This window comes from Moritella sp. F3, from assembly GCF_015082335.1.
Lineage (GTDB): Bacteria > Pseudomonadota > Gammaproteobacteria > Enterobacterales > Moritellaceae > Moritella.
This window is the reverse complement of record NZ_BLRL01000002.1, coordinates 288,357-403,699: the sequence shown is the minus strand read 5'-3', so window position 1 is coordinate 403,699 and position 115,343 is coordinate 288,357. Positions and strand designations below refer to the sequence as shown.

At 39.7% G+C, this 115,343-nt stretch carries 117 protein-coding genes and 1 tRNA gene (1 of these 118 only partly in view); 63 read left to right on the top strand and 55 right to left on the bottom strand.

The annotated features are described in order from the left end of the window. From JFU56_RS04970 to JFU56_RS04950, 5 genes are all read left to right on the top strand, one after another. On the top strand, positions 1-1,778 hold the 3' portion of the coding sequence (locus JFU56_RS04970; protein ID WP_198436169.1) for an EAL domain-containing protein. 247 nt of this gene lie to the left of the window's left edge; 1,778 of the gene's 2,025 nt are visible here — the last part of the coding sequence; the start codon falls outside the window, past its left edge; its stop codon occupies positions 1,776-1,778. A gap of 18 nt (positions 1,779-1,796) precedes the next feature. Then, positions 1,797-3,743 carry a GGDEF domain-containing protein gene (locus tag JFU56_RS23190; protein WP_198436168.1) on the top strand — a complete coding sequence of 649 codons (1,947 nt, stop codon included), beginning with the start codon at positions 1,797-1,799 and terminating at the stop codon, positions 3,741-3,743. 191 nt (positions 3,744-3,934) lie between these two features. Beyond that, a complete protein-coding gene (locus JFU56_RS04960) occupies positions 3,935-4,852 on the top strand; it encodes a permease (RefSeq protein WP_198436167.1) in 918 nt (305 codons plus the stop codon). A gap of 209 nt (positions 4,853-5,061) precedes the next feature. Beyond that, positions 5,062-5,586: a Tfp pilus assembly protein FimT/FimU gene (locus tag JFU56_RS04955; RefSeq protein WP_198436166.1), complete on the top strand. Its 525-nt coding sequence runs from the start codon at positions 5,062-5,064 to the stop codon at positions 5,584-5,586. Between the two features lie 21 nt (positions 5,587-5,607). After that, positions 5,608-6,174, top strand: a complete 567-nt coding sequence (locus JFU56_RS04950; protein ID WP_198436165.1) for a DNA-3-methyladenine glycosylase I — start codon at positions 5,608-5,610, stop codon at positions 6,172-6,174. A gap of 27 nt (positions 6,175-6,201) precedes the next feature. On the opposite strand, the gene JFU56_RS04945 is transcribed toward JFU56_RS04950, so the two are convergent. Beyond that, entirely contained in the window at positions 6,202-7,449 is a 1,248-nt protein-coding gene (locus JFU56_RS04945; RefSeq protein ID WP_198436164.1) for a CynX/NimT family MFS transporter, read from the bottom strand. Positions 7,450-7,637: 188 nt separating this feature from the next. On the opposite strand from JFU56_RS04945, the gene JFU56_RS04940 reads away from it, so the two are divergent. Then, entirely contained in the window at positions 7,638-8,324 is a 687-nt protein-coding gene (locus tag JFU56_RS04940; protein WP_198436426.1) for a helix-turn-helix domain-containing protein, read from the top strand. Between the two features lie 67 nt (positions 8,325-8,391). On the opposite strand, the gene JFU56_RS04935 is transcribed toward JFU56_RS04940, so the two are convergent. After that, the gene (locus JFU56_RS04935) at positions 8,392-8,955 is read right to left on the bottom strand and encodes a YceI family protein (protein ID WP_198436163.1); all 564 of its coding nucleotides are present in this window, start codon (positions 8,953-8,955) and stop codon (positions 8,392-8,394) included. An 87-nt stretch (positions 8,956-9,042) separates the two neighbouring features. Next, on the bottom strand, positions 9,043-9,642 hold the full coding sequence (locus tag JFU56_RS04930; protein ID WP_198436162.1) for a peptide-methionine (S)-S-oxide reductase: 600 nt from the start codon (positions 9,640-9,642) through the stop codon (positions 9,043-9,045). A gap of 190 nt (positions 9,643-9,832) precedes the next feature. On the opposite strand from JFU56_RS04930, the gene JFU56_RS04925 reads away from it, so the two are divergent. Both JFU56_RS04925 and JFU56_RS04920 read left to right on the top strand, forming a co-directional pair. Further along, a complete protein-coding gene (locus JFU56_RS04925) occupies positions 9,833-10,768 on the top strand; it encodes a LysR family transcriptional regulator (RefSeq protein WP_242065856.1) in 936 nt (311 codons plus the stop codon). 109 nt (positions 10,769-10,877) lie between these two features. Further along, positions 10,878-11,486 (top strand): LysE family translocator, encoded by a 609-nt coding sequence (locus JFU56_RS04920; protein WP_198436161.1) that lies wholly within the window; start codon positions 10,878-10,880, stop codon positions 11,484-11,486. 118 nt (positions 11,487-11,604) lie between these two features. On the opposite strand, the gene JFU56_RS04915 is transcribed toward JFU56_RS04920, so the two are convergent. Then, positions 11,605-12,582: a zinc-dependent alcohol dehydrogenase family protein gene (locus JFU56_RS04915; protein ID WP_198436160.1), complete on the bottom strand. Its 978-nt coding sequence runs from the start codon at positions 12,580-12,582 to the stop codon at positions 11,605-11,607. Positions 12,583-12,806: 224 nt separating this feature from the next. Beyond that, entirely contained in the window at positions 12,807-14,024 is a 1,218-nt protein-coding gene (locus JFU56_RS04910; RefSeq protein ID WP_198436159.1) for an MFS transporter, read from the bottom strand. A 139-nt stretch (positions 14,025-14,163) separates the two neighbouring features. On the opposite strand from JFU56_RS04910, the gene JFU56_RS04905 reads away from it, so the two are divergent. Continuing rightward, positions 14,164-15,051, top strand: coding sequence for a LysR family transcriptional regulator (locus tag JFU56_RS04905; protein ID WP_198436158.1), 888 nt, complete (start codon positions 14,164-14,166; stop codon positions 15,049-15,051). 74 nt (positions 15,052-15,125) lie between these two features. Next, positions 15,126-15,656 carry a GNAT family N-acetyltransferase gene (locus JFU56_RS04900; protein ID WP_242065855.1) on the top strand — a complete coding sequence of 177 codons (531 nt, stop codon included), beginning with the start codon at positions 15,126-15,128 and terminating at the stop codon, positions 15,654-15,656. Positions 15,657-15,684: 28 nt separating this feature from the next. On the opposite strand, the gene JFU56_RS04895 is transcribed toward JFU56_RS04900, so the two are convergent. The 4 genes from JFU56_RS04895 to JFU56_RS04880 form a co-directional block, all read right to left on the bottom strand. After that, positions 15,685-16,659: a VirK/YbjX family protein gene (locus tag JFU56_RS04895; protein WP_198436157.1), complete on the bottom strand. Its 975-nt coding sequence runs from the start codon at positions 16,657-16,659 to the stop codon at positions 15,685-15,687. Positions 16,660-17,021: 362 nt separating this feature from the next. Continuing rightward, positions 17,022-17,348 carry a hypothetical protein gene (locus tag JFU56_RS04890; protein WP_198436156.1) on the bottom strand — a complete coding sequence of 109 codons (327 nt, stop codon included), beginning with the start codon at positions 17,346-17,348 and terminating at the stop codon, positions 17,022-17,024. After that, positions 17,345-17,659: a hypothetical protein gene (locus JFU56_RS04885; RefSeq protein WP_198436155.1), complete on the bottom strand. Its 315-nt coding sequence runs from the start codon at positions 17,657-17,659 to the stop codon at positions 17,345-17,347. Before JFU56_RS04885 ends, JFU56_RS04890 begins: the two co-directional genes overlap by 4 nt. A gap of 10 nt (positions 17,660-17,669) precedes the next feature. Next, positions 17,670-18,086, bottom strand: a complete 417-nt coding sequence (locus JFU56_RS04880; RefSeq protein ID WP_198436154.1) for a hypothetical protein — start codon at positions 18,084-18,086, stop codon at positions 17,670-17,672. A gap of 305 nt (positions 18,087-18,391) precedes the next feature. Between JFU56_RS04880 and JFU56_RS04875 the strand changes: the two genes are divergently transcribed. From JFU56_RS04875 to JFU56_RS04840, 8 genes are all read left to right on the top strand, one after another. Next, the gene (locus tag JFU56_RS04875; RefSeq protein ID WP_198436153.1) at positions 18,392-18,814 is read left to right on the top strand and encodes a PACE efflux transporter; all 423 of its coding nucleotides are present in this window, start codon (positions 18,392-18,394) and stop codon (positions 18,812-18,814) included. Between the two features lie 185 nt (positions 18,815-18,999). After that, positions 19,000-19,329: a N(4)-acetylcytidine aminohydrolase gene (gene yqfB / locus JFU56_RS04870; protein ID WP_198436152.1), complete on the top strand. Its 330-nt coding sequence runs from the start codon at positions 19,000-19,002 to the stop codon at positions 19,327-19,329. Further along, the gene (locus tag JFU56_RS04865; RefSeq protein ID WP_198436151.1) at positions 19,330-20,019 is read left to right on the top strand and encodes a pseudouridine synthase; all 690 of its coding nucleotides are present in this window, start codon (positions 19,330-19,332) and stop codon (positions 20,017-20,019) included. It abuts the gene before it with no gap. Positions 20,020-20,176: 157 nt separating this feature from the next. After that, entirely contained in the window at positions 20,177-21,802 is a 1,626-nt protein-coding gene (locus JFU56_RS04860; RefSeq protein WP_198436423.1) for a sensor histidine kinase, read from the top strand. Between the two features lie 27 nt (positions 21,803-21,829). Further along, on the top strand, positions 21,830-22,549 hold the full coding sequence (locus JFU56_RS04855) for a LytTR family DNA-binding domain-containing protein (RefSeq protein ID WP_206759239.1): 720 nt from the start codon (positions 21,830-21,832) through the stop codon (positions 22,547-22,549). Positions 22,550-22,708: 159 nt separating this feature from the next. After that, a complete protein-coding gene (locus JFU56_RS04850; RefSeq protein WP_242065854.1) occupies positions 22,709-23,950 on the top strand; it encodes an OFA family MFS transporter in 1,242 nt (413 codons plus the stop codon). Between the two features lie 157 nt (positions 23,951-24,107). Continuing rightward, the gene (locus tag JFU56_RS04845) at positions 24,108-24,980 is read left to right on the top strand and encodes a LysR family transcriptional regulator (RefSeq protein ID WP_198436150.1); all 873 of its coding nucleotides are present in this window, start codon (positions 24,108-24,110) and stop codon (positions 24,978-24,980) included. A 59-nt stretch (positions 24,981-25,039) separates the two neighbouring features. Next, positions 25,040-26,086, top strand: coding sequence for a ChaN family lipoprotein (locus JFU56_RS04840; protein WP_198436149.1), 1,047 nt, complete (start codon positions 25,040-25,042; stop codon positions 26,084-26,086). A gap of 31 nt (positions 26,087-26,117) precedes the next feature. On the opposite strand, the gene JFU56_RS04835 is transcribed toward JFU56_RS04840, so the two are convergent. After that, on the bottom strand, positions 26,118-27,059 hold the full coding sequence (locus tag JFU56_RS04835; RefSeq protein WP_198436148.1) for a nucleoside recognition domain-containing protein: 942 nt from the start codon (positions 27,057-27,059) through the stop codon (positions 26,118-26,120). A gap of 144 nt (positions 27,060-27,203) precedes the next feature. Here JFU56_RS04835 and JFU56_RS04830 point away from each other — a divergent pair, with 144 nt between their 5' ends. Then, the gene (locus JFU56_RS04830; RefSeq protein WP_198436147.1) at positions 27,204-27,668 is read left to right on the top strand and encodes an Lrp/AsnC family transcriptional regulator; all 465 of its coding nucleotides are present in this window, start codon (positions 27,204-27,206) and stop codon (positions 27,666-27,668) included. A gap of 16 nt (positions 27,669-27,684) precedes the next feature. On the opposite strand, the gene JFU56_RS04825 is transcribed toward JFU56_RS04830, so the two are convergent. Further along, positions 27,685-28,323 (bottom strand): alpha/beta family hydrolase, encoded by a 639-nt coding sequence (locus JFU56_RS04825; RefSeq protein ID WP_198436146.1) that lies wholly within the window; start codon positions 28,321-28,323, stop codon positions 27,685-27,687. 228 nt (positions 28,324-28,551) lie between these two features. Here JFU56_RS04825 and JFU56_RS04820 point away from each other — a divergent pair, with 228 nt between their 5' ends. The 3 genes from JFU56_RS04820 to JFU56_RS04810 all read left to right on the top strand — a co-directional run bounded on the left by JFU56_RS04820 (position 28,552) and on the right by JFU56_RS04810 (position 30,554). Further along, positions 28,552-28,929, top strand: a complete 378-nt coding sequence (locus JFU56_RS04820; RefSeq protein ID WP_198436145.1) for a DUF2237 family protein — start codon at positions 28,552-28,554, stop codon at positions 28,927-28,929. Between the two features lie 219 nt (positions 28,930-29,148). Beyond that, positions 29,149-30,102, top strand: coding sequence for a DUF535 family protein (locus JFU56_RS04815; protein ID WP_198436144.1), 954 nt, complete (start codon positions 29,149-29,151; stop codon positions 30,100-30,102). Between the two features lie 122 nt (positions 30,103-30,224). Then, a complete protein-coding gene (locus JFU56_RS04810) occupies positions 30,225-30,554 on the top strand; it encodes a helix-turn-helix transcriptional regulator (protein WP_198436143.1) in 330 nt (109 codons plus the stop codon). Positions 30,555-30,619: 65 nt separating this feature from the next. On the opposite strand, the gene JFU56_RS04805 is transcribed toward JFU56_RS04810, so the two are convergent. Beyond that, positions 30,620-31,138: a cytochrome b gene (locus tag JFU56_RS04805; protein ID WP_198436142.1), complete on the bottom strand. Its 519-nt coding sequence runs from the start codon at positions 31,136-31,138 to the stop codon at positions 30,620-30,622. Between the two features lie 143 nt (positions 31,139-31,281). After that, a complete protein-coding gene (locus JFU56_RS04800; RefSeq protein ID WP_198436141.1) occupies positions 31,282-32,703 on the bottom strand; it encodes a lytic polysaccharide monooxygenase in 1,422 nt (473 codons plus the stop codon). Between the two features lie 344 nt (positions 32,704-33,047). On the opposite strand from JFU56_RS04800, the gene JFU56_RS04795 reads away from it, so the two are divergent. From JFU56_RS04795 to JFU56_RS04780, 4 genes are read left to right on the top strand one after another with little or no spacing between them, the layout of a single operon-like run. Further along, positions 33,048-33,998, top strand: coding sequence for a helix-turn-helix domain-containing protein (locus tag JFU56_RS04795; protein WP_198436140.1), 951 nt, complete (start codon positions 33,048-33,050; stop codon positions 33,996-33,998). Between the two features lie 10 nt (positions 33,999-34,008). After that, complete coding sequence (locus tag JFU56_RS04790) at positions 34,009-35,223, top strand: EAL domain-containing protein (RefSeq protein WP_198436139.1); 1,215 nt, start codon at positions 34,009-34,011, stop codon at positions 35,221-35,223. Then, positions 35,213-35,515, top strand: a complete 303-nt coding sequence (locus tag JFU56_RS04785; RefSeq protein WP_198436138.1) for a hypothetical protein — start codon at positions 35,213-35,215, stop codon at positions 35,513-35,515. Before JFU56_RS04790 ends, JFU56_RS04785 begins: the two co-directional genes overlap by 11 nt. Next, positions 35,505-37,412: an ATP-binding protein gene (locus JFU56_RS04780; protein ID WP_198436137.1), complete on the top strand. Its 1,908-nt coding sequence runs from the start codon at positions 35,505-35,507 to the stop codon at positions 37,410-37,412. Before JFU56_RS04785 ends, JFU56_RS04780 begins: the two co-directional genes overlap by 11 nt. Positions 37,413-37,435: 23 nt before the next feature. Here JFU56_RS04780 and JFU56_RS04775 read toward each other — a convergent pair whose 3' ends face one another. From JFU56_RS04775 to JFU56_RS04760, 4 genes are all read right to left on the bottom strand, one after another. Then, positions 37,436-38,134, bottom strand: a complete 699-nt coding sequence (locus JFU56_RS04775; RefSeq protein ID WP_198436136.1) for a hypothetical protein — start codon at positions 38,132-38,134, stop codon at positions 37,436-37,438. A gap of 103 nt (positions 38,135-38,237) precedes the next feature. Further along, positions 38,238-39,350 carry a hypothetical protein gene (locus JFU56_RS04770; RefSeq protein WP_198436135.1) on the bottom strand — a complete coding sequence of 371 codons (1,113 nt, stop codon included), beginning with the start codon at positions 39,348-39,350 and terminating at the stop codon, positions 38,238-38,240. A 275-nt stretch (positions 39,351-39,625) separates the two neighbouring features. Beyond that, complete coding sequence (locus tag JFU56_RS04765) at positions 39,626-41,716, bottom strand: hypothetical protein (protein WP_198436134.1); 2,091 nt, start codon at positions 41,714-41,716, stop codon at positions 39,626-39,628. Between the two features lie 126 nt (positions 41,717-41,842). Continuing rightward, positions 41,843-42,769, bottom strand: a complete 927-nt coding sequence (locus tag JFU56_RS04760) for a LysR family transcriptional regulator (RefSeq protein ID WP_198436133.1) — start codon at positions 42,767-42,769, stop codon at positions 41,843-41,845. Positions 42,770-42,928: 159 nt separating this feature from the next. Here JFU56_RS04760 and JFU56_RS04755 point away from each other — a divergent pair, with 159 nt between their 5' ends. Then, positions 42,929-43,324, top strand: coding sequence for a DUF3859 domain-containing protein (locus JFU56_RS04755; protein WP_198436132.1), 396 nt, complete (start codon positions 42,929-42,931; stop codon positions 43,322-43,324). Between the two features lie 44 nt (positions 43,325-43,368). After that, complete coding sequence (locus JFU56_RS04750) at positions 43,369-44,004, top strand: hypothetical protein (RefSeq protein ID WP_198436131.1); 636 nt, start codon at positions 43,369-43,371, stop codon at positions 44,002-44,004. A gap of 38 nt (positions 44,005-44,042) precedes the next feature. On the opposite strand, the gene JFU56_RS04745 is transcribed toward JFU56_RS04750, so the two are convergent. Beyond that, positions 44,043-44,762, bottom strand: a complete 720-nt coding sequence (locus tag JFU56_RS04745) for an ureidoglycolate lyase (RefSeq protein ID WP_198436130.1) — start codon at positions 44,760-44,762, stop codon at positions 44,043-44,045. 383 nt (positions 44,763-45,145) lie between these two features. Here JFU56_RS04745 and JFU56_RS04740 point away from each other — a divergent pair, with 383 nt between their 5' ends. The 4 genes from JFU56_RS04740 (at position 45,146) to JFU56_RS04725 (ending at position 49,915) form a co-directional block, all read left to right on the top strand. Then, the gene (locus tag JFU56_RS04740; protein WP_242065853.1) at positions 45,146-46,909 is read left to right on the top strand and encodes a methyl-accepting chemotaxis protein; all 1,764 of its coding nucleotides are present in this window, start codon (positions 45,146-45,148) and stop codon (positions 46,907-46,909) included. A 154-nt stretch (positions 46,910-47,063) separates the two neighbouring features. Then, entirely contained in the window at positions 47,064-48,074 is a 1,011-nt protein-coding gene (locus JFU56_RS04735) for a putative 2-aminoethylphosphonate ABC transporter substrate-binding protein (protein WP_198436128.1), read from the top strand. Positions 48,075-48,212: 138 nt separating this feature from the next. Further along, complete coding sequence (locus JFU56_RS04730) at positions 48,213-49,340, top strand: TauD/TfdA family dioxygenase (protein WP_242065852.1); 1,128 nt, start codon at positions 48,213-48,215, stop codon at positions 49,338-49,340. Continuing rightward, positions 49,340-49,915 (top strand): HD domain-containing protein, encoded by a 576-nt coding sequence (locus JFU56_RS04725; RefSeq protein WP_198436127.1) that lies wholly within the window; start codon positions 49,340-49,342, stop codon positions 49,913-49,915. Before JFU56_RS04730 ends, JFU56_RS04725 begins: the two co-directional genes overlap by 1 nt. A 29-nt stretch (positions 49,916-49,944) precedes the next feature. Here JFU56_RS04725 and JFU56_RS04720 read toward each other — a convergent pair whose 3' ends face one another. From JFU56_RS04720 to JFU56_RS04710, 3 genes are all read right to left on the bottom strand, one after another. Next, positions 49,945-51,054 (bottom strand): aminotransferase class V-fold PLP-dependent enzyme, encoded by a 1,110-nt coding sequence (locus JFU56_RS04720; protein ID WP_198436126.1) that lies wholly within the window; start codon positions 51,052-51,054, stop codon positions 49,945-49,947. Between the two features lie 45 nt (positions 51,055-51,099). Then, the gene (locus JFU56_RS04715) at positions 51,100-52,278 is read right to left on the bottom strand and encodes a monodechloroaminopyrrolnitrin synthase PrnB family protein (RefSeq protein ID WP_198436125.1); all 1,179 of its coding nucleotides are present in this window, start codon (positions 52,276-52,278) and stop codon (positions 51,100-51,102) included. Positions 52,279-52,377: 99 nt separating this feature from the next. Beyond that, complete coding sequence (locus tag JFU56_RS04710) at positions 52,378-53,280, bottom strand: LysR family transcriptional regulator (protein ID WP_198436124.1); 903 nt, start codon at positions 53,278-53,280, stop codon at positions 52,378-52,380. 156 nt (positions 53,281-53,436) lie between these two features. Between JFU56_RS04710 and JFU56_RS04705 the strand changes: the two genes are divergently transcribed. The 3 genes from JFU56_RS04705 (at position 53,437) to JFU56_RS04695 (ending at position 59,016) form a co-directional block, all read left to right on the top strand. Further along, the gene (locus JFU56_RS04705; RefSeq protein WP_198436123.1) at positions 53,437-54,504 is read left to right on the top strand and encodes a linear amide C-N hydrolase; all 1,068 of its coding nucleotides are present in this window, start codon (positions 53,437-53,439) and stop codon (positions 54,502-54,504) included. A gap of 277 nt (positions 54,505-54,781) precedes the next feature. After that, positions 54,782-55,846 carry an efflux RND transporter periplasmic adaptor subunit gene (locus JFU56_RS04700; protein WP_198436122.1) on the top strand — a complete coding sequence of 355 codons (1,065 nt, stop codon included), beginning with the start codon at positions 54,782-54,784 and terminating at the stop codon, positions 55,844-55,846. Then, on the top strand, positions 55,846-59,016 hold the full coding sequence (locus JFU56_RS04695; RefSeq protein WP_198436121.1) for a multidrug efflux RND transporter permease subunit: 3,171 nt from the start codon (positions 55,846-55,848) through the stop codon (positions 59,014-59,016). Before JFU56_RS04700 ends, JFU56_RS04695 begins: the two co-directional genes overlap by 1 nt. Positions 59,017-59,139: 123 nt before the next feature. Here the strand turns inward: JFU56_RS04695 and JFU56_RS04690 are convergent, their stop codons facing one another. After that, positions 59,140-59,796 carry a glutathione S-transferase gene (locus JFU56_RS04690; protein WP_198436120.1) on the bottom strand — a complete coding sequence of 219 codons (657 nt, stop codon included), beginning with the start codon at positions 59,794-59,796 and terminating at the stop codon, positions 59,140-59,142. A 267-nt stretch (positions 59,797-60,063) separates the two neighbouring features. Between JFU56_RS04690 and JFU56_RS04685 the strand changes: the two genes are divergently transcribed. Both JFU56_RS04685 and JFU56_RS04680 read left to right on the top strand, forming a co-directional pair. Further along, on the top strand, positions 60,064-60,213 hold the full coding sequence (locus tag JFU56_RS04685; RefSeq protein ID WP_198436119.1) for a hypothetical protein: 150 nt from the start codon (positions 60,064-60,066) through the stop codon (positions 60,211-60,213). A gap of 269 nt (positions 60,214-60,482) precedes the next feature. Further along, positions 60,483-60,629 carry a hypothetical protein gene (locus JFU56_RS04680; RefSeq protein WP_198436118.1) on the top strand — a complete coding sequence of 49 codons (147 nt, stop codon included), beginning with the start codon at positions 60,483-60,485 and terminating at the stop codon, positions 60,627-60,629. A 96-nt stretch (positions 60,630-60,725) separates the two neighbouring features. On the opposite strand, the gene JFU56_RS04675 is transcribed toward JFU56_RS04680, so the two are convergent. Continuing rightward, positions 60,726-60,989: a YdcH family protein gene (locus JFU56_RS04675; RefSeq protein ID WP_198436117.1), complete on the bottom strand. Its 264-nt coding sequence runs from the start codon at positions 60,987-60,989 to the stop codon at positions 60,726-60,728. Between the two features lie 470 nt (positions 60,990-61,459). Here JFU56_RS04675 and JFU56_RS04670 point away from each other — a divergent pair, with 470 nt between their 5' ends. After that, positions 61,460-62,581 carry an HD domain-containing phosphohydrolase gene (locus JFU56_RS04670; RefSeq protein WP_198436116.1) on the top strand — a complete coding sequence of 374 codons (1,122 nt, stop codon included), beginning with the start codon at positions 61,460-61,462 and terminating at the stop codon, positions 62,579-62,581. Between the two features lie 25 nt (positions 62,582-62,606). Here JFU56_RS04670 and JFU56_RS04665 read toward each other — a convergent pair whose 3' ends face one another. Further along, positions 62,607-62,867, bottom strand: coding sequence for a hypothetical protein (locus tag JFU56_RS04665; RefSeq protein WP_198436115.1), 261 nt, complete (start codon positions 62,865-62,867; stop codon positions 62,607-62,609). 180 nt (positions 62,868-63,047) lie between these two features. Between JFU56_RS04665 and JFU56_RS04660 the strand changes: the two genes are divergently transcribed. Further along, positions 63,048-63,995 carry a YeiH family protein gene (locus JFU56_RS04660; RefSeq protein ID WP_198436114.1) on the top strand — a complete coding sequence of 316 codons (948 nt, stop codon included), beginning with the start codon at positions 63,048-63,050 and terminating at the stop codon, positions 63,993-63,995. Positions 63,996-64,295: 300 nt separating this feature from the next. Here the strand turns inward: JFU56_RS04660 and JFU56_RS04655 are convergent, their stop codons facing one another. Continuing rightward, entirely contained in the window at positions 64,296-65,315 is a 1,020-nt protein-coding gene (locus tag JFU56_RS04655; RefSeq protein WP_198436113.1) for a LysR family transcriptional regulator, read from the bottom strand. 87 nt (positions 65,316-65,402) lie between these two features. Between JFU56_RS04655 and JFU56_RS04650 the strand changes: the two genes are divergently transcribed. Beyond that, entirely contained in the window at positions 65,403-66,710 is a 1,308-nt protein-coding gene (locus JFU56_RS04650) for a D-amino acid dehydrogenase (protein WP_305798236.1), read from the top strand. A gap of 16 nt (positions 66,711-66,726) precedes the next feature. Here JFU56_RS04650 and JFU56_RS04645 read toward each other — a convergent pair whose 3' ends face one another. The 6 genes from JFU56_RS04645 to JFU56_RS04620 all read right to left on the bottom strand — a co-directional run bounded on the left by JFU56_RS04645 (position 66,727) and on the right by JFU56_RS04620 (position 71,350). Continuing rightward, positions 66,727-67,650 carry a patatin family protein gene (locus tag JFU56_RS04645; protein WP_198436112.1) on the bottom strand — a complete coding sequence of 308 codons (924 nt, stop codon included), beginning with the start codon at positions 67,648-67,650 and terminating at the stop codon, positions 66,727-66,729. Between the two features lie 271 nt (positions 67,651-67,921). Continuing rightward, positions 67,922-68,776: an RNA polymerase sigma factor RpoD/SigA gene (locus tag JFU56_RS04640; RefSeq protein ID WP_198436111.1), complete on the bottom strand. Its 855-nt coding sequence runs from the start codon at positions 68,774-68,776 to the stop codon at positions 67,922-67,924. A 311-nt stretch (positions 68,777-69,087) separates the two neighbouring features. After that, on the bottom strand, positions 69,088-69,378 hold the full coding sequence (locus JFU56_RS04635; protein WP_198436110.1) for a YkgJ family cysteine cluster protein: 291 nt from the start codon (positions 69,376-69,378) through the stop codon (positions 69,088-69,090). A 2-nt stretch (positions 69,379-69,380) separates the two neighbouring features. Next, positions 69,381-70,049, bottom strand: a complete 669-nt coding sequence (locus JFU56_RS04630) for a site-specific DNA-methyltransferase (protein ID WP_198436109.1) — start codon at positions 70,047-70,049, stop codon at positions 69,381-69,383. A 131-nt stretch (positions 70,050-70,180) separates the two neighbouring features. Next, a complete protein-coding gene (locus tag JFU56_RS04625; protein WP_198436108.1) occupies positions 70,181-70,846 on the bottom strand; it encodes a DUF3313 domain-containing protein in 666 nt (221 codons plus the stop codon). A gap of 186 nt (positions 70,847-71,032) precedes the next feature. Further along, the gene (locus JFU56_RS04620) at positions 71,033-71,350 is read right to left on the bottom strand and encodes a DUF6172 family protein (protein WP_198436107.1); all 318 of its coding nucleotides are present in this window, start codon (positions 71,348-71,350) and stop codon (positions 71,033-71,035) included. 155 nt (positions 71,351-71,505) lie between these two features. On the opposite strand from JFU56_RS04620, the gene JFU56_RS04615 reads away from it, so the two are divergent. Together JFU56_RS04615 and JFU56_RS04610 are read left to right on the top strand one after the other, a co-directional pair. Then, positions 71,506-71,970 (top strand): hypothetical protein, encoded by a 465-nt coding sequence (locus JFU56_RS04615; RefSeq protein ID WP_198436106.1) that lies wholly within the window; start codon positions 71,506-71,508, stop codon positions 71,968-71,970. 104 nt (positions 71,971-72,074) lie between these two features. Then, positions 72,075-73,085: a CNNM domain-containing protein gene (locus JFU56_RS04610; RefSeq protein WP_198436105.1), complete on the top strand. Its 1,011-nt coding sequence runs from the start codon at positions 72,075-72,077 to the stop codon at positions 73,083-73,085. Between the two features lie 84 nt (positions 73,086-73,169). Here JFU56_RS04610 and JFU56_RS04605 read toward each other — a convergent pair whose 3' ends face one another. From JFU56_RS04605 to JFU56_RS04580, 6 genes are all read right to left on the bottom strand, one after another. Next, positions 73,170-74,099: a VacJ family lipoprotein gene (locus JFU56_RS04605; RefSeq protein WP_198436104.1), complete on the bottom strand. Its 930-nt coding sequence runs from the start codon at positions 74,097-74,099 to the stop codon at positions 73,170-73,172. Further along, on the bottom strand, positions 74,086-74,739 hold the full coding sequence (locus tag JFU56_RS04600; protein ID WP_198436103.1) for a phospholipid-binding protein MlaC: 654 nt from the start codon (positions 74,737-74,739) through the stop codon (positions 74,086-74,088). Before JFU56_RS04600 ends, JFU56_RS04605 begins: the two co-directional genes overlap by 14 nt. Before the next feature lie 51 nt (positions 74,740-74,790). Further along, positions 74,791-75,243, bottom strand: a complete 453-nt coding sequence (gene mlaD / locus JFU56_RS04595) for an outer membrane lipid asymmetry maintenance protein MlaD (RefSeq protein WP_198436102.1) — start codon at positions 75,241-75,243, stop codon at positions 74,791-74,793. Between the two features lie 19 nt (positions 75,244-75,262). Continuing rightward, the gene (locus tag JFU56_RS04590) at positions 75,263-76,021 is read right to left on the bottom strand and encodes an ABC transporter ATP-binding protein (RefSeq protein WP_198436101.1); all 759 of its coding nucleotides are present in this window, start codon (positions 76,019-76,021) and stop codon (positions 75,263-75,265) included. Between the two features lie 7 nt (positions 76,022-76,028). Then, positions 76,029-76,832 carry an ABC transporter permease gene (locus JFU56_RS04585; RefSeq protein WP_198436100.1) on the bottom strand — a complete coding sequence of 268 codons (804 nt, stop codon included), beginning with the start codon at positions 76,830-76,832 and terminating at the stop codon, positions 76,029-76,031. Between the two features lie 1,155 nt (positions 76,833-77,987). Then, positions 77,988-78,155, bottom strand: coding sequence for a hypothetical protein (locus tag JFU56_RS04580; protein WP_019439512.1), 168 nt, complete (start codon positions 78,153-78,155; stop codon positions 77,988-77,990). Between the two features lie 478 nt (positions 78,156-78,633). Between JFU56_RS04580 and yjjG the strand changes: the two genes are divergently transcribed. Together yjjG and JFU56_RS04570 are read left to right on the top strand one after the other, a co-directional pair. Beyond that, a complete protein-coding gene (gene yjjG, locus JFU56_RS04575) occupies positions 78,634-79,311 on the top strand; it encodes a pyrimidine 5'-nucleotidase (RefSeq protein WP_198436099.1) in 678 nt (225 codons plus the stop codon). 88 nt (positions 79,312-79,399) lie between these two features. Then, complete coding sequence (locus tag JFU56_RS04570; RefSeq protein WP_198436098.1) at positions 79,400-80,002, top strand: hypothetical protein; 603 nt, start codon at positions 79,400-79,402, stop codon at positions 80,000-80,002. 85 nt (positions 80,003-80,087) lie between these two features. On the opposite strand, the gene JFU56_RS04565 is transcribed toward JFU56_RS04570, so the two are convergent. The 3 genes from JFU56_RS04565 to JFU56_RS04555 form a co-directional block, all read right to left on the bottom strand. After that, a complete protein-coding gene (locus tag JFU56_RS04565; protein ID WP_242065851.1) occupies positions 80,088-81,383 on the bottom strand; it encodes a serine/threonine transporter in 1,296 nt (431 codons plus the stop codon). Between the two features lie 411 nt (positions 81,384-81,794). After that, positions 81,795-84,527: an EAL domain-containing protein gene (locus JFU56_RS04560; RefSeq protein ID WP_242065850.1), complete on the bottom strand. Its 2,733-nt coding sequence runs from the start codon at positions 84,525-84,527 to the stop codon at positions 81,795-81,797. Positions 84,528-84,695: 168 nt separating this feature from the next. Next, positions 84,696-85,670 (bottom strand): GlxA family transcriptional regulator, encoded by a 975-nt coding sequence (locus tag JFU56_RS04555; RefSeq protein WP_198436097.1) that lies wholly within the window; start codon positions 85,668-85,670, stop codon positions 84,696-84,698. A 144-nt stretch (positions 85,671-85,814) separates the two neighbouring features. On the opposite strand from JFU56_RS04555, the gene JFU56_RS04550 reads away from it, so the two are divergent. Both JFU56_RS04550 and JFU56_RS04545 read left to right on the top strand, forming a co-directional pair. After that, on the top strand, positions 85,815-86,423 hold the full coding sequence (locus tag JFU56_RS04550; RefSeq protein ID WP_198436096.1) for a LysE family translocator: 609 nt from the start codon (positions 85,815-85,817) through the stop codon (positions 86,421-86,423). Between the two features lie 140 nt (positions 86,424-86,563). Then, positions 86,564-87,103: a thioesterase family protein gene (locus JFU56_RS04545; protein WP_198436095.1), complete on the top strand. Its 540-nt coding sequence runs from the start codon at positions 86,564-86,566 to the stop codon at positions 87,101-87,103. Positions 87,104-87,224: 121 nt separating this feature from the next. Here the strand turns inward: JFU56_RS04545 and JFU56_RS04540 are convergent, their stop codons facing one another. The 3 genes from JFU56_RS04540 to JFU56_RS04530 all read right to left on the bottom strand — a co-directional run bounded on the left by JFU56_RS04540 (position 87,225) and on the right by JFU56_RS04530 (position 90,529). Then, on the bottom strand, positions 87,225-89,054 hold the full coding sequence (locus tag JFU56_RS04540; RefSeq protein WP_198436094.1) for a methyl-accepting chemotaxis protein: 1,830 nt from the start codon (positions 89,052-89,054) through the stop codon (positions 87,225-87,227). 276 nt (positions 89,055-89,330) lie between these two features. Then, a complete protein-coding gene (locus tag JFU56_RS04535) occupies positions 89,331-90,014 on the bottom strand; it encodes a hypothetical protein (protein WP_198436093.1) in 684 nt (227 codons plus the stop codon). A gap of 173 nt (positions 90,015-90,187) precedes the next feature. Beyond that, on the bottom strand, positions 90,188-90,529 hold the full coding sequence (locus JFU56_RS04530; protein WP_019439502.1) for a HopJ type III effector protein: 342 nt from the start codon (positions 90,527-90,529) through the stop codon (positions 90,188-90,190). A 228-nt stretch (positions 90,530-90,757) separates the two neighbouring features. Between JFU56_RS04530 and JFU56_RS04525 the strand changes: the two genes are divergently transcribed. After that, positions 90,758-91,306: a hypothetical protein gene (locus JFU56_RS04525; RefSeq protein WP_198436092.1), complete on the top strand. Its 549-nt coding sequence runs from the start codon at positions 90,758-90,760 to the stop codon at positions 91,304-91,306. Then, the gene (locus tag JFU56_RS04520) at positions 91,294-92,172 is read left to right on the top strand and encodes an NRDE family protein (RefSeq protein ID WP_198436091.1); all 879 of its coding nucleotides are present in this window, start codon (positions 91,294-91,296) and stop codon (positions 92,170-92,172) included. Before JFU56_RS04525 ends, JFU56_RS04520 begins: the two co-directional genes overlap by 13 nt. 115 nt (positions 92,173-92,287) lie before the next feature. Here JFU56_RS04520 and JFU56_RS04515 read toward each other — a convergent pair whose 3' ends face one another. The 5 genes from JFU56_RS04515 to JFU56_RS04495 form a co-directional block, all read right to left on the bottom strand. Beyond that, positions 92,288-93,454 carry a hypothetical protein gene (locus JFU56_RS04515; protein WP_198436090.1) on the bottom strand — a complete coding sequence of 389 codons (1,167 nt, stop codon included), beginning with the start codon at positions 93,452-93,454 and terminating at the stop codon, positions 92,288-92,290. Beyond that, on the bottom strand, positions 93,454-94,362 hold the full coding sequence (locus tag JFU56_RS04510; RefSeq protein WP_198436089.1) for a cyanophycin synthetase: 909 nt from the start codon (positions 94,360-94,362) through the stop codon (positions 93,454-93,456). Before JFU56_RS04510 ends, JFU56_RS04515 begins: the two co-directional genes overlap by 1 nt. Then, positions 94,322-95,194: a hypothetical protein gene (locus JFU56_RS04505; protein WP_198436088.1), complete on the bottom strand. Its 873-nt coding sequence runs from the start codon at positions 95,192-95,194 to the stop codon at positions 94,322-94,324. The genes JFU56_RS04510 and JFU56_RS04505 overlap by 41 nt, the downstream gene beginning before the upstream one ends. A gap of 4 nt (positions 95,195-95,198) precedes the next feature. Beyond that, a complete protein-coding gene (locus tag JFU56_RS04500; protein ID WP_198436087.1) occupies positions 95,199-95,702 on the bottom strand; it encodes a hypothetical protein in 504 nt (167 codons plus the stop codon). 64 nt (positions 95,703-95,766) lie between these two features. Beyond that, positions 95,767-96,210: a YHS domain-containing (seleno)protein gene (locus JFU56_RS04495; RefSeq protein ID WP_198436086.1), complete on the bottom strand. Its 444-nt coding sequence runs from the start codon at positions 96,208-96,210 to the stop codon at positions 95,767-95,769. A 192-nt stretch (positions 96,211-96,402) separates the two neighbouring features. On the opposite strand from JFU56_RS04495, the gene JFU56_RS04490 reads away from it, so the two are divergent. Both JFU56_RS04490 and JFU56_RS04485 read left to right on the top strand, forming a co-directional pair. Then, positions 96,403-96,645, top strand: a complete 243-nt coding sequence (locus JFU56_RS04490) for a hypothetical protein (RefSeq protein WP_198436085.1) — start codon at positions 96,403-96,405, stop codon at positions 96,643-96,645. Between the two features lie 17 nt (positions 96,646-96,662). Beyond that, on the top strand, positions 96,663-97,322 hold the full coding sequence (locus tag JFU56_RS04485) for a DUF2913 family protein (protein WP_198436084.1): 660 nt from the start codon (positions 96,663-96,665) through the stop codon (positions 97,320-97,322). Between the two features lie 40 nt (positions 97,323-97,362). On the opposite strand, the gene JFU56_RS04480 is transcribed toward JFU56_RS04485, so the two are convergent. After that, on the bottom strand, positions 97,363-97,830 hold the full coding sequence (locus JFU56_RS04480; RefSeq protein WP_198436083.1) for an ATP synthase subunit I: 468 nt from the start codon (positions 97,828-97,830) through the stop codon (positions 97,363-97,365). Positions 97,831-98,244: 414 nt separating this feature from the next. Here JFU56_RS04480 and JFU56_RS04475 point away from each other — a divergent pair, with 414 nt between their 5' ends. Beyond that, positions 98,245-99,099, top strand: a complete 855-nt coding sequence (locus JFU56_RS04475) for a crotonase/enoyl-CoA hydratase family protein (protein WP_198436082.1) — start codon at positions 98,245-98,247, stop codon at positions 99,097-99,099. Positions 99,100-99,199: 100 nt separating this feature from the next. On the opposite strand, the gene JFU56_RS04470 is transcribed toward JFU56_RS04475, so the two are convergent. Next, positions 99,200-99,544, bottom strand: a complete 345-nt coding sequence (locus JFU56_RS04470) for a winged helix-turn-helix domain-containing protein (RefSeq protein WP_198436081.1) — start codon at positions 99,542-99,544, stop codon at positions 99,200-99,202. A gap of 327 nt (positions 99,545-99,871) precedes the next feature. On the opposite strand from JFU56_RS04470, the gene JFU56_RS04465 reads away from it, so the two are divergent. Next, positions 99,872-101,305 (top strand): NAD-dependent succinate-semialdehyde dehydrogenase, encoded by a 1,434-nt coding sequence (locus JFU56_RS04465; protein WP_198436080.1) that lies wholly within the window; start codon positions 99,872-99,874, stop codon positions 101,303-101,305. Positions 101,306-101,357: 52 nt separating this feature from the next. On the opposite strand, the gene JFU56_RS04460 is transcribed toward JFU56_RS04465, so the two are convergent. Further along, positions 101,358-101,846 (bottom strand): methylated-DNA--[protein]-cysteine S-methyltransferase, encoded by a 489-nt coding sequence (locus tag JFU56_RS04460; RefSeq protein WP_198436079.1) that lies wholly within the window; start codon positions 101,844-101,846, stop codon positions 101,358-101,360. A gap of 81 nt (positions 101,847-101,927) precedes the next feature. Beyond that, a complete protein-coding gene (locus tag JFU56_RS04455) occupies positions 101,928-102,473 on the bottom strand; it encodes a hypothetical protein (protein ID WP_198436078.1) in 546 nt (181 codons plus the stop codon). 379 nt (positions 102,474-102,852) lie between these two features. On the opposite strand from JFU56_RS04455, the gene JFU56_RS04450 reads away from it, so the two are divergent. Then, positions 102,853-104,031, top strand: a complete 1,179-nt coding sequence (locus JFU56_RS04450; RefSeq protein WP_198436077.1) for an OmpP1/FadL family transporter — start codon at positions 102,853-102,855, stop codon at positions 104,029-104,031. Between the two features lie 99 nt (positions 104,032-104,130). Here the strand turns inward: JFU56_RS04450 and JFU56_RS04445 are convergent, their stop codons facing one another. Continuing rightward, positions 104,131-105,024, bottom strand: coding sequence for a LysR family transcriptional regulator (locus JFU56_RS04445; RefSeq protein ID WP_198436076.1), 894 nt, complete (start codon positions 105,022-105,024; stop codon positions 104,131-104,133). A gap of 175 nt (positions 105,025-105,199) precedes the next feature. Between JFU56_RS04445 and JFU56_RS04440 the strand changes: the two genes are divergently transcribed. From JFU56_RS04440 to JFU56_RS04405, 8 genes are all read left to right on the top strand, one after another. After that, the gene (locus tag JFU56_RS04440; RefSeq protein WP_198436075.1) at positions 105,200-106,183 is read left to right on the top strand and encodes a zinc-binding dehydrogenase; all 984 of its coding nucleotides are present in this window, start codon (positions 105,200-105,202) and stop codon (positions 106,181-106,183) included. A 76-nt stretch (positions 106,184-106,259) separates the two neighbouring features. Continuing rightward, the gene (locus JFU56_RS04435; RefSeq protein ID WP_198436074.1) at positions 106,260-106,784 is read left to right on the top strand and encodes a hypothetical protein; all 525 of its coding nucleotides are present in this window, start codon (positions 106,260-106,262) and stop codon (positions 106,782-106,784) included. Between the two features lie 73 nt (positions 106,785-106,857). Next, positions 106,858-107,304, top strand: coding sequence for a DoxX family protein (locus JFU56_RS04430; RefSeq protein ID WP_198436073.1), 447 nt, complete (start codon positions 106,858-106,860; stop codon positions 107,302-107,304). 244 nt (positions 107,305-107,548) lie between these two features. Beyond that, on the top strand, positions 107,549-108,184 hold the full coding sequence (locus JFU56_RS04425) for a nitroreductase family protein (protein WP_198436072.1): 636 nt from the start codon (positions 107,549-107,551) through the stop codon (positions 108,182-108,184). A 38-nt stretch (positions 108,185-108,222) separates the two neighbouring features. Further along, positions 108,223-109,188: a DUF3187 family protein gene (locus tag JFU56_RS04420; RefSeq protein WP_198436071.1), complete on the top strand. Its 966-nt coding sequence runs from the start codon at positions 108,223-108,225 to the stop codon at positions 109,186-109,188. A 76-nt stretch (positions 109,189-109,264) separates the two neighbouring features. Continuing rightward, on the top strand, positions 109,265-109,921 hold the full coding sequence (locus tag JFU56_RS04415; protein ID WP_198436070.1) for a hypothetical protein: 657 nt from the start codon (positions 109,265-109,267) through the stop codon (positions 109,919-109,921). A gap of 89 nt (positions 109,922-110,010) precedes the next feature. Beyond that, a complete protein-coding gene (locus JFU56_RS04410) occupies positions 110,011-110,913 on the top strand; it encodes a LysR family transcriptional regulator (RefSeq protein ID WP_198436069.1) in 903 nt (300 codons plus the stop codon). 56 nt (positions 110,914-110,969) lie between these two features. After that, entirely contained in the window at positions 110,970-111,872 is a 903-nt protein-coding gene (locus JFU56_RS04405) for a LysR family transcriptional regulator (protein ID WP_198436068.1), read from the top strand. Between the two features lie 12 nt (positions 111,873-111,884). Here JFU56_RS04405 and JFU56_RS04400 read toward each other — a convergent pair whose 3' ends face one another. Next, positions 111,885-112,916 carry a DUF2860 family protein gene (locus tag JFU56_RS04400; protein ID WP_198436067.1) on the bottom strand — a complete coding sequence of 344 codons (1,032 nt, stop codon included), beginning with the start codon at positions 112,914-112,916 and terminating at the stop codon, positions 111,885-111,887. Positions 112,917-113,197: 281 nt separating this feature from the next. Between JFU56_RS04400 and JFU56_RS04395 the strand changes: the two genes are divergently transcribed. Next, the gene (locus JFU56_RS04395; protein WP_198436066.1) at positions 113,198-114,151 is read left to right on the top strand and encodes a glutathione S-transferase family protein; all 954 of its coding nucleotides are present in this window, start codon (positions 113,198-113,200) and stop codon (positions 114,149-114,151) included. A 241-nt stretch (positions 114,152-114,392) separates the two neighbouring features. Then, complete coding sequence (locus tag JFU56_RS04390) at positions 114,393-114,992, top strand: hypothetical protein (protein WP_198436065.1); 600 nt, start codon at positions 114,393-114,395, stop codon at positions 114,990-114,992. A gap of 152 nt (positions 114,993-115,144) precedes the next feature. On the opposite strand, the gene JFU56_RS04385 is transcribed toward JFU56_RS04390, so the two are convergent. Continuing rightward, a tRNA-Ser gene (locus JFU56_RS04385) sits at positions 115,145-115,232 on the bottom strand. Positions 115,233-115,343: the final 111 nt, after the last annotated feature.

The following is a 115,343-nucleotide window of genomic DNA, read 5'->3' as shown; positions in this document are numbered from 1 at the left end:
AAAAAGAAGGCGTATCCCGTGTTTTAGTTATTACTTCATCTTTAGTGATTGTTTTAATTATATGTAATACGTGTGAAAATATAGATAGCACTGCGTTGCTTAATATGAATATCCCGTTTTTTATTGCAGTGTTAACGCCTGTATTGGTCTCTAAACTTATCTTTTATATTCAGAGCAAAAAATGGCTTATGCGCTCCGAACTGCCTTCTGTAATAGATCAGTCGATAAACCTTGTCGGTGTCACCTTATTGGTTATTGTTATCCTTGGGCTTCCTGCATTTTACCTGTCTTGTTTAGTGATGACAGAAACAGTGACTGGGTTTATCCATTATGATATTAACCCTTTAACTAATGCGCTTCTATTAGAAACAACTCGGAATTTACTTTGGTTCATAGGAATGAATGGCCATGCTGTACTTTCTGGTTCTTCTTTAGATCTTGTCTGTAGTAATACTCTGGAGTTCGGAGAGCTTAAGTGCCATTCTGAGCAGGTTGTTAATAACCTCTTTTTAACCGCTTATGCATCGATAGGTGGTGCTGGTAACTCGTTGAGTTTAGTTATCTGTATGTTATTAACAAAAAATAGAGGCTATCGTCGACTTGGTGCTGTGTCATTAATTTTTAGTTTTTTTAATATTAATGAATTAGTGATATATGGCTTGCCTGTCATGTTTAATCCCATTTTAATCATTCCCTTTATTATGGTTCCCATATTGTCTCTGTCTCTTGCCTATTTAGTGACGACATTAGGTTTAGTGGCGCCTGTGACTATTCCAATTAGCTGGATGACACCGACATTATACAGTGGCTATTTATCTACAGATGGAGATGTGAACGCCGTCGTATTACAAGCGGTCATTGTCATTTGCGGTATCTTCATCTACTACCCATTTTTTCGTCGGATGGATGGTATAAAAATGGTAAATGTGGTTTTTTCTAAGTCTATTTCAGATAACTATTTTAATTATGACAAATTGGACGAAAGTAAATCGATAGGTGGCATGCTACCAGCAATGAATCAGAATATTCTTGCTCAGAATCGTATCAATAAACTGCAACGGAGTGGGGACTTTGTATTATTTTATCAACCACAATATGATTTGCTCACTAAAAATATTGTGTCTATCGAAGCCTTGATTCGGCATAAAGATAATCAAGGTAAAATAACACCCCCAATATTTATAGATGATTTTAATAAAGTGGGTTTGGCATCTGTACTAGACTTCTGGGTATTGCATCGAGCATTGGCTGAAACCGCCGCGATCATTAAGGAATTTGGTATTACAGTTTCAATTAATGTATCGCCTGTGACATTTATTCGAAAAGATTTTTTTTATGCTGTAAAAGAAAAAATTGAAAAAGTAGCTATCCCTTTCTCTAGTATCATTTTAGAAATAACCGAAGATGTGTTGATTAAAGATGAGTTTAATACAGCTAAAACAATTAAAAGATTTAGAGCATTGGGGGTGCAAATTGCGTTAGACGACTTTGGCTCTGGCTATTCATCATTAGGTTATTTGTCTACATACAAATTTGATATCGTTAAGGTTGATCGCACACTAACAATGAATACTGATAATAAAATTGGAGCGGAGCTGTTCTCGTTAACATGCCAGATAGTAAGAGTGCTAGGGGCGAAAATAGTTGTCGAAGGTGTTGAAAGACAAAGTGAAGTTGAATTAATGAAAAAAGAGAAAATTAGTACTGTACAAGGATTCTTTTTTTCGAGGCCAAAGCTAATAGAAAAGATAGATTTTACTGAAAATGTGCAGTTATAAATTCAATTTGGATGTGTTATGAAAAATTTACTTTTTGTATTTTTAACTTTATTCATAGAGATTAATTGTGCTTATGCAAAAAGAGAAACCTATGATGTGGGTATTGTTAAACGAGACAAAATTAGTGAGTTTGTTTTCCAGAAAATATCAGATGAATTATTGATTAATTTTGATTTTCATTATTATGAAAGCTACGATGATATATTGTATTTGTTGAATACTGAGTATTTGGATTTTTCTGCGGATATCACATATACATCTGAAAGGGCGTCTTTTTTGGATTTTACGGCACCTATTCATATCGATTCATCATATGTTTTCACAAAGGATAAGTTTAATAAATCAACTGCTTATAATTTTTCAACCCCTAGCGGTTCAGCATATCACGATGTTCTAAAACTACAACTTTCGAATATATATGTTGATACTTATAAAGACGTTGATGCTGTGTTTTATAACCTTAAACACGAGTATGTTGATGCCGTTATTGGTAGTGTTGGGATGCTTGAGAGCGCCCTTAAAAGGGGTTTTAAAGCTGAGAGAGTATCAAGTATTTTTGATCTTACACCTGTTTCCATTGTGACTAAACATGGAAAAAATGCTTATGTACTCGATGATATTAACCGCTTACTCAGTAAAAATAATCTACAGACTCAGGTAGCGACTGTGATGAATAAAAATGAGTATGATATCAGGCTAACGTTACTACGACAAAAGGTCGCGAAGAGTGATGTGGATATCAATCATGTCATCCAATTTAAAGTTGAGGATTTACAACAAAATGGCAGCGCACCAACCAATGGGTTGAGCTTTACTATCGTTAAAAAAGCTTGTTCTATATTAGGCTTTAAGTGCCAATTAGTGAATGATGTTGATGAATCTTGGGTCGATATTTATAACGAACTAGATAAAAAATCGATTGATATGTTAGCTGCGATGGTCATCACTGACTCCCGTAAAGATATATTCTATTTTAGTGAACCCTATTATAAACCTCACTTATTGTTGATCAGTCGTGCTGGTTACAAAATAAATCAATATCATCGAGTGCCTGAATTAGTTGGTGAGAGGATAGGTGTTGTAGAGGGGGATTATTTTGAAGGTTTTATTACCCAACGCTTACCTAAAAAACCAATATATAGATTTTCGAGTCAAGATAAGATGATTGAAGCTTTGCTTAATGGCTATGTAGATTACATCCCGCTAGGTGAAGGTAACTTCAATAAACTGATGACAAAAGCGCACAGAATACTGCCTGTATCTCAGGTGAAATCTATATCTACTGAAATCGACACCGGTATAGCGATGGCCTTTCAACGTACAGCGTTGGGGAAAGATTACGCGATGTTGTTTTCCGAAGCGCTTCCTCTCGTGAATGTGAATAACATAGTCAACTTTCATGGATTACAACCGGACTGGAAATCTGCTTTGTTAGCAGAAAAAAAATATATACGATTTACTCAAATTTCTTTTGTTTTCGTTGTTATATTTTTGCTTTTATTTACCTATTATTTATATATTCAAACGTCGACCGATTTATTATCTAAACTAGGCAACCGACGAGCACTGACTCGTAGATTCAAGTCGGGCGTTAAAGGTGAGTGTGTTTTTGTTTATTTGGATATTAATCATTTCAAACAGATTAATGATACTTACGGTCATCATGTCGGTGATCTGGTGCTCGTAGCACTTGCTCAAAATATTCAACGTAACTGCCCAGGAAAAGCATATCGTATTGGCGGTGACGAGTTTGTACTTACCCTTAATAAAATCGTGCCTGAAGTATCTGACTTATTCAAGCATTTACAACGATTCAGTTTTAATATTAAAGAAACGGGAGAAGCACTTGATATATCAGTGTCTGCAGGTATTTCATTAAAGCGTTTTAAAACGACATCACTTCAGGATCTATTACGTGATACAGATAATAAGATGTATCACGATAAAACGGCTAATCAACGTTAAACATATCTATAATTACTCATCCAATTCAGCGTACGTCTCCTGATAATACAAAATTACTCTCTTTATAGCCTTCGTTTAGAGGGGGAGTTCTTTCAGGTAATCTTTTATTTCGGTTATTGTGGAAATATATTTGACATCGCTCTCCTCAAGGTTTATATTTCGAACATTCCAGAAATATAGAGATTAAAATTATGTTTAACATTACACAAGCAATGGTGATGGATACTTTAGGCATGTTTGCCTTCCTCGCTGCAGAATTAACGGTACTTTTTTTATTGATTAGTTACGCTGTTGGCGTCTTACAACTGTATATTCCACCGGCTAAGATCCAACGTATTTTGAGTGGTAAGAACGGTAAAGGTTATGTCGTTGCTGGTTTACTCGGTGCTATCACACCGTTCTGTTCATGCTCAACGATCCCTTTTCTAAAAGGACTGCTACGCGCTAAAGCTGGCTTCGGTACTATGATGGTATTCTTGTTTGCGAGCCCATTGTTAAACCCAATCATTATTGGTTTGTTTGCAGTGACGTTTGGTATGCAAGTGACGCTATTCTATTTCGCGATGGCGATGGGTGTATCGGTGATTGCGGGTTACACATTAGAAAAACTGGGTTTTGAAAAGTACGTAAAACCACAAGCGTATATTGAACCTGAAGCTAAAGGTTGTGCATCTGCGTGTGGCGGTAAAAAAGCGCCTGTAAGCAAATGGATGAAAATATGGAATAGCACGTGGACTGACTTTAAAAAAGTATTACCGTATTTAATTGGTGGTATTGCACTTGGTTCAATGATTTATGGCTTTATGCCGACAGAACTTGTGGCGAGTTTAGCGAGTGAAGATAACCCATTTGCTATCCCTGTTGCTGCTGTTATTGGTATTCCACTTTATATTCGTGCTGAGGCGGTTATCCCATTGAGTGCAGCATTAGCAGCAAAAGGCATGAGCTTAGGTGCGGTTATGGCGTTAATAATTGGTAGTGCGGGGGCGAGTTTAACAGAAGTTATTTTGCTTAAATCTATCTTCAAAAACCAAATGATAGCGGCGTTCTTGGTGGTTATTTTAGGGATGGCTGTTAGCGCTGGTTTTTTATATCAGTTCATTTTCTAAGCGATATTTTTAGTTAATAAAGCGTGACATCGTTATCGGTGTCACGCTTTTTTCTTTTTGCTTAAAGAAATCAGGCTATTATTAATTACATAGTGAAATGGTAAAATATGATTTAATTATTTTGTAATTAAATATGTAGCACTAAGTATTTTATGGGCATACTATTGCAAATCTCTAACAGAGAGTAAAACGTTTAACAGAGAGATAAAATGGACTTTACTGCTTCTAAAAGGAATAAGGGTTTTACGCTAATTGAATTGGTTATTACTATTATTGTGCTTGGTATTTTGGCCGCAACAGCTGTACCACGTTTTATTGACTTACAAGATGATGCCAAAAAAGAGACGGTTGAAAACTTTCACGGAAGTCTAAGATCGACTGTGCGATTACTGCATATGAAGTCGCAAATTGATAACCTATTAGGGGACGATGTCACTATCACTACCGATTATGGTGATTATCAGTTTTATCGTGGGTACCCGGAAACTAAAAGTGAAGCGACCGCACCAAATGCCTATTTCATTGAAACCTTCCTGGAGTTAGGCGTGCCAGTCGATGTTATTCAAAATAATACTACGCGAACCGCGATCTATACTGACATTACCGTTTATGAAGATAATGACTTTTCGCGTATCGGTTATGGTTCAGGGAATTTACTCAGTGATCTGTGTTACGCACAGTATCACCATACTAGCGCGACTCAAGTGTTTACATTAGAAACTACGGGTTGTTAATGTGAAGGGATTGGAAAAATAATGAAAAACAGATGTACTTGGTGTGGAGACGATCCGTTATACGTCAGCTACCATGATGAAGAGTGGGGTGTACCGGTTCATGACGAGCAACGTTTATTTGAATTTTTGGTTTTAGAGGGGGCGCAGGCTGGACTTAGCTGGATCACGATATTAAGAAAGCGTGAAAATTATCGTGATGCCTTGCACCAATTTAATTATAAGGTCATAGCTAATTACAGCGAAGATGATGTTAACCGCTTACTCGCGAATGAAGGGATTGTGCGTAATAAACTTAAAATTCGCTCTGTGATAAAAAATGCCCAAGGTTTTTTAAATATTCAAGCCGAGTTTGGTTCGTTCGATGCTTATATTTGGGGTTTTGTTAAAGGTGTTACTCAGCAAAATAATTTACCTTCGCTGGCTGAAACACCGGTTAAAACCGACATCTCAGAAGCCATAAGTAAAGACTTAAAGAAGCGTGGCTTTAACTTTGTCGGACCAACGATTTGTTATGCGTTTATGCAAGCAATCGGCATGGTAAATGATCACACAACCGACTGCTTCTGTCATCAACAAATAAAAGCTTAATTGACTAGCCTTGATTAACGATTGGGGTTAGCAACTTATGCTCTTATTAATAAGTGAGTGATTATTCGGCGCGCTGATCACGACAGACTTCCCTGCCAGAGTTGCTAAAGCTACCCAGATGATGCTCATGCCAGCAGCGAGCATTAATGCCATATCCCAGCTATTTGTTGCTTCATGCAGTGAACCAAAAATAATCGGACTGGTTGCTGCAAACAAATAACCGATACATTGCGCCATGCCTGATAATGCTGCAGCTTGATGGGCGTTATGAGTGCGTAGGCCAACAAAAGATAGTCCCAGAATAAAACCACCACCACAACTAAAGCCTAATAATGTCACCCAGATCACCGCGTGTTGATGCATCAGCAACAAGCCGATAATACCAATGAGAGCCAGCAGTGTCATCGCTACGCCCAATGTACGCTTGTCTTTTACTTTCGCCATTAACGGGATCAGCACAATCGCAGGGGCTGCGGATGCCAGTTGTAAAACACCATGAATATAACCCGCGTCGTGTTCTGAATAACCATAACTGACTAAAATACTAGGTAACCAGGCAATGAAGGCATACATAATAAATGAATTGAACGCTAAGAACCCAGAGACTTGCCACGCTGCTTTGTTGCGCCACATATAACTGTGACTATCAATATCTGGCGTATCTGCGGCTGGTCTGGTGTGGTTACGCAATTGTGGTAACCACATTAGCATGGTGATGATAGGCAGTATTATCGTGCCCGCCAGTGCAAATGCCCAGCTTGGGACAAAGGTAATATTCAGGCTATCTGCGACGTTAAGCATCGGGATTGTAGTACTGGCACTGAGTGTTGCACCAACCCCCATGGTTAATACATAAATCGCAGTTAATGTCGGCACTTTATTGGGGAAATCGCGCTTTAATAAACTCGGTAGCAGTACATTACCGATAGCAATGCCGATACCGATAACACATGTGCCGACATACAAGGTGAGGCTTGAGCCTGCAGAGCGGATGACAATACCGCTTGTAATCGCGAACAGTGCCAGCATGAGTGACGGTTCAAGCCCAATTTTGCGTGCTAATCCAGATGATATCGGTGAAAAAATGGCAAAGGCCAGCAGGGGTAATGTCGTGAGCATACCTGCTTGTGTGGCTGATAAAGCCAGATCGTGAGCGATGAAGTCTAAGATCGGCCCAATACCGGTAATGGGTCCGCGTAAGTTACTGGCGATGAGTAAAATACTGATAATGAGCAGTAGCGGATGCGCAATATTCGGTTTGTTATCTTGTTGCATAAATCTCTCCTCTGAAGCAATGTCTTATATTACCTGTATCTTAATATTCTGAATTTACGTATATTGACATTTTATTACTAAAAACAGCCATTATGAAACTTCCTCACCATGCAATTGGTTTTGACTCGGACAGATATGCAGCAAGTGTCAATGCACTGCGGACATCGGGTCTTGAAAGAGCCTATGAAATGCCTGTCCATCAACATGTTAAATGTCAGTTAGTGATGCCATTAACCGGATTTGTACGTTGTACAATTGCGGATGCCATATGGATGGTGCCAGCTAATTGTGCGGTATGGATCCCAAGCCAAGTGCCACACAGTAACCATATCTCTATTAGCGATGATGTATGCATGCTATTTGTGGACCCAAGTGTGGTGGGGATACCCGATAACATCTGTACTTTGTCTATCTCGCCGCTATTACGTGAATTGATTATTAGTTTGGCGAGTAAAGATCAGCATTACTTATCTGATGCAAGTACCGTGAGATTAGCGCAAGTATTGATTGATGAACTTATTAGCATGCCTAAAGAACACTTTGAATTTCCGATACCAGTTGAGCCAAGACTCAATCAGATTGCTCACCAATTGTTAGCGAATCCAGCGGATCGAAAAACAGTAGGGGAATGGGCTGCGTTGTACGCGATGAGTGAAAGAACATTTTCTCGATTGGTGAAACAAGAAATCGGCATGACATTTGGGCGTTGGCGTGGGCAACTGCATTTGGTAATGGCGTTGCAAAAATTGTCATCAAATGAATCGGTACAACGTATATCGGAAGATTTAGGTTATGAGTCGGTGAGTGCGTTTATTACTTTCTTCAAAAAGACCTTAGGTAAACCACCAAAGCAATATATGAAACAGCCAATTTAAATAATTTTAAATTGGCTGTTTTGATTATGATCGTTATGTTTAGGTATTTATTCGGCTATTCACCTAGCTATTTATTAAAAACTAAATTGATGTTCACTGGCACTGCATCTGACAGCGCAAGACCACCAACTGTTGCGGCTAACTTAGTTAGGTTCGCAGCAGGGATCGAAAAATCACTGGCTTTAACGATGACTGATTTATACGAATTGACGATAATAGCGTCGGCAGTTTTAGTGATAATAACGGGAAAGTTAAATGTTTTTTTACTGCCATAGAAAGATACTTCTGCAGGCACTGTCATTTTTGAAATCGGTTGGGTTAACGAGCTTAAGTCAAATTGTCCGCTAACCATAATGACTGGATTTTCAGACGAATCAAAGAACAATGAGTTAAGACGTTCATTACGGATAGAAACACCTGTATCTATGTTTGTTACTGGTGCGATAACCGCAAATCTACCTTGTTCATCTAAGCTACCAGTTAACCCACTAATGGTAGCGGGCTCTACGACATATTGTTTTTTAATGGTGGCAAAACTGATTGATGAAAAATCTGTTGTTAGATTGAATTTATCTGTAGCGAATGATTGAAATGACAATAAAGCCAGTGATAAAAAAAGTGTCTTTTTCATGTTTATTTTCCTTAATTAACGTTATTTTAAATATAGATTATATTGTTCACGAGCCCATATCTAATCTATACCAAGACTAGTTCAAAACTATTTCAAGACTATCACATCTTTATCACGGTGAGCCTCTTCGTCAGTTATTATGCTTGCTGGTAGCTTAGCCTTATTCATTAAACTCGCATGACTATCGAGTAGTTTTGTTAATTTCGGCGAGATGATATTTTCACAAAATGGCCGCTGTGGATCGTTGTAGTAATAATTTTGCATGCTTTCATCTGACGGTTTAAATTGGTTGAATTTATAGGCGCGGGTAATAAGAGGTTGTTCAAATTCATCTTGTAGCACAGCTAGATTGTGTTTTATTTCGGTTAATTGATAAGGTTCCATAGCATAGACAGCGCTGCGATATTTATCCCGCATAGAATGGGTTTTAGTACTGCTGTGAGTGTGCAGGTGAATGGCGATTAGATTTTTCAAACTGATCACGTCAGGCATATAAGTCACAATAATACCTTCGGTAAACCAATCATCGTCAGCAAACGAAGATAGCCAACCTTGCTCCACTTTTGTTACGCCACGTAGTGATAAAAAGATCGCCTCGGTGCACCAATAGCATGTGCCACTAAGGCCTATTTTTTTGCCTTTATGATGTATTTTATTATCTGTTGTACTGCCTGTTATCGCATCCATTATACGTCCTTGTATACACCTTTAGCTGTGCGAAGCATTGACAATGCCAATTGCAACAACTGTCAAATTGATTTAATTATGGCTTATATAAATATGGAATCACGTGATTTCGTTAATTATTTTTTAAATAACGCTAAAACATTATTCACGTTATGATAGCTAGTTGATTATCTTGTATGGTGAGTGCCTTTTGAATAACTACAAATTATTACCGACGTTAATTTCGATATTACAAACCCGTAATTTGACTGAATCGGCGAGGCAACTTAATGTGACGCAGTCGGCAATCAGTAAAACGCTTACGCAAATCCGCGTTGCGTTTCATGACAAGATCGTCATTAGAGAGGGGAATCAATTTGTATTAACGCGTAAGGGTGAGGAATTAAAAGCGCAGTTACCCTTATTAATGCAAACCTTGGATAATTTATATTTACCCAGCATGATGGATCCAAGCCTGTGTCAGCGCCAATTTACCTTGGCTTCAAGTGATTATGTTGCACAAGCGATCTTACCATCGATATGTTGTGAGTTAGCTGTCGATGCGGCGAATGCCAGCGTAGCGTATCAGCTTTGGCATAAAGATAGGTTAACAACGCTAGCTGACATGTCGCTGGATCTCGTTAGTACTATCACAGAGCATGTGCCAGAAAACTTGCATGGTAAAAGTCTCGGTGAAGATCAGTTGATCGTAGTTTGCCGCCGTCAGCATCCTTTGTGTCAGGGGAACGCATTATCAGTTGCGGATTATATTAATGCCAAGCATTTACTGATCAGCGGTGGTGGTGATAAAGATAGTCCGGTGGATCTGGCATTATCAGCGCTTGGCGAACAGCGTAAGGTCTTTGCACCGGTACCGTTTTTTCAGTCGGCGATCGAACTGTTATTAAAGACCGATACCTTGCTGACAACACCCTTACATATTGCCGCTGATTTTGCGCAAACATACGATCTTCGGATCATGATTTTGCCGATCAAGTTGCAACCACAGCAGTATTATTTGTTGTGGCATGCGAAGCACCATCAAGATCCGGAGCATACTTGGTTTAGAGAGTTGTGCTATCCCTTTTTAAAAAATCATCTTGAGCACACTAAAACTATAGGTATGAAATTACTTCATGATTGTTAGTATTAAATGCAGCTTTCTCTCATACTAAAGCTGGCTTATGATGACAACAGATAAACGCATTTAGCTGAATTAACAATTTATAAATAATAAATAACAGTAGAGGTTGAGTATGGAATTAACTGCATGGATGTCTTTAGCGCTGATTTGTATGATGGGCGCGATGACACCGGGTCCAAGTTTGGCGGTAGTATTAAAGCATACGATCTCGGGTGGGCGAGTTAACGGTGTTGCGGCGAGTATTGCCCACGGTGTCGGTGTTGGTGTGTATGCGACGTTAACTGTGGTTGGCTTGGCTATTGTGATCCAACAAACACCGTGGTTATTCAATGTGATTAAATATGCTGGTGTGGCGATGTTGTTACGCTTGGCTTATAAGGCGTTAACCTCAAAACCGGCGCTAGATGATGCTGAGCAACAACAAGAAGTAGTGACGTTAAAAGACAGTATCGTCCAAGGTTTTATGATTGCATTTTTGAATCCTAAATTAGCCATTTTCTTTTTAGCGCTATTCGGTCAATTTGTTGAAGCGGATGCTGGCTGGTTACAAAACCTGATTATGGTTGGCACGGTATTTACGTTTGATACGTTATGGTATTGTCTGATTGCCGTGGTGTTATCGCAGTCGTCGTTATTAGCTAAATTAAAGAATAATGTACACAAGATTGATAAAGTAACGGGCGTGGTATTACTGGCGCTGGCAGCACGTGTCGCCATCTAGGGTTTTATAGAAATATAGAAAATAAAAGCACCACAACTGAGCTGTCAATAACAGTCGTTGTGGTGCTTTTTAGTATTCAGGGTATTAAATGATTACGCGATTAAATCCGAGAGTATAATTACGCTGTTAACGTGATCTTGCCTACCGCTTTACCTGAACCAAGGTGATCATGTGCTTGTGCTACTTCCCAAATAGAGAAGTTACTGTCGTCAATGATTGGCGTGATCTTACCTGCGTCAACAAGCGTTGCAATTTCAGTTAAGATGCGGCCGTGTGATTCGTGGTTAATGCCGTGACATAATGGGATCAACATTAATACACTGTGGAACGACAAGCTTTTCAGTGCCACTTGTAATGCATTATCAATTGGTAAAATCGTCGCTACGTGACCATTGAATTTTGCTGCTTCAAATGATTTCTGAATGTTGTCGCCAGCCACAGTATCAAAGATCTTATCAAAGCCGATACCGCCTGTGTGTGCTTGAACATAATCAGCCACAGTTTCAGTACTGAAATTGACTAAGTTATCTGCACCGACAGTTTTTGCTAATTCTGCGTTCGCCGTTGAGTGTGTTGACGTTACTGTTGCGCCAAGTATTTTAGCAAGTTGTACTGCGATGTGACCAACGCCACCTGTAGCACCATGAATAAGTACACTATCACCGGCTTGCACATTCATCTTATGCACAAGTGCTTCGTATGATGTGATAGCAACCAGTGGTAATGCCGCCGCTTGTTTCATGGTTAGTGTTTTAGGTTTTAACGCCATTAGACGTGCATCAACTAACATGAATTCTGCTAGTGCACCGTCAACACCATTAATACCGCCAGCCATGCCGTAAACCTCGTCGCCGACATTGAAGTTTGTCACGTCTTCACTTACTTCAACAACGATACCTGCAACATCACCGTGTAATACTTCAGGTAAGTTCGCAGACCAAGGTAGTTCAATTGAACGAAGCATTGTATCAAGTGGGTTAACACTTGTTGCTTTAACTTCAACAACCATGTGACCTGATTTTAATGTTGGTTTTGCTTTTTCTACTAATTGAAAAACGTCGCTTGCACCGATTTCTTTAATGATCATTGCTTTCATGGTTGCTGCCTTTTGATATAATTGTTGGGACTTGCTTAACAAGATGGGGCTATTCTATGTTTTGTGCCGTCAACCAACAATTACCCAACAAGCAAACTACCTTTGCTTTTTAGACAAAGGCTAATATCGCGAGGAGGATCCTTATGATCATAGTCGTGAAGGAGTAGTGAGAAAGTCATTAGATAAGTTGTCTTAGCTATAGCGCTCATCACTCATATGTATTATTACTTGCAAGGAACTAACTTATTATCGGGCTCCATCGGTGATCGACTAGATACAGATCTCAGTGCAAATACCAAGGCGACCATTAGCGTTTGAATGATAGATGTTGCGCCTAATACCGCCCACCATCCACCGACCTGCCAGCAATAAATAAGAATAAACCCACCGACACTACCGCCTGAATAATACATCACCAGATATAGCGCTGTTGCCGTTGATTTACCCTGTGTGGCACTACGGCCAATATGGCTGTAAGCCAGTGCATGAATAAAGAATGCCCCTGCGCTTAATACCAATAAACCAATAATGATGGTTAGCATCGTTTGCAGCGATAGGATCATCAGTCCAAGCAGGCTAATACCTATACCGAGTAATAAACCACTGAATAAGCTATGGTTATGCAGCCAGCGCCCGCTTAGTTTTGCGGATAAAGTGCCGCTGAGGTAACACAAGAATACTAATGATAATAAACTGGCGGGTAAGGAAATCGGCGCAGCGGATAATTTAAATCCCATCACTGAAAATATATTAATGAATACTGAAAAGTTCAGCCCGCCAATCAACATGGCGAAAAATAGCGTTGGTGTGTTGATATGCTGAAGGAGTTGCTTGCCGTGATGGGATAGGCGTCCTTGTTGGGCGACAAAATGACGTTGTTTTAATATTAGCGGGAAGATAATCAGTAGCGCGATACCACTGAGTATCGACATCGCTAAAATAGTCCACTGCAAACCGATTGCATCTGTCATTACCCCGCCGTATATCCGGCCAATAATGCCTCCGAGGGTGTTGGCGCTAATATAACCTCCTACCGCGATAATAAGTGCCGTTGGTGCAAACTCTTCAGCCATATAAGCCACTGCGACAGCAATGAATCCAGCCAGTGCGACACCGAGTAACGCACGCAATATAATTAAGGTATGTAAATCTGGACTGATGAACATTAAAAAATTAATGCAGGGAATAAGCACTAAACTGCAACGCATGATGGGGCGGCGGCCTATCACTTCAGACAAGATCGCCCAAGGTAATAGCGATACTGCGACAGCTAAAGTGGTGCTAGAAAACAACCAGTTAACTTGTAATTCAGTGGCGTTAAACTTAACCATGAAATAGGGCAGTAATGGCTGAAAATAATATAAATTGCAAAATACTAGAAATGAACCGAGTCCAAGTCCTAATGTTACTTTTTTATAATCTTGAGAATGCAGTGCAATCATTCATCCATCCTGCTGATAACGAAAGGGGTAGCATGATCACCTTTATTGAGCTCATGCGGTACTAATAATGCTTATAGAGTAGAGGAGTAATGCTAATATGAAAAATATATAAATATCATGGAAGGTATCTATTTTAGTTATGCTTAATTCTAAAATATTACATTATTTTGCCACTATTGTTGCACAGGGCAGTTATACCAAGGCGGCCGAGCATCTGGGTATCGCCCAATCTGCGCTGAGTATTGCGATGCGTAAGTTTGAAGAGCAGCTTGGTATGCCGTTATTGATCCGTAGCAGTAAGGGCGTCGTTGTCACCAAAGAAGGTGAAGTACTGCTTGTCCATTGTAAAGATATTCTTGCCCGTATTAGTGATGCTGAAACGGCGTTAAATGATTTACGTGGTTTAGAGCAAGGCGAAGTGAGTATTGGTATTCCCGGCATGATGGGGTCGTATTTTTTCCCTGAAATACTCATGGCCTTTAAGTTTAAATACCCGAATTTGAAGTTGAGTATCATGGAAGGTGGCACCCAAACGATTAAAGAAAAGTTACTCTCGGGTGAGTTAGATTTAGGGGTGATCGTCGATGATCATCTCCCAGATAGTTTACAAGTCCAACGTTTTGTACGTCCACAAATGGTCGCAGCTGTGGGTAAAAACCATGCGTTAGCAGATGCAAAATCGGTGACTTATGCCGATTTTTTTACCCATGAATTAGTGATGTTCAAAGCAGGGTATTTTCATCGTGAAATCATTGATAGTTTGTGCGAAGCTAATAATATGACTGTGAACTACTCTTTTGAAACCAACTTGATCACGATGATCTTGAATATCGTCAAGAATGAATTTGCTATTACCGCACTGTTAGAATTAGTCACAGATCAAGAAACGGATGTCATGGGGATCCCGTTTGATCCGCCTATCTATTTGGATCTAGCGTTGGCATGGCGTAAAGATGGTTATTTGTCGCTGGCTAATCGGCGCTTTGTTGAGTTTACTTTGGCACAAGTGGCTAGTATTGATAGTTGATCGTGAATTAATAATTCATAAGTAGGCGTTAATAAATAGACATTAATAAATAGAAATGCATAAAAAGGAATGTCATGAGTATATCTATCACTACACCGCGTTTAACGCTACGTCAAATTACCGAGTCTGATTGGCCGTTATTTTTACGTTTGCATACTGAAGTCCGAGTGATCGAAAAATGTTTTGATCAACCTAGTGTTGATGATATTCGCGCTAAATTTTCTTCACGTTTACCACGCTGGTCTGTGACTTCTGGTGCTTGGCTATGTTTGGTTATCATTGATAGTGAGACTAATCAGGCGGTAGGTATCACGGGTTTTGATTATGATGGCCGATCTGCAGAAGTCGGTTACCTGCTATTACCAGAACATTTTGGGTTGGGCTATGCGACTGAATCATTACAGAGTGTCATTACTTGGGCAACGCGCGTACATTTGATTTCTCTATTTCAAGGTATTGTGACAGAGGGGAACGCTGATTCAGACAAAGTATTGGCTAAGTGTGGCTTTAAGTTGCACGAGGTCATCGCGGATGCTTATCGTATCGGTGGCGTATTATATGCGGATCGGATTTATAAGCTGAATACCAGTTCACTCGACTCATGAGTTAAGGGCATTCAGCTATTAATGACAGTTAAGCGGCTTGAGCGCCTTTAATAGAATCATCTAGAGCGTTATGGGTTGAATGAATCACAGGTGGATTCATTAACCATGGCGTTAAATTGTTTGCCATTGCAATTTCGCTTTCATCTAGCCACAGGTAGCGTTTGGTATACATTTTACGCTTGGTTTTCTTCAATGTGAGTGGATCTTTTCGGGGCGTGAATACCGGTAAACTATAAAAGTAAGTATCTACTTTGGCTGCTTCAAATTCGTCCCACAGACCGTCATAGTCGAAAGTCACAGAATTACGTTTCGAGCCGATATAACGAATTGCTTGGTAGATATGACCTTTGTTTGAAATCGCTTTGACTTCGTCCACGCCTAATACACGCGCTAGCATTAACGCCATTTCAACGAGTAATGATTTAGTACGTAAACCGTGTAATGATTTAGTTAATACTTTAATAAGTGCGTGACGATCTTCGATTGAATCTCGCGGACCTTGCAGCATACCTATGTGCATCGTTTTAGTTGTAGAACCTGAAATATTACAGGCTAAAGCATAGACACTTTGGTCTTTGTCATTCACTAAACGAATACCTAGGCCACCTTCACGGCTAGCACCACGATATAGCTGCACACGATATGTTTCTCCGCTTAAGCTTTCAAAGTCTAAAATAGTTATCCCCTTACTGGAAATAACGGCATTTGAATTTTCACCAAAAGTATCATCAATATATTGATAGTGTTCTGTTATATGCTTAATACGTTCTGAGTTAGACCAATTAACGCAAAGAAAAGGCTTCAGTGGTTTTTCTAGGATCTCGGGATTGTTGGCTAAAATTGGTTTTAAATTATCATTCGCAAACAAAGTCGTCATTGCTTCGATGGCTTTACCGTTCGTCGCAGCCCAAAAATAGAATCTCGCTTTCTTTTTTATTTTCTTCATGCCTTTGCTTTTTGGGTAAATCAGGTCGGCGAGTTCAGAGAGGTTAGTTGTAGACATCGATTGTTTGTTCCTAGTAAAACCACCTCAAGGCGATGATTTATATGTATATTTAAAGTTTAAGTGCATATTTCATTGCTGTATCGTGTTATGGCTATGCAATCATCGAGAGACACTATCAGTGCCTATGTCGAATTGATGTGAAATTTAGCGTTATTGTCTGTTTAAATATTCAAGTGCAGCATAATTACTTAGTTAATAATACTGAAACCACTAATATTCACTAAGTAGATCTTTGTAAGCATCTGTCAGTGATTTGTTTGGGAGAGGCTAACAGCATCGTTGTGGAGGTTATGCTGTTAGCTATAATGATTGATGTAAAAATAGTATTTTATGTCCAAGCACTATGGGATCGAAAAGTACTATTGTATGCAAATACCCTTCATTAATATTTTGTTATACCAACTTAGAAAACTATGGTCGGTAGAATATTGCGTGCTTACTGCCGTCAATTCGCCATCACACTGCGCAATAAGGGATTGACGAGCCTCATCAACATAATTGGTATTCGCGGCAAAGCCTAAAATCACATGCTGTTTAGTGCTTGCTTCGACATATTTATAATTAAGGTCTGTTGGGATTACTTGGTCAAAACCATCGCTATTGACCATATGGATACTACTGGTGCAGCCATTTAATAACAGTACTGCGGAGATCAATACTAAGGTGCTTAATGTATTTCTTATCACATTCTATCCTTAGGTAGGCTGCAATACCCACTGACGATGACTTCGCGTTTAAATACTAATAAATAGCTGGTGGTTTGGTGCTTGGTAAAGACACCACTGATTTTACCGCCAACACACTGTTCTTTTAAATTATCTACAGCTCTGTCGGCAAAGTCATTTTGAGTGGTGAAATTGAGGAATACCCAGTCATGCGCATTAGCTTCAACAAGTTGGCCTTTGTCTTTTGGAATTTGCGTCATTGATACTGTGTTTAAACCAACACAGCCACTGAGTGTTAGGGCGATAAATAATAAACAAAATTTACGGATCATGATTAATTCCTTAGAGTATGCAATCTGCATCGATACGAACAATTTCACCACTCGCGACGGCATAATCGTTAGCTTCGCGGACGCTACGAATGGCGGTTATTTTGCCGGATTGGCATTGGGTATGGAGTTGGCTTAATACATTTTGAGCATAAGCATCATTAAATACGGGATTACCTGTTCTAGGTCCCATATTCATAAGCGCCCAGATAGTTCTGAGAGCTTCGATTTCATCACTGCCAGCCCCATTGCTTAATACGGCATCGGTAAGCGCTAAAGTAGTGTCAACGTTGATGGTATTTTCAGATACTTTGACTGAAATAGGCTTTAGCTTTCCCTGGCTTTGGTCTATATCACCAACCTGGATGTGGTCCATACGAGCGCAGGCCGTGAGCAATAATATAGGGGTAAGCAACAAATATTTTTTCATTGTAAATGTCCCATTGATTTAAACGAATGAGTGGCTGACGCTACCTCATTTAGTATTAGTCGGACTTGTCGTCAGTTGTTTGTATAAAGATATTGTAAACAAGCTAACTGTATTTGTAGGTAAGCTTGTGTATGCATCTGTCAACAAATCTAACTGTATGTTTATACCATCCGATAAACAGATGGAATCCAACTTTTAGTTATAACAATTTGCGATAGAATAGCCGTCATAATAAAGCTTTAACAGTATGTGAACGGTAATTACGATGATTACGGCATGCAGTATAATGATGTGGAGAAGAATAAATGAGAACAAGGTTAGACCGTATTAGACACGCTATTTTATTTGAGATTATTGGCCTACTGGCAATTATGGGGGTGTTAAGCCAACTAGGCTTTGAGCTCGGGCATGTTGGTGTCATGGGGGTATTATTCTCGGTCGTCGCGACGGGCTGGAACTATGTTTATAACTTAGGCTTTGATAAATACATGTTGAAAAAAATGGGGACGGTAACTAAAACCACCCTGACACGTGTTGTCCATAGCCTTGGTTTTGAAGGTGGCTTGCTGTTTCTTACGATCCCATTTATGGCGTGGTTCTTAGACTTAAGCTTGTGGGATGCATTCGTGCTTGATATCGGTATGGTGGTGTTCTATTTATTTTACGCTTATGGTTATAACTTGGCGTATGACAAGGTATTCCCTGTTCCGGAGATGGTTGCGCAATAAATTTATCGACAAGATACTTTTTAAATATCATTTATTTACAATAGCGGTACAGCTTTAAAATAAGAAACGGTGACAACCTATAGTCACCGTTTCTTTACTCTTGTTTATTTTAGTTATAAATATTAGTTTAACGTGCCTTTATCTTGATACAATAGCTTCCCCTTAATTTGATAAGTGAACCCCGCATGACAGCCCTAACGCCTACCACCATGACCTTCTTTGAACGTTTTGAAACCGACATTCTGAGCGGTAAAAAAACCATTACCATTCGTGATGAAGCTGAAAAATTTTATGTACCGGGATCGGTCGTGACTGTTTCGACATTAGAAGGAGGACGTGAATTTTGCCAACTATCTATCCTCTCGGTAGAGCCTATTTTATTTACTGAGCTATCTAATTTTCATGCCGAGCAAGAGAACATGACATTGGCGGTACTGAAAGATGTGATCCAGGACATTTACCCTGGTATTGAGCAGTTATACGTGGTGTCTTATAAATTGGTAGGTCAGCCATAAATGCGATTGGATAAGTTTATTTGCAAAAGTACTGCGCTAAGCCGATCACAAGCAACGGCGATGATCTGTGATGGTCGCGTTGTGGTTAATCATGTTGTTATTGTTGATGTTGCCACGCAGGTGCATGAAGATAATCACATTTGCTTAGAGGGTGAAGTGCTAACAGCAAGAAAGTCGCGTTATATTCTCATGCACAAACCTGCTGATACTATTTGTTCTAATATTGATGAAGCTTATCCGTCATTATTTAATTATATTGATGTTGAAAATGCATCTGAGTTACATGTCGCAGGGCGTTTAGATGCCGATACCACCGGCTTGGTTTTGGTGACAGATGATGGTCGTTGGTCATTTAATATTATTACCCCAACCAAACATTGCCAAAAGGTGTATCGGGTTAGTTTATCTCGTCCTATTAGCGAAGATGTCGCGGCTAAGTTTTCGCATGGCGTGCAGTTACAAGGTGAACAGCAATTAACGCGCCCGGCAATGTTAGAGATTGTGACGCCGAAAGAAGTATTATTGACGATCACCGAAGGTAAGTTTCATCAAGTAAAACGTATGTTTTCGGCTGTGGGTAACAGAGTTGTGAGTTTACACCGTGAAAAAATTGGTGCAATAGAGCTAGATATTGAAGTCGGGCAGTGGCGTTATTTAACTACGGATGAAGTAAATTCGTTTAGCCGTTGATGTCTGAATTATTAATATTTCCAATATAACTAAGAAGATAATGTTTTAAATCAAACGATTAATAGAGTTAATGCGGTGTCTGGCGTAGAATAAAAGCGTAAATATATCCTATACGACGACATTAAGGCTTCTCTCTGTGTACACCGAACAATTTATGATGCTGCTGGCGGTATTTGAACGTGCAGCATTGATGCTAATGGCATTATTCTTTTTAACGCGCACCAATTTATTCCAACACATCGTTATCAAAACTCAACGACACCCCATTGAAACGGCGCTCATTTCAGTACTTTTCATTCTATTTGCCGTCTTTAGTAACTACACGGGGGTTAATGTTGAAGGCTCACTCATTAACGTGCGTATTATTTCAGTCTTGTCTGGTGGCATCCTTTTTGGTCCTTGGGTGGCGATCCCTGCTGGTATTATTTCTGGCGTGCATCGTTATATTATCGACATGGACGGGCCAACATCGTTAGCCTGTTTAATTTCCAGCGCGATTGCCGGATTATTAGCGACTTGGATCCATTTTCGCTGCCACAAAAAATCGTACGCAAAATGGGGCATTATTGCTGGTATTTTTTGCGAGATTTTAACCATGATTTTAATTGTCGTACTCTCTGAGGATAAGGAACTCGCCTACACGATTGTTAGACACATTAGCGTGCCGATGATTGGCGGCGCGGTATGTATTGGACTTATTATTAAGTTGGTGCAAGATTTAGATGATGAAAAAGATTTAATCGCGGCTAAACAAGCAAAACTAGCCCTCGATATTGCCAATAAAACCTTGCCTTATTTCCGTAAAAATAATCGCGATTCACTGACTAAAGTATGCAGTATTATTCGTGAAGAAACCGAGGCTGATGCGGTCGCTATTACCGATGTCAAAGACGTATTGGCTTACGTTGGTATCGGCCAAAAAGATTATTTAGATACTTATCACCAGATCAGTGAGATGACTCTGCAGGCGGTTAACAGTGGCGAGCAAATTATCAGTAATAACCTCAATGTACACGGCTTTCATTCATTATTAATTATTCCCTTGTGGGAAAGTGGTGTGGTCAGCGGCACTTTAAAAATATTCTACCGCCAACCCCACCGAATTCGACCGTCACTACGTGAAATGGCTATCGGGTTATCGCAATTGATTTCTACACAGATGGAAGTGTCAGGTCTTGAACAATTGAAAACCATGACAAGTAAGGCTGAGCTTTCTGCATTACAAAGTAAAATTAACCCGCATTTTTTATTCAATACCTTGAATGCCATTTCCACACTAGTACGTATTAATCCTGATAAAGCCCGTCAATTGATTGCCAATTTAGCCGATTTTCTCCGTTATAACCTTGAACGTAATAATGACTTGATCGACATCCAAGAAGAGTTACAACAAGTAAGAGATTATGTCGCGATTGAGCAAGCTCGCTTTGGTGACAAGCTTGAAGTCACGTTTGATGTCGATGATGTACATCCGACGATTCCTTGCTTACTGATCCAACCCTTGGTAGAGAATGCTATTCAGCATGGTATCCAGCCTTCTCGCCAACCCGGTAAAGTCAATATTTCGGTAAAACGCAATGGTCAACGCTTTAAAATTACCATTCAAAATACCGGTATCGGTATCAGTCAAAATGTCATTGATAAGCTCTATAACGGCACGATGGAAAGCCATCATATTGGTTTGATGAATGTGCATCAGCGGATCTTGTTATTGTATGGCGAGGGCTTACACATCAAACGTCTTGAGCAAGGCACTGAAATCGTATTTTACGTCAATGAATAGAATTGAATAGAAAGGAAAGGTAATAACATGTTGAAAGCCCTGATCGTAGAAGATGAATATTTAGCAAGGGAAGAGCTGACATATTTAATTGAAAGTCATAGTAATATCGAGATCATCGCGACCTTTGATGATGGTTTAGAAGCCTTTAAATATCTGCAAACTCATAAGGTTGATATTGCATTTTTAGACATTAATGTACCGTCAATTGATGGTATGTTGTTGGCGCGTAATATTCATCAGTTTTCTGAAAAACCGCATATCGTGTTTACCACGGCATATAAAGAATTTGCGGTGGACGCTTTTGAACTTGAAGCCTTTGATTATTTATTAAAACCACTCAATGAAAAACGGATTATTGGATTATTAGCTAAGTTAGAAGCGACCCAAGCATGCCTGGCTCAGCCAGAAGAAGTCAGGGCTAAAACCATTAACTTGATTAAGGATAACCGCATTTTTGTTACCGCCATTGATGATATTTATTATGCGATGGCGAATGAAAAGGTAACGAGTGTATTTACCAAAGACGATGCTTTTATTGTGCCTTTTACCATGAGTGAATTGATTAACCGCTTACCTGAACAGCATTTCTTTCGCTGTCATCGTTCTTACTGTGTCAACATCGCTAAAATTCAAGAGATTATCCCTTGGGTGAACTGTACCTACCAGCTCAAAGTGCATGATATTGGCAGTGAAATACCGGTAAGTCGCAGCAACATAAAAGCATTTCGTGAATTAATGCAATTGTAATTCATGCCACTATATTGCACTTCATACCGTACTCAGTGCATCTCATTTTTTATTGTTTTCTGCCTATTGTTATCTCCCGCGGACCCCGTATTTTAGTGGCTTAACAAGGCGACCGATACCGTCGCCTGCCTGCTTTTAAATTCGTTGGAGATTTCCCTTATGACGACTCAAATATCAAACCGAGACCGACTATTGACGTTGCTTGGTACTATCATCACCCAATTTGCGTTAGGGTCTGTGTATACGTGGAGTCTATTTAACTCACAACTGGCAGACAAGCTATCTGTGCCGGTTAGCCGTGTGGCTTTTTCTTTTGGTATTTTAAGTCTATCGTTAGCCATCGCCTCATCATTATCAGGCAAATTGCAAGAGCGTTTCGGTGTGCGTAAAGTGACGATTTGCGCCGGTTTATTACTGGGTGCCAGCTTAACGCTAACTGCCTATGCATCTAATCTTATTCTGCTTTATATCTTCGCAGGCTTATTAGTCGGTTTTGCCGATGGAACAGGTTACCTGATGACGTTATCTAACTGTGTGAAACTGTTTCCGGAACGTAAAGGTTTAGTTTCTGCGTGTGCTATAGGTGCATATGGACTCGGCAGCCTTGGCTTTAAATATATTAATATGTATTTCCTCACTAACAGTGGCTTAGAAAATACTTTTAGTACTTGGGGTTTGATCGCCATGGTGATGGTCATTATTGGTGGTCTGATGATGAAAGACGCACCCAAGCAAGCGCCACAACAAACTGCTGCAGCGACACCTGTACGTGATTACACGTTAGCTGAAGCTGTGAAAAGCTCACAGTTTTGGATGTTAGCATTGGTATTCTTAACGGTTTGCATGAGTGGTTTGTACGTTATTGGTGTCGCTAAAGATATCGGTGAGAGTTATGTGCATTTACCTGTGGCCATTGCTGCAAGTTCGGTTGCGCTTATCGCTGTTGCCAATCTGAGTGGCCGCTTAGTACTCGGTGTGCTTTCAGATCGCATTAGTTGTATTAAAGTGATCGCCATTGCATTATTTATTTGTTTAGCGGGTGTATCGGCATTACTTTTTGCAGAGCAAAGCATGTTCAGTTTCTACTTTGCCGTGGTATGTATTGCCTTTAGTTTTGGCGGCACGATCACCGTATACCCATCATTGATCAGTGATTTCTTTGGGTTAAACAACTTGACCAAAAACTACGGCTTAATTTACCTTGGTTTTGGTCTCGGTAGTATTATTGGTTCTATCGTGGCATCTGTGTTCGGCGGATTCGCAGCCACTTTCTATCTTATGTTAGGCCTATTAGTTATTTCGCTTATTATTACGCTGACCATCAAGCTACCCGGTTTGCAGCAAACTAACCTTGTTCCTGCATCGCGAAATAATCTTCCTGCGCAACCTGTTATGGTTTAATTTGCTACAGTCATACCTGCGCAGGGTAAATGGTGTGGGTATACATTTCTTATAATTTGTTTCTCTTTGAAAATGTAAAAAGAATACAAACGGTTAATCATTACCTATAATCATCAAATATAGTTATCAACTAAAATATATTTGAGAATAAAATTTAATGATTAATCCTGTATTACTCCGCAGCTTTTGTACGCTGGTGGAAGTTGGCCATTTTACCCGTAGTGCTGAGCGTCTGAATATGACGCAATCGGGTATTAGCCAACATATCCGCAAATTAGAAGAGCAGTTAGGTCAAGACTTGCTCATTCGTGAAGGTAAGCAATTTACCCTGACGGACGCGGGGCAGCGGTTATATACCGAGGGTAAACAAATAATCTACTCACTATCAGAACTCGAACAGCGCGTGACAACGGATCCTGCTTTTGAGGGGCTAGTCAGAGTGATGTCTCCCGGCAGTATTGGCTTGAAACTGTATCGATCTTTATTGACGTTACAAGCTGAGCACCCGCTATTAGTGATTGATTATCGCTTTGCGCCGAACGCAACGATAGAAAAAGCCATTGCCGAGCATGCGGTCGACATTGGGTTTATGACCAGTTCATCAACATTAGCCGAAGTGAGTTTGAAACCGATAGCGGAAGAATCCTTATTGTTAATCACACCTGCGCATATTGAAGAACCAAGTTGGCAAGCATTAATGCAACTCGGCTTTATCGACCATCCTGATGGCGCATTCCACTCAAGTTTGTTACTTGGGGCTAATTACCCAGAGTTTAAACATTATAACCAGTTTAAAAAAACGGGATTCTCGAATCAAATCAGCCTGATTTTAGAGCCTGTGAGCTTAGGACTTGGTTTTACTGTATTGCCTGCTTATGCGGTAGCTGATTTCCCTCATCCAGAAAAAGTGAAGATCCACCACCTTAAAATTCCGGTTTCGGAAACACTCTATCTTGGTGTACACCTGAATAAATTTATGCCGAGTCGTGTTAATAGCGTGATGGTCGCGGCGAAGCATTGTTTACAGTAAACAGTGTTATTACAAATGAGTTGTATTACTATTGGTGGTCGTTATTATTAGGGTGTTATATGTTTATTTTTCCGCAACTATCTTCTCCATCTTTACAGGTACTAAAAAATTATAAACGTCGTGTCATTAGTGTTTTTATAGCCTCAGCACTGGCGGGTTGTAGTGCATCTTCATTTTCAGAGAAACCTGTAATAAACCAGGTTAAATCAGAGGTGACTACTTACTTCGACTATAATTTACAGTCTCCATCCGGCCTGGATATTAATGTAGCTGATTTTGTTGAGCAGATTAAAGACGCTGATGTCGTGCTGGTGGGTGAGTGGCATACGCATACCGGTATCCACCGTTTTCAAACCGCATTATTACAAGCTATGCTGGCAGATAATGACAACATTGCGTTATCAATGGAGCAATTCACTCGTGATAACCAGGCTGTTGTGAATGCTTACTTAGCTGGCGAGATAGGCGAGGGAACATTAATTAAACAAGGTAATGCATGGCCGAATTACACCAGTGATTACCGCCCGTTAGTGGAGCTGGCAAAGGTTAACAACATTGATATTATTGCTGCCAATGCGCCTAAAAATATTGTCCGTTGTATCGCTAAAGAAGGGATTCGCTATATTGATAAATTACCTGCGGATGAACGCGTTTGGTTAGCTGAAAATATTAATACGCAGGATTCACCCTATAAAACCCATTTTATGGCCTCGATGCACCATGGTGATGAAAGTCAAAATGAAAGTAAATTTGCCTCGCAATTGACGTGGGATGAAACCATGGCCGAGAGTATTGTTAATTATTTATCTGATGATTTAAATACAGGTAAACAAGTGATGCATATAGCTGGGAAATTCCATACTGAGAATGGTTTAGGGGCAGCGGCTAGTATTCTGGCTCGCGCACCGGAATTAAAAGTTGTTATCGTCACGCCTGTTGATGTAAACACGCTAAAAACGGCAGCAGAAACTATAATCGAAACTCATAGTGATGACTATCGCTTACAAGTGTTAACTCCACCCAAACAGTTTGTAACACAAGCAAACATGATGGCGTCATTTAAAGATTTATCTAAGCGTAATGATAAGTTAATTTGTATTAAATAGGCATTTTTAACAAGCGAGTTAGCAAGTTCCGTTAACTCGCTTTAGTGATCGAGCATGTAGGTGATTCTTGCTTGATACAACGCGCTAAAATAGCGATTACAATAAAACCAAACAGCAAACGTCCCCATAAAATAGACATCAGATCAGCACCTAATAATAAAATCAAAATTGTATCTTCAATTACGCTGTGGGCTAATCCCAAAAAGCACACGGCTAGAAAAATATCACGCTTACTTATTCTTCCTGTACGCGCTTCATCAATTAATAATCCAGCGCCAAAACTAAGCCCCAGAACTAAACCTATGACACAGACATTGGTGGTTTCCTTACCTATGGTTAACGCTTTTAAAAACGGAGATAACAAGGTTTGCATCAGTTTTTCGATACCACACCATTTTAATAAGCGCAGTAATATCATTAATGCAGCAATGATAAAGAAGATAGAAAATAGCATGCTGAGTTGCGCCATCGTCCAGTCAAATAAACTTGAAGAGGCGGGTGTCGGTTGCCAAACAATGACCGCAGGCTGTTGTTGCCAATGCCCTAATTGATAGACCTGATTAGCGATCATACCGAGGATAAAGCCACCGCCAATACGTAAAGGCAGGGTGATGCGCCAAGATACACCCGATAATTTAGCAACTGCGCCTTCTATCGGTAAGGCATGTGCGAGTAACATCATGATGCCTAGCACCGATACTTGCGCGACAGTGAGAGGACTATCACCCGCTAAATCAAAATAGACCGCCATACCGGTATAGATATTGGTGAGCATAGCCGTTGCCCACACCAAGCCCATTTCTTCCGGTAAGCCAACCAGACTCATTAACGGGGCGAGTAACTTCGCTAACCACTGCGTGCCGCCGAGCATGTCTAATATCTTGACGACAATAAGTGCAGGGACCATGACTTTGAGTAAAGTTAAATAAACTCGCCAGACATCGAGAAATAATGATTTTAAAGTCGTTAACATGTGCTGCTTCCTAGCTGCTAGATGAAATTGATAATAAATAATGCTGTTTGATGTAACTTATTATATTCAACTGACTAGAAATGATTTCAAATTTAACGTACAAATATTTATATAAATTTCTTATTTTTAGTGGTTTAGTTAATTATGTTTCTCGATCGGATTGATAAGGCAATATTACGTCAGTTACAGCAAGATGCTTCGGTGAGTAACTTACAATTAGCATCACTCGTCGGTCTGTCGCCACCCGCTTGTTTTAAGAGAGTGAAGAAGTTAAAAAGTGCAGGTGTTATTGCTCGCCAAGTCGTCTTGCTTGATCAGGATAAGTTAGGTGTGTGTCTTCACATGATTGTAAATGTTGAAATGGAAAGAGACCGTTTAGATTTGAATGATGGTTTTATTAAACGTATTCGTAAAGCGCCAGAGGTGAGGGAATGTTATCAAGTCACAGGTGAAATTGATTTTGTGTTATTGGTGACAGTGGAAAATATGCAGCAGTATGAAGATTTTTGCCTGCGCCATTTGTACAGTGAAGCGAATATGAAAAATTTTAAAACGCAAATATCAATGAATAGAGTTAAGTATGATACCTGCGCGGTTATTCCTGATTAGGATATTAACGACTCAGTTATTGTAATACTTGCTTGATAAACGAAGCCATGCCATCGATTGTTGCTTGTAAATGGGCTTGATGGGTAAAGCCACTTTTCACTCGTGGTTTTAAATCGTGATCGCCGTCAGCTAACCACAAGAATTCAATATCCTTTGGCAGGCCATAACTGGCTACTTCTTCTTTGCAGCCTAACTTATCGCGATCGCCTTGGGCAATAAATACCGGTTGTTGGATCAATGGAAAATGTTCAGTACGCAGTGATTCAGGCTTATTGGCAGGGTGAAAAGGAAAGCCCAAACAGGCGATGCCTTTTATTTTCGCGTTAACTGTTAATTCATCTGTACTTACATCGGAGGCTACTAACGTCGCCATGCGCCCACCCATAGACTTTCCACCAATGACCATAGGTTGCTCAATACTGGCTATTAATTGTTGATATTGCGAGATAAGTTTTGGTGCGCGCTCTGGTGGGCGACGGGTGCCATTATCAACACGTTGTTGCATGTAAGGAAAGTTGAAACGTGCCACTCGAATACCGTGCAGCGCGAGCCCTTGAGCAATGGTTTCCATCACGTCAGACGTTGCGGGTGCACCAGCGCCGTGCGCAAATACAAATAATGGGCCATCAACAGGGCCGTTATAAATGAGTTCCATGATCTTCCTATGCTGTAGGTCATATCTAATTGAGATAACGCGTTAAAAAATCATTATACGTGATTGCGAATAGAAGCCTAATTATCTCATTATATTAGCTGCATAGACGGTCAAAATAATAAGTGCTAGTGTTAATTAACTTGTACTTCAATTGCACTTTATGTTCAATACACAGTAATTTAAATTCAACTATAACAGGCGTTACTGCGTAACGTGGAGGCATAACCCATGGAAATGTATGATTCAGTCAATGTATTTGGGGAGAAACTAGCGTTATGTGGCGAGGATCCGATCACTGGTTTTTATCGCGATGGAGCCTGCAATACCTGTAGTCAAGATGCGGGGGCGCATACCGTGTGTATTGAAGTGTCAGCTGAATTCTTAGAATACTCGCGTTTTAAAGGCAATGATTTATCCACTGCGGTACCGGAGTCTGGCTTTCCTGGTTTACACGCGGGTGACCGTTGGTGTTTGTGTGCGGCGCGTTGGTTACAAGCATTGGAAGATAATATGGCGCCGAGAGTCTATTTGCAAAGAACACACATTAAAGCATTAGAGATCGTGCCGATGGAATTACTTAAACGCTATTCAATGGATTTGAGCTAAGCAATTAAAACATAACCTTAAATTTGCACCGTAAATACCTTTACAAACGATAGATTACTGACATTCTCTTACAGTTCTTTTGTTTTCCCTCAGGTATTTCGGGTGTATATATGACCACTAGTTCGTTATATTTCAGTCATTCATTCCGTTATACGAGTAATCGTATTTGGTGTGGTTGGACTGTAATAGTGAGTAGTGTCCATAATTAAGGTATCAACAATGCACAGCAAAAGTATCCGAGAGTTAAGTTGGCTTGCCTATCCAGATTTGAACGAGAATCAGTGTTCTAATGTGAAAATGCAACAGAAACAAAAAAAATATCGGTCTAAATTTGTATTCAGAGCTATGATGCATTACCCGTATTTTCGTCAATTTCAACGTGGTATTAATGCTCCCTTTCTCCAAATGTTACTGCAACAAGATGTGCGTTTTTTAGGAAAAACGTTTCGTCCTTATCTGCACGTTGGTAATGGTATTGCTAGTCGTACTAAATTAGTTATTGGGCATTATCGTTTTATTAGCGAATGCTTACCGACCCTAACGGGTCTTGCTATTTACAACACAACGCAGGGAATTGAAGTATCTCGATTTACTGTCGGTGAAGATGAATACCGTGTAACCCTAAGCTATTTTGCCTCAAATCATAAAGAAGGTGATTTGTGTATGAAGCTGTTGGATCCAAGTGGCAATATTTTTTATTCTATTACCTTTAGTGTTTTTGATGATCCGATGAAGGGACGTACTATTACAGTCGGTAGTCTGCAAGGGCCGAAAAGCACGCCTGAAATTAACGATCGAATTAAATACTTTACCAAACAACATTTTGGCCAGAGACCTAAAGATTTGATGGTTAAAATACTGACCATTATTGCCAATGTTTGGGATGTTAAATTGCTTTTATTAGTGACTAATGAAGGGCATATTTATAGCTCTAAACGTTATGCTGATGACAAGCTAAAAACCAATTATAACGGGCACTGGGAATCATTAGGGGCGACTAAGTATAGCAAGCACCTCTACCAACTCGATCTGCTTGAAGTCAGAAAATTACCGGAAGATGTAAAACGCAGTAAACGCGCTATGTACCGTAAACGTTATGAATGGCTTGATGCATTAATGCTAGAACTTGGCGATAAACTCGCGCTAAAAACCAATACCAATATCATTCATTAAATTAACGACCCTGCCTGCGATGATGATGCTATTTAATGGTACTTAGATGGTACTTAGGCTATATTTCTGTTAATATCGAAATATAGCCTAAAAAGATACGTTGTATAAACAGGGGGACATAAATGGATATTGATATTATTGCTAAAGCACTGAAAGAGCTTGGCCATCCAACACGATTAACTATTTTTAAAAGTATTATTCGTGCTGGCTATCAAGGCGTTGCGGTGGGGGGATTGCAAGAGCAGTTAGCGATCCCTGGCTCAACATTATCGCACCATATTTCTAGTTTAGCGTCAGCTGGCTTACTTTCACAGCGCCGTGAAGGACGCACTTTATATTGCGTCGCTGAGTATGACAAGTTACAAGCTGTGATTGGCTTTTTACAAGATGAATGCTGTAATGACAGTGTTACATCTGATGCCACCTTAGCTGATCATAAAGTTAATCGTTGAATACGGCTGCATATCCTCATGAAAGATACGAGACAGCCGAAGGTATACAAAATTCGAATAGGCCACTAAATCATTCTTTTCAAAATGCGCTTGCCCATGATTTCATGCTTAATGAGTGCAGCTAAGTGACAAAGCACTAATGCGGCTAATAATCGGCAAGTATACAGGTGCATAGTTTCAAAAAAGTGAATGCTACTTTGCTGTTGCAGTAGCTGCGGGATAGTCAATAACCCAAACACTGCCACATCATGATCCATCATTAATAGCCCACTAACAAGTACCAGCGAAACGAGCACATAGAGTAAAGTATGCCCGATGTGCGCGATTTTGGTTTCCAACATTGACATCGCAGGGTGTGGTGGGGGAACACTGTGTTTTAATCTGTGGTAAATACGCCAACAAAATAGCGGAATAAATACCGTTGTTATCGATACGTTGAAACTTAGAATATGCTTTTTAATGTTTGGTGCTAGCTCGAAAAAAGCGATGTACAATCCCGATATACTTGCCCATAAGATCACCAGTGCGGAAATCCAGTGAAGATACTTCGCGGTACTATCAAATTGATGCGTGAGTTGATTCATATGCAGTCCTATTTTTACGCAGATAAAAAAACAGCGTAAATATGATTTACGCTGTTTGATTTAGACTATGTAGACGGTACGATTAACCGCAACTATTATCGAAACTATTATCGAAACTATTAATCGTAATTAATTAGTCGAAATTATGCACATGGACCAACAAGTACCCAGCCTGAATAAGGTTGATCAGGTGTCATACCTGTATCTGTCCAACGTTCAGCAACGTAGATATTTTCTTGATAAGACACTTTATCGCCTGGCTTGTATTGCTTGCTGATATCAATCGCTTGAACATCTTGGCAATCACCTGGGACGTCGGCATTAACGATATTAAAGTTATTTGATTCTTGTAATGATAAGTTACTATCATCATTAGAGTTAGCTACTGATACCAATTTGAAGGTGCCAGCTGTTACATCATCAAGTAATATCGTAAAGCTTTTCACTGTATCGTTAACATTGTCAGATGCCGAACCAATCGCTTTATTATTGGCATCAAAGACAGTGTTGGTGACATTTAAGTTGCCAACGGCTTCAATATTAAAAGTAATTTCTACAGCATTGTTGTTGATTACATATTCATTTTCTAAGCCTACAACGGTAATACTGTCATCAACAGGTGTGTCACCTTTAACAATATCAACTTCAACAGAGGTAAGATTAGAATCTGCTTTTAGGTAAATAGGGTTGTTACCATAAATAGGGGTAAATACGTCATCACTACTTTTTTCGCCAGATTTTGCATCTGTTTGTTCAGCATTAATTGCCATCGCTAGATCGTAAGACCAGGTATTACGTTGACCACTTGCAGTAGAGTTAATTTCAATGCTGGTTTCGGTGGTGAATGAGCCGACGGATGAATCAAAGAAACGTGCTTTAACTTTATCTCCAACAACTAAATCTTCTTTTGGCGCAATGGTCGTGCTTTGCTCCCAAACATCCGGTAATGGTGGTGGCGTTACACCATCTTCAAATTCCACATCAATTACATTGTAAAAGGCATTGGCAGTATCATCGATAGTCCAAACAGACAGAATAACTTGATAACCGCTTCGCTCTGGGACTGTACATGTGTGCGCTTCACCTAGATTCAGTGGAGGCTGAGTACCGTCCATATCAATTACACAGAAAGGATTGGCCAAATCAAATGACTCGCGAGTCAGTGGCGTATTTTGATCCCAGCCTGATTTTGTTATGTAATAAACGTAGTCTGTGGTTTTATGGTTAGCTGTACTAAACCAGTGGAAATCATTCTGACCTGCTTGGATCTTGGTTTTGTACCATTTGTTTGATGATTGCTGGTCAAGCACATCAAATGAGCCGCCTTTTTGCGCTGATGCTATTTTGCCATCAACAGGACCTGTTGCTGGAAATCCTTTTGGTGCTTCTAGACTTTGTCTATCATATGACGCACTCGCACAATCATTTTTAGATCCGCTAGTCGAGTGACATAAATTAACACGAGAAGGGAAATCGCCAGCGACATAACCGTGTGCGAAAGCTAAAGTCGGTGCCAATGCCGCGACTGTTAAAGCGCCGAAAGATGCTAAAATTGTTTTTTTCATATAATAAACTCCATGTTGAAAAAGTGTTGAATCCGCTATAGCTGCATTTTATTAGTGCTTCATAATTGAACAAATATGATAACGAGGTGTCATGTCTACCACTAGAGTAATAATTATTTCTATTTTAAAAAGTGTGCCTAGTGCCTTGTTGTTAAATCGATTTAGGGCATAGGCATTTTTTTTATTAAGAATAAAATTATTACTGTGGAATTAGTGCATGTATAAACATATATTCCAAAATATATTGTTTGGTGGTTTTGCATTAGACTTATAATGTGATGAGAGTCACGCTGTGGCGATTATTAGGTTTGTGATGACGGTATAAGGTCTAGATGGAAGTGAAGATGGGATATAAAAAATACGCTTACCCAAAAGCAGTAATAATGAAAGTATTCTCTAGTTTTCTAAGAAAAATTCGTACCGAACATGACCTTTCACAGGAAGGGTTAAGGGCTTTATTAAATGATAAAAGCCATTCTTTTGATAGTTTAGATACCATCTCAATCAGCCGTTGGGAGCGTGGGATTAATACGCCATCGCTAACAAAACAGGCTGAGATTGCCGAGATTTTTGATGATAACCTTTTTAATATTTACAGCTCAGATACTGATTTTGTTGAAGAGTGTATCCACTCCATTCAATTTGCTGTGGGTGATAAAAATGACAAAACAACACACCCTTATTATCAAGACGAGCAATACCATAGCGAATATATAGCCCCTGAACACGTCAATTTTGAACGATACCTTAAACTGTGTTTAAGGTATGAAGGTAACCCCCGTTTATTACCGACTTATCAACAAATCTCATCTGCAGAAGTGTTAAAGCAACTGACTTTAATTTCGGCTTTTTGCAATGAAAACCAATTGGTTGGCCATTGTTTGTTTTGTAAAGTGAATAGTAAAGCCTTGTTTGAGTTTATGAATAGCACCACGGGTATCCTTGATTTATTAAATATTGTGAAACAAGATAGCGCGAATGTGCTGGTGGTGTTTTCCTCATTTGGCGTTTCAGCAAAGATTGATAATCATATGATGTCGATTTATCTTAATCAGTTAGCGCTTGATGATACGATTGAATATTTGAGTTTTAGTACTTGTGATAGCAAGCTGAAACAAAAATTGATGCAAATGAAAATCCCGATGTTTAAAGTTAAACCGATTGAACATCAAGCTAAAATGATACAGAACTATTCATTTATCATGAGTAGATCAGAAGTAATGGCAAACCGAAATATGTTGATGCTTTCAGTTATACCAACGCAATACATGCAACCTAAAACCATCGAGATATAGCGGAGTGATGATGAATATTTTGATTGTTGATGACCAAGAGTTTGTTCGAGAAGCAATAAAATCAGATCTTATAGATAGTTCGTTACAGAGTACTTTCAATACTGAATTTCAGAGCTTTGAAGCGAGTGATGCAAATGAAGGTGTTGACGTTATTGTTACAATGGAAGGTAATATTGATTTACTCATTTTAGATTTGAAAATGAATAACAGCGATGGCATGGAAGTCATTAATTTTCTGTCGGCAAATAGCCTTTATGCGCACATTCCATTAGCCGTAATTAGTTCATCAGATAAACGCACGCTTGAACTGGTTAGTAGCATTGCTTGTCGCTTGAAATTGAATGTAGTTGGGGTGTTTGAAAAACCAATTAATGTAGAGGCTATTTTATCTGAAACGCTACGATTACAGCAAACAAGTAATAATGGACCAACTATAACCACGCCTGATGATGCTGCTGAGCATGATATAAATCAGTTGCTTGCAGATGAACAAGTATTGCTTTGCTTTCAACCTCAAGTCGATATGAAAAGTAAGAATATCAATGGCTTTGAAGTGTTAGCGCGAATGTATGATGAAAATGGCTATATTTATCCTGATACATTTTTGCCTTTAATTTATAAAGCGAAAATGAACGTGGAATTTACTAAAATAATTATTGCTAAAGCATTCAAGCTTTGGGTAAATGAAACCAATTTGTCTGATTACACATTGTCGATTAACGTGACAGCTGAAGATTTACTGAGTGACAATTTAATGGATTATATTATTCGTCACAAGCAAGCACATACGCAGATTAAACTGATATTAGAACTGACAGAATCACAAGAGATTATTAATCAAGGTTGTGTATTAAACTCTATTGCTCGACTGATAATTAATGATATCGGCATATCACTTGATGACTTTGGTAAAAGCTATTCGACTTATGAACGTTTAGATATTATTCCTTTTAAGGAAATCAAAATAGATCGCTCTTTTGTGTGTGATATAGATACCAATGAACAGCATCGTCTTATTGTCGAATCGACGATTGCACTCGCGAAGAAAATGTTAGTGAATGTTGTCGCCGAAGGCATTGAAACGGAAAGTGTGCTTAATATTTTAGATGATCTTGGCTGTGATACTGCACAAGGCTATTTATATAGCCCGCCAATGGAAGGTCGTTATTTACAGGCCTGGGTTAATCGCTACGAAAATCAGGGCATTCACGCTGATGAATGTTAATGTCGTCAATATAAGTGCGGATTTAAACACATTTTTTAATCGTTATAATGTACAACGACGCTTAACGTTGTACCAAGCATTAATGCGTGAATTAGAGAATATTCGCGCACAAAGTCAAGACGCTGATAGTGCAGATAAAATTAATTCACTGAAGCATCAATTTAAAGGTGTTTGCCGTTATTTGCTACTTGATCTTGATGATCAGCTTGATGCGATACAGACGTGCGAACAATTATGTTGTGTGGTCGATAATATCTACGCACAAGTTGTAGCGATTGAACATGAGTTATAAGTTTAACCTACGCAGTTATGTTTGTATTTGCCTGCTGATTACGCTGACGATCGTAACTGTATTTAGTAGTTACAGTATTAGTAAATTTAAATCCAATCATGATAAAAAAGTCTCGACGTTGATGGCGTTAAATGAAGAGAATTATTTGCAGCATAGACTGATTATGAATGCGACAAAGTCTTTTTTTAAAGCATCTCAAGGAGTGCAAGAATCTGAGTTCAGGATATTCACTCAAGAGTTACTAGATGAAAGGAATGCGGTATTTTTCACCTTGACCCCTGAGTTGACGCTGGGTTACATTTCTAACGATAGCCTGACAGAACATTTAAATGAATTAGCAGTTAGTATCGATAAAGAGGGTATGCTGACGGGAACATTACCGCACTATCAATTAATTGGTTTTATGATTGATGAACCGAATATGCCGTATTTATTTTACGCTATACCAATGAAAAACGTGCTCTTTAGTCTCGATAAATTACAGGGATCTTGTCTAAAATACTCATCATCACAGCTCTCAGCTGAAAATCAAAGTTGTGTGCTTGAACCTGCAAACATCTTATTTGCTCTGTTTAGTTATGAAACTGAACTCGATATTAGTATTCCGAGTTATAATTTTCATTATCTACTTACAATTACATCTCAGGTATCGGAGTCAAGGCTGATGGAGTTCTTCTTCATTGTGCTGTCGACCTTGGTTGCTTGTGCATTGGTTTCGGTATTACTGTATTTTAGGCTGGTGAATAAGCATTTGTTTAATCGGATTGAGCGAGAGAACAAATTTAATGTCGCGATGGTATCAAGCATCAATCATGAGATAAGAACGCCGATCAATGCACTACTTGGTTATAGTCAGGTGTTGAGGGACATGCCGAAAATAAGTGATGAGCACAGTGTGGTGATTGATAAAATGCTGTGGTCAGCGAATCTATTGTATTCAATTGCTGAGAACACTTTAAATTACAGTAAGTCAGCGACAGGTGGCTTAGTGTTAAATAACGCCGCCATTAATACGCCGCAATATTTTAATAATATCAAAGATTATTATAATAAGTTGAGCATTCCTGAAGGTAAAACACTGGACTTTCATATCAGCGATAAATTACCTAAAACAATCAGTGTTGATAGCTCTAAATTATTTCAAGTTATCACAAATATGATTAATAACGCCTTGAAATACAGCACTGGTCAAGCGGTAAGTTGCCATGTTGATATTTGTTTACGCCGTGTATTTAATGATCCGACGTCGTCAAATAGAGAATGGTATTTACGGGTGTTAATCCAAGATACTGGTCGCGGCATGTCGCAATCAACTAAAGAGTTACTTACCGATCCTTTTGTTGTTGATTGTGAATCACAACTTAAAAAAGTATCTGGGATTGGTTTAGGCCTTTATACCTGTAATCAATTACTGACTCAGATTGGTGGTAAATTGAGATTACACAGTGTCGAAAATGAAGGTACTAAAATCATGCTGCATTTTCCACTTCGATGTGGGGAATACGTGTTATCGGAACCATTGAATCCGCGTAATTATGCTGACAAACGCATTTTAATTGTCGATGATAATAGCTTCAACCTTGAGGTCTGTAATGCCATGCTAGAGGATGAGCAATTTAATACTGTATGTGCGGATAACTCTAAAGATGCATTAATGCGCTTTAGAGATAGCGATCCAGATGTGGTTATCGTTGATTATCAGCTCGATGAAATGAATGGCATCGATTTGATTGGTAAAATGAAATCGATAGAAGCAGAAACCAAAACGCAGTATTTTATTTTATCGGCTAATGATAAAAACGAGATTGTAGATAATGAGCATTATCCAGATGTTTATTTCATGCAAAAACCGTTTAATACCGCGATATTCTTAAGTGGACTGGAACAAACAGGGTAAATAACGTCGGGCGTATAAGAGGCTCAAAAATTGAAATTAAGGCCTATCTCTACGTTATCTTGTGACTTTCTTTGCTGTTCTGGTGTTACGCGATAATTACCTTTACTGTATTTAACGTAGGGGCTTAACCAAGGTGTATTAAAAGCCACTGTCGCATCCCAGCTCGTCGCAATATTATCGTCGACCTGGTTTGGGCTGTCAGTCAAATAATCAACATTATAACTTGAAGATAGCGTTACCCATTGGTGAACGGTATAACTTAAGCCTGCTGTATTTTTCCATTCTTCCTCATCAAAAAGCCCCCAATTACCTGCGCCTGCAAGATTATCCTGTGTACGTCGCCAATCATACGCTGTGTTGGCAAATACCATCAAATTTTCGCCCAAAGGCAGCCCTGCAAACATACCGACAGTATAAATATCTGTGGTATCAGTACGACCATAGTTAAAGTAACCCTCTGCATAGGCGATATCAAAAACTAGATCGCCATAAGCTGCACCTATTTCAAGATAACCACTACTATCGAGTGTGGCATCAATGGATATATTCTCATCTACGTTAACCGTACCGGAAAAACTCGCGTAATAATCATCATCAATTTTATAAGTACTAAAGCGTAAATCCGGTTCGCGGTATTTATCTGCTGAGGGTGTTTGGGCAAAAATATGCGTACTGATTAAACTGCTCAGCGTAAAGAGAATTAAAGATAGTGTTTTTTTCATTTCTAGAACCTTTTAAAGGAGCTGCAATTAATCTACAGCTCCTTGATTTTATTAATCTGAGAGGCTTGCTGTATTACAATTACAAACGCTCTCAACTACTTAGTTATGAACGCGCTTGTACTTTAGTTTTTATTGCTTGTTTTATTTGTTGGCGTTGCTCAGTAGAAAGCTCCTTGGCTTTGTTTTTTATAGCCTCAATTTGAGCCTGATTAAACTGTGGCTTGTCTAATTCTGGTTTTGTCTTCGAAGGATATTTATTGAAATATACTTGACCATTATGCGAGTTATATACATATTCGCCACCATGTTGACCTGTGTATGTGTAGTAGCCTGATTGTGGACTAGTTTCTACAAAATAGATGGTCATGTTTTTGTGATTGGTAATACCAATAGAACCATCTGGTTGTATCGCGACAGCGGTATTTTCAAAATGATGTTCACGACCATTTTCACCAGCTAATTTAAGACTTTTTGTACCATCGTCATTACCAATAAGCTCTACTGTAGCGTATTTTCCATCGTATATAGGTGGGAGGTTGCCCCAACCCATATCACCATTCCAGCCAACAAAACCCCATCCTGCATCAGGACGTTCTATGCGATTACCGTCTTGGTCCTGAATAATAATGGTACCGTCTTTATCCTTAACAATTTGAACAAAACGGTCGCCGTTGATTTCGTCTATTTGAATGAAGTCATTGCCATTTGTTGACACTTCCCACTTTACATTACCTGTGCCCACTACAAACTCCGGTGGTTTTTCAAGTTCTGGGTGCTCTTTGTCGACAGGGTGTTCTGAATTTCCCCAACCATTATCTTCATCAAATTCAGGTATAAGGTTAGCTTTGTCTATAATTAAACGGCCATCGATCACAGTTAATGTATAAGTAGTGTCACCGATGTAAGCGATTGCAGCGCCATTATCAGTTGTAACTGTACCAACGATATCTCCTTGGTCATTAACGATCACATCACCTTGAACTGTAAAGGCTTGGCCGTTAACTGTAATGGCAGCGTTGCCGTTACCATCCGCAATAATAACTGCGTTATTACCTTCGTCACCATTAATGACTGCGCCATGTAATTCTTCATTATAAATGACGTCAGCAACGCCTTCTTGTGATTCTGGAGGTGGCGTATCATTTTTAGAGCTATTCGAAGAACAACCAGCAAGAACGGTACTGGCGATTAGTATAGCTAAGATATGTTTTTTCATGATTAAACCTCTCAATAAGTGGAACGTTGTTTGGGGTGTTTCCATTCTTGTCTAGGCAGCGTTCCTGCTGATGAGATAAGTATATTGAGAGTGAAGTATAAATAGAAGTGATAAGTTGGAATGCAAAATATTCCGTTTGGTTATTTTACTGCTTGAGCGTGGAGTGGAGGTTCATTTTATTTTTTTATAAAAAAAGGAGCTGTAAATAACTTACAGCTCCTTACTCTATATTTAATAGATAGATCTATTGTCTTAAAAATACGTTCATGATTTAGTTATGAGCGAGTTTGTAATTTAGTTTTTATTGTTTGCTTTATTTGTTGGCGTTGTTCGCTAGAAAGGGCCTTGGCTTTTGCTTTCGCTGCAGCCATTTGAGCGTGATCAAACTCGACAACATTGCCATTTCTATCTGTGATAGTAACGGTGCTTCTATCAATTACCTCGTAATCCCTATGGATAAGAATGGAAGCTTCAGACTCGTTATGTTCTAGTATAGATACCTTCTCAAACTCATTTTTAGTTAATACGGTATAAGCTAGTTTCTTGCCATTATCAGCCCCTGGACGTGAAATAACAGCAGCAAATAGACGACCATCATCATTACGGAAAACGATTTCAGTACCATTATCAGTACGGAAGGCTACGCCATTTTCAGTTTGTTGCACGTGGATGCCAGTTGATTCACCAGCAATAGTCTGAACTTCACCGTTTACGATCTTGTGTGTAGGGCTAGCATCTGCGCCATTAACATTGAAGTAGTAAGTGTCTTCATGTTTAACAACAAACATGTGGTTACCGTTATCGCCTTGGATAACAGCGGCGTTATCTACAATTAAGGTATCGCCGTAAGTTGGTGCACCAGGGATACCCCAGTCACCTTCACCGTATTCAGGTAAGTCATTGTCTGGATTTGGACGCGAAATAACAGCAGCAAATAAGCGACCATCATCATTACGGAAAACGATTTCAGTACCATTATCAGTACGGAAGGCTACGCCATTTTCAGTTTGTTGCACGTGGATGCCAGTTGATTCACCAGCAATAGTCTGAACTTCACCGTTTACGATCTTGTGTGTAGGGCTAGCATCTGCGCCATTAACATTGAAGTAGTAAGTGTCTTCATGTTTAACAACAAACATGTGATTACCGTTATCGCCTTGGATAACAGCGGCGTTATCTACAATTAAGATATCGCCGTAAGTTGGTGCACCAGGGATACCCCAGTCACCTTCACCGTATTCAGGTAAGTCATTGTCTGGATTTGGACGCGAAATAACAGCAGCAAATAGGCGGCCATCGTCATTACGGAATACCACTTCAGTGCCATTATCTAGGCGTACGGTGTAATTCTCGCCGTCTTTTTGGATATGACCAACTGACTCACCGGTTTCGTAGTTAAATAGTTCACCGTTTTTAACTGCGTATGTTTGTTCGCCACCGTTAATGACAATACCAGCGTTACCTTGGCCGTCTGCTTTGATAGTAACGAAGTTGTCGTTATCACCTTTGATAATGACAGCGCCACCGGCTGTGACAATATCACCATAAGTTGGTGGTGTGGTTTCAGGGCGGTGATCATCAATAATCGGGTTTGATGCATCTGGACGTGAAATGACTGCTGCAAATAAACGGCCATCGTCATTACGGAATACCACTTCAGTGCCGTTATCTAAACGTACAGTGTAATTCTCGCCGTCTTTTTGGATATGACCAACTGACTCACCGGTGTCGTAGTTAAATAGCTCACCGTCTTTAACTGCATAAGTTTGTTCACCACCGTTAATGACAATACCGGCATTACCTTGGCCGTCTGCTCTGATAGTAACAAAGTTGTCATTGTCACCTTTGATAATGACAGCGCCACCGGCTGCTATGATATCACCGTAGGTTGGTGCACCTGAGATACCCCAACCGCCATCAATAATTGGGCTATCATTGTCAGGTGTTGGCACATGATCCCAGCCGTTATCATCACCATATTCAGGTTTTAATTTATCGCTATCTACAATTAAACGGCCATTACTAACGCTTAATGTATAAGCCGTGTCGTTGATGTAAGCGATAGCAACCCCATCTTCAGTTGTAATCGTTCCAACTATGTCACCTTCGTCATTAATGATGACATCGCCTTGAACAGTAAAGGCTTGATCATTAATTTTAATTGCAGCATTACCGTTACCGTCGCCAATAATCGCAGCACTATTACCTTCATCACCATTAATGACTGCGCTATGCAATTCTTCATTATAAATGACGTCTGCAATACCTTCTTTTGGTTCAGGTGTCGGGCTATCATTATTAGAACCGTTAGAAGAACAACCAGCAAGTGCGCCGGCGATGATTACCGCGAGGATACTTTTTTTCATTATTTAATCTCTCAATAAATGGAACGTAAGTTGGTGTATTTCCATGCTTTCTAGTCAGCGTTCTTGCTGGTTAGAGAAGTATATTGAGATAGTGCTATAAGTAGAAATAATAAGTTGGAATGCTAATCATTCCATTTGGTTATTTAATAAAGCTTTAATATGATTAAGTAGCCAGGTTTGTTTTTTAGTGTTTTGCAGTTGTTTATGACTGTAACTGACAACCGGAAAAGCAGCGATATCATCTTCGCTAGAGAGAGAGATTTTTCTTAGATTTGAGGATTTGTTATGATTTAAAAAGCTTGAACTAGGGAACATCGCGTCACTATTTAGTACCTCATTAACTAATACACTTGGTAGCTCGCTGCGTAGGGTGACATGGGCTGGTAAGCCTCGCTTCTTTAATTCTATTTCAGCTATGGATTCAGTAAAGTTCCAATCTGCGTTAATAACGGTCACAATCTGGTGCTGAGATAACTGCTCACCAGTAATTGATTCACTCGTAAATGGATGGTTCTTTCTTACATAAACCGAAAATTTATCCTCTCCTAGTCGTTCAGTGACAACGTCTTTATAGCTATTGTCGATCATGTAATTTAGGCCTAAATCTATCTCTTTATTATGAATATGGCTTAATGTTTTCGAAGACCAGTTTAAAAGTAGCAATTGTACGTCAGGCGCTTCTTGATGGATGTTGTTATAAAGTGCATTACCAATGGCATGAATAAGAAATGGCGATATGCTTATGCGTAATTGGCCTGATAAATCTTCAGGCTTGAATTCAACCGTAGAGTTAACCGCATCACTCACTGAGCTGATAGCAGGGCCTAAATTTTTATAGAGATTTTGGGAGAAGTCTGTGGCTAATAATCCATGGTAGCTGCGAATGAATAGCTCATCACCGAAATGGTGGCGTAGTTTAGCAAGCGCTTTGCTCACTGCTGGCTGGGTTACATGCATACGTTCTGCAGCCCGGCTTAAATTTCGCTCTTGATAGATTATTTGAAAAATTTTCAATAAGTTAAGATCAAGCGTCGTAAAAAGATCTTTTGCCATCAGCACTTCCAACATTATGAAGATATTTATAAGGTTAAAAGCTTATCATACTTGATGAAGATAAATGGAGGTACATTTTTACATCTTCCCACTTGAGCCTCCCCTCGGTATTATATGATGTATCTAATAACGTTAAATACTGAATCGCGAGGTAATTTGATGGCCAAATATAAACCCGTTACTAAAATGCAAACATATGGTATTCATTCACAGTGGCAAAGTAAATCGAAAGACCTACCGAGTATTCAAAAGTTCACAACCGATATACCCGCTGAAATTGATATTGAATTTGGCTTTGTTGTGAATATTAAAAAAGCCCGTGGCGCGAAGATCCGTTTTTGTATTGCACATCCAGGTATTTTAGATAGTGAGGGCAATGTGCGTGCGCCATTTACTGGTGAGGTACATGTGACCAATAACGATTGGCAGTTTTATTTAGGTGACACAGTATGGGAACCAATTGCGGATAAATGTGGTGATTGGCGTATGACGATTGAACTAGACGGGAAAGTATTAGCGGATAAAACTTTTAATATATCTCACGAACACTGTTAAAATCCCTCTTTCATTATAATATTTCATCAACAAAGGCAGCAACTGTGGACGCTTTTATTTCCAAAAAAATTGATAACTCAGCGTTAAGATCTCACCCATGGACGAATATGGTAACGGATGAGTCGAGTGTATATATGGATTTTAAGCAGCAGCCTAATTTGATCCGTAGTGCACTCGAAGATCTACTTCCGTTTAAAGCGTGGGACTTTGTTGAAAAGTTTTATACCTTAATTGAATGGGTGAATGGGGCAAGTTCGCTACTGGAAAGCAACGACTGTGTGTTTAATCCGCTCGAAGATAATACTGACCAACAATACCCGTATGCCAAAAAATGCAGTGCGCGATTAATGATTTTATTCCGAGATATCCCTGAAAATTGTCAACAAAAAAGCATTGATTGGTTAATGAATAATATTCAATCGATGGCATCATCGATGAAGCCGAGTTTTAAAGCGGGCGCGATTGGCTTATCACAATCACCAACTTGTTATTTAGCGCTGGGTGATAAACCGGATACTGGCGGTATGGGTTTTCAAGTGACGTTAAACTTCTTTGCTTATGGTGAGGATGAAAAAGGTTGCTATGAGAGCATGAAAGACGTATTGGCGATTGCCCAACATGCTCTGCTACGGGTCAATATGCGCATTAAAAATGGCGAAATTGATGCGCTTTACCGTTAAGCTGTACTGTTAAAGTCACGGTTAAAAGTTACGCTCAATTATTTTGGTAACTGAGTTAAATCAACACGTAATAAGCAATTAAATTCTTTGCCAAAATCAACCGATACACGGGCGTGTACAGCGCCTTGCTTATCGGCAAACTCTTGTTCCCCAGCTATCGCAAATACCCCTTCATGCCAAACGTTGGCATGAATATAGGCGCCGCGCTCACCAGTGAAATAGAAGCACACAAAGTCTTGTGGTTTCACATCATCCCCCGGTAATGCTAGTGGTAATAAAAATGGCTGATTCGATTTAGGGTAAAACATTTGGCCGCCATCGGGATGGTAATTGGCATGCCATAAGATGAGTTGGCTTGGTTTGTTATTATGAGTATCAACCGCCATTTCTGGGCGCTGGTTATAACCGATAATATAATGGCCATCAACGGCTTTATTACGACCAAATAAATAATCCCCTTTCCAAGTACTGATAAAAGTACCTTCCGTTACACCACCTTCATCACCGGTATCTTCATCGACTTTACGCCAACCTTGCGCTGGCCAGCGGGTGATCTCAATATTAAATGCCTCAGGTTCGTCAACAAAGAACCCATAGCCTTTTAGGCTTTCTGGTGTTGCTTCAATAATAGGAATATCTAATAACGTCAGGTCAGAGGCGATGTCTGGATTTAAATAGTTAGGCACAGTATTGGATAGGGCATTAGGTACATTATTTAAATTTGAATCTATATTTGGATTGGCTGTTGTAGATGTCATGTTAGGCTCTATTTTGGCTGAATAGAGCCTAAATTAGCATTCTATTGTTTAGTTTTAATGACAGTGGTTTAATTTTGATGACTGCGGTAGGTCTTAAAGGCATAAACCATAATATCTATATAAGCGAATATAAATTTATATAGCGTGATTTACATCACATTTGGTTCGTTATGTTGTCTTGTATTTAATTATTAAATAATGCTATACGTGCGATTTTATTAAGATAGAATACGCGGCTAATTTACAGTTCTGAGCATATTATGACGTTGAAATATAGAATCCTAGTTTTTTTCGCTTCTTTAGTAATTACTATTTGTGGTGCTATTACCTTTTTTGGTTATAGCGCTTTCGATAGTTTTAGCCACACTAATTATGAAGATAAAATGGATAGCCAATCGCGGTTAATCGCGAAAGCATTAGATGAAAAATTAATGCGTTATTTTGATGCTTTGAACGCGGTTTCTTTCGAGTTCGGTGATAATGGTGAGCCACTATCGGTCGAACGCGCGGTACAGAAAACCCGTCATTTTATTAATAAAATTGATGGTATTGAAAATATATTTATTGGCTTAAAAGATGGCCGCGCGATTGAAGGCGGCGGTTATGTTGCTAACTTCAATGCTAAAGCACTTAACCGAGAATGGTACAGCCGTATTTTCTATGATAATGAAAAAATAATTATCACCAAAGCGTACCAAAATGCGTTAACCAAACAAAATATCATTTCTTTGGTTGTGCCTATTTATCATAATAATCAAACGGTGGCGGCACTGTCGATTGATATCGATTTAGATAATATTACCGGTTTTATTACCTCATTAACCAGTGATAACCAAATCTTCGTTTATCGTGATGACGGTTATGTTATGTCGAGCAAAGATACTCAACTGCTAGGCAAAAACATGTTTCAAGTTCGCCCACAGTATGAGCAGGTAAACCAAGGTATTAGTCGTTTTACATATGAAGTTAACGGCGAAATGGTTTCTGTTGTCACCAACAAGCTATCAGTACGTAACTGGATTGTGGCGAGCTATGAATATGGGAAGGATATTAACGCGGCGAGTAATGCCAACCTAGTCGGTTCATTAATGTTCTTATTCATCGCTGTCATTGTGGCTATCGTTATTTTTTACTTCTTCATTGTGAAGTATATTTATGCGCCAATCGGTGGCGAACCAGAAGATATCTCTAATTTAATGGAAAAAATGGCACGTGGTGATTTAACTGCAGTGAGCACAACTGGTAAAGCAACCACGGGTATTTATGCCAGCATGCTCGTCCTGCTACATGAATTACAAGATGTAGTGCAGCGAACCCATGCTATTTCTGACAATGTATCATCGGCGTCGGTAGAACTGGCCGCTGTGATGGGGGAGGCCGCAACCAATTCACAACATGAAATTGCACAAATCGAGCAAGTCGCTACAGCCGTGAATGAACTGTCGAGTACTGCAGCGGAAGTCAGTCTAAATGCCAGTAATGCCGAAGATGCTGCCAATAATGCGATTGATAGTGTGAGTCGTGGTAACGATGCGCTACAAGAGTCAGATGCGATCACCAAGCGTATTGAAGTATCGGTGCAAGAATCAACCTTGATGGTTAATCAGCTAAGGGCCTACTCGATTGAAATTGGTAGTGTTGTTGATGTGATTAATACTATTTCACAGCAAACGAATTTATTAGCCTTGAATGCCGCAATTGAAGCAGCGCGAGCGGGTGAGCAGGGGCGTGGTTTTGCTGTTGTTGCGGACGAAGTACGCGCATTAGCGGCGAAAACGCAAGAATCAACGGTGAACATTCAGGAAATAATCACTAAGCTGCAAGAACAATCTGAAAAAGCAGACAGTTATATGAACAGTAATGTTGAGTTGATCCAAGGCTCACGCCAGATCGCGCAAACGGTCAGTCATTGCTTTACTGATATCTCTCATTCTGTGTCACTGATTTCAGATATGAACACGCTGGTATCGACGGCTTCTCACGAACAATCAGCAGTGACCCAAGATATTGCTGCTAACGTGATGCAAGCGTCAGATATGGTGACTCAAAACGTTGCTGGTATCGATCAAAGTAATCAGGCGAGTGAAGAACTAGCGCGTTTATCTGAAGAACAAAAAATGATATTGAATTTCTTTAAATTAAGCTAGTAGCCATCTGCTGTTAATATTTCACATGATCGAAATATTAACAGCATAAAACTGTCATATATCCCCTCTAGAATGTGCACCATGAATACACTATTTAATGTTTAGATAGTTATCGATTAACTTATCACTTAATCTATCAATAGGGATGTTATTGATGCACATTGTTAAACAGTCATTACTTGCGACTGCCGTTATCCTTGGCGTATCTTCTAACGCATTTGCGAAAGAAGAACTGATCGTTTATACCTCTTTTGAAACTGACCTGTTAGCGTTATTCAAAAATACCTTTGAAGAAAGCCATCCTGATATTGATATTAAATGGGTGCGTGATTCTACGGGTGTCATGACGGCAAAGTTATTAGCTGAAGGTAAGAATGCGAAAGCGGATGTGGTGTGGGGACTAGCTGGTTCATCATTAGCATTACTTAAAGATAGTGGTATTGTGAAGCCTTATACGCCTGCTAATCTTGATGGTATTAAAGCGAGCATGGTTGATCCTGAAGACAACAAAGCCTGGTTTGGTAATGACGCGTTTTTCAATACTGTTTGTTTCAATACTATCGTTGCGAAGCAGCTTGGCTTGCCAAAACCTAAAACTTGGGAAGATCTATTAGATCCAGTCTATAAAGGTCACATTGTGATGCCTAATCCGGGTTCATCTGGTACTGGTTATATCCAGGTAACAGCGTGGCTCCAAGGTATGGGGGAGCAACAAGGTTGGGCGTATATGGATAAACTGGATAAAAATATTGCCCATTACACTCACTCTGGTTCTAAACCTTGCGTACAGTCTGCGATGGGGGAAACGGTTATTGGTATTTCTGTGGCTATCCGTGGCTCTAAATTGAAATCAAAAGGTGCACCGATTGATCTTATCTTACCTAAGGGGATTGGTTGGGATACGGAGTCGGTTGGTCTCGTAAATAACAATTCAGCGGCGGCTAAGCAGTTGATTGATTGGTCTTTATCATTAGATGCGAACAAAATGTACAACACCATTTATCCGGTTGTTGGGCATAAAGATGTAAGTGGTGCTGTGGCTAATTATCCCAATGTAGAAGATGCAATCGTGGATATGGATTTTGGTAAAATGGCCAATGATCGTAGCGCTGTATTAACTAAATGGTCTGATAAGTTTAACAGTAAGTCAGAGTCAAAAGGTTAATTTAGCATACTATTTATTGCGACACGGTCGTTGCGACTCTGTATCACAATAATGAATACACCCTTTGAGTTATGCTAGTGCAGTAAGGGATTATGATGACCTTGCTGCATTAGTCTTTTTTAATATCAGGACTTGTCTATGTCTATGTTTACATTACACGCCTCCCATCTTGTTTATAATAAGCAGTCATTTCATTATTTTTGGTTGAAAGACAATTGCCGTTGCAGCGAATGCTTGCACGTATCAGGTCAGCGCTTACAAGAGATCCTTGATTTAGATTTAACCATTCAGCCAGAAATTGTGGCGATTGAAGGAGATGATTTAGTGATCACTTGGCAAGATGGTCACCAAAGTCGTTACAGTTCAGATTTTCTCGGCAGCATGCACTTTGCTGAGCAAGACGCCATTAATACAAGAGTACTCGATCAACAAGTACTGTGGGATGGGCTGCTAGATGCGTCAGCCATTACCTTTCAGTATCCTGAAGTGCTAAGCAGTAAAGAAGTGAAACGAAATTGGTTAGCTGCTGTGAAGCAATGCGGTTTGGCATTTTTACACGATGTACCTAATGTTGATAAGCAGTTATTTAAGATTGTCGAGCAATTTGGCTTTGTACGTGATACCAATTACGGCAGCCACTTTGAAGTGATTTCGGAAGAAAACCCGGTTAATTTAGCTTACACCCCAAAACCATTAAGCTTACATACCGACAATGCTTATCGTCATCCCGTCCCGACATTACAGTTATTACATTGTTTAGTCAGTGCTGAACAAGGTGGTATAACCGCATTAACCGATGGTTTTTATGCTGCGCAACTATTACAGCAACGTTTTCCACAGCAGTATGAGCTATTAACCTTGACGCCAGTAACGTACCGTTTTAAGAATGCAGATACTCATCTTGAACATACGGGTTACCTCATCGAGTTGAATAATAACGGCGCTCTTGAGCGTATCCGTTTAAATAACCGTTCTATTCAAGCAATTAAATTACCGTTTGCAGAAATGACGGCATTTTATCAAGCATATCAAAATTTCAGCCGTATTTTACACAGTGAAGAATGTAAATTCTTGTGCACTTTAAAGCCGGGTGAATTGATGATCTTTAATAACGAGCGTATTTTACATGGCCGTGAAGTCGCAGCTGAAGGTGCGCGTCATCTGCAAGGCTGTTATGCAGATATTGATTCATTAAAGAGCACGTTAGCCGTACTCGAAACTAATTTAGATACGCTTAAATCACAGCCTCATATGGAGACTAAATAATGGATATTATTGAGTTTATTAAACAGCAATTTGAAGAAAATGGTCATGTTGCTTATGGTGAAAATATCTCTATGGGTGAGCACATGCTACAGTCAGCCTATTACGCCGAGCAAAAAAACAGTAGTGATGCGATCATCACCGCAGCTTTATTGCATGACTTTGGGCATTTAATTTTGGAGCTGCCTGAAGATATCGCCGAGCACGGTATTGATGGTTATCATGAAGATGTGGGAGCCAAGTTTCTGGCGCCGTATTTCCCCAAGCAAATTATTGATGGTATTGCATTGCATGTGCAAGCAAAGCGTTATTTGTGCGCTGTTAAACCTAAATACCATGGGCAATTGAGTAAAGCATCGCAAGATAGCCTCGCAGTACAAGGTGGGCAAATGAATGCGCAAGAAATTGCTGAATTTGAACAACGCCCATTTTATAAAGACGCGCTACAAGTACGCTTGTTTGATGACTTAGGTAAAGATTTAGTGTTAGAACATCCCGGTTTAGCGCACTACTTACGTATTGCCCAGCAGTTTGTGATGAATAAGCCTCATGTCTTGTCACCGACAGAGGCTTGTTAGTACCCGTAGATTAGCTTATCTGCTCAAGCTTATACAGACTTGATCAGATCAATAAGTTGCTGTATTTCGGCTTCATCATTATAGATATGCGGTGATATTCGCATACCTTGTTGGCGGTTATCGACGCTAATGTTATGTGCTATTAACGCTGACAATACCGACTCTTGTTGTGAGCCGAAATGTAAAATTGCGGTGCCATTACGCTGAGTTTCTCGCGCTGGTGAAACCAGTGCGGATGGAAAGGCATCGGCCAGCATGGTTAGTAATGTTTGGTTATGTTGGCGTAATTTATCAATCCCTATTCGGGTAAAATATTCAATGCTATTTGCTGATATTACATAAGGCATGATAGAGGGGGTTCCACCCCAAAATCGCAATGCCCCTTGGTGAGCTTTAAAGTGATGAATGTTAAACTCAAATGGCTGCTGATGTGAAAACCAACCTACATCTTTAGGTAAGCAATATGCAAGTTGCGTTGGGTTAACCCATAAATAACTGCTCCCAGGCCCACCACATAACCATTTTACACATGAACCGATCATGAAGTCTGGTCGTGTTGTCTTTAAGTCTAACGGTATAATACCTGCTGATTGGGCAACGTCGACAATTGACAATGCTTGATGTTGTCGCACAAGGGGAAGTATGTCATCGAGCGGTGCTTGCTGACCGGTATTAGAATAAGCATGACTTATAAAAACCAGGTCAATACGATCATGCAGATACTCAGCCCAAACGTGAGGGTCGGTGATATCTAGGTTATTGGGAATAAAGGTGATTGTTGCGGTATCTGCGAGTGCCCGTTGCATCACAAACCCCATACTCGGAAAATCACTTTCACTCATTAATATCTGGGTATGCGGTTGCTGTAAACGTGCAACCGACATTAACACTTTGCTGAGCGCGCTGGATAAATTAACTTGCGGGCAGAAATTATCAGCGTCGTCATTAAAGAGTTTACTCAAGGCAATTTGATAACGCGTGATCGCATTCAGCCATTGCGGCCAAGGTTCACTGTTTGAATCCTGCCAATGATCGAGAAAATGGCTTTTGAACTGCTGTTCGGTGGTTTTAAGGGGGCGGCCAACAGAGTGGTTTAAAAGGTAGATATTATCTTTGAGTAAAAAATCATATTTATACATAAGAGATCCTTTGTGTAATCGGGTGATAAGGTAATGGCGCAAGGCCTAATTTAATGACGCCTGTAGTGTGAGGATGTCGTGATAGCGGGTAGCGATATCATCTCGCGGATTAGCAGCACGAAGATCTCGAAGCTTTTCTAATGAGCGTAGTAGTACGTGTAATGGCGGACCACTGGCCGTTAATTTGTCCATATGCTGGGATTGCACCTTGCTGGCTGGTTGGGCGATATATTTATTCACCAGCTGATCATGGTGTTGAATGGCAGTGTCGCCGTGTAATTTACAGACCTCTAAAAACACGGTTAAATTTCGTTGATACCAAGCTTGGTTGTTATATTTAGTTTGGCTCAGGAAGTCATCCATGAGATTTGAACCCTGCATGCAATCCCGTAATAGCCGCTGGTCTTCAGGCATCATGTAAGTGAATTTATCAACCAGCATTTGTGAGTAGAAGGGTTCATTAGCGCGGCATAAGCCAAGTAACATATCGACGATATTAATCCCAGCAAAATCACCGGCATTCGCGCCACGGTAAATCTGTGTGCCGACACGATAAGGTTTGTAATAAGGTCGGACACAATGGAAGAAACGATCGGTATCGAGTTCACTGAATAAGATGGCGTTTGATTCAATCACCTCATTCAGTCCTTGTTTGGCCGCCAGTAATAAGTCATAACAAAGTGGGTGGGAGACACCCATGACATGTATTTTTGCTAGTGCTTCTGCGGCGCGTTTAAAGGCCAAAATACTACGGGTATTGTAATCGACAAATAAGCTTTCATCATGCAGAGTGGTAAAGCGTTTATAGATGCCATTTTCAGCGACATTATGGGTGGTTAAATGAGCTGTAGAAAAGCGTGGTGCCATGCCAATTGTTGGGCCTATGTGCATGGCAAGAGCAGATGCTTCGATAAGGGGGGAACGGGTTTCTCGTGAGGGTTCTGTTAATTCATGACGGCGACATGCGGCCATGTATAATCCGACACTGCCGAGTAAATTAAAGGCGTTATCAAAATTTTGGCTGGTATTCCCTTCAGCAAGTAAGACTTTAATGAGTGCGCGTCCCTCTGATTCAAGTTGACGTTTCAACCCCTCGCCAATCCCCTCGACATTATCTCTGTCTTCTTGTTGCCAATAGAGGCTTTCTAGTTCGGTATTGATATGAACAAAAGAACCTCTAATCCATTGATCAAATACCTGGGTCGCGTTATTACTGTTTTTCATTTTATTACCTTTATGTGTGAATATTCGCTTGAATATTAACGCATTAGGTAATTTATATAACTATTCTATCGAGTAAGAACCTGTCACATAAAAAGTGGCCTATTGGGTGATCTTTTTAAACGCGGTTTTAAACTGTTCAATTGCATAGCGCTGTACTTTACCGGTGCTTTGGTGGTTACGAGTGAGTAAAATCAAACTCCAGCGGCCATCATTGGTCATAAAATTAATATTAAGCTTACATATCTCATTGGCATAAGACGATGAACTAACGAAGTGGTTAGGTAAAAAAGCCCAGCCACCTTGTTTTAGTAATGACAGAATGATGTCCATATTACTGATAGTCGCATTGCGTCCTGATATTTTGGTGTTGTTGCTTAACTCGACTTCTCGGTAATTCTCTGCCGTGTATTGCTGCTGTTTTTCTAAATCTTCTAAATTACAACTTGTTTGCAGTGCTAGGGCACAATCTTTATGAGCAAAGAAAGAAAATGGCAAATAACCAAGGTTAGTAAAAGTAAGCCCTTTGCTTGGTAACACGCCTGAACCCTTACTCAAGACTATGGCAATATCAGCTTGTTTTTCTGCGAGTGCATTCATTGAATCTTTACGGCCACGGTGTATCCAATGTAGCTGGGTTTGTGGGTATTGCTGCTGGACCGCTCGTTGCACCTTAGCTATCACCGAAATAGGCAATGAAATATCATGATAAATGGTTAGGCTTTCCTCTAACCCTTCCGCCAAGCTATCACCACTGTTTTGTAATACTTGCGCGTGATAAAGAATATGCCGAGCTTGCGTTAATAAGCTATTACCTTCAAATGTAATTTTAGGGAATTTACCGCTGCGATCGAATAAGGTAATGCCTAAATCAATCTCTAAGTTACCAACGTGCTGGTGTAAGGTTGAGCGGTCTTTACCGAGCGATTGCGCCGCTTTGCTAAAGGAACCTTTTTCAGCAACGGCGACGAATGACGCTAGCTGTTCGAAACTAAATCTAAGCATTATTATGTCCCTTGTTGTCTGGTTACTTTTTTTGTTTGGTTATACCCAACATAGCTGAGGTTACCTGTGAGATTAAACCGTTATTATAGGGAATGTAAACAATCACAATTAAAAAAATTCCATTGCCGGGATAACATCTTACAAGGTAGGTTAAGCATGACTTTATTAGCAAAAAAATCATTAGTCAAAATTGCAGTTGGCGCAGCACTATTCACATCCGCGATCTCTGCGGTGCAAGCTTGTTCTCGTTTGATTTGGGATACTCAAGATCACGGGGTATTTGTGTCTCGAACAATGGACTGGATGGTTGAAACACACCCGACAATTGATGTGCGCGCAAAAGGTATTAGTTACCGAGGTGCAGAATCTGGAGACAAAGTCATGACATGGACATCCAAGTACGCTTCAATTTTGACGACGTTTTACGGTAAAGCGGGTATTGATGGTTTTAATGAAGCAGGCTTAGCTGCGAACGCCTTATATTTGGGGGAAGAAAGTAGTGGCGAGTATAATGCCGATAAAGTGCAATTAGAAAATTCGCGCGTTATTCCGTATTTTTTAGATAACTTTAGCAGCGTTAAAGCAGCGTTAGTGGGAATTGAAGATATTCAGCTTCAGTTGTTTTCACATGATGGCGCTAAGTTAAAAGGCCATTATTCATTGCAAGATGCCAGTGGTGACTCGGCGATTTTAGAGTTTATTGATGGTCAATGGAAAATCTATCATGGCGCGCAATATGACGTAATGACAAATAGTCCAGAGTTTCATGAGCACTTAGCAAATTGGGAGGCGAAAAAACCAACACAGCAATCGCAATTCTCAAGTGAGTATCCACTCGATGGCAACGTAGGGCCAGCAGAGCGCTTTGTATGGAATAAATACATGCTAGCCCAGTTGCAAGAGCCAAGTAGTTTGATTAATGGTTTAGCTAAACTTGATAGCTCAACGTATAAAGTTCCACTCGACGCTGCTAACCGTATCGTGAACGGTAAGATGACGGGTTATGCAACTCAATACATCCTGACTTATAATTTAGAACAGAGAGAGCTGAATATGCGTTATCAGTATGGGGATGTGTACACTCAGTTTAAGGTTGATTTTAATAAACTCAATGATGGCAAAAACTATACGCTCAAAGCGGATGAGCAAAGCAATGTGGGTGATATGACCGCTCAGTTTAAACAACAAAATGGTGTAATGGCGCAGTACAGAATAAACCAATAAAATGAGTTAACACATTGAATAAATAGTACGAATAAATTACACAAATAGGCTGGTTGGTATTGACGGGAGCATCAATACTGACTCGCGTTTTTTAGCGATTAAATAATAGTTTTTATTATATCTTCTTGATCCTGACAAAATTTACACTAGTTGACCCTAATCTCCACATTTTCTCCATATTTCCTTGTACCTTTTGCGGTATTATAAGCTATCAAATTTTTAGGCTCGCTACTCACGGATGATAGCAAGACACGCTCATTTTTATAGAAGAGATATAATGCATAAACGTACTTCCCTTGCGATCATTAGCGCACTGATGTTGAGTTTTTCGAGTTACACCATTCCAGCTCTGGCCAAAGGCGCGAAAGGTGGAAAAGGTCCTGAGCGTGTCGTCTCTGTTTATACAGAAACAGTACAGTATCATCAGGTATCACAATCTATCTCGTTAATCGGTAAATTACAGTCAACGCAATTTGTCAGTGTTGCACCAGAAGTAGCAGGTAAGGTTGATAGTATTAAGATCAAGGCTAATCAAACGGTGAAAGCTGGCCAGCTATTAGTACAGCTTGATGACAGTAAAGCACAAGCAGCATTGCTAGAAGCGAAGGCTTATTATACTGACGAAAAACGTAAACTAAATGAATACTCAACACTCGTAAAAAGTAACGCTATCACCCAAACTGAAGTGTATGCACAATCAGCAATCGTCGCTATTGCACAGGCGCGTTTAGCCGCAGCAAAAGCAAATATGGATGATCATTATTTAACTGCGCCGTTTGCTGGCACGGTTGGTTTACTCGATTTTAGCCGTGGTAAAATGGTATCTGTTGGTACTGAGCTGCTTACTCTTGATGACTTATCGACAATGCAGCTTGATCTTGCCGTACCTGAACGTTATTTATCGCAACTATCCACAGGTATGGCTGTGACTTCAACCAGTCGAGCTTGGGATGGTCAGTCATTTAAAGGCGAAGTCGTGGCGATTGATTCTCGTATTAACGCGGAAACGCTAAACTTGCGTGTACGAGTTAATTTTGAAAATAAAGATAACCACCTTAAACCGGGGATGATGATGTCATCAAGTGTGGTTTTCCCTGCGATCAACGAACCTATTATTCCAGTGCAAGCGCTAGAATATTCCGGCACGAAACGTTTTGTTTATGTAGTGGGGGACGATGAACGTGTCACCCGTACACAAGTATCACTTGGCGCACGTATTGTTGATCAAGTGTTGATTGAAGACGGTTTAGAAATTGGCGATCGTATTGTTGTCCAAGGCCTGGTTAATATGCGCAATGGACTACAAGTGAAAGATTTAACTGGCCAGCAGGAGACTAACTAATGTGGTTGTCTGATACTTCAGTCAAACGACCGGTTGTCGCGATAGTACTCAGCTTATTGCTGTGTGTTTTTGGTGCCGTATCGTTTAGTAAACTTGCTGTACGTGAAATGCCGGATGTTGAAAGTCCTGTTGTGACAGTGATGACACGCTATGACGGTGCAGCTGCATCGATCATGGAAAGCCAAATAACCTCGGTAATTGAAGATCAAATTACCGGTATTAGTGGTATCGATGAAGTTAAATCGGTCACGCGTAATGGCATGTCGCGTATTACGGTGACGTTTGATCTGGGCTGGAATCTAACCGAAGGTGTTAGTGACATTCGTGACGCGGTTGCTAAAGCGCAGCGCAGTTTACCCGATGAAGCCGACGATCCTATCGTATCGAAAGATAACGGTAGTGGTGAGCCCTCAGTTTATATTAATTTAAACTCCACAGAAATGGATCGTACTCAGCTGACCGATTATGCCCAGCGGGTATTGGAAGATCGCTTTAGTCTGATCTCGGGTGTGAGTTCGGTGGATTTATCCGGCGGTTTATATCAGGTCATGTACGTTAAGTTGTTCCCTGACTTAATGGCTGGTCGCGCGGTCACAACTAGCGATATTGTGGATGCATTAAAAACTGAAAATGTCGAGAATCCCGGTGGTGAGGTACGTAACGATACGACGGTGATGTCAGTACGTACTGCGCGTTTATATGCCGAACCTAAAGACTTTGAATACCTAGTCGTGCGCACGACGAGTGACGGTTCACCAGTGTATTTACGCGACGTCGCACAAGTTTATGTTGGTGCTGAAAACGAGAGCTCTTCGTATAAAAGTAATGGCATCGTTAACCTCAGTTTAGGTGTGGTGACACAATCGGATGCTAACCCACTTGATGTCGCATCAGCGGTACATGCAGAAGTTGATAAGATGCAAGCTTTCTTGCCTAAAGGCATGAGCTTAGCGGTTGATTACGATTCAACAGTGTTTATTGACCAGTCAATTTCAGAAGTATACAGCACGCTCTTTATCACTGGTGGTCTGGTGATATTAGTGTTGTACATCTTTATTGGTCAAGCACGAGCGACGTTGATCCCAGCTGTTACTGTGCCGGTATCGTTGATTTCGTCATTTATCGCGGCTTATTATTTTGGTTTCTCGATTAACTTAATTACTTTAATGGCACTGATCTTATCGATTGGTCTCGTTGTTGATGATGCGATTGTGGTGGTCGAAAATATTTTCCATCACATAGAACGAGGTGAAAAACCATTATTAGCGGCCTACAAAGGCACACGTGAAGTTGGTTTTGCTGTTGTGGCGACAACCATGGTATTGGTGATGGTATTCCTGCCTATTTCCTTTATGGATGGTATGGTCGGCCTATTGTTTACCGAGTTTTCAGTATTACTTGCGATGTCAGTGATCTTCTCATCATTGATCGCGTTGACATTGACGCCTGTACTTGCCAGTAAAATGTTAAAATCAGAGCAAAAAACCAGTCGTTTTAGTGTGTGGATGGAAGGAATATTCCAGCGCTTAGAAAACGGTTATCGCGGTATTGTTGCTAAGGCTGTGCAGTTTAGATTAGTTGCGCCTGTGGTTATTATTGCCTGTGTTGTGGGGAGTTTCTTATTGATGAAACAAGTGCCATCACAGTTATCACCACAAGAAGATCGCGGGGTATTGTTTGCTTTTGTAAAAGGTGCTGAAGGCACGAGTTTTAACCGTATGACAGCGAATATGGATATCGTTGAATCACGCTTATTACCGCTTGTTGGTCAAGGTGTTATTAAGTCGTTTAATACCCAAGCGCCTGCATTTGGTGGCCGCGCGGGGGATCAAACGGGCTTTGTGATCATCATTCTCGAAGACTGGGCAGATCGTAGCGTGAGTGCGGCTGAAGCATTAGGCATGGTAGCGAAATCCTTGAAGGATATTCCAGATGTGATGGTGCGTCCATTAATGCCTGGCTTCCGTGGAGGTTCGAGTGACCCTGTGCAATTTGTATTAGGTGGTTCTGATTATTCTGAGCTAGAGCGCTGGGGGGAATTACTGAAGAGCAAAGCAGAGGATGCCGGTGTATTAGTCGGTGGTGATCTGGATTATTCAGAGAAAACCCCTGAACTCGTGGTGAGTATCGATAAAGAGCGTGCCGGTGAATTGGGTATCAGTGTTGATGAGGTATCGACAACATTAGAGATCATGTTGGGTGGACGCAGTGAAACCAGTTATATCGAACGTGGCGAAGAATATGATGTGTACTTACGTGGCGATGAAAATAGCTTTAATAACGTCAACGATTTAAGTCAGATTTATATTCGTAGTGCCAAGGGTGATCTAATCACGCTAGATACGATCACAACAATTGAAGAAGTGGCTTCAGCAAGTCGTTTATCGCATAACAACAAGCAAAAATCTATTACCTTAAGTGGCAGCATCGGTGAAGGTTATACCTTGGGCGAAGTGCTCGACTTCTTAGACGCACAAGCGGTTGAATCATTACCAAGTGATATTTCTATTGCTTACTCGGGTGAGTCAAAGGACTTTAAAGAAAATCAGAGCAGTATTTTAGTTGTCTTTGGTTTGGCTTTGCTGGTGGCTTATTTAGTGTTAGCGGCGCAGTTTGAGAGTTTTATTAACCCTATGGTGGTGATGTTTACCGTACCGATGGGGGTATTTGGTGGTTTCTTAGGTTTGTATGCCATGGGCGGTGGACTGAATATTTACAGCCAAATTGGTATGATCATGCTGATTGGTATGGTGACTAAAAATGGTATCTTGATTGTTGAATTTGCTAATCAGTTACGCGACCGTGGCATTGCTATTGAACAAGCTATCATTGATGCATCAGCGCGACGATTACGTCCGATCTTGATGACTGCATTCACTACGTTAGCTGGTTCTATACCGTTAATTCTATCGACTGGTGCAGGCTCTGAAAGTCGTATTGCTGTTGGTACCGTGGTGTTCTTTGGTATGGCGTTTGCGACTTTAGTAACCTTATTGGTCATTCCGGCAATGTACCGTTTGATTTCAGGCACAACGCATTCACCTGGTTATGTTGAAGCGATGTTAGACGCGGAATTAGCAGAGCAAGCAGCAGAGCAAGATGCTGAAGCGGAGGCTGATAAAGCGAATAAGAAAGTCAGTGATGTGAGTATCGTAAAAGGTGTCGCTTAATCACCGCTTTTTATATAGATAGTTGTTTATATAAATAGCGATAAATAGATCGTGAGCACGTAGCGATCAGATAGTGATGATAAGGGTAAGCATGATTAACATCGTGCTTACCCTTTTTTGTGGTTATTCAGCCTGAGCAAATAGAAATTCTTCATTGGTCTCTAACCACTGAGGGTATTTTGCCATGGCTTTAGCAAAGCGCTGATCTTGCAAATGCTTGTTTAACCAATCACGCAAGTGCGGTAAAGGCGCTTGCAGGTACCATTGACGGTCAACGCGCGCAAATTGACGAATAAGCGGTAAAATAGCGTAATCAGCGAGGCTGACTTTATCACCCATTAAGTAGGCATGTTGGCTTAAACGACATTCCAGCATCATTGCATAGTCAGCGCACTGGCAACGTAACTCAATTTCGTCATCGGTATGGTAACGCACTGCGTATTTATATTTACTCAGTGCAGAGGTAAACACAGTATCGTGAATGTCAATCAAGGCGAGCATGGCTGGGTAAGCATCAGGCTGCTCACAGTGTAGTAAGTTCAACGGGTCGCTTTCATGTAGCGCCCAAATCATAATATCTAAACTTTCATCAATCACAGTACCATCGTCGAGCACTAACACTGGTACTGTTGCCTTTGGTGATACGGCTAACATGGCCGCTGGTTTATTTTTCATTACCACAGCGCGTAACATTACGGCTTGTTGCGCGAGTAATAACCCCAATCGTGCGCGCATTGCATAGGGACAGTTTTGTAATGAGTATAAAATGGGCAATGGCATGAAGCATTTCCTTTGTATCGGGGAAGTCATAGAATCTTGGTTTATCACTTGAAATAGCGACTGTGGTAGGCGTTTTTTAATATAGGTAGCGGTTAATGCTAATACCTAATTATATATATTTTATATAAAATTATTTCGTATTCGATTTTTTAATTTTAAACGAAATATTATATAAAAAATAAAGCCGTATTATGAGCCCATATTAAATTATAAACATATTAATTTATAGAGTGATTTATAAATTCGAACCTAGTTATTGAGGCTATTATGAACAAAGAACAAGTACTATACGTTATCCAATTATTACGCGAAGGTCACTCACTAACTGAGATTACTAAGTTAGCAAAAATTAACGTGATGTACGTGAGTGTTATCCGTAAATTAATGGTGATGGATTTACTAAACACTGAAGCGTAGTTCATAATACCAATGAGAAAGCGCTACAGTCTCTAGCGCTTTCTATTTTACCTGCCCACTTGACTCTTTATCTGCTAGATCCTTTCCGTTTAAACCTTTCAATACCCAATTCATTTACAGCTCAACCTTAGCTTCAACTTTGAAACGAAAAAGAAGGTTATTCTTGCGCTAGTACATTTACGTGTTTCGTTCTTTCTTTATGATAATTTATTGTTTTTAGTGGCTCTTGGCGTATGGTTCTAACTTAGAATCTAGTTATCGAGGTTATTATGGATAAGAAGCAAGTGGAATATGTTGTTAAGCTGCTACGTGAAGGGCATTCATTAACTAAAATTACGAAGTTAGCAAAAATTAACGTAATGTACGTTAGTGTTATTCGCAAACTGATGGTAATGGATTTACTTGCCATTAAATAGTTGGGCAGAAAAATGCTATGGCTATTGCGTCATGTATACGTCGTATAGCCATAGTTCTCATGATTAAAAACGAACATTTCGATCCGTATCAGCCTTCTAAGATGCAGATATCACTTCTTCATGGTGTTGTTTTAATTGCTGATACAGCACGTCTTTTAAATTGGCACGCTTTATTTTTAATTCATTCATGTGCTTATCATCAGTCGGACTGCCATCGATTTCTAATTGGCGAATGTCATAATCAAGAACATGATACTGCTTTGATTTCTCTCTGAATGATTCATTCTTATGATTTAAATGTACGATATCTTGTTTTAATTCTGGAAAGTCAAAAATAAGTGCATGATTCTCATTTAGCATGGTTTTTCCTCAAGAGTGAAAGTAAACGTTTACTCGTTACAACTAACTATCTACCTAACAACTATAGCACTCCGCTCGTTACGAAAGTTGACCTAATCGAGGTTACAGATAATTTCAGGCTAAAAATGAGGTTGTTATAGCGCTGATGTATTTACGTCTTAGCACTGATTTTATTCAATATTATCTTATTAAGTCGGATTTAGTCTGAGCTGAAATAGGGCTGATATTTCTAGCTTTAAAGGTAAATGGATAAATTATAAGTCGCTATAAGCGATTATGATATTAAGAGTTTGACGGGTTTAACAAAAATGTATTTAATTTAAGTCGTTATACCTATATTTGTATACTCTTAACGTTTTAACGCCCTATTTTTTAGGGTGTATCAATTCATTAAACCACAACAATAGCGGGGGTGTTTTCGCTATGAGTTTATGACGTTCGAAGTGTCTGCTTTGAAATAGGAATGATATATGCTGAATTATAGTGAAATAAATAAAATGTTTAATCAAGATGAAGATACAGCTATTCATCTTGACACCCTCTACAATGTGGCGATTAACAACTACCAGGGGTTATCGCGATTATCAGTCATTATGATTAAGGATAATAACGCGTCTAATTATTTTGTTCGCGATCGACTTTCTGCTACGAATAATGACGAACTTTTTACTAAAAAAATGAGCCAGGTTGGCGGCATTCCGATGATGATAAAGTCGCAATCAGAACGGATTATTGATGATTTATCCAATTCAAACCTAAACCCTAGAACATTGTTTTTATTGAACTGTGGTCATCGTAGTGGCTTTTCTTATCCCTTATCATTTAAAGGTCAGGTGATTGCTATCGTGTTCTTTAATGCCTCTGAAGTGAACTTCTTTGCGAAACGTTCTATACAGAAAGATATGTTATTTTTAGCAACGGTTATTCACTCTTTAATGGTACGCCAATTTGAGAAAAAACAGTTTATCGATATTTCATTAGCGATAGCCCTCAATATGGGGCATGCCAAGGATCCTGAAACCCAAGAGCATCTGAATCGCATGGAACGTTATAGTTCAAAACTGGCTTATTTATTGACGGTAAAGAAAGAGATTGATCATGAGTTCATCCGTCGAATTGAAACCTATGCGGCTTTTCATGATATTGGCAAATATAAGATCCCCGATGAGATTTTATTTAGCTGTGAAATTTTCACGCCTGAAGAACGCAAGGTAATGAATCAGCATTGTGTCCATGGCGTTGACATCATTGATGACGTACTGAGTCATTTTCCGATGAATATGCGTTATGTTGAAGAGTATCGTTTTCTTAAAAATATAATTCTTCATCATCATGAACGCTTCGATGGCAACGGCTATCCAATGGGGTTAAAAGCAGATGCAATTCCGCTGGAAGCTCGGATCGTGATGGTTGCAGATGTATTCGATGCGCTATTAAGTAAACGTCTATATAAACAGGCTTGGAGTATTGATGAAGTAGTGGCTTACATGGCAGCACATTCAGGTACTATGTTTGATCCTGACTGCGTTGATGCATTAATTACTCATCTTGCAGATTTTATTGAAATCTATGAAGCTCATGCTGATGAATAAAATCGTTAAAAGTTAACAGTTCGAGTTAAACGGGGCCTTGTAAACTATTTTGATAACCATCGTTTGCAAGATGCAGGGGGAATCGGTTTTCTGTTTTTCCGTGCTTTGCTATGATGGTTATAGAATCTGCTTGTAATAAGGCTTTAAGCATTTCAGGCTCTACATCCGCTAAAACGAGATCGTTTACAGCATAAGGCGTTGTATTTAAATTAAATATATCTCTTATCGCATTAAGCTCAACTTCAGTTAATACCTGACTATTAGTATTTTTTATCTGTGTATTCATCGCCGACTCTCTTAGTATAATATGCGTTAACTTTATAGTAAGTCAGCTTAATTGATTAAAAGTTCGACAATTATTGCTAACACATGGTTCAGTTGTAATTAACCTTATGTTAATTACATTCTAATATTATTAACCAAAATGACAGGTTATACTTATTACTCTTATAAATAGAGAGTTCCTATGTTGAAATCATTCACTAATTACTCATTCCAGAAAAAAGATTTACTATTTATCATTCTTGGTTTGTTGTGTTTAACCCCGCTTATCTCATCACCTGTCGCCTTAATTCTTGGTTTTACACTCGCGACGCTAGGCTTTGTGCCGACAAGCATCAATTTAAGTGCGATCACCAAAAAAACACTGGCGTATTCTATTGTCGGTTTAGGTTTTGGCATTAATTTAGACGAAGCCATTGTCGCCACTAAAGATGGCTTTGGTATCATTGTGACATCGATATTCTGTACGCTAATACTGGGTTGGCTTTTAACGAAAGCGTTTAAAATTGATAAAAAAACTGGGTATTTAATTTCTGCTGGTACAGCTATTTGTGGTGGCAGTGCGATTGCTGCTGTTGCGCCAGCGATTAATGCTAAAAATGATCAAACGTCACTGGCACTAGCTGTTGTATTCATTCTAAATTCTGTGGCTTTGTTTGTTTTTCCAGTGATAGGTCATCTATTAGAAATGAGTCAGCACGCCTTTGGTGTGTGGAGCGCGATTGCGATCCATGATACGTCATCTGTGGTTGGTGCTGCGTCTGCTTATGGTGATGAGGCCTTGTTAACGGCAACAACATTAAAGCTCGCCCGTGCACTGTGGATTATTCCGGTGGCATTTATTAGTGCATTGTTATTTAAAGGCGATAGCAAAAAGATAACGGTGCCATTCTTTATCTTGTTTTATTGTTTTGCTATTTTCATTGCTTATGCAGTTCCGGATTATCAATTCTTATATCAAGGTATTTTCAACATATCTAAGCAAGTATTAGTGATGTGTTTATTCTTGATTGGTGCTGGTATCACAGTGAAGAAAGTGAAAGATGCAGGTGTAAAACCATTAGTTCTGGGCGTGCTGCTATGGATAGTCATTAGTGTTAGCTCATTGGTGTACATTCTCTATTTTATGTAAACAATGATTGCTGGTCGATCTAGTCATAGCGATAACAATAGCAATGAAAAAGGAGGTTACTTAACCTCCTTTTTTTATGTCCGCATATTGCTTTTTTTAACGTTGAATAGATAACTAATTAACAACGAAAATGCGACAAGATCTAGTGCTGATGATGTAAGCCCTTGGGTAAATACCGACAGTAATATACATAACAATACCAGTGTTATTATTAATTTATTAGTCAAAACATTAGCTCCTTTTATTAATGCTTAGACATATTATTGGAGCAAACAGGACTAAATAGGAAATACCATAAACTTATAACTCATAACTATTTTTTGTGTATCCACTATCGAACTCACGATGTTGCAAAGACACTTGTTGTTTTAACCAGGCTTTAAAGCAGTCAATTGCAGGGGAGTGGTGATGCTGAATTAAGTAATAGCCTGCTTGTGCATCGATAGGGCTGAATGGGGACGCTAACCCTTCTTTCGCTAAATCTGCCGCGGTTAAACCGTTATTAAATAGCGCACAGCGGGCTAATGCGACACCTAATCCAGCGCCGGCAGCTGCCATTGCCATATCGGTGCGGTTGAAGTAATGGCCGTGTTTACTCATCGCCTTTGTCGTTGTGCTGGTTAACGACATTTGCTGTAACCAAAATTGCCATTCCACATCTTTGTCGGCGTGCTGCCAAGGCATTGCATCATGTAACAGCGTCATATTCTGCCAGAGTGTTGGATCCGCAAAACGGATCATATTATGGGCATTATCGGTGATACTCAAATCAAACTTGAGCATATATTGTGGACTCATTACCGGTAATAATTGCTCCGCTAATAATAATTCCGCGTTAATTTTTTTATCATTCGATTGATAAGGAGTTTTGCCGTAATCGATAGCAAGGTCAAAATTACTATCGTTATGATCGACTAACGCGCCTTCGGCAAAGGTATGGATCTTTATATCAGGGTATTGTTGATAGAAATCCTGTAAGCGCGGCACTAACCATTTATATGCAAAAGAGGGCGTCAGTTTAAGGTGGATGTCTCCAGCGTGGCGATTGGCTTGTTGCAGTTGACTAATCATGTCGCCAATATCCGTTAAACTTTGTTCGACAATTTGATGTAACTGTTGCCCTGTTGGCGTTAAGCGAATACCGCGAGAGTGGCGTTCAAATAGGGTTAACTGTAAATTCTGTTCCAGTAGTTTTATTTGTTGGCTGATAGCGCCTGTGGTGATATGCAATTTCTCAGCGGCCTGCGTGAAACTATGACAGGTTGCTGTTGTTGTAAATGTGGCTAAACCGGATAGCAGATTATCGTTCACTTTTATCATCAAATACCTCTTGGCATACGCTTGCGTTTAGTTTTACTAAAGGCTGATGTTAATACTTATAGATTGTTAAGTAAATGTAACCATCTTATGCTGCTCGATTATTCATTCACGATAGTCGGTATAAAAATGGAAGTCATGGTATTGGGTTGTGGGGTTATTGGCTTAACGTCGGCGTGGTATCTAGCACAAGCTGGCCATGATGTGACGGTTATCGATCGTCAACCGAGAGGCGCAGAGGAAACCAGTTTTGCCAATGCGGGACAGATCTCTTATGGCTATTCTTCTCCTTGGGCTGCGCCTGGTATACCGGTTAAAGCAATAAAATGGTTAGCACAAAAACATGCTCCCTTAAAAATTAAGCCTGGTTTGTCACCTGATTTGTATCTGTGGGCAGCAAAAATGTTAGCCAACTGTAATACCCACAGTTATGAAATCAATAAAGCGCGGATGTTACGCATTGCCAACTATAGTCGCGACTGCTTGATTGAGTTACGTCAGCAACAAAATTTGGTCTACGAAGGTCGACAGCAAGGCACACTACAGGTATTTCGTCATGAATCACAATTGGCAGCGATAGCGAAAGACATTAAAGTATTAGCTGATAGTGGTACGCTATACCAAGAGCTAGATGTGGCTGGTTGTCTGGCTGTAGAACCTGGTTTGGCTGGTGTTAAAGACAAAATTGTCGGCGGATTACGCTTGCCTGAAGATGAAACCGGTGACTGTTATTTGTTTTGCCAGCAGCTGACAGCATTAGCACAAGCTGCAGGGGTTAAGTTTAAATTTGACGTGACGGTGAATAAGCTGAACCATCAAGATAACGAAATTAGTTCGGTGGATACCAGTGTAGGAGAATTAACCGCGGATGCTTACGTGGTCGCAATGGGGAGTTACTCATCAGCGTTACTCGACTCGATCTTGTCGCCTTTTGGACTGGCAATGCCTATATATCCGGTAAAAGGCTATTCGCTCACTGTGCCTATTGTTGATAGCAGTCAAGCGCCTGTTTCAACGGTGATGGATGAAACCTATAAAGTGGCGATGACGCGTTTTGATCAACGGATTCGGGTTGCTGGAACGGCTGAACTGGCTGGGTACAATTTAGACCTGACGGATTCTCGTAAAGATACCATTGCTATGGTCATAAATGACTTATTCCCCAACGCTGGTGATATGAGTCAAGCGGAATTTTGGACTGGTTTACGACCGATGACGCCCGATGGCACGCCTATTATTGGGCGAACGCCAGTCGCTAACTTATTTACTAATTGCGGACATGGCACCTTAGGTTGGACCATGGCATGTGGTTCAGCGCGTTATCTTGCAGATATTGTCAGCGGCGTAACTCCAGATATTGATAGCCGTGACTTAGATATCTATCGTTACGGCCGTTAGTACTATTTAAATAAGGCTATCTAAATAAGTTAGCATGCTGACTGGCTAAAAACTGCGACCCCATCTCATAGCCCATTTTGTAATCTGCGGCTAAGGCCTCATCACTGCTCCCCAGTATACGACTTGCGAGTGGTTGTGGTGGGGCAATCTCAATTATCTGCGCATCTGCTGGCGGAGTATGAATAAAGTCTACTGCGTCACTGTAGGCATTTTCATGACCAGTAATAATATCGAGTACTTTTGGACAGCGCTGTGAACTGCATACCCAGGATTTGAGTTTATGGGCCCACGGCGAGCGTACATTTTGATGTGCAGGTACGGTGCGTAATACAATTATTTTTTTAGCTCCACGATGATAAGCTTCTTGAATTGGAATGGGTAATGCCACGCCGCCATCAACGTAATGACCATCACCAATCGCCACACCTTTCTTATATAAATAGGGCAGAGCACTGGATGCTTTCAACATGGTGAGCCAATTATCCGCTGTCGGCTCAAGAAATGCGGGGCAAAATCCATTAATAGTTGTCGCTGAAAAGAGCAGTTGACGGTTTTTCAATTGTGCTTGTGCGCAGTTCATATTGAGCTGGTATTCAGGATCATTAACTTTATCAAAGTACCAATCAAGGTCGACAGTATTGCGTCCAGACAGGGGACGTTTCATATCAAAAAATGCAGGGTGCTTAGAAAGTTGCATGATAGAACGTTTAGCATGTCCTGATTGTCTGGTCATATAACTGGATAAGTTCTGGGCGCCAGCGGATGTACCAATCAGTAATGCAAAAGGATTAAAGTTATTTGCTAACCAACTATCTAAGATACCAGCTGTAAAAATACCGCGTTGCCCGCCACCTTCGACAACCAGTGCCGCCTCTTTTATAGGGGTTGTGGCGTCGCAGCTTGCGATATTAGTAAGGGTGTTATTTTTTAGTTGGCTCATGATTCCTCCTGCGGTAGCAAGAAGGTAATTTACCTCACAATTAAGGAAAGGTTAATTCGATTGTTTATTGTTAATTGATAGTTTTTGTGAATGGATTGAAAGGTGAATTGGTTTTTTATTTATGATGGGGGAGCCGGGAAGTTAATTGTAATAGGCTGGTAACCGTAACGGATTAATGACATGAACCTGCAAAAGGCGAATGGCATTAACCGTTGGAGCGTATGTTAGCCTCAGGACTTTTTAAATAACTAAATACCTTAGTTTAAAAAGCCTAGTTTAAATAGTCTTGTTGGCTAACACTGTTAACGAGTAATTCAGGTTTAATTTTTTGTAAACTTGCGGTAATAATTTGGCGAACGCGTTCTCGAGACATAAACAGACGTTCTCCAATAGCGTTAAGCGTCTGAGGCTCTTCTCTACCAAGACCAAATCTAAGTTCAACAATCTCTCTGTCACGATCGCAAAGGTGACTTAATACTTCGATTAGATAACTTGAGGTGTCTGTATTTTCAATTTCATCATTAGGCTTACAAATAGAACTGTCTTCAATAAGGTCGACTAATGCAGTATTTGATTCATTTTTGGTGGCAATTGTTTTGTCCAGACTCGCTTCAGTGAAGTAGTAAGAAAGCACATTAACCACGTCTTCAAATTGGAGTTCTAGATTAGTCGCAATTGTTTGTAAGTCAGTATTGCATTTTAAATCGAGCACTTGTTCACGGGCATTCTTGAGAATACGTTTGTAGGTTTTACCAATATGAATCGGTACGCGAATGGTGCGGGATTGATTCATGATAAAACGTTCGATATTGTTTTTAATCCACCATACCGCGTAAGTTGAAAATCGGAAACCTTTGGTAGCATCGAATTTTTCAACGGCGTGAATTAAGCCTGTATTACCTTCTTGGATGATATCAACAAGTGATAATGAAGTATGTTGATAGCGTTTAGCGATGTTGATAACTAAGCGTAAGTTGGATTGGATCATACGTTGACGTGCTTTTTGATCACCTGCATGCGCAGCAATGGCAGTATCGTACTCTTGTTCTTTAGTGAGTAGAACACTGGTTTTATTTACTTGTTGCATGTAAAGATCTAATGCGTTTGATTCGTTAAGTAATTCCATTTTTTAACCCTCAACGTATTTTTATCCGTGATATTCTCTCATCCCTGAAAAATACGTATTTCTGTGACAGTTGAAGATATTTGTCATCGTGACAGCCTGTCTAATTATAATCCTCCTAATTGAAAAATATAGATAGCGGTAAAAATGGAAAAAAGACCATGTTGTGAATAGGTTAAAAGAATGGAACAAATAGGAGTGATGTCTGACCAGTTTTTAGTAATTTCTATCTATTTTTGTATATGCGAGACACATTTATACGCATATTTGTTCTATATCAATTGAATCTGGTCAGTTAAATAGAAAATAATGACTTACATATGCGCTTTACGTTCTTCTTCACACTCAAATGATGCCATTTCAAATATACGGCATACCCAAGGTCTATTCTCATAGATAGTACACATCAATGTATCTCTATCGAGCGCTGCACACCAGCCATCATGACCCTGCGCCATTACCTGACCACCCCAATCATCTGTGGTGATATAACGCTTAGGCACACCAGTTTCTGTCAGTAGCATTACTTCTAGGCGGCAGCAGCATGCTTCACAGTTTGAGCAGGTGATTTCTGCCACGGGTAGATTGGTTATTTTAATGGTCATTACTAGGCCTTTTCTACCGGTTTAATGCGGTTATTAACAAACTCATGGGCTGAAGGGGCGATATCTGCGCCTTCAGATTTTCTACCTAGATTGGCCGCGGCAACTAACGTCGCGCCGGAACCGAAGAAGGGATCAATAACAAGGTCATCGATACTTGAACTTTGCGTGATCAATTTCTCGATCAAGGGCACCGGTTTTTCGGTCGGGTAACCACGCCATACACGCTTTTCTTGTAGTACATCAGGCATACCTAAATCTTGTAATTTACGCTTACCTTTTTCGAAAAATAAAATGAATTCATAGCGTGCACGATAATGATAACCCATGCCAATCGCGCATTTGTCCCATACGATGGGTTTCCAAAATTTAAACCCAAAGTCTTCTGCGATAGGTTTTATCACAAACATGGTTTCTTGATCGCAAAATAAATAAAAGTGACTATTTTTCTTCAGTACGCGATAAATTTGTTCAATTAATGCAGGAAAATCACTATTAGGAAAAATATCAAACCATTGGTTACTCGAACCAGCACTTTTTTTTAAGCGGGTAGTGGTGCCTATTTTACGGTGTTTTTCTAAGGACTCATAAGGGGGATCTGTGATAACGAGATCCACACTCTCATCCGGAAGGGTCTTTAACCAGTCTACTGCATCAATCTTATGTAACTTCATTTATTTATTTTCAATATATGTGCAGGTGACTGCATGAATTAGGGCGCCATGTTATCAGGTAAAGTATATAAACAGTAGTCTTGCATTACCCTGATAAAATATAAACACACTGCAGCTATTGTGTAGCTGTTTTAGTTGACTTGAAAGGTCTCTCCTAGGCGTTTGATCCACCAATCAATCACATCTTTAGTATCGTCTAAAGAATCGATCATGGTGCCGAAATCTTTATTACCTGTACGGCGATCAATAGCAGCTATAAGCGGTTTGTTGTTTTCATCACTGACCATGAGTTCAATACTCGCGCTGCCGACATTCGTGTGTTCACCTGTGGTGATCTTTGAAATAACCGAGATACCAAAGCTGACCGGTACAATACTGCTCGTCACAGCTAAGATTGGGTTTGGTGTTTCTACATTACTGATGGCAATACTTAAGTGTAGGGTCGTGTCAGTTGATGTTTCAACAATTTTTTTATGTGGTGAGATAGTGCTAATTAAGCTATCTGTTAAGTAAGTGGTGATGATGCTGATGTCTTCATCAGAGAGGCTATCATCATCTTCGACCAATACATAAACGCGATCTAATATAACACTGTCGTATTGCTGTAATTTATTACGTAGTCGATCTGCGTCTCGTAATCCTATTCTAGCCCAAACTAGATCTACACCGTCCTCTGGACCAGCTCTGAAATCATCATATGAGGTAAATTTGGTTGCTGATATGAAGTTGTTTTTTGCACAACCAGCCAAAAATAAACAGCAAAGGAGGGAAATGATAACGCGTGATTTTAGGAGCATAAGTTAGTGAACTCAGTGGTTTAAAACAAAGGGTTATATTCATTAGATGATAACATATTTGCTTTGAGTCGGCGTTTAAAATTGTATTAATTGATTTTAGGTGGGGGTCGTGTAACGGAAATAGGAAATAGGAAATAGGAAATAGGAAATAGGAGCAGAGAGTACACTGACTCTCTGCCAATAATATTATTCTTCGCCGTAATCTAAATCTTCGTCTTCTTCATTGATCACGCGAATGCCATCTTTTACCAAAATTTCGATATAGAAAGATGCGTCTTTGTTCAGGTCACCGCTATCAATAGATTTATTGATTTCAGATAGGTGAATTACCTGCGCTTCTTGTTCTGTTGCGCCATACTTACAATCAAAGTCCCAGTAGTCTACGCCTTTAGGAAGCGTTTTTTTACGCTCTCTTTTGATATATTTTCTGATTTCGCTTTTAATAGCTTCAACTTGGCGAGCTGGAATAATTTTTGGGTGATTTAGTACAAACGTTTTTTTCATTTTTACCCTTTAAAGAATGACTGAATATTTCATAACATGGGGGATTATATCAGGGAAAAGAATAAATGGGGTGAAGAGTACACTTTGTCTGCACTTTTAATCGCGTTAGCCGTCGTTATTACTGACCATTAAGCATCAAAATAGTGGGGTTGAGGATGAAATATAGTTTTTTAATAGTCCTTTTTATATTACTGACCTCGACTGCACAGGCGAGTTATTGCAGTGGTAAAAACTGGCAAGATACTTACCAATTTTACACCCAGAATATTGATTTACTTAATGATCACATTGACCGTTATAACACCCTGTTGAGTAAAATTAGCTTATCTGATATTGACGACGATAAACAAAAATTGTTCATCATAACATCTGCTATTAACGACTTAGACCAACTTAATATTGATGTAGAAATATTAGAACGTAAATTTGATAGTGCGCAGCAGCTTTGGCAATTAATCAGTGAGCACTGTTTAGATGATGGTGAAGCTGATTACAACAGAAAGGCGATTGAAAATGCACGCGGTGCTGATATAGGCCGTACGGAAGTATATGATTTGTTGTCTAGGATTACATCTTTAAGAATTCACTTTTTTCAAGTTGTTGAACTTATTGATTATTAATGTTTACTTGAAAAGATTTACGCTAAATTACAATTTATTCTTTTGCCAAAATAAGATCTTTATGATAATTATTAGCCTCATAAATATTCTTATAGAAGGTCATAATGACACTGTTAATAATTTACGCTGTAATCTCGATTGTGGTTTCGTTTATTTGTTCTATCTTAGAGGCTTCATTACTAAGTATGACACCAAGCTATATCGCTAAAATGCAACGTGAAGATCCTAAACTTGCAACAAAATTAGCTAAGTTAAAAGACAATCTCGATCGTCCTTTAGCGGCAATTCTAACACTTAATACGGTGGCCCATACTGCGGGTGCTGCTGGTGTAGGTGCGCAAGTAACGGCTATGTATGGTAGTGCATATTTAGGTGTAGCATCTGCTGTGATGACGGTATTAATTTTGGTTCTTTCAGAAATTATCCCTAAAACAATGGGCGCGACATATTGGCGACAACTGGCCCCATCAAGTGTCACTATCTTGAATACGATGATTTTCTGCTTAAAACCGTTTATCTTTATGTCAGAGCAAATCACCCGTCGTATTGGCAAAGGTCATAGTCATGACATTGACATGCGAGAAGAAATAATTGCGATGGCACATGTCGCAAAAGACACGAATGAAATTGATGACGATGAAAGTCGGGTTATTTGTAACATATTAGATCTGCATAACATTAAAGTGAAAGACATTATGACGCCACGTGGTGTGGTCTCGTGTGTTGATGCCAATATGAATGTGAGTGATTTTGAAGCTTTAATTACCAACATTCCTTTTAGTCGTTTACCATTATTGACCGACGATGAGTTTTTTGGTTATGTGCATAAATCAGATATTTTACAGCATGACGGTGACACGAAACTGCTTACGTTAGCAAAACCATTAGAAGTGTATTTACCGACACAAAATGCCGAACATGTCTTTAACGATATGCTACGTTCTCGAAATCATCTGGCGAGTATTCATGATGAGTTAGGGACTTGGTTAGGCATTATCACGATGGAAGATATTTTAGAAACTATCTTAGGTCGAGAAATTGTTGATGAAAGTGATACTAGTGTTGATATGCGTAAGATTGCCAAAGCAAAATGGCAGAAACGATTATCGAAGTAACAGATATCGTTATTAAACGATAGCATCAAATGCTAGCAATAAAAAAGCGAGGCTATTAATGCCTCGCTTTTTCGTTATAGGTATTTATTCTTCCGCTACCCGCTCAGCTCTATATTCGATATAAAACTCTTTCATTCGTTCGTAAGGATCGATATAGGCTTGTTTGAATGCTTCATAATCACCTAGGCTGAAGTATGTCGCATTGACTTTATCTACAGCTTGAACCGTGATTGATAGCTTATCAGGTTGTAAATAAGTTAATGGACTAAGGAAATAATCAGTCCCTTTACCTACCGTATCTCTTAATGTCGAAGGACCAAATATCGGCCAGACAATATAGGGGCCATTACCGATACCATATTTCCCTAATGTCAGCCCCATATCTTGATTGTTTGGCTGCCAGTCGAGATAATCTTCAGCTGGATCCATGACGCCTAATAAACCCACTGTCGTATTCACAGCAAAGCGACCCAGTTCAGTACCTGACGATTCTATATCACCTTGCAATAAACTGCTGGTGAAGCGAATTGGCATGGTTATATTGTGAAAGAAGTTAGCGACCCCGACACGGAAAAACTGTGGTGTGATAGCCTTATAACCAACAGCTGTAGGACGTAAAATCCAAAAGTAGAGTTTATCATTTACATGAAACATGGCTTTATTAAAGTAATAAAAAGGGTCGGATATTTCAGTTTTTGATTCTGTTTCGATGATGCTGTCATCACTGAATAAATCATCGTCATCTTCTAGCTGTTCATCGCTAAACTCTTCATCGCTAAACAGTGCATCATCAAATAAGCCATCATCTTCTAGTTGCTCATCGTCAAATTTGGCATCGCTAAATAGGCCATCATCTTCAGTAAATTCAGGCTCAGAGATCGTGACTAGCGATACAGGAACTCGTTCTGTTTTGTTTTCGGTATGATTTTTTGAACTGGCACAGCCGCTCATCATCAAGATGAGCAGTGATAGTGGCAGCTTAATTAAATACGGCGAAGTCCTATTGTTCAACATCATTTTCCGTGTGCGCTAAGTTCTTTTCATTCAGCAGTGCTAATAATTCATCCGGTGTTTTCTTTAGTAATAGCGCTGAATATTCTTTACGAAATGAACTAATAAGGCTGCGGCCTTCAACTTTAACATCATAAATTCGCCATTCATCATCTTTTAATCGTAATGAATAGTCGATGGCCGTTTTCTTATTAATTAAGCTGTTCACGCGCGCGCGTTGCATTTTACGTATTGGCTTCATTGCAGAAGACTTGGTTAATAGCACCGAGAACTTACTGTCGTTATTGAGACGATCTAAATACAAGTTACCCAAGTGAATAGTGAACGCGTCGGTGAATTCGGCTTGTTGTTCGCTGGTAAAGCGGCGATCACTGTAATCCCCTAATGGACTAGTCGCTCCCGCAGAGAATTTTCCGAGTGTTAATTCTGAAATCAAAGTGAAATCAAAGTAGCTGGTTACGATCGGCCATAGTTTTTCGCGTTTAACTTCAGTTGTCAGCGCGGGATCATTAATGATATTTAATGATTCAGTCATGGCTGTGTCAATCAGTGCCGTCGCTTGCTCCACGTTATTTGCATGTGCATTGACTGCAGTAGTAAATAGTAGAACGGTTGAAATACATAAGGTAATAATTTTGTTCATAGCATGCCTCTTAATATAAAGTTTGAATATATCGCCGTGTTTACAACGAGATTATTCACCCTCACTGCTAAATACATATTTGCTGATGAGATCTTCAATATCAAGCGCGGATTCTGTTTCTTCAATACTATCACCAGCGGCGAGGTACTCATCGCTACCGCCAGGTGTCAGCGATAAATATCGGTCACCTAATAAACCTGCGGTTTTAACTGATGCGATCACATCAACAGCAAGGCTGATATCGTTATCTATTTTTAGCTGTACACGCGCAATCTTAATATTAGGTAATAGTACAACGTCTTCTATTTGACCGATTTTAACACCTGCCATTTCGACGTTGGCACCACCTTTTAAGCCTGTTGCAGAATTGAAATCTGCATACACGCTATAATAGTTATCGCCTAGTAAGTCCATTTTTCCTAGTTTAATTGTAAGATAACCGACACATAGCATACCTATTAGTACAAACAAGCCGACTGAGGTTTCAATAGATGATTTTTTCATCATAGCTCCAAATTTTACGTTAATCGATATTGAGTAATGATGACTCATGACCGTGGATAAAGGTTGAGATAACGGGATTTTCATCATTATTTAATTGTTCAGGAGTACCTTGAAAAATAATGTCACCCTTGTTAAGTAATGCAACACGTTGTGAAATACTAAATATTTCAGGGATTTCATGGCTGACGATGATCCCTGTAAAACCAAGTTTTCGCTGATAGTCTGCAATCATTTGATGAACTGCTTTTTTACGAATTGGGTCTAGCCCTGTTGTGGGTTCGTCAAACAAAATAATTTCTGGTTCCGTGACAAGTGCGCGAGCAAGGGCAACCCTTTTTCGCATACCGCCAGAGAGTTGTCCTGGGTATTGTTGGTCAGTGCCGACAATATCGAGTTGAGACATACGCATTTCAACGCGTTGTTGTATCTCGCTTTTGCTCAGATCACTTGCTTCTTGTAATGGTAATGCAATATTTTCATATACGGTCATCGAATCAAATAATGCCGAGTCTTGAAACATGTAACTCAATTTCTTTTTTAAGTTAAGCTGTTCTGTCGATGAATGCTTAGCAAAAGCTTTACCATCAAAAAGTATACTGCCTGAGTCAGGCTTAAGTAGGCCGATAACATGTTTGAGTAACACACTTTTACCTTCACCACTCTTACCTATGATAGTGGTTATTTCACCTTTAAAAATGCTCAGGTTTATATTATTTAAGACTGTTTTTGTGTCGAATGTTTTACTGACATTACAAAACTGAATCAGGGGCGTATCCATAGCATTCCTATAATAAAAACGAGGTTAAAATGTAATCTATAACAAGCACAAGAATACTTGCCTGTACAACCGCTGTCGTTGTTGATAAACCAACGCCTTTTGCACCAAAATTATTACGGCGAGTATGCGTGTAGTAACCGTGATAGCAACAAACTGATATGACTGTGATGGCAAAAAAGATAGATTTAATAAAGCCTTCGGCCACATCCATGAGGCTCACGCTACTTTCAACTCGATAGAAATAAGTTGCGGGATTGATGCCTAATAATTGCGAACCAGTCAGGTAGCCGCCAAAGATACCGACAGTATCGAAGATTGCGGTTAATAACGGAAAGCTAATAAGCGCAGCTATAATGCGTGGACTAACCAGGAAACGGATTGGATCTATGGTCATGGTTTTAAGCGCATCGATTTGTTCTGATATGCGCATAATACCGATTTCAGCGGTCATTGCTGAACCCGCGCGGCCGATGATCATGATTGCGGTTAATACGGGGCCTAATTCTCGAATTAGTGTTAGCGCGACTGCTGAGCCAAGTAAGCCCGTAGAACCAAATTGAGAGAGGGTGTAATAACCTTGTAATCCAAGCACCATGCCGGTAAATAAACCGGTAATACAAATCACGACAATTGATTTTGCGCCAATAAAATACAATTGTTCTATTACTCTACGCCCCTGCCAAGGGCGAGAAAACATATGTACTACACTATGTAATAGGAATAAAGCTGCTTTACCAAATCCTTGGAGCTGCGTGATAACGGCGCGGCCAAGTCGAGCAAGTGGGTTCACGGAAGAAATTGCTTGGGGCATGTATACTCCTTAATACATTCAGTTAGTCTGACGTTATTATGGAATCACATAAATAAATCAGGGAATATAGAATAGTATCAATTGTTTAATGTGTCAAAGCTGAAATTAAAAGGGTATTCATTATTATGAGGATATACACTAATTTAATTTTATATTATTTATTTTAGCTAATTTTAGAGCAAATTAATGATGGTGTACTATATTTGTAATTAGGTCGACTGGTTATTATATGCCAACTACCTTCTGTGATATGTAAGAAAATGTAAGTGAATACCGTATGTGAAAGATACGTGTTAGTAAAAGAAGTGTAAATGAAGATGAATAACGTACGTGTAGTGAAAATGTAAACGAAGACGAATAACGTATGTGAAAGATACGTGTAAGTGAAAAATGAAGATGAATAACGTACGTGTAGTGAAAATGTAAACGAAGACGAATACCGTATGTGATAGATACGTGTTAGTGAAAAAGAAAGTGTAAGTGAAGATGAATAACGTACGTGTAAGTGAAAACGAAGACGAATAACGTATGTGATAGGTACGTGTTAGTGAAAAAGAAAGTGTAAGTGAAGATGAATAACGTACGTGAAAATGTAAACGAAGACGAATAACGTAGGTGACAGATACGTGAGTAAAATAAAGTGTAAATGAAGAGCGTATGTGAAAGATACGTGTTAGTGAAAAGAAAGTGTAAGGAAGTTAGTTAGTGAAGACAGTAAGTAAAGTAAGTAAGAAAAGTATTGCGAAGATAGAAGTATATATTTCAGTCGACCCTCTTTTCCATTATATGTAAGTCAGGCTAACAACCTGACTTTTTTTTGTCTGATGATCCCCGCCAACGCCTCGAACTCAAGTATCCATTTAATCCTGTGCAATACCAATACCAATACCAATACCAATACCAATACCAATACCAAAAAATCACAATATGATTTATATCTAGACAAGTAAACTCTCATTTAGCTGAGGGTATTTTTAAGCTGCGTTGTTTATGAGGTGATTGTTTATAAGGTGATTGATTAGGTTATTCGTTAATTGATTCGGACTGACTTTAACTGAGGTTAGTATCGTAAGAGATGTATAGAAGAGAAGGGGGAGAGCATCCCGATATCAAAACTCTTTATAGTTAAAATATCGGGTATTGGTATTGATGTAATTAGCTATTAACTAGCATATCAATAAAGTTACGGCGTTCTTTTACTGTCGCAAGTTGAGCGATTTTCTCACCTTGTGAATCAGTAAATGCTACTCGGTTTTTGTGAACTGAAATCGAGTGTACCGGTTGTTTAACTTGGATTTGTGTACCATTAAAAATAATAGTCATAATAAAACTCACTATATAGGCGTAGCTCAAGCTAGCGCATTATTTGTAATAAGCTTCATTACCGTATAACGATAATATTCTGAAATCTCACTATCTTTATTCTTGTATAAATAGCTGACTTAATAAGAAGTGTTTACAGCACGCAACATTTGCTGTATTTCGTTGTTCAATAATTTAGCTTCATATGTTGGATTTTTTAATCTGGCTTACGGAATTTTCTAGGTAAGGCTTAATCGTTGATTTTTATTTCGAGGATTGTTATTAAATAAATCTGAGCGGATAATAGCAGTGTGTTTTCTTTTCTGCAAGTTTATTTTTGTTTATTGTTATATAAAATTTAATTATGGTTTAGCTGTATCTCACTTTCCGCTATTATAGCCCATCCGAAGTAGTCGGGGTAACGTAATGAGCCTATTCTGCGTTCATCTTAAATGCCGATTTAATTTATTGTAACGGCTAGCCGTTGGAGAATTTTACCATGAAGTACCAATGGATCTTATTTGATGCAGATGAAACCTTATTTCATTTTGATGCATTTAAAGGTTTGCAGCTGATGTTTTCACGCTTTGCTATCGACTTTGATCGAGATGATTTTAACCATTATCAAACGGTTAACTTACCGTTATGGGTGGACTATCAAGATGGTAAAATTAGCGCGACACAATTGCAAAATCGTCGTTTTCAATTGTGGGCAGATAAACTTAAAGTCACCACACAAACCTTAAATAGTGCATTTATGACAGCGATGGCTGACATCTGTTGTTTGCTGCCGGGCGCTCAAGTACTTATTAATGCACTAAATGGTAAAGTTAAAATGGGTATTATTACCAATGGCTTTACTGAACTACAGCATGTTCGTTTAGAAAAAACCGGGTTGAAAGATATTTTTTCACCTCTCATCATCTCTGAAGAAGTCGGTGTCGCTAAACCTGATATTGGTATATTTGAGCATGCGTTAACCCACATGGGAGAATTAGACCGTGAGCAAGTATTAATGGTTGGTGACAATCCACATTCTGATATTTTAGGTGGGATGAATGCTGGCTTTGATACTTGTTGGCTCAACAGCGCAAATGCGGTATTGCCGGAAGGTATTAGACCAAGTTATCAAGTGACATCGTTAAGTCAGTTACAGACATTATTATTACCGCTTTAAAGTTAATTGCATTCATATTTTTTAATTGCTTGCCGATATACTTTTAGCCACTATTTAGTATTTAATTCGTTATAGGGAAAGAAAACACATGTTTAAGGTTTCAACGCTTGCAAGCATACCGTTACTTATTGTTGCGCCAACATTGATGGCAGAACCTTTTGGGCATAATAATGCGCAGCTAAGTTATCGCGCTGAGCATTGGGCGCTAAATGTTGAACGTGCTATCACAGAAGATTTTTATATTACCGGTTTTTACCATCATACCGATGACATCGCCTTAAGTTCAGACGTTAAAGCGAAAGCTAAAATTTTAGGCGCTGGATTAATGACATCGACGAACATTGGTCATATGACTGAGTTTTATGCGGGGGCTAATCTAGCGCAAAGTTCGATAAGATCTTGGGAAAACGGGGTTAAGCGAGAAGATGAAACTAACTTTTACCCGAGTGTTATTGCTGGTATTAAATTATCTTCAAGCCCTGAGTTTGAAGCTGATTTTAATGTAAATCATGGTTTTAGTGATAGTCAGTATACTTATGGTTATCTTGATTCAACGTCGTTTACCTTGGGCGGTAAATATTTTATCGATCAGGCGATGGCATTAGGCTTATCTTATGTGTGGGTGAAAGAGCAAGATAAAGCGATTAGTTGGGATAATATTGGGGTTTCATTCAGCCTATACTTTGAATAGTGAATCATGATTGCTGACATATAGACATAAAAAAAGACGAGATTGCTCTCGTCTTTTTTGTATCTGCTGAAATTAGGTTCTGGTGCTATTGAACCAGAGAGTAAAAAATAGCAGTAATTGAAATAAGACCAATAAGTGTAATAAATACATTACTTAGTGCGCCTGAGTACTTGCGCATCGCTGGTACTTTATGAATTGCATACATTGGCATAATGAATAATAGTAACGCGATGATTGGTCCACCTAAGCTTTCAATCATATGTAAGATGTTAGGGTTAATGGTTGCAACTGCCCATGCCGTTACAAGCATGAATATCGTGGTGAAACTGTTTAACGCTTTCTTACTCACTTCTTTGCCTTTACTGCGTGCTGCTTTTACAACTAAACCGTTAAGACCTTCACTTGCACCGATGTAATGACCTAAGAATGACTTCGTGATTGCGATGATTGCAACAACGGGTGCAGCGTAAGCGATAACAGGTGTATCAAAGTGGTTAGCTAAATAAGTCAAAATAGAGACATTCATTTCTTTCGCTTCAGCAAGGTTCGCTGGCGATAAGCTTAATACACAGCTAAATACGAAAAACATGACCGTAACGACCATCATTACGTGTGCACATAATAAAATACGTGAGCATTTCTTCTCGGCACCATCGCCGTATTCATTTCGTTTCGCGACTGCAAATGAAGAGATAACAGGTGAGTGGTTAAACGAGAACACCATCACAGGTAATATCAACCAGACAGCCATCATTATCGAACTCATCCCACCTTCTGCTGGCATTACTTGCTCGAAGATTGCGCCGTTCCAGTAAGGGATTAGGTAGCAGGCCAGCATGATTAATACGGCAACAAATGGGAAAACTAAAATGCTCATTGCTTTAATGATAAGTTGCTCACCTAAACGTACAATGGCGATTAAACCAAGAATCAATGCAAAGGCTAAAAGTGCACGTGGTGGTGGCTGAATGTCTAATTGGTTTAGCATGAAATCTTGTACTGTGTTGGTTAACGCAACACTGTATACAAGCAGAATTGGGTAGATGGCAAAGAAATACAATAGTGTGATTAATTTACCCATGCCCACACCAAAATGTTCTTCAACAACCTCGGTAATATCTGCGCCAGGTTTAGATCCTGATAACACAAATCGTGTCATGCCGCGATGAGCAAAGAAGGTCATTGGTAATGCTAATACGGCCATGATTAATAATGGAATCAGGCCACCTACACCGGCTGTGATAGGCAGGAATAAAGTACCAGCACCAACGGCTGTACCATATAAGCCAAGTACCCAAACGATGTCACTTTTAGTCCATGTCGAACTTTTTGTTGTTGTATTTGTGCTTGCAGTCGAAATATTTGCTGTTAACGTATCCATTATGGATATCTCCTATAAGAGGTATAAACCTGCAAAGAGCTATAGTCATAATTCATCCGTGCTTCACTATTAAAGTGAACAAATGCGCATGTTAAATTGGTCATGTGCACCTCTATTTTAATACCTATTTAGTACTATATATCTTCTTTCAGACTGCAATTTATAAAATATAGTTTAATCTGTCAAATAAATTTGAGTGTGTTTCAGCCGTTGTTGAAACAGTCATTAAATAGTGTGATCTAGCACCTGTTATTAGCCTGTTTTGCTAGTTGAAGCTGATGATGATTTAATCAAAATACAGCTAAATAAGATCAGATACAGGCGTTTATTTAGATAAAAACAGAGGAATGTTGAGGTTAATCGCGGTAATAAGTAATTATTTGGTAATGCACTTTTAGCTATCACTGGTAATTATGATTGATGGGTTAGTTTGAGCATATTATCTATTGGTTGTGGTTTTCCTATGCCATAGCCTTGCGCAAAATCGATACCAATCGCTTCAATTTTTTGTTTGATGGCATCGTTTTCAACGAATTCGGCAATGGTTTTTAATTCCATTAAGTGACCAATCTCATTGATTGATTTTACCATTGCGGCATCAATCGGATTCGTTAAGATATCTTTAATAAATATGCCATCAATTTTCAGTGTGTTGACGGGTAGATTCTTGAGATAAGCAAAGGAGGACAAGCCACTACCAAAGTCATCTAATGCAAATTGGCAGCCAAACGTACTTAACGTATTAATAAAGACGGTAGCATGAGCGAGGTTACTAATGGCGGCTGTTTCGGTTATTTCAAACATGATCTGTTGGGGGCGGACATTCGCTTGGGTTATATTCGTCATAATGTGCTGTAGCAGATCATCATCACCCAATGAAGCCCCTGATAAGTTAATACTGATGTGATCAAACATATCAAGTTGTTGGCGATGTGTTCGCATCCACAATAATGTTCGCTCGATGACCCAGCGATCAATAGGCTGAGATAAATTATAGCGCTCTGCAATGGGTAAGAATATGCCTGGGACAATCAGGTCGCCATTTTTATCTAGCATGCGTAATAGGACTTCAAACACAGGCTTATGGTCAGGCTCTTGGAGGGGGAAGATAGGTTGAGCATAGAGTTCAAACCTGTCTTCATTAAGCGCTTCTTTGATTTCGTTGACCCAGCGAAATTCACCATCACGAGTGGCTAATAGTTTATCATTATCATGATAAGTATGGACTCTGTTACGGCCTAAATCTTTCGCTGCATAACAGGCCAAATCTGCATGGATCAAGACTTCACTGGTATTGCCTGAGGTATTACTTATTTCAGCAACACCGATACTGACGCCAACACTAAAACAACTTTTCTTCCATATAAATTGGAATTTTTTCACTTTTTCTAATATTTCATTAGCAATAATAACTGCGTCTGTAAGCTGGCTGTTGCGTATCAATATTGCAAATTCGTCACCACCGAGTCTTGCGAGAATATCGTTGGGCTGCAGGTTATCACCAATTAACCCTGCAACTTGGCGCAATAACTCATCACCTGCAGCGTGGCCACAAGTATCATTAATGATTTTGAATTGGTCTAAATCTAGGAAGCATAATACGTGAGTAAGTCGACTGCCTTGGGCGCTACAGACGGCATCTGTGAGTTGGTGTTCAAATTCGTAACGATTTATTAGGCCAGTTAACATATCGTGTTTTGCTTGATAGGCTATTTGCTTTGATATAACTCTCGACTCGGTGATATCGACTTGAATACCGATAAAGTGAGTTATTTTACCACTTGAATTAGTCATTGGTATAATGGTCACTTTTGCCCAGTATAAGTCTTCATTTTTACGTTTGTTTTGTACTTCACCTGTCCACTCCTCACCTTGTGAAATACTGTTCCATAGTTTGTTGTAAATGGCGTTTTTGGTTGTTTTTGAACGGAAGAAATTGGCTTTATTACCAATAGATTCTACAGAGGAATAACCAGTCATTTGGGTGAATTGCGGATTCACGTATTCAATGATCCCTTTGGTATCAGTGATCATAATTCCGTCTAAGCTGCATTCAACAACGCGTGATAGTTTTTGTAAGTTAGCCGTGTTTTGTTGCTGTACTGTGATGTCGTCACATACACCAACGCCGCCGTCGATTTCACCTGAGCTGGAATAGAGCGGCACTAAATCGACTTCTAAATATGACTTCTTGCTATGTGACACCGAGATGTACTCACCTTCAAAGGTGCTTACTTGTCCCTTTAGCGATAACTTTATAGCATTGGATAGCTGTGTGTTTTGTATTTTTTCTAGCATGTTAAAGCCGATTAAACCATCTTTGTTCGCGCCAATAATTTCTTCAAAATGACGATTAGTCTTAAGTAATACGCCTTGTTTGTTGTAATGAAAAATACCGACTGGCGAGTGTTCAAAAATAGAATTTAGCTTGGCTTCACTGCGTACGAGTTCATTGCTGCGTAGTGTCACTTTTTTGCGCAGTTGTGCTACTTGCTGGCGATAGTTGACGGTTTGTATCAAGAACAGAGCAAATATGGTGAACATAAAAATAGCGGAGATAAACATCGCTTTGTTGAAATGTTCATTCAATTGCGCGGACACGGTATCTATGGTGATATCGGCAGCAGCAATGTAAAGACTTCCGTCTGCTGCATGGAGAGGGATAAAGATACTGCGGAAGCGTCCCCATTTATCTTGATATTCGACTAACTGTGGCTGTTTATCAGCAAAAATAGCATAGAGGCTAGGATCTGCATCGTTGTAGGCAGATAAAAAATCAGTATTTGTTTTATCGTGGGGATTATCAACTGGTGTCATGCTCGATGACGTAAACAGGATTTTATTATCACGTATAATCAGGGTATATAAGTTACTAATATTGGCATTTTTTACGTATGTTGTTAATGCGTTTCTATTGCTTAAATTGAGTTGCGCAGAATTTTCATCATAGATCATATCTTGTTGATGAAAATTGTTAGGCAATAGCGAGGATATGGTTAGTGCCGCAGTCTTTAATTTTAAATCAAGCGCTGTATATATATGATTTTTTTCTTGAAAGTAACTATAAATAGCTAAGCTAATAATCGATAAAATATAGAACGAAATTGAAATATAAATTCGTTTATTTGATTCAAAAGACCGCATTTTTAGTGAACTATTATTGTTAATAATTTTTTAATATGCCTTTTTTGGATATTGATTGCAATATACAAGCATCATTTATGCTACCTCTAAGGATATAATTATTAGGACTGCGGACTAAGTAGTGATATTCGTATAGGTAATAGACAATCAATGCAGTGTCTACTTACATCATTGTTTTTGCTGGCGACGTAGTTGGCCCGGCGAGAGATTAAATCGTTGCCGAAACACTTTGCACAAATAACTGCTATCTTGAAAACCAACTTCATCTGCTAGGTTTGCTAGGCTATGGTCAGAATTGATTAATCGCCAATGCACATGTTGTAAGCGCATTTCGCTCCAGTATTGATGAGCAGAAAGCTTAAAATAACACTTAAAATGCCGATCTAATTGTCGACGGCTTAAACCTGTAAGCGCTGCTAATTTTTCTATTGATGTATTACTGGCCATCAATTCTTGCATCAAGGCAATCGTTCGCCCCAAGTGGCGGTCATGATGTTGTGTTTGCTGCCTAGATTTGAGCTGATGTAGTTGGCTGCGGCTTTCATCAATGAGCATATCTGCGAGTCCTTTAATTGCCCACGTTTGTCCAAGATGGTGACAGAGTATCGCTACCGCTAAATCAATGGCTGCACTGCCACCAGAACAGCTGATACGCTTGTTATCAATACAATATAGTTGTTCACTTGCGATCTCTAAACGTGGATAGGCATGACTGAATTCGTTAATGTGGCGCCAGTGAACAGTGACTTTATGGTCATTTAAGAGGCCTAACTCTGCTAACGTAAAACACGCATTATCAATACTAATTAAAGTGAGTCCCTGTGCCGCCGCTTGTTTTAAAAATGGCCCATAATCTTGTGCTTGCTGCTGTGCTTTACGCGCACTGCGACAGCCAAAAATAACCAGATAATCATACTGACACAAGTTTATGTCTGCCGGCGTTGCTGGTATCGCGATGGGGATGCCACTGCTCGATACTAGGTTACTTTTATCTAACCCGAGCACTTGCCATGAACAATGTCGCTGCTGGCTATGGTCGGCATCATCAGCTGAAAAGCGCAGCTTATCTAAGAATCCACCAAACGGTAGCATATTAAATTCAGGTAAGGGGAGAAGTAGAAAGCGCACGTCTGCTAAGTTCATAACTAGGATCCATTCTTGATGTACGCGTAATGCATGATAAGTGTGTCCATATAATACCATTATACGTCTAAATCATACCGTTTGTTTTTATATTCAAATTTTATACTCATTGTACTTTTATACACTTATTAATAGGACATGATGATGGCGTTTAATCTTTGGTTAGTTTTTTTAGTTGCAGCGATGGGATTAGCGGTTGTCCCTGGGCCTAATTCATTGTTGGCATTAAGTCATGGTGCTCGATATGGACATCGCCGAACACTCTTTACTATATGTGGTGGGGTATTTGGATTTTTGATTTTAATTGCGATTGCTATGTTTGGATTAGGCGCGATATTGCAGGCGCAACCTGAGGCCATGACGGCACTGCAGTGGATTGGTGCTGCTTATCTCGTTTGGCTCGGGATCAAGTTGTGGAGTGCACCGGCGCTGGAGTTAACAGAGCTTGCTGAAAGTCAGTCATATAGCGCGGCAAGTCTGTTTCGACAAGGTTTTTTTGCTGCGCTATCAAATCCTAAGGTGCTGTTGTTTTTTACTGCATTCTTAGCGCAGTTTATTGATCCTGCTATGGACTTGTTGCCGCAGTTTATTGTTATCGCGGTAACTTTTGTGTGTGTCGAGTTTTTAGCTGAATATGGCATTGCTTGCGTGGCTCATAGCATTCGTCCTAAGCTAATGCAGAATGGGCAGAGCTTTAATCAATGTTGCGGTGTGTTGTTTATTGTACTCGGTATCTCGATGACTTTAGCCTAGTAAGAGTAAGTAGCGCGCGGCAATTATTTAATGATGACATTGTTTTCTATTGATATTAATGATTTATATATGAATAGGCTTTACATTTTATAATTTAAAGTCAGTATGTTAGCTCAATTTATTTTATGTAAGGGATTAACATGAATTTATTTTTTAGAATGCTCATTATTATTTTTAGTGCTCGTAAGCAGGATGCGGTGGCATTGGTTGATAAACGCAGTGATCGGTTTCGAGTGTGGTTACACGACCTTGGTTGGCGTGATCACTTACCTAATTACCGGGTATTTAGTTTTATGGAACTAGGGCGCTTTGGTATCTGGCACAGCTCTCGACTGGCACTGTCAGGTCGTTATGGCTTGCGCATGATTGCTGCACAAGACTTTATTTACTTAAAGCCTATTGGCCCGTTTCAAGCGTTTACGATGACGACCGAAATTTTGAGCTGGGATGACAAATACTTCTATTATCAACACCAATTCTTTTGTGGTAAAAAATTGGTCGCAATAGGGTTAGTGAAAGAGATTAATTTGAAATCAGGGAAGGCCGTGACGCCTCTTTCATTATTAACGGCAGACTCAGAACTCCATGGTTCTATTATTGATAGTAGCGATGATAAAACCCTGCACCCAGTGGTTGAAAAATGGTTAGCGATGCAACAGGCAATAAAAGATAATAGTTAATCTACATTTTATGATGTTATAGGGTTCATGGAAAAAGACCGAAGCGATGACTTCGGTCTTTTTATTTCTACTACTGAGTTATGCTCATCATTGGCATTAAGCGAGTCGCTAAGTCATATCATCACACGGTATATTGAGCGATAGCTTGATCTAAGTTCTTAGCTTGGACGGCAACGGAACTGGCTGCTTGTGCGTTCTCATGAGTGATTTGTGAATTTTGGCTAGTGATATCACGAATCGAGGTAACGTTCCGGCCAATTTCATCAGAGACCACGGTTTGTTGTTCGACTGCCGTCGCGATCTGGGTACTGGTATCCATGATGAGTTGCATGTCAGTCATAATTTGGCCAATTTTTGACTCCGCGCTATCTGCTTGCTGAACACTTAATTCGCCCTGTTCGTGGCAGCGCGTTATGTGCATAACAACTTGGCCCGTTTGATCTTGTAAGGTGGCTATTATACTGGTAATTTCTTCTGTCGATTGGCGCGTTCTTAAGGCCAGAGAGCGAACTTCATCCGCCACAACAGCAAACCCACGCCCTTGTTCTCCAGCTCTTGCAGCTTCAATCGCTGCGTTAAGTGCAAGCAGGTTAGTCTGCTCTGCGATTGAACGGATCACATCGAGCACTGAGCCTATATTATCTGATAGTGTCGATAGATTTGAGATTTCATTACTCGTTTTAGATAAGTCGTCAGATAAAATACGAATGCGATCTTTAGTCGCGCTGACCTCTGATAAACCTTCCATTGCGCCATTATGACTATTGTCGGCATTACTTGCCGCACTTTCAGTATTGTTAGCAATCTCACGGATCGTTGAACCCATTTCGGTAATCGCTGTTGCCACTGCGTCAGTTTCAGCTTGTTGACGGCTCATTGCTGTTTCTGAATCGACACTACGACTTTGCAATTCTGTCGAGGCAGAGCCAAGCTCGTATACTGCTGACTGCACATTACTGACAAGCTCACGCAGATGGGTCAATAGGTAATTAAAGTTACCCGCCATATGCGATAGTTCATCGTTACCTTTTTCATCTGCAACGGCGGTTAAATCATGGCTCTGTGCGATTGTAGCCATTAACTCACTAAGAGCTTGCATGCGACGTTGGATTGAACTGCTGATTAACCAAGAAAGTGTTAATAAGGCGGCTATGACAATTAATACGGCCGTGAGAATAAGGTTCATGGTTCGTTGCTGCTGCCCTGAAATTTCATCATCAAGCTGTGCGCTAACGGTTTTGAACACTTTTTCGACTTGATGTGAATTACCGCGCATATCGCCACGTAACCCTTCAGTATGGGTACTACCAATAATATTGTATTGGTTAATAATTTCATCCATTGTGTCACGGAATTCGGTATAACGATTGCCAAAATCGAGAGTGAGCTGTTGATCGTAAAGTCCAAGTTTAGCCTGATAGTTAAGGCTGTACTCTGGCTTGCCAAGCAGTGCGAACATTTTCGCTGTTTGTGCAAGGTCGGTCGTGATCAAAAGATTACGATTGTAACGATCGGCTGTTTGCAGTAAACCTGCATAGCGGGTTTCAAGGCGTTTTAATAATCCCTCTTCGACGCTCAGTCCGAGAGTTTGATAATTATTAACGAGAGCTGTCATGCTACTGTCATAGTCTTGCATGGATGCTGCTAATGTTGTGACGCTAGGAATACGAATGTTAAGCGTAGCAAGTTCATCCTCTAATTGCGTTAATTCACGTTGGAATAGAGTGTAATTAGCTTTAAACTTGTCGAGATATTTAGTGTCATGTCGTAGCAAGAAGTCTTTCTCATTACGGCGTAAATTTAATAACGTTATTTCAAGCTGTTTGACATCGGTAGCGGCGTGATTAATTGCCATCACTGTGTTATTCGCAACCCAAGACATACCGACTACAGCTAGTAATGCACTGACTGAAATGCCAGCAAGGCCTAATAATTTATCCCTAATTTTCATATCAATTCTACCTACCTAATGAACATGGCCAAACCGCTGGCTAGGTCTATATAATCGGCAGTTGCGTTAATATCTTTAAGGTTATTTAGCTGAAAATCAGTAGATTTTATTCTGTATCTATAAACATTTTTAAAATTATATGCTTAGCCTGAAAAATAAATTCACACAAAATAAAGCTATTGTCAGTATTTAATGACCGTTAAAATAAAACGGTCATTTATTACTTACTTATTAGTAACTATAGTTAGGTGTTTTGTAAATCGTGGGTCGTGTTGATTAGCGTGATTTGTCGATATTAAATTCAAGCTCAAATAAACAGGTTTCTAAACCAGCGGGTAAATTTAATAACAACCTATTTTCGTTAAGCTCAAATTCTATCTCTTTGAATTGGATGGCATCAAGAATATTGAGTTGCTCTGCGAATAATAATAACCCTGTTGTTACTAGGACCGCATAATGGCATTGGCGTGATGACGTATCATCAGTTTCCATGATTGTTTTAAAAGTTTCTAAAAATAGGATGAGCAGCTGATCTATTTCTTTATCACGATAAGATTCTTTGAGTTGAATTAATTGCCAATAAGTCAGGGTAAATTTATGCTCAAAATTACGCATGTTAATACACACGCTGTTTTCTTTTTTATTATCGCTATTTATAAATCGAGCAACGCTGTCACTTTTAATATCAACTAAAAAACTGACGTTATTATCCCTACAATTTGATTTTTTTATTGTTTCAATACTGATGCCATCTTCATTTAAAATACTGATATGGTAGTTTAATATTGCTTTTATGAGTTCGCTTTTACTGATACCGGCCTGCAGCATTTGCTGGTAGGTATCGGTAAGGTGAATACCTGCGATGTCAGATGATTGTTGTTGATATTCATCACTGTCGATAAAAGAGGCGATCACTTGCTTTGAAAATTCAAAGTTAAAACCATTCAAATGAATATACATATCAACTCCTTGTTAGCTATTTGCTAAAGCTGGGAGAAATAACGCAGTTGTTATAAGTATAACGGGTTAAATACGGTTAGGCGGATAGATTAAAATAGGTGATGATAGTTAAGGAATATAAGCAGAGAAAAACATGGTTTTCTCTGCTTTAAAATCAAGTTAATGCGTTAACATTATTTTAATTTTAGCGGTAGCGTTTCAAATTGAATACCTGACCAACCAGTACGCATAAAGTAGCGGATGTTAGCGTGGTCATCGCCGTCTGGATTATTTAATACATCATCACGGTAGTAAGTACCAAAACATTCTAGCATTTGTTGTTTAGTAAATTTATTTAAACGGCCTAACGCAAACAATTTGCATGAACCTGTATTTTCAGTTGCTTCGTTTACTAGGTAGCCATTATAAAATTTAGTGGGAGTGAAATCATAGCTTGCATCAATAACAGCGATGACATCTTCGAACTGAGTTGTAGTAGGCTGTGCTGCTAATTTATTTAAAAAATCATTTAACATGGAGTGTCCCATCAATTTAAAGTATTTGCTATCTTCCCTTAATTTATCATAAATGTTAGTTAAATGAGTAATAATTTACCAATTAGTTTTAATCTTGGGCTATTTATACAATATAATTACGATGATATCGTTTATATTCTTACCCAATTTGTGATTATTTTGTGATAAGTCAGACCGAGTGTTTGGTGTATGCTTTACTTAAAATAAGCAGTAACCAAAGGAACCGTTATGGTAATAGATCCTGTAGAGCAGTTTAGAACAGTTATTAAAGGTAATGTCGAAGGCTTAGAACAGGGTATTACTTTGCTGAGTACGATGACGAATGAGCAATATTGCATGCGTGCAGTGCCTCATATGAATAGCTGTATTGGTGAACATTTACGGCATATATTGGATTTGTATTATGCGTTAAAAGAAAGCGCAGCTATTCAGGTTATTGATTACGATGTTCGACGCCGAGGTGCATTGGTTGAATCTTGTCGTTTGACTGGATTGTTGGAATTGGGTCAGATCAAAGCATGGTTGCTAACATTACAGCCACGCATGATGCATGACAAGTTTATTATGTCGACCGAAGTATCAGTTATTAATACCACGGTGGCACACGTCGAAACGTCATTAATCCGTGAACTTATATTTGTGAGTGCACATGCTATTCATCATTATGCATTAATGGATATCTCGGCTAAATTATGTGCTTTTGATACCCCGAAAAATATGGGTATTGCCCCTGCGACACTCACTGCATTAAGGAATGATTCATCATGTGTACAGTAAGTTGGTTGTTGGCAAATGATGGCTATCAAGTATTCTTTAACCGAGATGAACAGAAAGGACGCGCACTGGCGCACGCTCCGAAATATTTTAATGATCGGGGGGTTAAATATTTAATGCCTGTCGATCCTGTGGGCGGCGGTAGCTGGATTGCGATGAATCAAGCTGGCTTATCGATATGCTTGTTGAACTATTATCAACAAAAGCCGCCCGGTAAAGAATTAATCAGTCGTGGTTTATTGGTTAAGTCGCTAGTCAGTAATACGTCTCTCACCAAAATTCGCAGTGCATTAAATAAACTGCCGTTACAACGCTATGCTGCTTTTACATTATTAGTGTTCCCAAGCCATCTCACGACAAAAACGGGTGATGTGTACGCTGTTCGCTGGGATGGTTGCAACCTGAGTACTGTGACCGCTATATCGCCGATGGTGTCGTCATCTGTCGCGTTAGCCGAAGTCACTAATTACCGAGAAGATCATCACAATTCTATTTTATTACAGCATCAGGTTTTATTCTCGGGTGAAGGGTGCAATGATGATCTGGACGCAAGCCAGCCTCGTGTATCGCCAGAGATAGAGAGTGATATTGATATTGAAGAGAATATTATAGCGTTGACTAATCAGCGTTATCTCGATGATAAAAATAGTTTAGCCCTGACACGTTTCCATGCTAGTCATGAGCCCGCGCCATCTTATTTATCTGTTTGTATGCACCGTGATGATGCGCACACGGTAAGTTTTACCCATCTTATAGCTACTCGCAAGCAACTTAAAATGAATTACGTCTGTGGCTGTCCGTGCTCATCAAAGCAACATCAGTCTTATGCTTTATTCCCACAGCGAGAAACATACGTTGAAGTCGTTTAAGACGTCATAACGTAAAGCCGTATTCGCTTATTGATGAAAATAAGCAAATACGGTTTTGTTGTTTCTAGACATATTTATAGCTGGCTTTAGCGTCACTTTTAACAATATCTTTCAACTACACCCATTTAGCAATAGGCTTATGCACTTGCTGATACAGCACATACACCGCAATTAAGGGGATAACCGCCCAGTAAACCTGATTGATGTTAAAGGTTACTAGATTCGATAGTGCAGATAAAGCAGAAAAAAACAGCACGATACCTAATTGAGAATATAGGCTCTTGCTGATTAAATAATGGTAATTCGCTTGTTGCTTGGCTTTATCATAGAAACGTTTATTGAAGTATAAGCGAAATAACGCGGTAGCAAAGGCAATACTCAGTAACCCTAAACCAATAGCAAAGCCATTCCAATCTGCAGATATCCAGCCGCGAAGTAACCAGCCACCAAGATAAAGCAATGTCGCGACTTGATATAATCGGTATTGAGGTTGCTTATCGATGGTGTTTTTAATGAAGTAAAAAATAACGGCCAAAGCCAACGAAAGTGCGATCACTGTTAAGCTAAATTGGCTGGTATCACTATTTGTTAGATGATAGATACTCACTACCCATAGGTAGCTTTCAAGGTATAGAAACGGTCCATCAACGAGAAAGACTAATTTATCTCGTAAGCTGAGCGCAGATTTAGGTTGGGCGTGATCACTCTGTTGATAAACAAAACTTTGGGTTGTTAGTGAGCTTAAGGTCATCGCGCAAAAACCAACACCGACAATAAGCGTTAAAGTGAAAATAACCCAAGGCTGGGTTTGCATGAAATAGCCGCCAAACAAGATCCCCAATTTTAGACTTAACCCTAATATTAACTGTAAGTTACCAAACAAACGCCCGGTATTATTACTACCGCTGATACTGTTAAACAGGATGCGTTGTAACATCCAATAGCTGCAATTAAACAAGCCATTGAGCAAGCCGAGTGTGATTAAGTTAGTACTGGTGACATGAAATAGTGCAACGTAGATAAGGGTTAGCTCAAACACGAATGATAAAACGATTAAAGTACGCCAGTAACCACGCGTGAACAGCTGATGCCAGCCCCATAGAGCCATCACAAACCCTACACCTGTCCAGGCTATAAACTCAGTCAGTGGCGCGAGGTGTTGGTATTGTTGCCAGATAAGGATGGGCAGATAGAAAGGTAAAAGGCCAATCACAAAACTGTGAATGGCCGAGAAGAGTGTGAAATAGCTGGCAGGTGCCAGCTTAGAAAATAGCGGAGACATTAGAAAATGTCTGCTTGCTGATTCGTTGCAACGCTAATTAACCCTAAGTGCTCTGAAAGGTCATCGGCTTCGCCATAGCGTGGGTAGTTGTGCATTTTTAAATAGGGACGCGAATTTACTTCAAGGAAGATCAGTTTTTGTTCACGGGCATCATGCTCAATGCCTTGCTCCATGATCACATCAATACCTAAGATCTCAGCATCAAATAAATCTAATACCTTAGCGAATAATTCATGGTTGTACGCAGGGATCAGATCACGTTGGATCGTTTCAACTACGCCACCTGGTGCTAATGAAATACGATAAAACAATTCAACTTGCTGTTGCTCTTCAGGAACCGATGATAAGGTTAAACCTTGTTTAGCAAGATAGCTTATCGTTTGTTGCCCTTGAGATATTGGGTTATTGCATGGATATAGACCCATTTTTTCACGGGTTGCGTTTTCTGATTCGATTAACGCGCTAATAGTATTAATGCCATCACCTTTTACAAACGCAGGGTAGCGCTGTAATACCGAAATAACTCCAGCTTTGGTGATCACGACGCGGTAGTTTTTACCTTGTAAGTATTGTTCTACCACCGTTGTTGGCCACCATAATTTAGCCAGAAATATAGCACGCCACAGTTCTTTATTATTACGGATAGGGAAATGGCTACCACGAGAAAAACCACTGACATTAGGTTTGATCACTAATGGGAAACCGTGTTCTTTAGCAAATTTTATTGCCGTAAACGGATTAAAGAAAATAGTGCCTTGTGCATGCGGAATATCACCTGCAGCAAACTTATCACGCGCCTGTTTTTTTGAGCGACAACCGCGGCGGACTTCTAGGCTGTTATAGTTACTACAGCCATCCATGAATTTGCTACTGATCCATTTGTAAATGAGTTGTTTTATTAGTTTCATCTTGATTCAAAATCCTTGTATCTTGACCCCGTCTGGCGGCGATCAACTTATTAAAAAATATACCTTGCGTTACTTTGGTGCTGTTTAACTGCTGGGCTAAATGAGCAAGAGAATGCGTGGTTTTATACAGTAACTGGTATTTCTGTAAACGGGTCAAATTATCACTTAATAAACTCAGTGGCATCGGTACATATAAATTAACTTCGACGAGTTTAAATTGTCGTTGCAATAATTCGTCGAGTGAATCTGCTTTTAAGCTATAGCGGGCTATCGTGAAGTCACCCATTCGGTTCAGTTCTTGCCATAACTGTTGTTGTTCAGCGGCTGATAACTGCTCGGAAATATCTTGGTAGCGAGTATCGTTATTATAAATACCATTCACCGGAAATTTGTCGGTACTGGCGTTAATTACCTGCGTTATCGACATCACTGCAAACTGTCCCGCTTTTACAGGGTGTTTAACAACGAACACTTCAAACTCAATCGCACCAATGGCAGCTTCTTGAATTAAATAACTCTGTACTTGATAGCTAGGGCTTGCTCTTAATGTTTCGAGTTCTGCGGCGTTATGAATACAGCAAACGCCTGTTGAATTTTGTCCCCACTCTGGTTTTGCGAACACAGGGTAGCGGGCGGGGACAAGTTCAGGTCTATCTATATACTGATTTAAACGCCACTCTAGAGGCGTTATTGCATCTAAATCTTGCTTTGAAAATATTTTTTTTTGACGATTGAAATAACGTGCGTTCAACTGGAAATAGCGCCACGGAATAGTCAAAAATCGTAAGCAAAATACCATGTAATGTAATACTAATAAGGCACGTATAAGCATAGGATCACTCTGCTTTAATTAATTTTAAGTTAATGGCACATAATACCAAGCCTAAAATAAGGATAGATACCGCAGCCATAAATAATGAACCACCGTCACTTTTACCTTCATGAAGCACTTCAATACCTAATGGGGTAAAGAGATGGAAGAATACAGCGCCTGCCATAATTCCTGATGATGCTAAACCACCAATTGCATGAATTCTAGCGCGTAAAGGCGTACTGTTTTGGCCAGATATTTTATCTTTTAGCAATAAAACTAAAGGACTAAGTAGTAACAAACTTGTTGCTAACTCTGCACTGCCTACTGCAATTGCACCGTATTGAGCAAAGAAATTACCTAAATCAACAGATAGGGTTGTTGCCATCCATGAACCGATTGTAGAGAAGATATGCATCGTATCCGGATGACCTGAAAACTTGTATGGAATCGATGATAAAAATACTTTAGCAATCCAAGCAACAATAACCCAGCTAGCGATAGTGTAAATACGTTTTTGTGTAAGCATATTAAATGTCCTTTTAATTATGATATTCGATCACTCTATGGTGACTTATTCAGTACAATTCAGTTTAGTTCAATACGTGTGGCCAGTTTTGGTCGGCTTTTTGAATGAAGTTTAGTTTGTCTGCTAGCCATTGTTGCTTAACGTCAGCGCTATAATTCAAATACAGTTTACCGTCTTCGATGGTCCACTGTGTTGGATCTGACGATGCAGTGTCATTTTTCGCTACCGCGAAGGCGCAATAACCGCCATATTGTGGCGCATATTTCTCTGGATCCTGTTTAAATAACGCAAGATGTTGGCTATTACTAAAATACCAATTTTCTCCCTGATACTTATAACTGAATTTTTTAAGCCCTTTGACTGACTTTGATTGGGTAAAATAAGCCACTGTATCGTAACCGCTCACTGCGTCACTACTAAAATAACCAGTATAGATAGGATCTTTAGCAAAACTATTGAACGAGAAGAGTAGACTGCTGATAATTAATAATTTAATGATATATTTCATGTCAATTAATCCTACGGTAGTTAAGTATGTGTAGCAAGGTATGTACTAGCTGTTGTATATACTATAGCGTTATTTAGGTTTAGCTTTATCACAAAGTTATCACAATTTAATATCAAAAAAGTACATTGCGATAATTTTAATTCTTGTTAGGATGCCTGCATTATTGTTTGTCGTTTTTATAAAGGTAATTTTATGGATTTTTATACATTGGCCTTGGGCCTATTTATGTTATGCCATGGCAGCTATATCTTATTGACGCGCGCTAAAGCAAAACATCAAAAAGCGCGTTTAGATTTTATGATCAAAGCATTAGGTCGACCATTTGGTTTTACCATTTATTCATTTATATATGTCATCCTACCAATCATATTTGGTGCATATATTTCGTACGCAGGTATCAATAATGTGCCCCTAAGCGCATTATTTGCTGGTTAATATCCTGAGGAACATGCATGTCTGATCAAGAAAAAGCTTATAACGTGAATATGTTGAACCTTGTTAGAGAAGGTTTAACAGCGTTATCTGACGCGCAAGCTGAAAAACGTAGCTTGCAAAATCCAGTTTCAGAAACACATTTTCTGGGTAATTGGATTATCACAGCGCTTAAAGAGAAGCGCTTTGATATCATTTTAGCGGGTGATTTAAACATTTGGCTGCAAGAAAGCCGCACATTAGGGAAAAACGCGAATTTTAAGCAACGATTTGAGAAGATTGAACGTGTTTATACTCAAATTTGTGAACTGGAATATAAGAATTTAACCCAGTTTATCCTTGAAGATATTTTAACTGAGCTAGATACTGAAGGCTGGTTGATTGAAACTGAAAGTAAGGTGACAGATAAGTTTAAATTAAGCTCAAGTGGTGAAAACTCACTGGTAATTTGTGCTGAAGTTTATGACCGTGCGTTCTCTGATACCGATGGTGTATTAGACAGTCCACTTTCTGTCTTTATCCGTCATGGTGATCAGGCATTTATTGATAAAATGTACTCACACGGTTATTTAGTATTTGGTTCAACGAACCGTTCGATTGTAAAACGTCATAATCGTTATATCTTACGTCCGTTCAATCATGCTAAGAAACTAGCTATTCTACCGACGCTAGCAGACTAATACAGTCTGCTATACAGGGATGATCTTGGTTATCCCTGTATTAAGCGTGCTGCTTTCCGGCTTTGCTCTCAGCCTCTTCTTTTATTTCTGCTTTATCCGATAATGCTACTCTAGCTGGAAACTGTTCTGGTAGTGGCTTTAACAAACTAAATATTTGCGAAAACATCACCAGTACAAAAGTAATAAACAGATAGAAATGCTGGATATCTGGTAACGGTAATATCACACTAAACAAAATAAAAATAAGCGCAAATTTACAAGCATGGCCGAGGATCATAAACGTATTCGCACGCATGATATTGGCGGAACCAGTATACAAAAATGATAATCGGGTAAAAATATACTGTGGTACTAAGAAGATCATGCCACCGAACGCTGCAGAGCGGGTAGATTTGTGATCGGTACCGAGATAAGTCGCTGAAACAATAAATATGACTAACAACAACTGACCTAAAATGAGTTTTAGTGCGTAACCTCTGATGGCTAATTCATATGCATTATGTGGCATTTACAGCTGACCCTCCAAGATGTGAAATGAATTATACGACTCACATTTTACCGCTTTCTAGCTAGTTATGCATGGAAATATTTGCTGATGAAGCGTAAATATTGCTAAATATCCCGCGTAACAATTTATTATGCCTCTTGTTTTAGCAGAAAAAAAAGACTAATGCATTGATACAAAACAACATGTATTCGTTGTGCTAAATCCGCAGGTCGTAAGGCAAGGGACGAAAAAGGCACTTAGTTTAAAATAGAAAACGAAGTGTTTTATCGCTTTAGTTTACAGATAAAGAGTTGTTTGTTGAGTTAAGATAAAAAGATGTCCGGTAAAGATAATGCTGGCTGGTGTGCATTTTGTTAGCATTAAGACAATCGCTAAAGTAATCACTAAAGTAAGACTATCAAGGAACTGATGAACATGGATATTGAATCGAGCTATAACACTTTTACATTAACGGTCGAGAACAGCGTCGCGCATTTACAATTTAGCCGCCCTGAGAAATTGAATTCAATGAACTTGGATTTTTGGCGTGAGTTTCCTGCTGCTATCGCAGCACTTTCTATGAGTGATGATCTCCGTGTTTTAGTTATTTCAGCGCAAGGTCCGCATTTTTGCGCAGGGATGGATTTAGAAGTATTCCAAAGTCCTGATAAGTTTCCTATGGGTAAAGATAAAGCCCGTGTTAGCGAGGCTATGCGCCGCTTTGTCATGCAGTTACAGCAAGTGTTTACAGATCTTGAGCAATTACGTGTACCAGTATTAACCGCTATTCAAGGCGGCTGTATTGGTGGCGCGTTAGATTTAATAGCAGCATCAGACATTCGCTATTGTACCCAAGATGCGTTCTTTACCATTAAAGAAGTGGAACTCGGGATCACTGCCGACCTTGGTACATTGCAGCGTTTACCGAGTATTTTACCGCAAGGTATTGTGCGAGAGTTAGCCTACACGGGCCGTAATTTCAGTGCTGCTGAAGCGGATAAGTTTGGGTTGGTTAATCAGGTGTTTGCAACACAAGAGGCGATGTTGGATGGGGTATTACAGATCGCGAGTCAAATAGCTGCGCACTCACCATTGGCGGTAACGGGCAGTAAAGAAATGCTTAATTATAGCCGTGATCATGGTGTTGATGATAGTTTGAAATACATGGCGACTTGGCAATCTGGGATGTTGTGTTTAGAAGAAACAATGAAGATCATGCAAGCGAAAAAGCAGCGTAAAGCGCCTGTGTTAGAGCCGTTACGTAAAGTGACAGGCTTGTTTGCAGAGTAACATAAACAGCTTGTTCGAAGACCTGCTAGAAACATGTGTAGGTCTTCGTTATTGGCTGCTTTATTATCGACAATGACTCGGAATCATCATGGAGGCAGAGTTATAACATATTGTTAAAGAGGTAACCTTCACCTGAGATTGTGATTATTCTATTATTACCAATCACACTTCTGATTTCTGATATCGCGACCACCACTGAAGAATTGCTGACCACCCGGCCTGGCCAGCCAATGTCTTTAATATCTTGTTTGCTAAAAATGATGCCTGCGTTGTTATATAACACATTAATAATATTTCGTTGTGGTCGAGAGATTATCGCCAGCATTAATCCTGTGTCAGAGTCTAAAATAACTTTAGTTTTTGAGGATATGATTTTGCCATCGATCTCAAGTTCATACTCATCTAACATTGTTTTTCGGTCAACTGTGTCATTATCTAACTGCATTATATTCTCTTGTTTTAGTCATATCTTTAAAGTGGGCTTATGGTAATCAACTGCACGAATACTTAGTACAGTAAATCTACTGGTTAAATAATTAAATTATTATTTAATTATTTAACGCGCAGTGCTGAGTGGGTAGGGCGGTTATAGATTAAAGCGTTACTATAAACAATAATGGAAAAATTAATTCAAACAATAATAAAACGCTAATAAACCGTCAATAACCATAAAAATGAAATGCTGATAAAATAAAAAAAGAATACATAATGTGTATCGAGAGCAACGTGAGTGATCAGTAGCAATACTTAAACCTTATATTTAGAGAGACTTATGTTAAGCATTAAAAACAAAACATTATTATCGTGTTTGATTGTGCAATCAAATACTAGCTTATCAATTACCAATCCTGCCACGGCAGCGGTTATAGGGCACATTGCGACGCAAAGTAAAAGTGAAATTAATAGCATTATTGCTGCTGCAGATACAGCGCAGCAACAATGGAAAAAAACCACGGCGAAAGAGCGTGCGATTATTTTATTACGTTGGCATGATCTGATGATGGAAAATCAGGATGATCTCGCAAGAATAATGACATTAGAGCAGGGTAAACCACTTGCTGAATCGAAAGGTGAGGTTGCTTACGGCGCATCATTTTTAGTTTGGTTCGCTGAAGAAGCTAAACGTGCTTATGGTGAAACCATTCCGACACCCGTTGCAGGTCGAAGATTAGCAACAATCAAACAGCCTATTGGTATCGCGACTGCTATCACACCGTGGAACTTTCCGATTGCGATGATCACACGTAAAGCTGCACCAGCGTTGGCTGCAGGCTGTGCATTTATTGGTAAACCTGCGAACCAGACGCCACTGTCTGCGTTTGCTGTTGCTGAGCTTGCCTATCAAGCTGGTGTACCAAAATCGCTTTTCCAGTTAGTTGTGAATGAAGCTTCTAGTTTAGTTGGTGAAGTCTTTTGTGAACATGAGCGTATTAAAAAGTTATCATTTACCGGGTCAACACGCGTTGGCCGTATTTTAATGGCGCAGTGTGCAAAAACGATTAAACGTACATCAATGGAGCTCGGCGGAAATGCCCCTTTTATTGTATTTGAAGATGCCGATCTAGATCTTGCTGTTGCTGGTGCTATGGTCTCTAAATACCGTAATGCCGGTCAGACATGTGTATGTGCTAATAGATTCTATATTCATGACAGTGTCTATGATCAATTTGTCGCTAAGCTAACGGCTGAAGTTGCGAAACTACGTTTAGGTAATGGCTTGGAAGAGGGCGTAACAGTTGGTCCCGTTATTGACGAAAGCGCAAAGAATAATATTAATAGCCTTATTCAAGGCGCTGTAGATCAAGGTGCGAAAGTCGCTATTGGTGGACAGATACTTGATGGAGCATATGTTGACCCAACAATCTTGACGGATGTTCGCCATGATATGGATATTATACAGGAAGAAATTTTTGGCCCTGTTGCTCCAATCGTACGATTTTCTTCTGATGAAGAATTAATTACGATGGCTAATGATAGCATTTATGGCTTAGCAGCTTATTTCTATAGCCAAAACATTAATCGCATTTGGTATGTTGCTGAATCGCTAGAATACGGCATGGTCGGTATTAATGAAGGTTTAATCTCTACTGAAGTAGCGCCATTTGGTGGTGTTAAGCAGTCAGGTATTGGCAAAGAAGGTGCTAAAGAAGGTTTAGATGAATACCTTGTTCAAAAGTATCTTTGTTTTGGTGGTTTAAAGCACTAAGTATATGACGGTTATCCCTTGAGTAAATGTTGATGCTCAAGGGAGTTAAACTTTATATTGATGAACGATAATACTTAGCTTCTAAGTTTAATAGCTGTTGTTTTATATCTAAACCACCCGCATAACCTGTCAGGCTACCGTTTTTACCTATCACGCGGTGACATGGCACAATAATCGATATTGGATTTTTACTATTTGCGCCACCAACAGCTTGCGATGCTTTTGGGTTACCGACAGCGATAGCCAAGTCTTTATAACTCCATGTCTCGCCATAAGGGATAGTCGTGAGTGCCTGCCATACCTTGTTTTGAAATTCAGTACCATTCGCCGCTAACGGAATAGAAAATTCATGACGCTGACCGTTAAAGTATTCTTGCAGCTGAGTTACCGCGAGTTGCAAAATCGGGTGTTCATCGGCTCTCTTCCCAAAGTCACTGAGCTGTCTTGTGTGGCTTTCATACCAAATACCCAGTAAACCATCATCATTACCATGAACAGTGACAGTACCTAATAGACTTTCAAATTGGGTGTATACGTTCATCGTATTGTTTCTCTTGAGGTGGTTAAAGCATTCGGCGCTGTCTTTGTGTGAGGCTGCGCCGTTGATCGATGGAGCTCGTTATTAGCTACGGTCGATACTTGGAATTTGCGACGTGTGCTGTGCTAATGAAAACTCAATCAGTTCAATCATCTTGTCTTGGATCATTGGTAGGCTTCTCGCCTCGACACCAGCTGCTAAAGGTGCATTAAGCGGAGTGCTATAACTGCGGTAGCCTTGCTTAACTGGGATAGACATAGACATCGGGATGCCTTGAGCAACACCACCCCCAATTAGTTCGATTGCTTGTGCTGTGATTAACACGGTTTTAGGGTCGCGTATTGGTTGAAAAATGATACCATTTTCGTCTGAACGCAGCATGATCCCCGATAAATCAGGACGCCAGCTTTCGTCTAACTGTGTCATGAAACGCCATGCACAATGCCAATCTTGGCACACAGACGGTCTTTTGGTGTAGATCTTACAGCCACCTTTTGCCATCAAATTTTCACAAACTTGATCTGCAGGCTTTTTAAAATTGTCATCATCAATATGAAGTACAACGCAACACGCGGTACATTCACCACATTCACGACCAGAAACTAAATGTGATTCGTTGTTTTTACTCAATTATTCCACCTGAAAATTACAATTTAAAAATTAATCGATATAGCTTATCAGCACGCATAAAACAAACGCTGGTAACTTAACACTCAATAATATTCCGACCGTCATACTCAAGTGTATACGTTCATCGAGTTAGGACGGACAAATTTAGCTGGATTATACAGATTTAAGGGCGAGGCGATATAGATTTAAGTCTAGGAGAGGAGCTAGGTAATTCGTAATGGCTATTTTTCCATGCCGAGCCTGACGCGGTAATCACTTTCTATCTCGGTTTTATTACCGCTAAGTGAATGCTTGAATCCGTAATATTACTGATTTTTCTGCCGAACTTTGTATCTATCATATCGGTATATTTTTATGACCCATATTGATGGATACTCTGATGAAAAAAACATTATTAGCATTATTGATTTGTTCGACATACGCTAATGCCAGTGGACTGCTGCTACAAGAAGCGGTTGTTGCTAATGCGGGTACTACAGGTGCCGGTGATGGTGTCTATACCGAAACCGCGACAGCATCCTGGACAAATCCGGCGACGATGACGCACATGGGCGAGCAGAAAACCACGGTGAATATGATGGTGCTGGATCTGCAGATGGATTATACCGATGCAGAACCTGATGCCGATTTGGGGGGTTATACTGGTGATGCCGATGCTGAAACTGTAATGCCTGCCATTGGTATATTCCATGTCGTGCAGGTGAGCGAGGATATCCATTTAGGTATTAACTTTGGTGCGGTTGGTGGATCATCAATTGATTACGGTACTAATTGGGATGGCGGTAATCACTTGGATACCGCGGTCATGACCGCAGTGCAGTTAAACCCGGCCATGAGTTATAAAATTGATAATAATTGGTCGGTTGGTGTTGGTGCACAAATCAACTACGGCATTATCGAAGTGAGCACGTCAGGTTTTGATACCGGAGCGGGTACTGACTGGGCATTTGGCTATAATGCTGGCACGATGTATCAAGCTGATGCATGGGCTGTCGGTTTAAGTTACCGTTCTAAAATTGTGCATGAATTTGACGATGTTGACGTCAGTTTTACTCAATTAAGCCCTGCTCGTTTGAGTGTGGGAACAGAGCTTATCATCCCTGCAATTGCTGATTTAAGTGGTAGTTATGATTTGAATGACAAACTTACGTTACTGTCTTCGGTGCAATTTCACCAGTGGAGCGAATTTAGCGAAACGCCTGTTTATACCGAGCAAGCTACTGATCTTGCCATTGATCGTGACTGGGATGATGTATGGAAGTTTGCTGTCGGCGCTGACTATCAGTTAAACGCTGAGTGGGCATTAAAAGCCGGCTTCTCTTATGAAACATCACCGCAAGATGACCCAACGAAACAGTGGGTTGATTTACCTGTTGGTGAACAGTATCGCTACTCTGTCGGTGCCACGACTTATTGGGATGAAACCCGCATTGATATCTTCTACGAATATGCTGATTTAGGCAACATGGCAATAGATCGTTCTGGTAACAAATATACCCAAATCACAGGCGAGTTCGGCGGCAAGATCCACTTTATCGGTGCTAACGTCACATTTTAAATGCCCTGTAATGTAAGCACTCTTAGATAAAGTTAAGAACGTTACGAAAGTCAGTGTACCTTTTGTTAGGGGCCGCTGACTCTCCGCGCTAGTCCCCCTTTATTGATTAAACAGGTATTTGCCATTTTGATGGCGCTGACAAAACGTAATAAAATCCGCGATAAAAACTTTGCTCAGGCGAGATAAGTGCTTTCTCGATGGATATATTATGTGTAAATCAACTTCAGGGAGTGGGTAATCCACAAGTACTTCTACCAATTCACCCGACTGTAATAGTGGATTAGCAAGCATAGGTGGTAATTCACCTAACATGTCACCGCTACGAATAGCTGAAAGAGAATGTACATAATCACTGGATGTGAACTTGGGGTTAATCTCAATGCAATGCTCCCCTAACTGCCAAGTGATAGCACCATGTCCAAACCGCCATGCAGCAATCGGTAATGAGGCGAGGTCGGCAGGACTTTTGGGTATACCGTGGTTATTAATGAATTTTTGCGAACAGACCACAACGTGGCGGTACTTACCTAGATGCCTTGCGATAGCCGATTGATAATTAACATCACCCACCCGAATCACAATATCAATATCATCATCAATAAAGTCTGTTTTTCTCACCGTACTGAAAATATCTAACTGGATTAGTGGGTAGGTATTATTAAATTGATGAAACATATCATCAAAGACATAAAGGGCTGGTGGAATAGATATGCGTAACTGACCTTTTAGATCTTCTTGTTCTTCTTTAATCGCCTGCTCAGCTTCAAAAATAACATCCAGTCCTGAGCCAGCTCGTTGATACAGTAATTGTCCGACATGAGTGACCGCTAATTTACGCGTGGTGCGGATTAATAATTGCTGATCTAATTGCGCCTCTAGTTCACTCACTCGTCGGCTAACCGTTGCAACCGGAATACTCATTATTTTGGATGCAGCAGAGAAAGAACCGTGCTTCACGACGTTAACAAAAATATTCAAAGAATTGAGATCCATTGACCTTACTCCTTCACTCATGATGGCAATAAAATTTAGATTATCATGAAAAATGGAATAATGATTCTTAAAAGCACCGCTAATTTTACCTGTTGAGTTTGGTTATAGTGTTTGCATTGAAACGAGATACACAAACATTCATCAATAATCTAAACAAATTAATAGGAAGAAAAATATGAAAGCAATTATCGCAACACAAGCTGGTGGCCCTGAAGTATTGGACATCCGTTATGCAGCAGAACCTGTTGTAGCGGCGGGTGACGTTAAAATTCGCGTGAAAGCATTTGGACTAAACAAAGCTGAAACATATTACCGTAATGGTGCGTTCGGTGAGTTAAATGTAGAACTTGCTCCTGGTATCGAAGCGGCTGGTGAAGTCATTGAAGACCCTTCAAACACATTTCAGCCGGGAGACAAAGTGATCACCGCGATGGGGGGGATGATGTTTGCTAGTCATGGTAGCTATGCAGAAATCATCGTCGTTAACAAAACCAATGTACAACGTATTACCAGTGATATTGAGTTTACACAGCTCGCGTCTTTACCGCAGTTATACCTGACGGTATGGGGCGCATTAGACAAAACGTTAAGCATCGCATCAGGCGAAGTATTGTTAGTGCGAGGTGCAACATCTGGACTTGGTCTCGCGGCGTTGGTGTATGCAAAAGCACGTGGACTAACCGTTATTGCGACGACGCGTAATATTGAAAATACCAAGCGCTTACAAACGCTAGGGGCAGATCATGTTGTTATCGATAATGGTGACGTTGCAGAGCAGGTGAGAGCGCTTTATCCACAAGGCGTAGACAAAGCGTTAGATGTTATTGGCGCTGCAGCGGTGAAAGATACCATGAAAGCATTACGACCTTGGGGTGAAGTGACGGTTGTTGGCCTATTAGGTGGTTCGCCAGTGATTGAAAACTTTGGCTTAATGAGCGATTTACCAAGTTCAGTGAAATTAAGCTTCTTCCAAAGTGGCATGCTAGGGAGTGATGCGTTGCCTTTAGATGAGTCACCATTAAATTGGATTTCAGAACAAGTACATACAGGTCAAATGCCTGATATCACTTCGGCAATCTTTAACGCTGAAGACATTCAAAGTGCACATGCCTTAATGGATAGTAATAAAGCCATAGGTAAAATTGTCGTTAAACATTAATTCAGCGTTACGAGTAAGCGGGCTGCTAAAGCCTGCTTATTCCTCATTTAAATTGCAGTAAAGCGAGAAAATAATCATGTTATTCAACAGAAGTTTTAAATTAGCTAACGCCATCATATTACTTTTTATGTGCGTCTATGTAAGTAAAGTCAGCGCGGCAGTATTAGTGAATGAAACAACCAAAATAAGCGTAGTAGAACAAAGTGATGTAGCTCAGATAGAAGCGCTGATGACGTCTTATCAGGACATCTTAAATAATAAAAATGTAGATAATGTTAAAACAGTTTATACCGCAGACGCGCAGTTTATTGGTGACAATTTTCCAACGGCAACGGGGGTTAATAACATTAATGCGCTGTACGGCGACTTCCTGTCGAAATTAGATTTTAATATTCGTTTTGAAATTCTTGAAGTTGCATTAAATAAAGATTTTGGTTTTATTCAAACGATATCTACAGGCAGCATTTCACCTAAAGGTAATGGCAGTCCTAAGGGCGCGCTTGCTGGTAATGAAGAAGCCAATCGTGAAATATTCATCGTGAAGAAAATAACTAATGAATGGCAAATTTATCGTTATATTTTCACTGCAGAGCTGAAATAAAAGCTGAAATAAAAGCTGAATAAATAACGTAGTCAGCATCTCATCCAAATAAATTTAAATAGAGTCAATGAACATGAACACAGAAAAAATGAAGAAAATTTTAGTATCAAAAAATGATGCGTCAGCGTTACCACTGCGTTTAATCGCCGGTATTATTTTTGCTGCCCACGGCAGTCAAAAGCTATTTGCTTGGTTTGGCGGTTATGGCTTAGAGGGGACAGGCCAATGGATGGAATCCATTGGTTTAGCACCTGGGTATTTAATGGCGATGATGGCGGGTAGTGCAGAATTTTTTGGCGGTCTGCTGCTTATTTTAGGCTTACTGACAAGACCAACTGCATTGGTACTTGCGATCACTATGGTCGTTGCCATTTTTAGTACTCATTTTAGCAATGGTTTATTTATGGCGAATAACGGCTATGAATTTGCCTTATCTTTACTTGCGATCACTATTGCGCTGCTGTTGCAAGGTGGCGGTAGATTCGCGTTAGATAATCGTATTGTGAAGACGTTGAATTAATGGCGTGAAATAGAGGATGTTTTCTATATAAAGTGTCTGCTATTGATGTGTTTTAGTTGCCGTCAGGATCCAAGTGTCTTCAATACACTTGGATTTTTTTGTGCCCATGATTACCTTTCCAAATTTGGAAAAGTCATTTTTCATTTTGCTATCTAATCAATAGTCCTGTTATTCGGTATATTTGCCTCATCGAAACGGGATGCATATTTCGTTTGTTATTTATTCAGAATTCAGGAATGACATTATGTTTTTTAGAAACAAAGAAAAAAACCAAGTTTTAAACACGATGAAAGAAAGACGTTCGATTAATACTTTTGAAAGTTCAACATTCATTAGTGACGCTAAAATTGAACAAATAACGCAGTACGCCACCTTGGCACCTAGCGCGTTCAATCTACAGAATTGGCAGTTTACTGCGGTTAAGTCACAAGACGCAAAAACTCAACTTAAGGGCTTGGCGTACGGTCAACAAAAAGTCGAAGACGCTGCCGTCGTGTTTATTGTTTCAGGCTTATTAAAACCACAACAACTTATTGAGCATTCGTTAAAGGCGTCAGCAGAAAATGATGTGTTAACAACCGAGGTCATAGAGGGGTGGATTGGTGCTGTTAATAGTATGTACAGCGAAAACCCTGAAATGCAACGTGATGAAGCCATTCGCACAGCATCACTTGCAAGCATGAACCTAATGCTCGCTGCACAAGCGCTGGGGTTTGTTTCTTGTCCTATGATTGGCTTTGATCCTGCAGGCGTAAAAGACGCGTTTTCATTACCTGAGAACGCAGTACCAGTCATGCTTATTCCCGTTGGGTTTGCTGTAGAAGGTAATTGGCCGCAAAAGCCCCGTCTCGCAGTAAACGAAGTGCTAAATATTATCTAGTCACACGATACTACTCTATTCGTTAAGTAAGAAACAAAATGAAACTATTACCACTGTTCTCTTCAATTATCGCCGTTGCTCTGATTTATCAACCGCTCGCGATTGCTGGTGCGCAATCAACCCCATTGAGAACATATGCTGCTTCACCTTATCAATCGACGTCACTATCAACACAATTGCGATCCGCTTTTCCTGTTGAAGAGACTGAAGTTTTTAGTATGGTGTCGGTGGCCAGTGTTTGGGCTCAAAGTGCCGATTTCAATCTAGATTATTATCAAAACCAGGTTTTTTTTGGTAGCCAGTGGCGATTAAATGAAGATATCTCAATGGAGATAATGTTTCAATTTTCACAGGCTAAAAACAATGGTTTAGATTCATTTGTCATGAACTTTCATGATCTATTTGGTATTGGTCAGAACGGCAGAGAAGAGGCTGGCGAAGATCAATTTAACGTGACTAGCGATACATACAGTATATCAGAGCAGGACTTTGAAAATGATGTACTTGTTAGCGCAGTTCACAGTTATCTTGAATACCACATTTTTGCCAGTGAGGTTGAAGCATTGTCTATCGGGGGGTCTATTTACATGAACGACCTTAACGATGATTCCATTGCATCAAGCAGTTTTGAGCAAGGTGTGCAGCTCAATTACTCGAAAATACGTGGCAATCATGGCTTGTTTTCAACGATAGGCGTAACGCATCGTAAAGATGTCTCGATATTAAACGAAATCAATGTTGACGGAGTAACTGGCGCGTTTGCAATTGGTTATAGCTATCGCTTTGCCAGGCGTCATCAAATACTTTCTGAGTACCATATCTATCAAGGTTTTTTGGATGATGACAGTGAATTTTCGAAAGCATCGCATGAAGTCATCATGGGGTATCGTTACCGCTATAACCAAGTTGTATTAGAGCTTTCTGCGACAGAAAACATTATCAATATGGATAACTCTACCGACATATTATTCTCTGCTGGAATACGTTATTTCTTCAGCGAATAATTATTTTACAGGTCTGATTATACAGGGCCGTTTTAAAGGATTTAGTGAACACGGATGATTCAATACTGAGGTTACAATGAATATAGAAATGAATCCGGTTTTATCAAACCAAACAACGAACGCTGACCAAAATAAGCTAGATCGAACCGCTATTTTACAGACGATGAAAAATATAATTATCACGACCTTGTTGTGTTTATTTGTGATCGCAGTGCAAAGGCTCGATTATTTCTGGTTGGAAAATTCATTAGGTGAACACTCACTGACGGAATTATTTCAGGCGTTATTGTTATTGTTTTCACTATTGTGCTTTTATCAACTCCAACGTCGTAATTGTTTACCGAGAGCGACAATGTTGGTTTGTGGTTTTTTTACTGTTTTGTTAATCAGAGAAATGGATGCCTATTTTGACCTGGTTTTTCATGGGTTTTGGATTTATCCTGCGCTTAATGTTACTTTTTTTAGTGTGGTGTATGCACTACGCGGAAATCACTTAAATGAACAAATGTCGACATTACTCAATGATAAAAATATGCAATCATTGATTACGTTTGTGGTGTTGTTGTTTGTATTTTCAAGGTTATATGGCATGGGGGATTTTTGGGAAGGGGTTATGGGTAGCCAGTATGTCCGTGATGTGAAAAATATTTCCGAAGAGACGATAGAACTACTTTGTTATACGTTCATAGCTTTTTATGCAGGTAAAACCAAAGTATCACAGGCTCATCAATAACGGATAGGTGAAATAGCATAATTTAATCTACAAAAGTGAAATGATTACGCTATTCTCAAGTCTATTACCCTTAGATTTGGGATAACGGAATGGACTTAAATGGATTTAAATTCTTTGTCGAAGTGGTAGAGCAGGGCAGCTTTTCTGCCGCAGCGAAAGAATTAAATACACCGGTGTCTACGGTGAGTAGAAAGGTCAGTGAGTTAGAAGCCTCGATAGGTTCTCGCTTACTTGAGCGTTCAACTAGAAAATTGCGCCTGACCGAGACGGGGCATACCTTATTCGAACATGCTTCTCGCAGCGTTCAAGAAATGGAAGCGGGTGTATACTTTTTACAAGATCGCCAGCAACAGCTTAAGGGCCGTTTAAAAATAGCGATGCCGCCTAGCTTTGAGCCCGCATGGAGCTTACTCGAAGCATTTCAAGACAAATACCCGCAGGTACAGATACAAACATTGGCACTGTCTAGAGCTGTCGATCCTATTGCAGATGGTGTCGATATTGCGGTTCAGTTTGGCCAAACGACAAACCTTTCTTTAGTTAGCCGAGTGATGGCTGCGAATAAACGCAAACTCGTTGCGTCCAAAGCATTCGTTGCCCAGTATGGTACGCCTAAGACACCGCATGATTTGCTTCATTTTTCTTGTCTGGCCTGGGGTAATCCTGCTACCGAGGTTACTTGGCAATTAGGCAATGAAGAAGTCACTTTCGCTCCCTATTCTATGTCGAACGAATTCAGTTTATTGAAATACATGACCTTGAATGGACGAGGTATCGCGCTATTACCACCGTTCTTTTGTAAGGATGAGATAGCGTCAGGTGATTTTATTCATTTACTGCCTGAGCACCCAGCACCAGAGAGTATTGTTCCCATTACCTATCCAAGCAGGAAACAGCTTTCACTCGTTACTCGCACATTCATTGATTTTTCGGCTGAATTTATATTAGAGCATGAAAATGATACGTGGAGCTTACCTAATGCAGTACGTTAATTCGAGACGAAATTAACAAATCATCACCACTTTAAATTTACTATATCGAGGTCTGTATGCTGGATTATAACGCCGCAAAAATATTCATTCATGTGGTGAAACATGGCAGTTTTTCGGGCGCGGCAAAAGAGTTAAGCACGCCAGTATCAACGGTTAGCCGTAAGGTAAGTGAACTAGAAGAACAGCTTAATGTGAGGCTGATGGAACGGACGACTCGTCAATTACGCTTAACAGATTCGGGAAATGATTTTTATGAATATGCCACTCGCAGCATCGATGAACTTGAAACGGGCTTGTTGCATATATTGGAAAAACAAGAAACCCTAAAAGGCTCGTTACGCATAGAATTACCTCCCAGTTTTGAACCCTGGTGGCCGATCTTGAAGCAATTTCAGAACGCACATCCCAATGTGAAATTGAAAATACATCATTCTACCTCTCACCTTGATTTTATTGCTGACGGTATTGATATCGCGGTACGGTTTGGTGAAATAAAAAATGAAAGTTTAATTGCGAGAAAAGTCGCTTTTTCTCAGCGCAGACTTGTTGCGACGCCTGATTTTGTAGCTAAATTCGGCCAACCCAATACGCCGAGTGAGCTCGCCCATTTTAATTGCCTCGCGATTGGCGATATTCATACTGACGTTGAATGGCAAGTAGGTGAAGAGCTGATAAAAATAGACCCTTACACCATTTCCAATGATTTCCGTTTAATCAAGTTTATGACGATTAGTGGCGAGGGGATTGGTTATTTACCACCAGGCTATTATCTTGACGAACTTGAAAATGGAACCTTGGTGCAGGTACTTGAAGATTTTCCCATTCCGATGACAGATATTTCCATTGTTTATCCCAGCCGAAAACAATTATCACGTGTAACGCGTACCTTTATCGATTTTTGTATCGACAACCTTAAAGATAATGAAAAATCGTTATGGCAATGTATTGGAATGCCATAACCTTGGTCGTATTTATATTTTCCATAATACGCCAACAAACATCGTTAGCACGTCTGAATCATAAAAATTGATATTTGAATCAACAGCCGCATACGCGATAGAGCCGAATAAAGAGGCATCTTGCCAACCAAATGGCTTGGCGTATGAGGCAACAATGCTGGCACCTATGTTACCTGCATCACCGACCTCGTTTAAGTTCCATACAGGACTAATCTCATCATATTCACTGTAGCTATAGGTTATTTGACTGACTAACATTAATATTTCGTTGGTGTATAAATAGGTGAGTCCTGCACCATAACGATTATTAGCAAGGGCTTGCCCATCCTTATCAATATCCCCATAAATAAGCTCGGGTTCAAAAATATGATTTTTACTTAGCACCCATAAATAGCTTACTTTAAGATTGGATATCGTGCCTTCGCGCGACAATAATTGCTTTTCTTGTTCAGTAATCAAACCTTGTTCAAGTAAATCACTACCTGAATTTTCATCGTCAATATCAACTTCTTTTCGGGTCAATTCAATACTGAAGCCTTCATTGAACATATTATCCCAACCTAGGCGTATACCTTTGGTATTACGATCTGTCTTGTCGGCATTATCAGTATTAAAAGGATCGGAATAGACATAGGTGGGTAATCGACCAGACGTTAAAACAGCGACTTTACCAATACCACCGTATGACAGGGATTGCCTGATACCGAGTTGTGTTGATAAATCATACTTAACGACGTCCTCCAGTTCGTTACCTATGTAGATCTGCGTCCCCACTGAAGCAAACGTATAATTTACCTCTCCAGTTAAAACAGGTGATACATCAGATTCGTATGAAGGATTATCAAATAAACCATTATTTGAATCATGACTGATGTTTGTCAGTGAATTACCGGCCACTATATTACTGGCAAAGTTGGTGTAGTTTACCCCCGCTAATATAAAACCATTAAAGCCAGATTCCTTCGGCAGAGGTTTTAATGACGTAGCCTCAACCATTAAAGGTGAGAGGCATAAACATAAAGTAAGTAAGTTAATCTGCTTCATTTTGAACCTTATCATTTTCTATTTATATAATTCGACGCGCAAATATAAATAAAAGACAGGCTTTCGACCAGACCACAAAACGAGAATGACTTTCCCGTATTTGAGAAAATACTTAACAAGTGTAATACGATGTAATCAGGTGCTCAGATACGCTTATTATTATCCCAATTATGGAAAACAGTTTCCCCAAAAACCTAAATTATGCAGGCCATTAAATAGTGCTAAAGTATTTCAGTTGGTAATAGATCACGTTAAAAATTGAATTCAATAAGGAGTAATCTATGGGGAAGTTAATCGAAGGTACCTGGTATGACATCGGTTATGAAACCAAGTCAAATGGTGGGCGTTTCACGCGTGAAGATGCAGGCTTTAGAGGCTGGGTTAAGAGCGGTTGCAATAGCGAATTTAAAGCACAATCAGGACGTTACCATTTATTTGTGTCATACGCTTGCCCTTGGGCGCACCGAACCTTAATTTTTATGAAGTTAAAGAAATTGGATACCCATATTGACGTTACCATCGTGAGTCCTGACATGTTATCTGAAGGTTGGACGATGAAACCGCCTGAACCTAACTTTGGTTATACCGCGATGCATCAACTTTATATTCATGCAAAAGAGGATTATACAGGGCGAGTAACGGTTCCTGTATTATGGGATAAAAAAACCAATACGATTGTCAGTAATGAGTCATCTGAAATTATTCGTATGTTTAATTCTGAGTTTAATACGTTAACTGGTAACCATGACAATTATTATCCTACAGTATTACAAAGCACGATTGATGAGTGGAATGACTACATTTACCCTAATATAAACAATGGTGTATACCGCTGTGGTTTAGCTACAACGCAATTAGCTTATGAAGAAGCATTCGACAGTTTATTTTTAGCACTCGACAAAGTAGAGCAACATTTATCGAGTCATAGATACATTGCTGGGGATGTGATTACCGAGGCTGATTGGCGCTTATTTGTGACGTTAATTCGATTTGATGCTGTGTATGTTGGCCACTTTAAATGTAATAAACAGCGTATAGTGGATTATCCTCATTTACATAATTACGTCAAAGAGCTCTACCAAGTAGAAGGAGTCAGGGACGTAACCGATTTTTATCATATCAAACGTCATTATTATTTTAGTCATACCATTATTAATCCAACGCAAATCGTGCCCGCCGGTCCTGAGCTTGATTTAGACAGTGAGCATAATCGAGACATGATAAAAACACAGTGAAGAACTCAAGCCTTAAACATTATTTGTTTAGGGCTTTTTTATACTTATCAACAAAGCTTAGCCATTGTGAGGGGATAATTTTAGAATGACATCTCTATTGCGCGAATATTAATTCGTCTGAAATGTGCGCTAGCAGTCAGCAATGATTTGGGTTTACGTGACAATGTGTAGTATAAAACTAACCAACCACTACTTTCATATAAACTTTAATTACGGTTATGTATTACCCACAAGGATGTTTATGTTTAATTCAACGTTGACGCGTATTTGTTTCATCGCCACGATTTGCTTCACCATGAGCGCTTGCTCTACACGAGAGAGTGCTGATCAATATCGCGGCTCGACTAGCCAGAGACTACTAACCTACAGTATTAACGAACTAGTGTCAGACCTGCCAGATAATAGCTTCACTGAATTGGGTTCACAATCCATCTATGTTCGCACACACTTTATCAGTAAAACAGAAGCGCTTGTTTATGCTGAACAGCGTTTGAAAATGGAGTTAGCTAGTCGTTTCAAGTTGAATTTAGTCGATTCGGCAGCAGAGGCTGATATTGAATTTGATTTCTTTTTCACGTCTTTAGGGACTGACCAAGATGTATATGGCTTAAGTGTGCCGGTATTTTGGGTGAGTACTGACGGGGAAATGCCGTCATTGGACATTCTTGCCGTTCGTATGTACCACGGCGTAAGTGAAATGTACTATTTTATTAAAGATAAAAACACGGGGGTCACCACCGCGCATGATGGTAGCATCGCCCGATCACGCAGTGATAAGTTTTCAACGCCCTTCTTTAGCTTTCCAATTGATAGTTTAAAAGAAAAGTCTGTGCTTGATTAAATAATATTGTAGATGTAGATGTAGATGTAGATGTAGACTGCTTGTTATTGGATAAGGTTAGCAAGTAGTTCTGCTTGGACTAGCAATAAAGCATTGTTGAGATAGATTTTCAGTAGTTTTTGAATGATTTGAAACGTTGTAAAACAGGGGGATGGCGGTGACGGAGAGATTCGAACTCTCGAAAGGTTACCCTTTACACGCTTTCCAGGCGTGCTCCTTCAGCCACTCGGACACGTCACCTAAATAAAATGTTATATAGAATATAACGAGTCGTACTTTAGATAATCACTCTGCAAAGGTCAATAAAAAACTAAGATTTACAGTTTGACTGCTGCATTACTGAACATACAT

Coding starts and splice junctions, on each gene's coding strand:
- JFU56_RS23190 (WP_198436168.1), top strand. CDS start 1,797: ATGAAAAATTTACTTTTTGTATTTTTAACTTTATTCATAGAGATTAAT.
- JFU56_RS04960 (WP_198436167.1), top strand. CDS start 3,935: ATGTTTAACATTACACAAGCAATGGTGATGGATACTTTAGGCATGTTT.
- JFU56_RS04955 (WP_198436166.1), top strand. CDS start 5,062: ATGGACTTTACTGCTTCTAAAAGGAATAAGGGTTTTACGCTAATTGAA.
- JFU56_RS04950 (WP_198436165.1), top strand. CDS start 5,608: ATGAAAAACAGATGTACTTGGTGTGGAGACGATCCGTTATACGTCAGC.
- JFU56_RS04945 (WP_198436164.1), bottom strand. CDS start 7,449: ATGCAACAAGATAACAAACCGAATATTGCGCATCCGCTACTGCTCATT.
- JFU56_RS04940 (WP_198436426.1), top strand. CDS start 7,638: ATGCCTGTCCATCAACATGTTAAATGTCAGTTAGTGATGCCATTAACC.
- JFU56_RS04935 (WP_198436163.1), bottom strand. CDS start 8,955: ATGAAAAAGACACTTTTTTTATCACTGGCTTTATTGTCATTTCAATCA.
- JFU56_RS04930 (WP_198436162.1), bottom strand. CDS start 9,642: ATGGATGCGATAACAGGCAGTACAACAGATAATAAAATACATCATAAA.
- JFU56_RS04920 (WP_198436161.1), top strand. CDS start 10,878: ATGGAATTAACTGCATGGATGTCTTTAGCGCTGATTTGTATGATGGGC.
- JFU56_RS04915 (WP_198436160.1), bottom strand. CDS start 12,582: ATGAAAGCAATGATCATTAAAGAAATCGGTGCAAGCGACGTTTTTCAA.
- JFU56_RS04910 (WP_198436159.1), bottom strand. CDS start 14,024: ATGATTGCACTGCATTCTCAAGATTATAAAAAAGTAACATTAGGACTT.
- JFU56_RS04905 (WP_198436158.1), top strand. CDS start 14,164: ATGCTTAATTCTAAAATATTACATTATTTTGCCACTATTGTTGCACAG.
- JFU56_RS04900 (WP_242065855.1), top strand. CDS start 15,126: ATGAGTATATCTATCACTACACCGCGTTTAACGCTACGTCAAATTACC.
- JFU56_RS04895 (WP_198436157.1), bottom strand. CDS start 16,659: ATGTCTACAACTAACCTCTCTGAACTCGCCGACCTGATTTACCCAAAA.
- JFU56_RS04885 (WP_198436155.1), bottom strand. CDS start 17,659: ATGATCCGTAAATTTTGTTTATTATTTATCGCCCTAACACTCAGTGGC.
- JFU56_RS04880 (WP_198436154.1), bottom strand. CDS start 18,086: ATGAAAAAATATTTGTTGCTTACCCCTATATTATTGCTCACGGCCTGC.
- JFU56_RS04875 (WP_198436153.1), top strand. CDS start 18,392: ATGAGAACAAGGTTAGACCGTATTAGACACGCTATTTTATTTGAGATT.
- yqfB (WP_198436152.1), top strand. CDS start 19,000: ATGACAGCCCTAACGCCTACCACCATGACCTTCTTTGAACGTTTTGAA.
- JFU56_RS04865 (WP_198436151.1), top strand. CDS start 19,330: ATGCGATTGGATAAGTTTATTTGCAAAAGTACTGCGCTAAGCCGATCA.
- JFU56_RS04860 (WP_198436423.1), top strand. CDS start 20,177: ATGCTGCTGGCGGTATTTGAACGTGCAGCATTGATGCTAATGGCATTA.
- JFU56_RS04855 (WP_206759239.1), top strand. CDS start 21,830: ATGTTGAAAGCCCTGATCGTAGAAGATGAATATTTAGCAAGGGAAGAG.
- JFU56_RS04850 (WP_242065854.1), top strand. CDS start 22,709: ATGACGACTCAAATATCAAACCGAGACCGACTATTGACGTTGCTTGGT.
- JFU56_RS04845 (WP_198436150.1), top strand. CDS start 24,108: ATGATTAATCCTGTATTACTCCGCAGCTTTTGTACGCTGGTGGAAGTT.
- JFU56_RS04840 (WP_198436149.1), top strand. CDS start 25,040: ATGTTTATTTTTCCGCAACTATCTTCTCCATCTTTACAGGTACTAAAA.
- JFU56_RS04835 (WP_198436148.1), bottom strand. CDS start 27,059: ATGTTAACGACTTTAAAATCATTATTTCTCGATGTCTGGCGAGTTTAT.
- JFU56_RS04830 (WP_198436147.1), top strand. CDS start 27,204: ATGTTTCTCGATCGGATTGATAAGGCAATATTACGTCAGTTACAGCAA.
- JFU56_RS04825 (WP_198436146.1), bottom strand. CDS start 28,323: ATGGAACTCATTTATAACGGCCCTGTTGATGGCCCATTATTTGTATTT.
- JFU56_RS04820 (WP_198436145.1), top strand. CDS start 28,552: ATGGAAATGTATGATTCAGTCAATGTATTTGGGGAGAAACTAGCGTTA.
- JFU56_RS04815 (WP_198436144.1), top strand. CDS start 29,149: ATGCACAGCAAAAGTATCCGAGAGTTAAGTTGGCTTGCCTATCCAGAT.
- JFU56_RS04810 (WP_198436143.1), top strand. CDS start 30,225: ATGGATATTGATATTATTGCTAAAGCACTGAAAGAGCTTGGCCATCCA.
- JFU56_RS04805 (WP_198436142.1), bottom strand. CDS start 31,138: ATGAATCAACTCACGCATCAATTTGATAGTACCGCGAAGTATCTTCAC.
- JFU56_RS04800 (WP_198436141.1), bottom strand. CDS start 32,703: ATGAAAAAAACAATTTTAGCATCTTTCGGCGCTTTAACAGTCGCGGCA.
- JFU56_RS04795 (WP_198436140.1), top strand. CDS start 33,048: ATGGGATATAAAAAATACGCTTACCCAAAAGCAGTAATAATGAAAGTA.
- JFU56_RS04790 (WP_198436139.1), top strand. CDS start 34,009: ATGAATATTTTGATTGTTGATGACCAAGAGTTTGTTCGAGAAGCAATA.
- JFU56_RS04785 (WP_198436138.1), top strand. CDS start 35,213: ATGAATGTTAATGTCGTCAATATAAGTGCGGATTTAAACACATTTTTT.
- JFU56_RS04780 (WP_198436137.1), top strand. CDS start 35,505: ATGAGTTATAAGTTTAACCTACGCAGTTATGTTTGTATTTGCCTGCTG.
- JFU56_RS04775 (WP_198436136.1), bottom strand. CDS start 38,134: ATGAAAAAAACACTATCTTTAATTCTCTTTACGCTGAGCAGTTTAATC.
- JFU56_RS04770 (WP_198436135.1), bottom strand. CDS start 39,350: ATGAAAAAACATATCTTAGCTATACTAATCGCCAGTACCGTTCTTGCT.
- JFU56_RS04765 (WP_198436134.1), bottom strand. CDS start 41,716: ATGAAAAAAAGTATCCTCGCGGTAATCATCGCCGGCGCACTTGCTGGT.
- JFU56_RS04760 (WP_198436133.1), bottom strand. CDS start 42,769: ATGGCAAAAGATCTTTTTACGACGCTTGATCTTAACTTATTGAAAATT.
- JFU56_RS04755 (WP_198436132.1), top strand. CDS start 42,929: ATGGCCAAATATAAACCCGTTACTAAAATGCAAACATATGGTATTCAT.
- JFU56_RS04745 (WP_198436130.1), bottom strand. CDS start 44,762: ATGACATCTACAACAGCCAATCCAAATATAGATTCAAATTTAAATAAT.
- JFU56_RS04740 (WP_242065853.1), top strand. CDS start 45,146: ATGGATAGCCAATCGCGGTTAATCGCGAAAGCATTAGATGAAAAATTA.
- JFU56_RS04735 (WP_198436128.1), top strand. CDS start 47,064: ATGCACATTGTTAAACAGTCATTACTTGCGACTGCCGTTATCCTTGGC.
- JFU56_RS04730 (WP_242065852.1), top strand. CDS start 48,213: ATGTCTATGTTTACATTACACGCCTCCCATCTTGTTTATAATAAGCAG.
- JFU56_RS04725 (WP_198436127.1), top strand. CDS start 49,340: ATGGATATTATTGAGTTTATTAAACAGCAATTTGAAGAAAATGGTCAT.
- JFU56_RS04720 (WP_198436126.1), bottom strand. CDS start 51,054: ATGTATAAATATGATTTTTTACTCAAAGATAATATCTACCTTTTAAAC.
- JFU56_RS04715 (WP_198436125.1), bottom strand. CDS start 52,278: ATGAAAAACAGTAATAACGCGACCCAGGTATTTGATCAATGGATTAGA.
- JFU56_RS04710 (WP_198436124.1), bottom strand. CDS start 53,280: ATGCTTAGATTTAGTTTCGAACAGCTAGCGTCATTCGTCGCCGTTGCT.
- JFU56_RS04705 (WP_198436123.1), top strand. CDS start 53,437: ATGACTTTATTAGCAAAAAAATCATTAGTCAAAATTGCAGTTGGCGCA.
- JFU56_RS04700 (WP_198436122.1), top strand. CDS start 54,782: ATGCATAAACGTACTTCCCTTGCGATCATTAGCGCACTGATGTTGAGT.
- JFU56_RS04695 (WP_198436121.1), top strand. CDS start 55,846: ATGTGGTTGTCTGATACTTCAGTCAAACGACCGGTTGTCGCGATAGTA.
- JFU56_RS04690 (WP_198436120.1), bottom strand. CDS start 59,796: ATGCCATTGCCCATTTTATACTCATTACAAAACTGTCCCTATGCAATG.
- JFU56_RS04685 (WP_198436119.1), top strand. CDS start 60,064: ATGAACAAAGAACAAGTACTATACGTTATCCAATTATTACGCGAAGGT.
- JFU56_RS04680 (WP_198436118.1), top strand. CDS start 60,483: ATGGATAAGAAGCAAGTGGAATATGTTGTTAAGCTGCTACGTGAAGGG.
- JFU56_RS04675 (WP_198436117.1), bottom strand. CDS start 60,989: ATGCTAAATGAGAATCATGCACTTATTTTTGACTTTCCAGAATTAAAA.
- JFU56_RS04670 (WP_198436116.1), top strand. CDS start 61,460: ATGCTGAATTATAGTGAAATAAATAAAATGTTTAATCAAGATGAAGAT.
- JFU56_RS04665 (WP_198436115.1), bottom strand. CDS start 62,867: ATGAATACACAGATAAAAAATACTAATAGTCAGGTATTAACTGAAGTT.
- JFU56_RS04660 (WP_198436114.1), top strand. CDS start 63,048: ATGTTGAAATCATTCACTAATTACTCATTCCAGAAAAAAGATTTACTA.
- JFU56_RS04655 (WP_198436113.1), bottom strand. CDS start 65,315: ATGATAAAAGTGAACGATAATCTGCTATCCGGTTTAGCCACATTTACA.
- JFU56_RS04650 (WP_305798236.1), top strand. CDS start 65,403: ATGCTGCTCGATTATTCATTCACGATAGTCGGTATAAAAATGGAAGTC.
- JFU56_RS04645 (WP_198436112.1), bottom strand. CDS start 67,650: ATGAGCCAACTAAAAAATAACACCCTTACTAATATCGCAAGCTGCGAC.
- JFU56_RS04640 (WP_198436111.1), bottom strand. CDS start 68,776: ATGGAATTACTTAACGAATCAAACGCATTAGATCTTTACATGCAACAA.
- JFU56_RS04635 (WP_198436110.1), bottom strand. CDS start 69,378: ATGACCATTAAAATAACCAATCTACCCGTGGCAGAAATCACCTGCTCA.
- JFU56_RS04630 (WP_198436109.1), bottom strand. CDS start 70,049: ATGAAGTTACATAAGATTGATGCAGTAGACTGGTTAAAGACCCTTCCG.
- JFU56_RS04625 (WP_198436108.1), bottom strand. CDS start 70,846: ATGCTCCTAAAATCACGCGTTATCATTTCCCTCCTTTGCTGTTTATTT.
- JFU56_RS04620 (WP_198436107.1), bottom strand. CDS start 71,350: ATGAAAAAAACGTTTGTACTAAATCACCCAAAAATTATTCCAGCTCGC.
- JFU56_RS04615 (WP_198436106.1), top strand. CDS start 71,506: ATGAAATATAGTTTTTTAATAGTCCTTTTTATATTACTGACCTCGACT.
- JFU56_RS04610 (WP_198436105.1), top strand. CDS start 72,075: ATGACACTGTTAATAATTTACGCTGTAATCTCGATTGTGGTTTCGTTT.
- JFU56_RS04605 (WP_198436104.1), bottom strand. CDS start 74,099: ATGTTGAACAATAGGACTTCGCCGTATTTAATTAAGCTGCCACTATCA.
- JFU56_RS04600 (WP_198436103.1), bottom strand. CDS start 74,739: ATGAACAAAATTATTACCTTATGTATTTCAACCGTTCTACTATTTACT.
- mlaD (WP_198436102.1), bottom strand. CDS start 75,243: ATGAAAAAATCATCTATTGAAACCTCAGTCGGCTTGTTTGTACTAATA.
- JFU56_RS04590 (WP_198436101.1), bottom strand. CDS start 76,021: ATGGATACGCCCCTGATTCAGTTTTGTAATGTCAGTAAAACATTCGAC.
- JFU56_RS04585 (WP_198436100.1), bottom strand. CDS start 76,832: ATGCCCCAAGCAATTTCTTCCGTGAACCCACTTGCTCGACTTGGCCGC.
- JFU56_RS04580 (WP_019439512.1), bottom strand. CDS start 78,155: ATGACTATTATTTTTAATGGTACACAAATCCAAGTTAAACAACCGGTA.
- yjjG (WP_198436099.1), top strand. CDS start 78,634: ATGAAGTACCAATGGATCTTATTTGATGCAGATGAAACCTTATTTCAT.
- JFU56_RS04570 (WP_198436098.1), top strand. CDS start 79,400: ATGTTTAAGGTTTCAACGCTTGCAAGCATACCGTTACTTATTGTTGCG.
- JFU56_RS04565 (WP_242065851.1), bottom strand. CDS start 81,383: ATGGATACGTTAACAGCAAATATTTCGACTGCAAGCACAAATACAACA.
- JFU56_RS04560 (WP_242065850.1), bottom strand. CDS start 84,527: ATGCGGTCTTTTGAATCAAATAAACGAATTTATATTTCAATTTCGTTC.
- JFU56_RS04555 (WP_198436097.1), bottom strand. CDS start 85,670: ATGAACTTAGCAGACGTGCGCTTTCTACTTCTCCCCTTACCTGAATTT.
- JFU56_RS04550 (WP_198436096.1), top strand. CDS start 85,815: ATGGCGTTTAATCTTTGGTTAGTTTTTTTAGTTGCAGCGATGGGATTA.
- JFU56_RS04545 (WP_198436095.1), top strand. CDS start 86,564: ATGAATTTATTTTTTAGAATGCTCATTATTATTTTTAGTGCTCGTAAG.
- JFU56_RS04540 (WP_198436094.1), bottom strand. CDS start 89,054: ATGAAAATTAGGGATAAATTATTAGGCCTTGCTGGCATTTCAGTCAGT.
- JFU56_RS04535 (WP_198436093.1), bottom strand. CDS start 90,014: ATGTATATTCATTTGAATGGTTTTAACTTTGAATTTTCAAAGCAAGTG.
- JFU56_RS04530 (WP_019439502.1), bottom strand. CDS start 90,529: ATGTTAAATGATTTTTTAAATAAATTAGCAGCACAGCCTACTACAACT.
- JFU56_RS04525 (WP_198436092.1), top strand. CDS start 90,758: ATGGTAATAGATCCTGTAGAGCAGTTTAGAACAGTTATTAAAGGTAAT.
- JFU56_RS04520 (WP_198436091.1), top strand. CDS start 91,294: ATGTGTACAGTAAGTTGGTTGTTGGCAAATGATGGCTATCAAGTATTC.
- JFU56_RS04515 (WP_198436090.1), bottom strand. CDS start 93,454: ATGTCTCCGCTATTTTCTAAGCTGGCACCTGCCAGCTATTTCACACTC.
- JFU56_RS04510 (WP_198436089.1), bottom strand. CDS start 94,362: ATGAAACTAATAAAACAACTCATTTACAAATGGATCAGTAGCAAATTC.
- JFU56_RS04505 (WP_198436088.1), bottom strand. CDS start 95,194: ATGCTTATACGTGCCTTATTAGTATTACATTACATGGTATTTTGCTTA.
- JFU56_RS04500 (WP_198436087.1), bottom strand. CDS start 95,702: ATGCTTACACAAAAACGTATTTACACTATCGCTAGCTGGGTTATTGTT.
- JFU56_RS04495 (WP_198436086.1), bottom strand. CDS start 96,210: ATGAAATATATCATTAAATTATTAATTATCAGCAGTCTACTCTTCTCG.
- JFU56_RS04490 (WP_198436085.1), top strand. CDS start 96,403: ATGGATTTTTATACATTGGCCTTGGGCCTATTTATGTTATGCCATGGC.
- JFU56_RS04485 (WP_198436084.1), top strand. CDS start 96,663: ATGTCTGATCAAGAAAAAGCTTATAACGTGAATATGTTGAACCTTGTT.
- JFU56_RS04480 (WP_198436083.1), bottom strand. CDS start 97,830: ATGCCACATAATGCATATGAATTAGCCATCAGAGGTTACGCACTAAAA.
- JFU56_RS04475 (WP_198436082.1), top strand. CDS start 98,245: ATGGATATTGAATCGAGCTATAACACTTTTACATTAACGGTCGAGAAC.
- JFU56_RS04470 (WP_198436081.1), bottom strand. CDS start 99,544: ATGCAGTTAGATAATGACACAGTTGACCGAAAAACAATGTTAGATGAG.
- JFU56_RS04465 (WP_198436080.1), top strand. CDS start 99,872: ATGTTAAGCATTAAAAACAAAACATTATTATCGTGTTTGATTGTGCAA.
- JFU56_RS04460 (WP_198436079.1), bottom strand. CDS start 101,846: ATGAACGTATACACCCAATTTGAAAGTCTATTAGGTACTGTCACTGTT.
- JFU56_RS04450 (WP_198436077.1), top strand. CDS start 102,853: ATGAAAAAAACATTATTAGCATTATTGATTTGTTCGACATACGCTAAT.
- JFU56_RS04445 (WP_198436076.1), bottom strand. CDS start 105,024: ATGGATCTCAATTCTTTGAATATTTTTGTTAACGTCGTGAAGCACGGT.
- JFU56_RS04440 (WP_198436075.1), top strand. CDS start 105,200: ATGAAAGCAATTATCGCAACACAAGCTGGTGGCCCTGAAGTATTGGAC.
- JFU56_RS04435 (WP_198436074.1), top strand. CDS start 106,260: ATGTTATTCAACAGAAGTTTTAAATTAGCTAACGCCATCATATTACTT.
- JFU56_RS04430 (WP_198436073.1), top strand. CDS start 106,858: ATGAACACAGAAAAAATGAAGAAAATTTTAGTATCAAAAAATGATGCG.
- JFU56_RS04425 (WP_198436072.1), top strand. CDS start 107,549: ATGTTTTTTAGAAACAAAGAAAAAAACCAAGTTTTAAACACGATGAAA.
- JFU56_RS04420 (WP_198436071.1), top strand. CDS start 108,223: ATGAAACTATTACCACTGTTCTCTTCAATTATCGCCGTTGCTCTGATT.
- JFU56_RS04415 (WP_198436070.1), top strand. CDS start 109,265: ATGAATATAGAAATGAATCCGGTTTTATCAAACCAAACAACGAACGCT.
- JFU56_RS04410 (WP_198436069.1), top strand. CDS start 110,011: ATGGACTTAAATGGATTTAAATTCTTTGTCGAAGTGGTAGAGCAGGGC.
- JFU56_RS04405 (WP_198436068.1), top strand. CDS start 110,970: ATGCTGGATTATAACGCCGCAAAAATATTCATTCATGTGGTGAAACAT.
- JFU56_RS04400 (WP_198436067.1), bottom strand. CDS start 112,916: ATGAAGCAGATTAACTTACTTACTTTATGTTTATGCCTCTCACCTTTA.
- JFU56_RS04395 (WP_198436066.1), top strand. CDS start 113,198: ATGGGGAAGTTAATCGAAGGTACCTGGTATGACATCGGTTATGAAACC.
- JFU56_RS04390 (WP_198436065.1), top strand. CDS start 114,393: ATGTTTAATTCAACGTTGACGCGTATTTGTTTCATCGCCACGATTTGC.